The 115,343-nt window shown below is 38.6% G+C and carries 99 protein-coding genes, 6 pseudogenes and 3 riboswitches (2 of these 108 cut by a window edge); of the genes and pseudogenes, 76 read left to right on the top strand and 29 right to left on the bottom strand.

Going from position 1 to position 115,343, the window contains the following annotated elements:
• On the top strand, positions 1 to 138 hold the 3' end of the coding sequence (locus NYE65_RS01080) for an LCP family protein (RefSeq protein ID WP_063590845.1). The gene continues 750 nt to the left of window position 1, outside the view; the window shows 138 of its 888 coding nt (coding positions 751-888); its start codon lies beyond the left edge, outside the window; its stop codon occupies positions 136 to 138.
• Between the two features lie 172 nt (positions 139 to 310).
• Here the strand turns inward: NYE65_RS01080 and mtnA are convergent, their stop codons facing one another.
• The 3 genes from mtnA to NYE65_RS01065 all read right to left on the bottom strand — a co-directional run bounded on the left by mtnA (position 311) and on the right by NYE65_RS01065 (position 3,660).
• Positions 311 to 1,357, bottom strand: a complete 1,047-nt coding sequence (gene mtnA / locus NYE65_RS01075; protein WP_340859566.1) for an S-methyl-5-thioribose-1-phosphate isomerase — start codon at positions 1,355 to 1,357, stop codon at positions 311 to 313.
• A gap of 14 nt (positions 1,358 to 1,371) precedes the next feature.
• Entirely contained in the window at positions 1,372 to 2,574 is a 1,203-nt protein-coding gene (gene mtnK / locus NYE65_RS01070) for an S-methyl-5-thioribose kinase (protein ID WP_340859565.1), read from the bottom strand.
• 78 nt (positions 2,575 to 2,652) lie between these two features.
• A riboswitch (SAM riboswitch) is annotated at positions 2,653 to 2,806 on the bottom strand.
• 71 nt (positions 2,807 to 2,877) lie between these two features.
• Entirely contained in the window at positions 2,878 to 3,660 is a 783-nt protein-coding gene (locus NYE65_RS01065) for a carbon-nitrogen family hydrolase (RefSeq protein ID WP_328176914.1), read from the bottom strand.
• Between the two features lie 99 nt (positions 3,661 to 3,759).
• On the opposite strand from NYE65_RS01065, the gene NYE65_RS01060 reads away from it, so the two are divergent.
• The 7 genes from NYE65_RS01060 to NYE65_RS01030 all read left to right on the top strand — a co-directional run bounded on the left by NYE65_RS01060 (position 3,760) and on the right by NYE65_RS01030 (position 10,286).
• Positions 3,760 to 4,932, top strand: coding sequence for a pyridoxal phosphate-dependent aminotransferase (locus NYE65_RS01060; RefSeq protein ID WP_340859564.1), 1,173 nt, complete (start codon positions 3,760 to 3,762; stop codon positions 4,930 to 4,932).
• Between the two features lie 118 nt (positions 4,933 to 5,050).
• Positions 5,051 to 5,204, top strand: a riboswitch (SAM riboswitch).
• A 108-nt stretch (positions 5,205 to 5,312) separates the two neighbouring features.
• A complete protein-coding gene (gene mtnW / locus NYE65_RS01055) occupies positions 5,313 to 6,545 on the top strand; it encodes a 2,3-diketo-5-methylthiopentyl-1-phosphate enolase (protein ID WP_340859563.1) in 1,233 nt (410 codons plus the stop codon).
• Positions 6,546 to 6,551: 6 nt separating this feature from the next.
• Positions 6,552 to 7,211 carry a 2-hydroxy-3-keto-5-methylthiopentenyl-1-phosphate phosphatase gene (locus NYE65_RS01050; RefSeq protein ID WP_340859562.1) on the top strand — a complete coding sequence of 220 codons (660 nt, stop codon included), beginning with the start codon at positions 6,552 to 6,554 and terminating at the stop codon, positions 7,209 to 7,211.
• Entirely contained in the window at positions 7,208 to 7,837 is a 630-nt protein-coding gene (locus NYE65_RS01045; RefSeq protein WP_340859561.1) for a methylthioribulose 1-phosphate dehydratase, read from the top strand. The genes NYE65_RS01050 and NYE65_RS01045 overlap by 4 nt, the downstream gene beginning before the upstream one ends.
• Before the next feature lie 24 nt (positions 7,838 to 7,861).
• On the top strand, positions 7,862 to 8,395 hold the full coding sequence (locus tag NYE65_RS01040; protein WP_048686713.1) for a cupin domain-containing protein: 534 nt from the start codon (positions 7,862 to 7,864) through the stop codon (positions 8,393 to 8,395).
• A 730-nt stretch (positions 8,396 to 9,125) separates the two neighbouring features.
• Entirely contained in the window at positions 9,126 to 10,052 is a 927-nt protein-coding gene (locus NYE65_RS01035; protein ID WP_340859560.1) for a CobW family GTP-binding protein, read from the top strand.
• Positions 10,053 to 10,118: 66 nt separating this feature from the next.
• Positions 10,119 to 10,286 carry a hypothetical protein gene (locus NYE65_RS01030; protein ID WP_158226060.1) on the top strand — a complete coding sequence of 56 codons (168 nt, stop codon included), beginning with the start codon at positions 10,119 to 10,121 and terminating at the stop codon, positions 10,284 to 10,286.
• A 36-nt stretch (positions 10,287 to 10,322) separates the two neighbouring features.
• Here the strand turns inward: NYE65_RS01030 and NYE65_RS01025 are convergent, their stop codons facing one another.
• Positions 10,323 to 10,565 carry a hypothetical protein gene (locus NYE65_RS01025; protein WP_034307479.1) on the bottom strand — a complete coding sequence of 81 codons (243 nt, stop codon included), beginning with the start codon at positions 10,563 to 10,565 and terminating at the stop codon, positions 10,323 to 10,325.
• A gap of 110 nt (positions 10,566 to 10,675) precedes the next feature.
• On the opposite strand from NYE65_RS01025, the gene NYE65_RS01020 reads away from it, so the two are divergent.
• From NYE65_RS01020 to NYE65_RS00995, 6 genes are all read left to right on the top strand, one after another.
• On the top strand, positions 10,676 to 10,942 hold the full coding sequence (locus tag NYE65_RS01020) for a hypothetical protein (RefSeq protein ID WP_106027689.1): 267 nt from the start codon (positions 10,676 to 10,678) through the stop codon (positions 10,940 to 10,942).
• A 119-nt stretch (positions 10,943 to 11,061) separates the two neighbouring features.
• Complete coding sequence (locus NYE65_RS01015) at positions 11,062 to 12,024, top strand: YncE family protein (protein WP_328176920.1); 963 nt, start codon at positions 11,062 to 11,064, stop codon at positions 12,022 to 12,024.
• Between the two features lies 1 nt (position 12,025).
• Positions 12,026 to 12,712, top strand: coding sequence for a response regulator transcription factor (locus tag NYE65_RS01010; RefSeq protein WP_328110182.1), 687 nt, complete (start codon positions 12,026 to 12,028; stop codon positions 12,710 to 12,712).
• Positions 12,709 to 14,124, top strand: a complete 1,416-nt coding sequence (locus NYE65_RS01005; RefSeq protein WP_328176921.1) for a sensor histidine kinase — start codon at positions 12,709 to 12,711, stop codon at positions 14,122 to 14,124. The genes NYE65_RS01010 and NYE65_RS01005 overlap by 4 nt, the downstream gene beginning before the upstream one ends.
• Positions 14,125 to 14,143: 19 nt before the next feature.
• The gene (locus NYE65_RS01000) at positions 14,144 to 14,581 is read left to right on the top strand and encodes a FixH family protein (protein ID WP_063575895.1); all 438 of its coding nucleotides are present in this window, start codon (positions 14,144 to 14,146) and stop codon (positions 14,579 to 14,581) included.
• 447 nt (positions 14,582 to 15,028) lie between these two features.
• Positions 15,029 to 15,751, top strand: a complete 723-nt coding sequence (locus tag NYE65_RS00995) for a CAP domain-containing protein (protein ID WP_340859559.1) — start codon at positions 15,029 to 15,031, stop codon at positions 15,749 to 15,751.
• A gap of 190 nt (positions 15,752 to 15,941) precedes the next feature.
• Here the strand turns inward: NYE65_RS00995 and NYE65_RS00990 are convergent, their stop codons facing one another.
• On the bottom strand, positions 15,942 to 16,409 hold the full coding sequence (locus NYE65_RS00990; protein WP_034307462.1) for a hypothetical protein: 468 nt from the start codon (positions 16,407 to 16,409) through the stop codon (positions 15,942 to 15,944).
• Between the two features lie 157 nt (positions 16,410 to 16,566).
• Between NYE65_RS00990 and NYE65_RS00985 the strand changes: the two genes are divergently transcribed.
• On the top strand, positions 16,567 to 17,340 hold the full coding sequence (locus NYE65_RS00985; RefSeq protein WP_340859558.1) for an SDR family oxidoreductase: 774 nt from the start codon (positions 16,567 to 16,569) through the stop codon (positions 17,338 to 17,340).
• A 64-nt stretch (positions 17,341 to 17,404) separates the two neighbouring features.
• Here NYE65_RS00985 and NYE65_RS00980 read toward each other — a convergent pair whose 3' ends face one another.
• Both NYE65_RS00980 and NYE65_RS00975 read right to left on the bottom strand, forming a co-directional pair.
• A complete protein-coding gene (locus NYE65_RS00980; RefSeq protein ID WP_098864279.1) occupies positions 17,405 to 18,760 on the bottom strand; it encodes an MATE family efflux transporter in 1,356 nt (451 codons plus the stop codon).
• Between the two features lie 297 nt (positions 18,761 to 19,057).
• A complete protein-coding gene (locus tag NYE65_RS00975; protein ID WP_340859557.1) occupies positions 19,058 to 20,170 on the bottom strand; it encodes a mechanosensitive ion channel family protein in 1,113 nt (370 codons plus the stop codon).
• Positions 20,171 to 20,362: 192 nt separating this feature from the next.
• On the opposite strand from NYE65_RS00975, the gene NYE65_RS00970 reads away from it, so the two are divergent.
• Together NYE65_RS00970 and NYE65_RS00965 are read left to right on the top strand one after the other, a co-directional pair.
• Positions 20,363 to 21,451: an undecaprenyldiphospho-muramoylpentapeptide beta-N-acetylglucosaminyltransferase gene (locus NYE65_RS00970; RefSeq protein WP_306804678.1), complete on the top strand. Its 1,089-nt coding sequence runs from the start codon at positions 20,363 to 20,365 to the stop codon at positions 21,449 to 21,451.
• A gap of 52 nt (positions 21,452 to 21,503) precedes the next feature.
• Positions 21,504 to 21,647, top strand: coding sequence for a DUF2639 domain-containing protein (locus NYE65_RS00965; protein WP_082609322.1), 144 nt, complete (start codon positions 21,504 to 21,506; stop codon positions 21,645 to 21,647).
• Between the two features lie 40 nt (positions 21,648 to 21,687).
• Here NYE65_RS00965 and NYE65_RS00960 read toward each other — a convergent pair whose 3' ends face one another.
• From NYE65_RS00960 to NYE65_RS00945, 4 genes are all read right to left on the bottom strand, one after another.
• The gene (locus NYE65_RS00960) at positions 21,688 to 22,371 is read right to left on the bottom strand and encodes an LrgB family protein (protein WP_340859556.1); all 684 of its coding nucleotides are present in this window, start codon (positions 22,369 to 22,371) and stop codon (positions 21,688 to 21,690) included.
• The gene (locus tag NYE65_RS00955; protein ID WP_340859555.1) at positions 22,346 to 22,738 is read right to left on the bottom strand and encodes a CidA/LrgA family protein; all 393 of its coding nucleotides are present in this window, start codon (positions 22,736 to 22,738) and stop codon (positions 22,346 to 22,348) included. Before NYE65_RS00955 ends, NYE65_RS00960 begins: the two co-directional genes overlap by 26 nt.
• A 205-nt stretch (positions 22,739 to 22,943) precedes the next feature.
• Entirely contained in the window at positions 22,944 to 23,498 is a 555-nt protein-coding gene (locus tag NYE65_RS00950; RefSeq protein WP_057277357.1) for a GNAT family N-acetyltransferase, read from the bottom strand.
• Positions 23,499 to 23,831: 333 nt separating this feature from the next.
• Positions 23,832 to 24,611 (bottom strand): undecaprenyl-diphosphate phosphatase, encoded by a 780-nt coding sequence (locus NYE65_RS00945; protein ID WP_340862071.1) that lies wholly within the window; start codon positions 24,609 to 24,611, stop codon positions 23,832 to 23,834.
• 208 nt (positions 24,612 to 24,819) lie between these two features.
• On the opposite strand from NYE65_RS00945, the gene NYE65_RS00940 reads away from it, so the two are divergent.
• The 6 genes from NYE65_RS00940 (at position 24,820) to dapF (ending at position 31,730) form a co-directional block, all read left to right on the top strand.
• Positions 24,820 to 25,140, top strand: coding sequence for a DUF4870 domain-containing protein (locus NYE65_RS00940; protein ID WP_057277906.1), 321 nt, complete (start codon positions 24,820 to 24,822; stop codon positions 25,138 to 25,140).
• Between the two features lie 122 nt (positions 25,141 to 25,262).
• A protein-coding gene (locus NYE65_RS00935) for an IS3 family transposase (RefSeq protein WP_340859554.1) occupies positions 25,263 to 26,611 on the top strand; the annotation gives its coding sequence in 2 pieces (ribosomal slippage) (positions 25,263 to 25,722 and positions 25,722 to 26,611; 1,350 coding nt in all).
• Between the two features lie 1,036 nt (positions 26,612 to 27,647).
• Positions 27,648 to 28,442, top strand: a complete 795-nt coding sequence (locus tag NYE65_RS00930; protein ID WP_328176929.1) for a hypothetical protein — start codon at positions 27,648 to 27,650, stop codon at positions 28,440 to 28,442.
• An 88-nt stretch (positions 28,443 to 28,530) separates the two neighbouring features.
• Positions 28,531 to 29,103, top strand: coding sequence for a beta-class carbonic anhydrase (locus NYE65_RS00925; RefSeq protein WP_063590861.1), 573 nt, complete (start codon positions 28,531 to 28,533; stop codon positions 29,101 to 29,103).
• Between the two features lie 156 nt (positions 29,104 to 29,259).
• Entirely contained in the window at positions 29,260 to 30,561 is a 1,302-nt protein-coding gene (locus NYE65_RS00920) for an NCS2 family permease (protein ID WP_340859553.1), read from the top strand.
• Positions 30,562 to 30,743: 182 nt separating this feature from the next.
• Complete coding sequence (dapF, locus tag NYE65_RS00915; protein ID WP_268591572.1) at positions 30,744 to 31,730, top strand: diaminopimelate epimerase; 987 nt, start codon at positions 30,744 to 30,746, stop codon at positions 31,728 to 31,730.
• A 552-nt stretch (positions 31,731 to 32,282) separates the two neighbouring features.
• Here the strand turns inward: dapF and ligD are convergent.
• The gene (gene ligD, locus NYE65_RS00910) at positions 32,283 to 34,130 is read right to left on the bottom strand and encodes a DNA ligase D (RefSeq protein WP_340859552.1); all 1,848 of its coding nucleotides are present in this window, start codon (positions 34,128 to 34,130) and stop codon (positions 32,283 to 32,285) included.
• Between the two features lie 150 nt (positions 34,131 to 34,280).
• On the opposite strand from ligD, the gene ku reads away from it, so the two are divergent.
• From ku to NYE65_RS00840, 14 genes are all read left to right on the top strand, one after another.
• Positions 34,281 to 35,123: a non-homologous end joining protein Ku gene (gene ku, locus NYE65_RS00905; RefSeq protein WP_048687774.1), complete on the top strand. Its 843-nt coding sequence runs from the start codon at positions 34,281 to 34,283 to the stop codon at positions 35,121 to 35,123.
• A 490-nt stretch (positions 35,124 to 35,613) separates the two neighbouring features.
• Entirely contained in the window at positions 35,614 to 36,264 is a 651-nt protein-coding gene (locus tag NYE65_RS00900; protein WP_328176933.1) for an MOSC domain-containing protein, read from the top strand.
• 111 nt (positions 36,265 to 36,375) lie between these two features.
• Positions 36,376 to 36,474, top strand: a riboswitch (SAM riboswitch).
• Positions 36,475 to 36,577: 103 nt separating this feature from the next.
• Positions 36,578 to 38,425 (top strand): bifunctional homocysteine S-methyltransferase/methylenetetrahydrofolate reductase, encoded by a 1,848-nt coding sequence (locus NYE65_RS00895; protein WP_268591591.1) that lies wholly within the window; start codon positions 36,578 to 36,580, stop codon positions 38,423 to 38,425.
• On the top strand, positions 38,418 to 41,867 hold the full coding sequence (metH, locus tag NYE65_RS00890) for a methionine synthase (protein WP_340859551.1): 3,450 nt from the start codon (positions 38,418 to 38,420) through the stop codon (positions 41,865 to 41,867). The genes NYE65_RS00895 and metH overlap by 8 nt, the downstream gene beginning before the upstream one ends.
• Positions 41,868 to 41,971: 104 nt before the next feature.
• Positions 41,972 to 42,739 (top strand): polysaccharide deacetylase family protein, encoded by a 768-nt coding sequence (locus NYE65_RS00885; protein ID WP_340859550.1) that lies wholly within the window; start codon positions 41,972 to 41,974, stop codon positions 42,737 to 42,739.
• A 75-nt stretch (positions 42,740 to 42,814) separates the two neighbouring features.
• The gene (locus NYE65_RS00880) at positions 42,815 to 43,585 is read left to right on the top strand and encodes a dioxygenase family protein (RefSeq protein ID WP_340859549.1); all 771 of its coding nucleotides are present in this window, start codon (positions 42,815 to 42,817) and stop codon (positions 43,583 to 43,585) included.
• Positions 43,586 to 43,960: 375 nt separating this feature from the next.
• A complete protein-coding gene (locus tag NYE65_RS00875; RefSeq protein ID WP_340859548.1) occupies positions 43,961 to 46,813 on the top strand; it encodes a 2-oxoglutarate dehydrogenase E1 component in 2,853 nt (950 codons plus the stop codon).
• A gap of 1 nt (position 46,814) precedes the next feature.
• Positions 46,815 to 48,092 (top strand): 2-oxoglutarate dehydrogenase complex dihydrolipoyllysine-residue succinyltransferase, encoded by a 1,278-nt coding sequence (gene odhB, locus NYE65_RS00870; RefSeq protein ID WP_057277368.1) that lies wholly within the window; start codon positions 46,815 to 46,817, stop codon positions 48,090 to 48,092.
• 226 nt (positions 48,093 to 48,318) lie between these two features.
• On the top strand, positions 48,319 to 49,071 hold the full coding sequence (locus NYE65_RS00865) for a DeoR/GlpR family DNA-binding transcription regulator (protein ID WP_340859547.1): 753 nt from the start codon (positions 48,319 to 48,321) through the stop codon (positions 49,069 to 49,071).
• Positions 49,071 to 49,991 carry a 1-phosphofructokinase gene (pfkB, locus tag NYE65_RS00860; protein WP_063575912.1) on the top strand — a complete coding sequence of 307 codons (921 nt, stop codon included), beginning with the start codon at positions 49,071 to 49,073 and terminating at the stop codon, positions 49,989 to 49,991. Before NYE65_RS00865 ends, pfkB begins: the two co-directional genes overlap by 1 nt.
• Positions 49,992 to 49,995: 4 nt before the next feature.
• On the top strand, positions 49,996 to 51,888 hold the full coding sequence (locus NYE65_RS00855; RefSeq protein ID WP_328110192.1) for a PTS fructose transporter subunit IIABC: 1,893 nt from the start codon (positions 49,996 to 49,998) through the stop codon (positions 51,886 to 51,888).
• A 590-nt stretch (positions 51,889 to 52,478) separates the two neighbouring features.
• Positions 52,479 to 52,883: a secondary thiamine-phosphate synthase enzyme YjbQ gene (locus tag NYE65_RS00850; RefSeq protein ID WP_328135433.1), complete on the top strand. Its 405-nt coding sequence runs from the start codon at positions 52,479 to 52,481 to the stop codon at positions 52,881 to 52,883.
• Positions 52,884 to 52,922: 39 nt separating this feature from the next.
• On the top strand, positions 52,923 to 53,498 hold the full coding sequence (locus NYE65_RS00845) for a GNAT family N-acetyltransferase (protein ID WP_328110213.1): 576 nt from the start codon (positions 52,923 to 52,925) through the stop codon (positions 53,496 to 53,498).
• 106 nt (positions 53,499 to 53,604) lie between these two features.
• Positions 53,605 to 54,204 (top strand): cell wall hydrolase, encoded by a 600-nt coding sequence (locus NYE65_RS00840; protein WP_268591581.1) that lies wholly within the window; start codon positions 53,605 to 53,607, stop codon positions 54,202 to 54,204.
• Positions 54,205 to 54,263: 59 nt separating this feature from the next.
• On the opposite strand, the gene NYE65_RS00835 is transcribed toward NYE65_RS00840, so the two are convergent.
• Positions 54,264 to 54,851 carry a DUF2087 domain-containing protein gene (locus tag NYE65_RS00835; RefSeq protein WP_328176940.1) on the bottom strand — a complete coding sequence of 196 codons (588 nt, stop codon included), beginning with the start codon at positions 54,849 to 54,851 and terminating at the stop codon, positions 54,264 to 54,266.
• A 159-nt stretch (positions 54,852 to 55,010) separates the two neighbouring features.
• On the opposite strand from NYE65_RS00835, the gene trhA reads away from it, so the two are divergent.
• Both trhA and NYE65_RS00825 read left to right on the top strand, forming a co-directional pair.
• Positions 55,011 to 55,655, top strand: coding sequence for a PAQR family membrane homeostasis protein TrhA (gene trhA, locus NYE65_RS00830; protein WP_063575916.1), 645 nt, complete (start codon positions 55,011 to 55,013; stop codon positions 55,653 to 55,655).
• Between the two features lie 100 nt (positions 55,656 to 55,755).
• On the top strand, positions 55,756 to 56,241 hold the full coding sequence (locus NYE65_RS00825; protein WP_328176942.1) for a YusW family protein: 486 nt from the start codon (positions 55,756 to 55,758) through the stop codon (positions 56,239 to 56,241).
• Between the two features lie 263 nt (positions 56,242 to 56,504).
• On the opposite strand, the gene NYE65_RS00820 is transcribed toward NYE65_RS00825, so the two are convergent.
• A complete protein-coding gene (locus tag NYE65_RS00820) occupies positions 56,505 to 57,077 on the bottom strand; it encodes a biotin transporter BioY (protein WP_340859546.1) in 573 nt (190 codons plus the stop codon).
• A 313-nt stretch (positions 57,078 to 57,390) separates the two neighbouring features.
• On the opposite strand from NYE65_RS00820, the gene NYE65_RS00815 reads away from it, so the two are divergent.
• The 4 genes from NYE65_RS00815 (at position 57,391) to NYE65_RS00800 (ending at position 63,380) form a co-directional block, all read left to right on the top strand.
• Complete coding sequence (locus tag NYE65_RS00815; protein WP_328176943.1) at positions 57,391 to 57,909, top strand: NfeD family protein; 519 nt, start codon at positions 57,391 to 57,393, stop codon at positions 57,907 to 57,909.
• Between the two features lie 20 nt (positions 57,910 to 57,929).
• Complete coding sequence (locus tag NYE65_RS00810) at positions 57,930 to 59,462, top strand: flotillin family protein (RefSeq protein WP_241634125.1); 1,533 nt, start codon at positions 57,930 to 57,932, stop codon at positions 59,460 to 59,462.
• A 1,411-nt stretch (positions 59,463 to 60,873) separates the two neighbouring features.
• Complete coding sequence (locus NYE65_RS00805; protein WP_057277386.1) at positions 60,874 to 61,092, top strand: hypothetical protein; 219 nt, start codon at positions 60,874 to 60,876, stop codon at positions 61,090 to 61,092.
• 197 nt (positions 61,093 to 61,289) lie between these two features.
• Positions 61,290 to 63,380 (top strand): transglycosylase domain-containing protein, encoded by a 2,091-nt coding sequence (locus tag NYE65_RS00800; RefSeq protein ID WP_340859545.1) that lies wholly within the window; start codon positions 61,290 to 61,292, stop codon positions 63,378 to 63,380.
• 367 nt (positions 63,381 to 63,747) lie between these two features.
• Here NYE65_RS00800 and NYE65_RS00795 read toward each other — a convergent pair.
• Positions 63,748 to 64,027, bottom strand: a pseudogene (locus tag NYE65_RS00795) (alanine:cation symporter family protein).
• A 283-nt stretch (positions 64,028 to 64,310) separates the two neighbouring features.
• On the opposite strand from NYE65_RS00795, the gene NYE65_RS00790 reads away from it, so the two are divergent.
• From NYE65_RS00790 to NYE65_RS00745, 10 genes and pseudogenes are all read left to right on the top strand, one after another.
• A complete protein-coding gene (locus NYE65_RS00790) occupies positions 64,311 to 65,885 on the top strand; it encodes a spore germination protein (RefSeq protein ID WP_445670390.1) in 1,575 nt (524 codons plus the stop codon).
• Positions 65,886 to 65,895: 10 nt separating this feature from the next.
• Complete coding sequence (locus NYE65_RS00785) at positions 65,896 to 66,996, top strand: GerAB/ArcD/ProY family transporter (RefSeq protein ID WP_340859544.1); 1,101 nt, start codon at positions 65,896 to 65,898, stop codon at positions 66,994 to 66,996.
• On the top strand, positions 66,993 to 68,102 hold the full coding sequence (locus tag NYE65_RS00780; RefSeq protein WP_328176946.1) for a Ger(x)C family spore germination protein: 1,110 nt from the start codon (positions 66,993 to 66,995) through the stop codon (positions 68,100 to 68,102). Before NYE65_RS00785 ends, NYE65_RS00780 begins: the two co-directional genes overlap by 4 nt.
• Positions 68,103 to 68,263: 161 nt before the next feature.
• Complete coding sequence (locus tag NYE65_RS00775; RefSeq protein WP_340859543.1) at positions 68,264 to 68,509, top strand: AbrB/MazE/SpoVT family DNA-binding domain-containing protein; 246 nt, start codon at positions 68,264 to 68,266, stop codon at positions 68,507 to 68,509.
• Between the two features lie 94 nt (positions 68,510 to 68,603).
• On the top strand, positions 68,604 to 68,804 hold the full coding sequence (locus tag NYE65_RS00770) for a Fic family protein (protein ID WP_340859542.1): 201 nt from the start codon (positions 68,604 to 68,606) through the stop codon (positions 68,802 to 68,804).
• Positions 68,805 to 69,521: 717 nt separating this feature from the next.
• Positions 69,522 to 70,361 (top strand): spore germination protein, encoded by an 840-nt coding sequence (locus NYE65_RS00765; RefSeq protein WP_340862070.1) that lies wholly within the window; start codon positions 69,522 to 69,524, stop codon positions 70,359 to 70,361.
• Positions 70,259 to 70,807 carry a spore germination protein gene (locus NYE65_RS00760; RefSeq protein ID WP_340859541.1) on the top strand — a complete coding sequence of 183 codons (549 nt, stop codon included), beginning with the start codon at positions 70,259 to 70,261 and terminating at the stop codon, positions 70,805 to 70,807. The genes NYE65_RS00765 and NYE65_RS00760 overlap by 103 nt, the downstream gene beginning before the upstream one ends.
• Positions 70,807 to 71,793 carry a GerAB/ArcD/ProY family transporter gene (locus NYE65_RS00755; protein WP_340859540.1) on the top strand — a complete coding sequence of 329 codons (987 nt, stop codon included), beginning with the start codon at positions 70,807 to 70,809 and terminating at the stop codon, positions 71,791 to 71,793. Before NYE65_RS00760 ends, NYE65_RS00755 begins: the two co-directional genes overlap by 1 nt.
• Before the next feature lie 37 nt (positions 71,794 to 71,830).
• On the top strand, positions 71,831 to 72,910 hold the full coding sequence (locus NYE65_RS00750; protein WP_340859539.1) for a Ger(x)C family spore germination protein: 1,080 nt from the start codon (positions 71,831 to 71,833) through the stop codon (positions 72,908 to 72,910).
• 303 nt (positions 72,911 to 73,213) lie between these two features.
• Positions 73,214 to 73,787: pseudogene (locus NYE65_RS00745) on the top strand (IS110 family transposase); the annotation flags it as partial.
• A 149-nt stretch (positions 73,788 to 73,936) separates the two neighbouring features.
• On the opposite strand, the gene NYE65_RS00740 reads toward NYE65_RS00745, so the two are convergent.
• The gene (locus tag NYE65_RS00740) at positions 73,937 to 74,104 is read right to left on the bottom strand and encodes a hypothetical protein (protein WP_340859537.1); all 168 of its coding nucleotides are present in this window, start codon (positions 74,102 to 74,104) and stop codon (positions 73,937 to 73,939) included.
• Between NYE65_RS00740 and NYE65_RS00735 the strand changes: the two are divergent.
• Positions 74,105 to 74,281: pseudogene (locus tag NYE65_RS00735) on the top strand (transposase); the annotation flags it as partial.
• A 246-nt stretch (positions 74,282 to 74,527) separates the two neighbouring features.
• Here NYE65_RS00735 and NYE65_RS00730 read toward each other — a convergent pair.
• Positions 74,528 to 75,055 carry an acyl-CoA thioesterase gene (locus NYE65_RS00730; protein WP_323597381.1) on the bottom strand — a complete coding sequence of 176 codons (528 nt, stop codon included), beginning with the start codon at positions 75,053 to 75,055 and terminating at the stop codon, positions 74,528 to 74,530.
• Positions 75,056 to 75,190: 135 nt separating this feature from the next.
• Complete coding sequence (locus tag NYE65_RS00725; RefSeq protein WP_340859536.1) at positions 75,191 to 75,343, bottom strand: hypothetical protein; 153 nt, start codon at positions 75,341 to 75,343, stop codon at positions 75,191 to 75,193.
• 640 nt (positions 75,344 to 75,983) lie between these two features.
• On the opposite strand from NYE65_RS00725, the gene NYE65_RS00720 reads away from it, so the two are divergent.
• Both NYE65_RS00720 and NYE65_RS00715 read left to right on the top strand, forming a co-directional pair.
• Positions 75,984 to 76,253, top strand: coding sequence for a hypothetical protein (locus tag NYE65_RS00720; protein ID WP_340859535.1), 270 nt, complete (start codon positions 75,984 to 75,986; stop codon positions 76,251 to 76,253).
• A 286-nt stretch (positions 76,254 to 76,539) separates the two neighbouring features.
• A complete protein-coding gene (locus NYE65_RS00715; protein ID WP_340859534.1) occupies positions 76,540 to 77,049 on the top strand; it encodes a DinB family protein in 510 nt (169 codons plus the stop codon).
• Between the two features lie 377 nt (positions 77,050 to 77,426).
• Here NYE65_RS00715 and NYE65_RS00710 read toward each other — a convergent pair whose 3' ends face one another.
• From NYE65_RS00710 to NYE65_RS00700, 3 genes are read right to left on the bottom strand one after another with little or no spacing between them, the layout of a single operon-like run.
• Complete coding sequence (locus NYE65_RS00710; protein ID WP_340859533.1) at positions 77,427 to 78,554, bottom strand: Ger(x)C family spore germination protein; 1,128 nt, start codon at positions 78,552 to 78,554, stop codon at positions 77,427 to 77,429.
• Positions 78,551 to 79,654, bottom strand: a complete 1,104-nt coding sequence (locus NYE65_RS00705; RefSeq protein ID WP_340859532.1) for a GerAB/ArcD/ProY family transporter — start codon at positions 79,652 to 79,654, stop codon at positions 78,551 to 78,553. The genes NYE65_RS00710 and NYE65_RS00705 overlap by 4 nt, the downstream gene beginning before the upstream one ends.
• Positions 79,635 to 81,176: a spore germination protein gene (locus tag NYE65_RS00700; RefSeq protein WP_340859531.1), complete on the bottom strand. Its 1,542-nt coding sequence runs from the start codon at positions 81,174 to 81,176 to the stop codon at positions 79,635 to 79,637. Before NYE65_RS00700 ends, NYE65_RS00705 begins: the two co-directional genes overlap by 20 nt.
• 856 nt (positions 81,177 to 82,032) lie before the next feature.
• Here NYE65_RS00700 and NYE65_RS00695 point away from each other — a divergent pair.
• The 4 genes and pseudogenes from NYE65_RS00695 to NYE65_RS00685 form a co-directional block, all read left to right on the top strand.
• Positions 82,033 to 82,314 carry a VOC family protein gene (locus NYE65_RS00695; protein WP_340862069.1) on the top strand — a complete coding sequence of 94 codons (282 nt, stop codon included), beginning with the start codon at positions 82,033 to 82,035 and terminating at the stop codon, positions 82,312 to 82,314.
• A 410-nt stretch (positions 82,315 to 82,724) separates the two neighbouring features.
• Positions 82,725 to 83,822: an L-dopachrome tautomerase-related protein gene (locus NYE65_RS00690; RefSeq protein WP_340859530.1), complete on the top strand. Its 1,098-nt coding sequence runs from the start codon at positions 82,725 to 82,727 to the stop codon at positions 83,820 to 83,822.
• A gap of 216 nt (positions 83,823 to 84,038) precedes the next feature.
• Entirely contained in the window at positions 84,039 to 84,134 is a 96-nt protein-coding gene (locus tag NYE65_RS27150) for a VOC family protein (protein WP_445670389.1), read from the top strand.
• A pseudogene (locus NYE65_RS00685) lies at positions 84,103 to 84,300 on the top strand (flotillin family protein); the annotation flags it as partial. The gene NYE65_RS27150 and the pseudogene NYE65_RS00685, both read left to right, overlap by 32 nt.
• 416 nt (positions 84,301 to 84,716) lie before the next feature.
• On the opposite strand, the gene NYE65_RS00680 reads toward NYE65_RS00685, so the two are convergent.
• Positions 84,717 to 86,105, bottom strand: coding sequence for a M28 family peptidase (locus tag NYE65_RS00680; RefSeq protein ID WP_034307391.1), 1,389 nt, complete (start codon positions 86,103 to 86,105; stop codon positions 84,717 to 84,719).
• Positions 86,106 to 86,352: 247 nt separating this feature from the next.
• Here NYE65_RS00680 and NYE65_RS00675 point away from each other — a divergent pair.
• Positions 86,353 to 86,816, top strand: a pseudogene (locus NYE65_RS00675) (flotillin domain-containing protein); the annotation flags it as partial.
• Between the two features lie 575 nt (positions 86,817 to 87,391).
• Here NYE65_RS00675 and NYE65_RS00670 read toward each other — a convergent pair.
• Positions 87,392 to 88,816 (bottom strand): YfcC family protein, encoded by a 1,425-nt coding sequence (locus NYE65_RS00670; protein ID WP_412762708.1) that lies wholly within the window; start codon positions 88,814 to 88,816, stop codon positions 87,392 to 87,394.
• A gap of 350 nt (positions 88,817 to 89,166) precedes the next feature.
• Here NYE65_RS00670 and NYE65_RS00665 point away from each other — a divergent pair, with 350 nt between their 5' ends.
• A complete protein-coding gene (locus NYE65_RS00665) occupies positions 89,167 to 90,321 on the top strand; it encodes a M20 metallopeptidase family protein (protein WP_249598115.1) in 1,155 nt (384 codons plus the stop codon).
• A 147-nt stretch (positions 90,322 to 90,468) separates the two neighbouring features.
• Here NYE65_RS00665 and NYE65_RS00660 read toward each other — a convergent pair whose 3' ends face one another.
• The gene (locus NYE65_RS00660; protein WP_340859529.1) at positions 90,469 to 91,422 is read right to left on the bottom strand and encodes a LysR family transcriptional regulator; all 954 of its coding nucleotides are present in this window, start codon (positions 91,420 to 91,422) and stop codon (positions 90,469 to 90,471) included.
• Positions 91,423 to 92,140: 718 nt separating this feature from the next.
• On the opposite strand from NYE65_RS00660, the gene NYE65_RS00655 reads away from it, so the two are divergent.
• The 6 genes from NYE65_RS00655 to NYE65_RS00630 all read left to right on the top strand — a co-directional run bounded on the left by NYE65_RS00655 (position 92,141) and on the right by NYE65_RS00630 (position 99,611).
• Positions 92,141 to 93,196 (top strand): ornithine cyclodeaminase family protein, encoded by a 1,056-nt coding sequence (locus NYE65_RS00655; protein ID WP_328176948.1) that lies wholly within the window; start codon positions 92,141 to 92,143, stop codon positions 93,194 to 93,196.
• A gap of 25 nt (positions 93,197 to 93,221) precedes the next feature.
• The gene (locus tag NYE65_RS00650) at positions 93,222 to 94,346 is read left to right on the top strand and encodes an aminotransferase (RefSeq protein WP_328176949.1); all 1,125 of its coding nucleotides are present in this window, start codon (positions 93,222 to 93,224) and stop codon (positions 94,344 to 94,346) included.
• Between the two features lie 472 nt (positions 94,347 to 94,818).
• Positions 94,819 to 95,274, top strand: coding sequence for a MarR family winged helix-turn-helix transcriptional regulator (locus tag NYE65_RS00645; RefSeq protein WP_340859528.1), 456 nt, complete (start codon positions 94,819 to 94,821; stop codon positions 95,272 to 95,274).
• Between the two features lie 1,200 nt (positions 95,275 to 96,474).
• Positions 96,475 to 96,657, top strand: coding sequence for a YolD-like family protein (locus NYE65_RS00640; RefSeq protein ID WP_034307388.1), 183 nt, complete (start codon positions 96,475 to 96,477; stop codon positions 96,655 to 96,657).
• Positions 96,658 to 97,317: 660 nt separating this feature from the next.
• Positions 97,318 to 97,947, top strand: coding sequence for an NAD(P)H-binding protein (locus NYE65_RS00635; RefSeq protein ID WP_057277389.1), 630 nt, complete (start codon positions 97,318 to 97,320; stop codon positions 97,945 to 97,947).
• A gap of 47 nt (positions 97,948 to 97,994) precedes the next feature.
• Positions 97,995 to 99,611, top strand: coding sequence for an FMN-binding glutamate synthase family protein (locus NYE65_RS00630; protein WP_328176952.1), 1,617 nt, complete (start codon positions 97,995 to 97,997; stop codon positions 99,609 to 99,611).
• A 1,048-nt stretch (positions 99,612 to 100,659) separates the two neighbouring features.
• On the opposite strand, the gene NYE65_RS00625 is transcribed toward NYE65_RS00630, so the two are convergent.
• Both NYE65_RS00625 and NYE65_RS00620 read right to left on the bottom strand, forming a co-directional pair.
• Positions 100,660 to 101,298: an HD domain-containing protein gene (locus tag NYE65_RS00625; protein WP_340859527.1), complete on the bottom strand. Its 639-nt coding sequence runs from the start codon at positions 101,296 to 101,298 to the stop codon at positions 100,660 to 100,662.
• 104 nt (positions 101,299 to 101,402) lie between these two features.
• Positions 101,403 to 102,320: a LysR family transcriptional regulator gene (locus NYE65_RS00620; RefSeq protein ID WP_340862068.1), complete on the bottom strand. Its 918-nt coding sequence runs from the start codon at positions 102,318 to 102,320 to the stop codon at positions 101,403 to 101,405.
• A 446-nt stretch (positions 102,321 to 102,766) separates the two neighbouring features.
• Here NYE65_RS00620 and NYE65_RS00615 point away from each other — a divergent pair, with 446 nt between their 5' ends.
• Positions 102,767 to 103,378, top strand: coding sequence for an FMN-binding negative transcriptional regulator (locus tag NYE65_RS00615; RefSeq protein WP_340859526.1), 612 nt, complete (start codon positions 102,767 to 102,769; stop codon positions 103,376 to 103,378).
• Positions 103,379 to 103,593: 215 nt separating this feature from the next.
• Here NYE65_RS00615 and pdxR read toward each other — a convergent pair whose 3' ends face one another.
• Positions 103,594 to 104,979, bottom strand: coding sequence for a MocR-like pyridoxine biosynthesis transcription factor PdxR (pdxR, locus tag NYE65_RS00610; RefSeq protein WP_328176955.1), 1,386 nt, complete (start codon positions 104,977 to 104,979; stop codon positions 103,594 to 103,596).
• A gap of 126 nt (positions 104,980 to 105,105) precedes the next feature.
• On the opposite strand from pdxR, the gene NYE65_RS00605 reads away from it, so the two are divergent.
• Both NYE65_RS00605 and NYE65_RS00595 read left to right on the top strand, forming a co-directional pair.
• On the top strand, positions 105,106 to 105,729 hold the full coding sequence (locus tag NYE65_RS00605) for an FMN-binding negative transcriptional regulator (protein ID WP_264638743.1): 624 nt from the start codon (positions 105,106 to 105,108) through the stop codon (positions 105,727 to 105,729).
• A 243-nt stretch (positions 105,730 to 105,972) separates the two neighbouring features.
• Positions 105,973 to 106,611, top strand: coding sequence for a LysE family translocator (locus NYE65_RS00595; RefSeq protein WP_328176956.1), 639 nt, complete (start codon positions 105,973 to 105,975; stop codon positions 106,609 to 106,611).
• A gap of 1,392 nt (positions 106,612 to 108,003) precedes the next feature.
• Here the strand turns inward: NYE65_RS00595 and NYE65_RS00590 are convergent.
• Positions 108,004 to 108,549 (bottom strand): cysteine hydrolase family protein, encoded by a 546-nt coding sequence (locus NYE65_RS00590; RefSeq protein WP_249597675.1) that lies wholly within the window; start codon positions 108,547 to 108,549, stop codon positions 108,004 to 108,006.
• Positions 108,550 to 108,668: 119 nt separating this feature from the next.
• On the opposite strand from NYE65_RS00590, the gene NYE65_RS00585 reads away from it, so the two are divergent.
• Entirely contained in the window at positions 108,669 to 109,112 is a 444-nt protein-coding gene (locus NYE65_RS00585) for an Lrp/AsnC family transcriptional regulator (protein ID WP_063575991.1), read from the top strand.
• A gap of 815 nt (positions 109,113 to 109,927) precedes the next feature.
• Positions 109,928 to 110,130 (top strand): annotated as a pseudogene (locus NYE65_RS27145) (IS110 family transposase); the annotation flags it as partial.
• A gap of 20 nt (positions 110,131 to 110,150) precedes the next feature.
• Here the strand turns inward: NYE65_RS27145 and NYE65_RS00575 are convergent.
• On the bottom strand, positions 110,151 to 111,242 hold the full coding sequence (locus NYE65_RS00575; protein ID WP_034307361.1) for a GntR family transcriptional regulator: 1,092 nt from the start codon (positions 111,240 to 111,242) through the stop codon (positions 110,151 to 110,153).
• A gap of 340 nt (positions 111,243 to 111,582) precedes the next feature.
• Between NYE65_RS00575 and NYE65_RS00570 the strand changes: the two genes are divergently transcribed.
• The 3 genes in view from NYE65_RS00570 to araA are tightly spaced (at most 51 nt apart) and all read left to right on the top strand, a layout consistent with a single transcriptional unit that may run on beyond the window.
• The gene (locus NYE65_RS00570) at positions 111,583 to 113,193 is read left to right on the top strand and encodes a xylulokinase (protein WP_340859525.1); all 1,611 of its coding nucleotides are present in this window, start codon (positions 111,583 to 111,585) and stop codon (positions 113,191 to 113,193) included.
• 22 nt (positions 113,194 to 113,215) lie between these two features.
• On the top strand, positions 113,216 to 113,911 hold the full coding sequence (locus NYE65_RS00565; RefSeq protein ID WP_340859524.1) for an L-ribulose-5-phosphate 4-epimerase: 696 nt from the start codon (positions 113,216 to 113,218) through the stop codon (positions 113,909 to 113,911).
• Positions 113,912 to 113,962: 51 nt separating this feature from the next.
• Positions 113,963 to 115,343: the 5' portion of an L-arabinose isomerase gene (gene araA / locus NYE65_RS00560; RefSeq protein ID WP_340859523.1), read on the top strand. Its footprint extends 44 nt past the window's final position; 1,381 of the gene's 1,425 nt are visible here — the first part of the coding sequence; it begins with the start codon at positions 113,963 to 113,965; the stop codon falls past the right edge of the window.

Genomic DNA, 115,343 nt, shown 5'->3' with positions numbered 1-115,343 from the left:
ACACCGGACACGGTCGAAACCTTAAGGGTTCCAGTGAAAGGAAGCTTTAAAGATGAAATATATCCCCAGTCCGGAGCCGTTTTGGAAATAGACTACACTAAAAATAAGAAGGCACTTCAGGAGTTCTTTTCAAAATAATAAGATGTCCTATTCTCTTTTATTATCGAAGACATCCTAATATTAACTGAAGATTTTCAAATTAAATATTGTATTATAGACCTCGCAAGAATAATCTTAATTCGATCACCTTTAAAAAACGAGAGGGATAAGAAATCCTTCTCGTTTTTTATCACCAATAAAGGAACCTGGATCAATTAACAAAATGCGGAATGTTTTTGAAGAAATCCGGTGTTATGATGCCGTTTTCGGTAATGATGCTTGTAATTAGATGATTCGGTGTAACGTCGAAGGCTGGATTGAAAGTCTTCACGTTTTCCGGAGCGATCCTTACACCTTGAATGAAGGTGATTTCCGCTTCATTCCTTTCTTCGATCGGGATGGATGTGCCGGATTCGATAGAAAGGTCGAATGTGCTTGATGGTGCGGCCACATAAAAGGGGATACCAAAGTGCTTGGCTAATATGGCCAATCCCAATGTCCCGATTTTATTGGCTGTATCTCCATTGGCCGCAATCCTGTCGGCCCCGACGATAATTCCCTTTATTTCTTTCTGGTGAATCGTATGGGCAGCCATATTATCAGAAATTAAGGTGACGTCAACTCCCGCTTGCATCAATTCCCAAGCCGTCAAACGTGCCCCTTGCAGGACAGGCCTTGTTTCACATGCGTACACTTTTAGCGGAAAGTCCCTTTCTTTAGCCAGGTGGAAGGGAGCCAAGGCAGTACCATACCGAGCCGTGGCGATTCCCCCGGCGTTGCAATGTGTAAGAATGGAATCTCCTCTATTGAATAGCGATAAACCATGTTCCCCGATTTTCCTGCACATTTCTTCATCTTCATCAAAGATGGCTTTAGCCTCCGCTACAAGTGCTTCCTTGGCATTTGAAATGCTTTGCGCAGCCTGCAAGGTGTTCTCCATCCTCCTTAACGCCCAAAAAAGGTTGACTGCAGTAGGCCGTGAAGAGGCGAGTTTTTCAATATGCCTCGTTACATTTTTCTTGAATTCCCCTAAATCAGCAGTTGTTTCCTGCTTGGCGCCAAGTGCAACACCGAATGCTGCCGTCAGCCCAATTGCTGGGGCACCGCGAACTTTTAATGTAAAAATGCTGTCATATACATCATCAACAGAATGAAGTTCAATAAATTCAGTTATGGAAGGAAGGGCTTGTTGATTTAATAATGTAATATGGGTATCATCCCAATGTACCGAATATGGTAAGGGTGCAATTGTAGTCATGTTCAGGTCTCCTTTTAAATGGTTGAGTAAGATGGCAGTGTCCGTTGCTTCAACGCTTCAATGACGGCTGGAACATCCAATTCCTCCCGTTTTTTAATTAATAAAGTACCGATTTCCAATGTTGCCGTTTTGGCTGCGATCCTTGTTTCTTTATCTTCAATGACGTTTAAATCGGCTACATGGGAAAGGCCAATGGTTCGCCGAATCAGTTCGCAGCCTGCAAAGCCGAATGCATCTTTTTTGAATTTTGTCAGTAAATAAGGCAGATAACCCTTCACATGGCGGAATGGGCTTTTATTTTGGACCTCCCATAATTCGGTATAAGTTTCTTCAAAGGCATTCCAAAATTCAAGAAGGAGCGTGAAAATCTCTTCCTTTCCAGCGCCATTTCGTGTAATTGCCTGAAAGAGAAGGTTGGCGGTGTATTGACCAAGGTCAAAACCAACTGGCCCATAAAAAGCGAATTCCGGGTCAATAACCTTTGTTTCAGTTTTACTTGCAAATATACTTCCAGTATGTAAATCTCCATGAAGCAAGGCTTCCTGCTCGGTTTCAAAGCTTTGCTTCAGCTTGGCGACCTCAAGTATCACTTCTTGATCATTCCATATTTTTTGGGCGGCATCTTTCAATTCCACCTCGAAATCTCCAGGGAGTTCCTCAAAAAATGGATCCGTGAAAATAAAGACCTCAGTGATTTTGCAGAGTTCGGGATTCGTGAAATGTCGGGCCACCTCCTTTTTCGAAGAGGGTTCTAAATGATGATCGGATGTATAAAATGCCGTCGTCGCAACATACTCACCAATATGCTGTGAAAGCAATGGATATGAATCGCCATCGATCAATCCTGTTCTAACGATTTTCAAGTGCGATAAATCCTCCATGACTGTGATGGCAAGCTGTTCATCCGAATAGTAGACTTGCGGTACGAATTCGGGGCAATAACTTCTGAAATGAATCAGCGCATTCGCCTCAATGGCTGCCCTTTTCAATGTCAGCGGCCAGCTTTCACCAAGTACCTTGGCATAAGGGACCGCTTGTTTGATTATTATACCTTTGTTTGTGACCGTGTCTGTAATATGAAAAACATAATTTAAGTTTCCATCGCCGATTTCATTACATTTCAAACTTGCATCCGCATTGACCAACCCAAGTTTTTTTGCAAGAGTTATAGCTGTTTCGTTTGTCAATCTCTTAAAATTTGAATGGTTTTGAGTCATTCTTTTCCCCTCCAGATTCAAAATAAGAATAAAAAAGCCTCTTTCATATAGAAAGAGGCAGAAGTTTTGGCTTCGGACCTCTTATCTTCCAGAAAATGAATTCTGGTGGAATTAGCACCGTGCTCTGTGGATTTAATAATCCGGCGGAAGATCCGCCCCATTTCACAATGGTATTACAGTCGGTTGCTGGGCTTCATAGGGCCTTTATCCCTCAGCCTGCTCTTGATAAGAGTAAATGTTTTCTGAAATTTTAATCTTCGGGAAAATAATATCAACTTTTTAAATAGTTTGTCAATGGGTAAATTAATAAAAATCAGGACGGCGATCTTCGAATACAGGTATTTTGTTACGTGCTTCCGTAACTTTGTTGAAGTCCAAGGTGCCTGTCAATAGTTCGTTTCCTTCTCCGGCTTCACTTATGATATTCCCCCATGGATCAATAATCAAGGAATGGCCCGCAAATATATTATTGACATCCGAACCTGTACGATTAACGGCTACAACATAGGCTTGGTTCTCGATGGCACGGCTTATCAATAAGGCTCTCCAGTGATCGAGTCTCGGCTTTGGCCATTCAGCCGTAACGAAAAGAACTTCCGCGCCTTGAACGGTATGGGCTCGCTGCCATTCAGGGAAACGAATGTCATAACAAACGAAGCCGGCACATATTTTTTCATCAAGGGTAAATAAACCATCTTTTTCACCTGGCTGCAGGAAATGATGTTCATCCATTAATTGAAATAAGTGAAGCTTATCATATTCTTTAATGAGCTTTCCGTGTTTATCGATGATGATCATGGTGTTATAGATTCCCTTGCTTGTTTTTTTCGCAATGGAACCGCCGATGATGTGAATCTGGTGTTTCTGTGCCTGTGTTTTAAGAAATTCAATCGTTTTTTCTGCCTCTTGATCAGCAATCTCATTCAGCCTGGTCAAGTCGTATCCGGTTGTCCAAAGCTCTGGTAATATGACGATATCGGGTTCGGACCGAGCTGCTTTTTCCATCCATTGTTCTGCAACCTGAAAATTGACATCTGGTTGCCCGAAAGCTATATCCATTTGAATACAAGCTATTTTCCACTTCATCGTTTAAACCCCCCACATGTAAAAAATGCTTTACAAGACTACGATAAACATATATCATTTGTGACTAGAATTTCAAGAAATTTCAGAGAAGGTGTATAAATGGTGCAATTCGAAAAATCCGGACTGCTTCAGGACCTGCCTAAGCAGTTTTTTGCTTCACTGGTCGCAAAAGTCAATGCAATCACGGAGCAAGGACATGATGTCATTAATTTAGGTCAGGGAAACCCTGATCAGCCGACGCCGGAGCATATCGTCAAAAGTTTGCAAACTGCCGCTGAAAATCCGATTAATCATAAATATTCGCCATTCCGGGGACATCAATATTTAAAAGATGCTGCTGCCGTCTTTTATGAACGAGAATACGGTGTCAAGCTGGATCCGAATAGTGAAGTGGCAATTCTCTTCGGGGGAAAGGCAGGTCTTGTCGAACTTCCGCAGTGTTTATTGAATCCAGGTGATACAATCCTTGTTCCAGATCCCGGCTATCCGGATTATCTTTCCGGTGTTGTTTTAGCCCAGGCAAAGACCGAACTGATGCCCTTGACAGAAGAAAATGATTTTCTTCCGAAATACGATGACATACATAAAGAAGTTCTTGATAAAGCCAAAATGATGTTCTTGAATTATCCGAATAATCCCACAGGCGCTTCTGCAACTGAAAGTTTCTTTGATGAAACCGTCTCCTTTGCAAAAGAACATTCAATTTGTGTGGTCCATGATTTCGCCTATGGGGCGATAGGATTCGATGGAAAAAAACCGATAAGCTTTCTCCAGGCGGAGGGTGCAAAGGATGTAGGAGTTGAAATATACACTCTATCGAAAACATACAATATGGCAGGGTGGAGAGTCGGCTTCGCAGTGGGCAATAAGAGTGTAATAGAAGCTCTTGAACTATTACAAGACCATCTTTATGTGAGTCTTTTCCCGGCGATACAAGAAGCTGCGGCAAGCGCTTTGCTTGACTCACAGACCTGTGTAGAGCAGTTAGTGCAAATGTACGAGGGGCGAAGGAATGTTTTCATTGAGGGATTGAGGTCCATCGGATGGGAAGTCAAAGCTCCAGCGGCATCGTTTTTTGCCTGGCTCAAGGTACCTGAAGGTTTTACGTCCGAGAGTTTTGCGGACTATTTATTAACGCATGCCCATGTAGCTGTTGCCGCAGGGAATGGGTTCGGTGAATTTGGCGAAGGTTATGTCAGGGTAGGGCTACTGACTTCGGAAGAACGGCTGCAAGAGGCTGTGGAACGAATACGGACATTAAACTTATTTTAATGCAATAAGGTTCACCTTTAAATAGTTAAAACTTATTGACAAAGTAGGAATTACCTGTCAGAATACAAAATAAATTCTTAATCTTTCGATACTTGGATGCAACTTATATATCAGCGTTTTCTTATTTTGAGCAGGTGGAGGGACTAGCCCGATGAAGCCCAGCAACCGACCGTAATTCCATTGTAAAATGGGGCGGAATCCTTTCGCCGGATTTTCTTGAAATCCACAAGGCACGGTGCTAATTCTTGCAGCCGATGGCTGGGAGATAAGAAGATGGCTTTTTAAAGCCTCTTCTTTATGAAGGGGCTTTTGCCATTTTGAGACCATCTCAGGCCAATAGTGACATAGAGAGTTTACTAACGTGTTATAGGAGTGATCAGATGAGCGAGATAGTCGCTACTTATTTAATTCATGACTTTATTGGAAATCATGAGAAAAAAGCAGAGAGCATTGCCTTGGGTCTGACTGTCGGGACATGGACGGACTTGCCGCATTTGGTACAGAAACAACTGGAAAAACATAAGGGACGCGTCGTATCGGTGACACCCCTATCTGAAGAAGAGAGGGCAAACAGCTACTTTAATCGGAAAGTATACCGTTCGCTGATTAAAATTGCCTATCCGGCAAGGAATTTCTCCAATGATTTACCTGCAATCCTTACGACGGTCTTCGGCAAACTTTCATTGGACGGTGAAATAAAACTTATGGACTTGGATTTTGTCGGTGATATTCAAAAAGCTTTTCCCGGGCCGCAATTTGGCATTGAAGGCATAAGGGAAAAGCTTGGCGTATTTAACCGGCCCTTGGTGATGAGCATCTTTAAAGGTGTATTGGGAAGAGACCTAACATTTCATAATGAGCAACTGAGGCAACAAGCATTGGGAGGTGTCGACCTGGTTAAGGATGATGAGATCCTCTTCGACCAGGAACTGACTCCATTTTTCGATAGAATAAAAACGGGAAAAAGAATATTGAATGAAGTCTATGAAACCACTGGCCACCGTACTTTATATGCTGTCAATCTATCAGGGAAAACTTTTGAATTATTGGATAAGGCAGAGCAAGCGGCTGCAGCAGGGGCAGATGCTTTATTGTTCAACGTTCATACATATGGTTTGGATGTATTGCAGGCCTTGAGTGAACATGATCGTATCAAGCTGCCGATCATGGCGCACCCCGCATATAGCGGGGCATTGGCATCTTCATCATTTTATGGTATCGGCTATCCATTATTGCTTGGTAAATTAGTAAGGTTATCAGGCGCGGATTTATCTTTGTTCCCTTCTCCTTATGGAAATGTCGCACTTGAAAAAACGGAGACCTTAGCGATTGCTGAAGCTCTGACAAAAGATGAACTTTCATGGAAAAAAGCCTTCCCTGTTCCTTCTGCAGGCATTCATCCGGGCATGGTTCCGGACCTGATCAAGGATTTCGGGCTTGATAGTGTGATTAATGCCGGAGGCGGAATTCACGGGCACCCTGACGGAGCAGAGGGCGGTGCCAAGGCATTCCGTTCTGCTGTGGAAGCCGTTCTGGCAGGAAAGGAACTTTCTGAAGCGGCGGCTGAGGAAGAAACCCTAAAAAAAGCTCTTGTGTTGTGGGGAGGCCTATAAGAAATAATGAAACCGATCATCTTTTGTGATTTTGACGGAACGATCACCAACACAGATAATATCATTTCAATTATGAAGAAATTTGCGCCTCCGGAATGGGAAGCGTTGAAAGACGGTGTCCTTCAGCAAAAAATCAGTATATCTTCAGGAGTTGGGGATATGTTTTCCCTGCTTGATAGTGGCTTGAAGGATGACATCATCCAATATGTAAGAAAAACGGCCGGCATTCGTCCAGGGTTTTATGAATTCGTTGAGTATACGAAACAAGCCAATATCCCTTTATATATTGTAAGCGGGGGCATGGATTTTTTCATTTCACCCCTTTTGAATGATATCTTGCCAACAGAGTCCGTTTATTGCAACCATGCATTTTTTGATAAGGAAAAGATTTATATTGAGTGGCCACATGCTTGTGATGAGCAATGTAATAATGATTGCGGTTGCTGCAAGCCATCCATTATGAGGAAAATTACGGGTCCGGAAGATTTTAAACTCGTTATTGGAGATTCAGTGACGGATTTTGAAGCGGCAAAACAGGCCGATTTTGTCATAGCCCGTGACATACTGCTTGAAAAATGCGATAGGGAAGGAATTCCACATCAAGGATTCGAAACATTTTTTGATGTAATTGACATTATAAAGCAGCAGGAGGTGGTTAAAGCGTGAACACTCATTCTAAAGAGTGGCAGGAGTTGGCAGATATTAAAGCTGAACTGGCCGAAAGGGATTGGTTTATGGGAACTAGCGGGAATTTGTCCATCCGCGAACCCAAAAGCCCTTTCTTTTATATTACCGCAAGCGGTAAGGATAAAAGGAAGCAATCGGCTACGGACTTTTTACTGGTGGATTTAAAAGGAAAACCAGTTGAAGATACGAACCTAAGACCATCGGCCGAAACTTTACTTCATACAGACATTTACCGAAAAACCAATGCGAACTGTGTACTCCATGTCCATACAGTTGAAAATAATGTGATATCGGAATTGTACGGAGATGAAGGCCAAGTTTCCTTTCGTAATCATGAAATCATTAAAGCGACCGGTCGGTGGGATGAAGATTCGGAGCTTCGGATTCCAATCATATATAATCACGCTGACATACCGCTGCTATCCGATAAGTTCAAGCCGCATGTCGAAGAAGACTCTGGCGCTGTGCTGATACGCAATCATGGCATTACGGTTTGGGGCAAAAGCGGATTCGAGGCAAAAAGAATACTTGAAGCCTGCGAATTTTTATTTCAATATCAACTGTTACTTAATCAACAAAAGGCGTTTGCAGGTTCTATAAGATAAATACTCATAGAGGAGGAATGAATGATGGCGACGATCAGATTCCATGAAACAAACGAGGTTATTGAAAACGGTGAACAGGTAAAAGGTTTTTTAGAAACACAAGGGGTTATTTATGAGCAATGGGACATTTCTAAATTACCTGCCCATCTTGTGGAAAAATACGATCTAACAGATGCTGACAAGGAGGAAATCCTTGTAACTTTCCAATCAGAGATAGCGGAAATCTCTGAAAGAAGAGGCTATAAAGCCCATGATATCATCACATTATCCGATGCAAACCCGAACTTGGATCAAATGCTTGAAAACTTTAAGCAGGAACACCATCACGAAGATGATGAAGTGCGTTTCATAGCTGGCGGAACGAGTATCTTTGCCATTGAAGGCAATGATAAACAGTGGTTTGATGTACGGCTTAATCCAGGAGATCTTATTAGTGTACCAGAATCAACAAGACATTATTTCACGCTCGCGGAAGATAGGAAAACTGTTGCTGTCCGGATTTTCGTAACAGCTGCGGGATGGGTGCCGATTTACGAAAAAGACGAAGTTCAAGCATGAATCAATGTTGAAAAACCAGCTTACGGGCTGGTTTTTATTTGTAGAAAAAAGGGAAGTCAGAATGATCTCATCTCGAACCATGATTTTAAAACAAGCCCAGATTATCCTTAATGGTTTTTTCGTGTAATCCCCCTTGGATTGAAGAAATTTGCGACACACCCCTGCCAAATAACTGTCTAGACGAGACCCCACAGGCGCTTGCGTCGAGGAGGCTCGGGAGGCAGTCGGCGGAAAGGGAGCGGATTTCTGAAAGCGACTGGATGTTTTTAAATAAAAAACTGCATTCGAACTCGCTTTTCTTCGAGTTTATCTTCAGTCTGAAACAAGCCATCCGGCTTGTTTCATGCAGTCAAAAAGGGTTCGGAATGGTCTCATCTCGAACCATGATTTTAAAACAAGATCAGATTATCCTTAATGACCTTTTCCTGTAATCCCCATTGGATTGAAGAAATTTGCGACACTCCTGCCGAAAAACTGGCTAGCCGAGACCCCACAGGCGCTTGCGTCGAGGAGGCTCGGGAGACAGTCGGCGGAAAGGGAGCGGATTTCTGAAAGCGACTGGACGTTTTTAAATAAAAACTGCAGTTGAACTCGCTTTTTTTCGAATTTGCCTAGTCTGAAACCAGCTTACGGGCTGGTTTTTTTATGTGAATCCGGCAAGTGCTTTAGTAAGCTAATTATGATAAAATTTAACGGAATCGAATTTAACCGGATTTAGGAGCAGATAAGAATGAAAACGACCGAAGTGTACATATTGGGCGGCTTTCTCGGCAGCGGGAAAACGACGCTTCTTCGAAATATTTTAAAACAGGAAAGTGAAGCGGGCAGAAAAGTGGCAGTGCTTTTAAATGAGCTCGGCAGTGTATCGGTTGACAGCGGACTCATTGGTGATGGAGTGCCTCTGAAGGAATTGTTTGACGGGTGCATTTGCTGCACAATTCAAGATAAACTGGAGGTTCAGCTTCATGAGTTACTAACCGAAAATGAACTGGATGCGGTTTATATTGAAACGACGGGTGCAGCTCATCCAGTTGAAGTATTGGATGGCATCATGTCGCCGATTTTCGCCAAAAAGCTGGAGTATAAAGGGATCATCACGGTCGTCGATTTATTAAGGTGGCGCGATCGGGAGGAACTGTCTCCGCAGCTTCGACAGTTGCTTGCAGAGCAAATCCATCATGCCGATTTCATTTTATTGAATAAAGCGGATATGGTAAGTGAGATGGATGCCGCACAGCTAATATATACGATACAGGCGCTGAATACGGATGCTGTATGTTTATTGACGGAGTATGCAGCCGTTTCCTTGGCATCATTGCAGCAAATGCAAAGAAAAAGGCATAATGTACATCAAAAGCTTGATGTACATGACCATTTACACTTAACTGCAATCGTTCATACATTTGAAGGTGCTGTGGCACAAACCGACTTTGAAGAGTGGCTTAGGGCCCTTCCGGAAACGGTCTATCGAATGAAAGGATATATCTCCTTTACACATTCACAATACCCGCATTTATTCCAATACTCCTACGGAATGCCGATGTATATGAATGAAATGATGAAAATGCCATTGAATATCGTCATGATCGGGGAAAAGTTGGATAAGGAAATGTTGATCGGTCAGTTGAAAGCTTTGGAAGCGAAAGCGGCCCGATAAACGTTTACCGCCCATTAAAGAAGGGAAACATGAAAGGAAGACTTTCTTATTAAGGAGGCGGTATTAGTGCCATGGAATAAGGACGATTACCCAAACTCGATGAAGAATCTAGATAAAGATGTCAGGGAAAAGGCTATAGAAATCGCGAATGCATTATTGGATGAAGGATATGAGGATGGAAAAGCCATTCCAATTGCCATAGACCGGGCTAAGATGTCAGTAGGAAATGATTGAGAAAATGGTCAGACCCACATAGGGGTCTGACCATTTTTATTGTTGCATTCCAAAGGCGGCAAATGTCTTTTCGTCTTCTATCAATCCGCAGGCAGCGCACTGAACCCGAACTTCAGGACCATTATATGCTAGATGGAATGGCAGAAGGGAGTCGTTCGAATATTGTTCAACAATCTCACCGGATTGGGGATCCTTTTTAATGGGTGTTGCTACTTGCTGAATGAGATTGAAGCGAGATTTATTTGTCCGGCAATTCGGACAGCGGTATACTTGAGACATTGTACTCACTCCTTTTTTGGATTTTAAAAAGCATAATATCTTATTATTAAGATAGTCTTTACAAACTTGACATTAATATGTATAAATTAGTAATGGATGGAAGGGATACTATGAAAGAAAATGTCAGGCAAGAAGAATTACTGGTGGCTTATTTAAGCATATGGAACAATCGTAAGGTGAACGATGGAGGGGGAAGGGAAGTGTTGCCGGAACTCATCAGACGAGAGCTTTTGGATGAAAATGCCCATCCCCGCGCCCGAAAACCAGTATTGGAGAAATTTTACCTTTCTATTAAACGCGTGATGGAATCTTCGCTTTCGGAAGAAATGAAAAATGAGATTGTAATGGCCTATATCACTGAATTGGAAAGATTATGATTTTTTGAGTGTGTACCGATGCTTGTTAGCAAATATTCTTTTATGCTTCATACTTTTTTCACAAATCATTGTTAAAATTTATAAAAAATAGATATTTAATGAATAAGGAGCTTAAAATTATGAAGTGGGGCGGGCTTTTTCTTGCCATCGTACTGCTTACGGGGTGTAATAGCGGTAATGCATTTACTAAAATCAATAAAAGTCAATCTTTCCTGGCAACTGTCAATATCAAGGATACCTCACTGACTTTCATAGACGAAAACTATCATGCTTTTGCAAAATGGGATATTTCAGAACCATTTACCGGAGCCCTGCTCCTGGCAGACAAAGATACTATCCTGCTTTATGGAAAAGAGATGGAGAAAGTCCAAGTGTACTCTTTATCTGCAGGAAAACTGATCAACAGTTGGGAAATTGGAAAAGGGATCGTCAATATGCAGTTGTTACGTGATGGAAAAAGCATCGTGGCGGTCAATCAATCGAATCACTCCATTTATTTTTTAAATGCTGATGGGGAGGAACAGGATATTGTCAAGGTTGGTAAAAGCCCCTTGACCGTTCTTCAAGGAGAGCAAGCGAATCGATTGTATGTTATTAATTTTGGTGATACCAAATGTTCAGTGATAAATCTTGAAACGAAAACGGTCGATTTCGAATTTCCCGTACATAGTTCCAGCACAGGCACATTATTAAGGGAAGAAAAGGATGAAATATGGATTGGAGGACACGGTGATGGGGATCAAGTGGAAGAGAATCTTTATATTTATTCGGCAAAAACGGGAGAGTTGAAGAAAAAGCTTAAGGCCCCAACCATGCCGATAAAGTTCCTGGAAAATGATGAAGGTATATTTGTCCTTAGTCATGGGACTAGCTCCTTATATAAATTGAATGATCAATATGAGGAAGTCAAAAGCAAAGTGGTCGGCGTCAACCCCTTTGAAATGGCGAACTTTAATGAAGATGTGGTCGTGGCGGGATATGATAGTGATGAAGTGTATGTAATGGATGCTGAAACAGTCGATGTTAAAAAAACAATCAAAGTCGGCGAAGGTCCATTCCAATTGATGTTGAGGAGTAGATGACATGCATGTTTACACCATTTTAGTCGTGGATGATGAAGAAGATATGCGTAATCTAGTTGAAATGTATTTGCTGAACTCAGGTTATCGATGCCTTCAAGCTGCGAATGGAAAAGAAGCTATAAGTATGGTTGAAACAGAGGAAGTGGATTTAATCCTATTGGATATCATGATGCCAGGTATGGACGGTTTCTCCGTTTGTGAAGAAATTCGTGAAATTGGGGAGATCCCTGTGATATTTGTCAGTGCGAAAGGTGAAGAATGGGATAAGGTGAAAGGGCTGAAGCTTGGCGGCGACGATTATATCGTCAAACCTTTCAATCCAGGAGAATTGGTCGCAAGGGTCGAAGCGGTATTGCGAAGGACAGGGAAATTATCATTGAATGAAGAGAATCAAAACCATGTCCGATTCGGTAAAATTAGCTTGAACTTACAATCCAGAACGGTTTTAGTGGAAGGGAAGCCAATCAGTTTAACCTTGAAAGAATTTGAATTGCTGTTATTCCTCATGCGTCATAAAAGCCAGGCACTCAGCCGTGAACAACTGCTTGAAAATGTATGGAGCGGTGAGTATGGAGGATCTTTACGTACTGTGGATACCCATATTAAAACGTTACGAATGAAATTAAGAGCGGCCGATTACATTCAAACCGTCTGGGGAATCGGTTATAAGATAGAGGAAAAGAAATGATCTATGAATGGCGAACCCTTTCTTTTAAATTATGGCTCACCATTATCTCCGCCATCATCCTATCCGTGCTGTTCGCTTACTCCCTTTCTCAATATTATTATAAAAATCTATATGTGGAGAAGCTTAAAACGGATTTAGTCAATGAAGCATCATTGCTAGGGGCGGATTATTCCGGCGGTGAAATCAGCGAGGACTTTAAGCAAAAAGTTGAATGGTTTAACAGTAAGAACGACAGCGAAGTCTTTGTCGTCAATAATCCCAGGGAATTGAGTGCTTGTCTGCCTTTTGAAATCAATTACGATACCCTTATTTCTGAAGAAGAACGGCAAATGCTTTTAGATGGGAAAGCCGTAGAAAAAGAAGGATATGAGAAAAGGTTTGAAAAGAACATCGTAGCGGCCATCATACCTCTGATTGACGAAAATCGCCTCGAAGGTATCATCTATACATATATTCCTGTAGATTCCATTACGGTCTTATTTAAGGAATTTGCTGCAAAATGGTTGGCGGCGGTTCTATTATTTTTGATTGTCGCGATTTTGTTTACTACTAAATGGTTGAAAAAGCTAGTCAGTCCGATTAAGGAAATCGAGACTGCGGCCCATCGTGTCTCAGAGGGGGATTATGACATACAGGTCGAGGTAAGGAGTCATGATGAGATAGGTAAACTGGCAATAGCCTTTAATGATATGGCCAATTCCATCCATTTGGAAGAAGAAAGAAAAAAAGAATTTCTAGAAAATGTTGCACATGAGCTCAGAACCCCGCTTAGTTACGTAAAGGGATATACGCAGGCCATATTGGATGGTGTCGTGAAAAATGATGAAGAGCAACGGAAATACCTTCACCTCATTTCAAGGGAGGCTCTTAGGCTGCAGCGGCTTGTGGGAGATCTTATGGACTTATCAAAAATGGAAAGTGCTCCATTTTTGTTAAATAAAACTCCGATTGCCTATGCACAATTCATTGAAGACGTACTTGTGAAATATGAACCGATAATAAAGGAAAAACAATTGGACTTGAAGCTAGACCTGGATCCAGACCCGATTATTTTTGGGGATGAAGGAAGGATGGAACAGATTCTACATAACATTTTTGATAATGCCATTCAGTATACGGATTCCGGAGGGGCGATTCATATTACCCTAATTCATCATAAAGATGATTGCGAACTGCTGGTAACTGACACGGGCAACGGGATTCCGGAAGCGGATCTGCCGTATATCATGAATCGTTTTTACCGTGTGAACAAAGCACGCAGCCGTTTTGATGGCGGTTCAGGGCTTGGACTATCCATTGTCAAAAAATTGGTGGAATTACAAAATGGTAAAATTGAAATAGAAAGCAAGGAAAAAAGGGGAACAACAGTCAGGGTCATCCTGCCGAATATAAAAGAAGAATGGAATTCATAAAAAGGGGATACGTTCAAAAATGAAAAAAATCATGTTATTTTGCATGGCGTTAATTTTTTTGGCTGGATGCGGCAAGAAAGAGGAGATTCCAAAAATGTTAAATGTCGATTTAGCTGTCGATCCAACTCAGGGTAAAGTGAATGAGCCTGTGAAATTTCAGGCAAAAGTAACATATGGGGACGAAGTCGTGACAGATGCGGATGATGTCAGTTTTGAAATTTGGCTTGCGAATAGCGATGACCATGACAAGATAGCAGTAAAACATAAAGGGAACGGTATATATGAACTGGAAAAGGCTTTTGATGAAGAAGGTACCTATTATGTATATGCCCACGTAACGGCAAGGGACATGCACAACATGCCAAAGAAAGAATTCGTCATAGGCAAACCAAGCACTCCCGAACAAAATGGCGGAAAAAAAGAAATGGACGAGATGAATGATGAAGAAATGAAATGATGAATGTACCATCAAAAATCAAAACAATTCGGGCTTTAATCCGGATTGTTTTTTATTTGGAAAAATGTTCAAGACGATAGGGGGAAAATGACGAAATGTCGAAGTGAAACCGAAAAATTTGTAACATAAAAGTAAAGAAAGTCATAATAATTCGGTTAGTAACGATATGTCAACTAAAAGTTATTAGTATTCCATGGAAATGGTTCTATGTAACTACCATTGACAAATAATTACTGGAAAAATATGAGTATTAATACTATTGGCAGAAACATAGATAGTTAAAGCATTTCTGCTTGTTTTCTCTGAAACTTGGATTATAAATATATTTTCATTCGCATCCTGTGAATTTGATGGAAATTGATGGTGCCTTTATTACAAAAAGTGCATGTTATGATAATTCCAGAAGCAAAGCACAACAAAAAATGAACATCACAGGAGGAAATACGAATGAAAAAGAAAATGATTATGTCAGCAGCAGCGGCTGCAGCTATTATATTCACAGGAGTAGGAGCTAACCAAGCTGAAGCAGCCAACTGTGATACAGTGAAACAAGTAACTTATAAAACTACGAATAAAGAGGATATGCAAAAAGTCCTTAACCAATACCTAGCTAAATACAATATCACTATTCCTGCAGCGCAGGCACAACAAAAACCAGTTCAACAACCAGTTCAAAAACCAGTTCAACAAGAAGTTGGAACAACGAACCAATCAAAACCAGCAGCAAAACCTGCAGCACCGGAAGTAACACCTGATAAATCAACTGATAAAAAACCAGAGACAAGCTCTGAATTAAGTGCTTTTGAACAAGAAGTTGTAAAATTAACGAATGCAGAACGTGAAAAACAAGGTTTGGCAGCTCTTAAAATCGACACTGAGTTGAGCAAAGTTGCACGTATCAAGTCTCAAGACATGAAAGATAAAAACTACTTTGACCACAATAGCCCGACTTACGGCTCACCTTTCGATATGATGAAACAATTCGGAATCAGCTATAAAACAGCTGGCGAAAACATCGCACAAGGTCAACAAACACCAGAAGAAGTGGTACAAGCTTGGATGAATAGCCAAGGACACCGTGAAAACATCATGAACCCTAGCTTTACTCATATTGGAGTAGGTTACGTAGAATCTGGTAACTACTGGACTCAACAATTCATCGGAAAATAATAGATTAATAGAAAAGTGCATCCCATTAACATGGGGTGCGCTTTTTTTTTTGCGAGAATGGTTCCATTCCATGGGAAAAAATCAATTGTACCATTCATTAGCTCTCTATAATGTACCCAAATCTAAAAAAATTGAACCAAGAAGTAACTGGAACCGCACCTTAACATCAGTGAGGTCCCGGTGAAGCCACTTAAATTTCCGATACATCGATTTCTGAATACTGTGTATTGAAACTTTTTTGAAGCCGTATTTCCAATGTTGATTCTTTATATTGGGCTGATGCTCCTTTTTTCTTTACAGGTGCGGGGAGTGTTATGACATGACGATCTGACTCTTCGGGAATCCCCTCGATGATGGATTGGTTAGATGTATGGTAAAGTTTCATTTTCTTTAGCCAAGATTCATCTTGTATTGGAATTCTTACGAAGACATATAAGTGGGTTTCAAATACTTCGGCATGTAAAGGATGTTCAGATCTGGCATTTACTTTTTGTGAGCCGCCATCATTTTGGTTCATCATACCTTGCATATTGTCAGGGATCACTTGTGAAAATACCTTTTCAATGAACGATTGAACATCACTTTGCTGCATATTTTTCATGAATTCCTTTTGGTTAGGGTTATTCTTAAAAGAAAAAAGTGAATTCCAGGGAAACATATTGAATTCCTCTCTCCTGTTTATGGTCTGACAGGTTTATTTGTTATATTTTATGCAGCTAAAGCCCAGAGGTTCTTTTTTATAATTACTAAATTATAGAAAATGGAATAAACTTATGTATAATTAAGTAAAATCCATTAGATAAAGAGGGTTGCCTGTGGATGAAAAAGTAGCTTTTATTACTGGTGGAGCAACGGGTATCGGCAAAAGGATGGCATTTTCACTCGCGGATAATGGAATGTCCATTATCATTACTTATCGAAAAAGTAAAAAGGCAGCTTTAGCATTAGTGGATGAATTACAGGAACTCTACCATGTTAAGGCAATTGCGATTCAAGGTGACTCGTCAAGTGAGGAAGATTGCCGGAATATATTGCAAAAGATTTCGGAGACATTTGGCCATGTTGATATCTTCATTCATAACGCAGGGCCATATATGCATGATCGTAAACCGATGACTGAATATGGCTGCGATGAATGGAAGTACATCATGGACGGGAATTTAAATGGTTTTTTCTATTTTGCGAAGGAACTTATTCCACAAATGCGCAGCAGAAACTGGGGCAGAGTCATTACCTTAGGGTTTGAACGGTGTGAAACTGCACCAGGTTGGATTTATCGTTCTGCTTTTGCCGCTGCAAAGAGCGGCTTGACCTCCTTGACAAGAACCTTGGCTGCGGAAGAAGCTACTCATGGAATCACCGTGAATATGGTTTGTCCTGGTGATATCATAGGGGATTGGAAAGAGAAGGAAATAAGGATCGCGAGAGCAGAAAAGGATGATACGGTTCCAGTCGGCAGACCGGGGACGGGGGAAGATATAGCGAGGGTCATCACGTTCCTTTGTGATGAAAAATCGGATTTCATTACCGGGAGCATCATACCGGTAACAGGCGGTAAGGATGTTCTTGGGAAAATATATAAAGCCTAGTGATTTAGAATTTGAATTCAGCATGAAAAAAAGTGAGGCTGGTGTAATCCAGCCCCACTTTTTTTTATGCCATTTTTTTATATTTTACTCGCTGAATGAACCGTAAGCGAGCAGCCAAGCCTATTGCCCCAAGAGCCAAGCCGGAAATTAAGCCGATCCAATACCCAAAGGCTCCCATATCCGTAAACTTTGCAAAGAAATAGCCAATTGGAAGCCCGAGAATCCAGTAGGAGACCAGTGACATGGCAAATGTAACATTTACATCTTTATATCCACGCAAAATGCCCTGAATAGGTGCCTGGAGGGCGTCCGATATCTGAAAGAAGATGGCATATATTAAAAAATGTGATGTCAGCATCATTACTTCGTGATCTTTAGTGTATAAAAAGGCCACAGGTTCACGGAAGAGGAAGAGGATGGTCGACAAAACGAGTGACATCGTCAAGGCCATCGAAATGCCAATCCAGCTATACTCTTTGGCATCTTTATAACGGGCTGCCCCGATTTCAAATCCAATGACGATCGTCAATGCCATGGATATACTTAGCGGTATCATATAAAGTAGTGACGCAAAATTCATGGCAATCTGGTGTGACGCAATCGTAACGGTATCATACTTACTCATCAAAAGGGTGACAGCCGAAAAAATGCTTGTTTCAAAGAAAATAGCGAGCCCGATGGGTACCCCAATTAATAATAAGGCCTTCCATTCTTTCCATGAAACCCGGAAAAATTCAGTGAAAACCTGATATGTTGAAAATGGGTTTATTTTTATCACGACCAGTATTGCCACCAGGGCAATTAACCAATAGGTAATGGCAGTGGCGTACCCGGAACCGACACCGCCAAGTTCAGGAAATCCAAACTTCCCGTATATTAACAAGTAATTAAAAAGGACGTTTACCGGGAGCGCACATAAGGTAATGATCATGGAAATCCTGGTTTGCCCCAGAGCATCGATGAAAGCCCTCAACGCATTATAAATGAATAAAGGAATGATACCGAGTGAAAGGGCGATCAAATAATCATGAGCCACCATGTGGACACTATCTTCAAGGTCCATGGCATTCAATACGGGGTTCAAAGAAAATGCTCCAATGATTAAAATGATCAAGGCTAAAGCCACAGCTAAATAAATGGCCTGCATCACGGAATAGGAAACGGATTTGGACTGCCTGGAACCCACTAGCTGTGAAACCACCGGTGTTAAGGCAATCAATATCCCGCTCAGCCCCGTGTACACGGGTGTCCATAGCGAACTGCCGATGGAGACGCCAGCAACGTCCTGAGTGCTGTATTGCCCCGACATCATCACATCAAAAAAAGTCATGGCATACATGCTGATTTGGGTGATGAGGATAGGTATCAATATATAAAATAACAGGCGGATCTTTTGTGATTTAGTATAAGTCTGATTCATCAAAGTACCTCAATATCAATATTTGGAATTTTCAACACAATGAAAGAATTATATCACATAAGCATGTGATATTTTAAGAATTTTTATTTGATGCAAAAAAGACTTGCCGTTTAGGGCAAGTCTCAGTTTGTAGATAAATCCGATATTTAATTAAGATTGCCTACATTTTTTTAGGCAGTGTAAAATATGAACGTTGATTTCCACTACAGGCACTCGCTTTCTGCGGGCGTTCCCGCAGGAGTCTCGAACACCCGCTCCAATCAACTTTGTTTAAAAATTCAGATGGAACCCCTTTTGTCAGTCACGCATGGATTCAAAATCATTCATGGCTTCCATATCTGAGTCTTTTTGAAGAATGAATGCCTGTGAAGGAATGGCAATTTGTACTCCTTCCTGTTCCAATATCTCCATGATTTTAAAGTTCACATCTTCTTTGATTGATAAATATCCTCCAAAGTCCGTGGCTTTCGTGAAGAAATATAGGTAAAGGTTGAAACCGGAATGACTGAACTCATCAAATTTAACCAAAATTGTTTCCGGATGTACTTCAGGATGATCAATAAGCATTCTTTCAATGTCTTTAATGACATTTTCCAATTTTTCTTTTGGTGTTGTGACATTAACACCCAAATGGAAGGCGATCTGTCTTTTTCCCATCTTGGACCAGTTGATGATCGGTTCATTCGAAAGGGTCGCATTTGGGACTGTAACTAAAGCTTGGGCAAAAGTCCGAACTTTAGTGCTTCGGAATGTGATGTCTTCAATGGTTCCCTCCACGCTTGGAGTTTTGACCCAATCTCCTATGGTAAAAGGTTTTTCGGTAACGATGACGATACCCCCGAAGAAATTGCTGACGGTATCTTTAGCGGCAAGTGCGAAAGCCAATCCACCCAAACCAAGCCCAGCAACAAATCCATCGACATTGAATCCCCATTCTTCCGCGATGATGGAGGCACCAAAAGCAATGATGATTATGTTTGTGATTTTCGTAAAGAACGGCATGACGATTTGATCGACTTCAAGACCGAATTTACTTACTAATTTCGGAAATAAAATGGTTAAGATCGAACTGACGTTGAAAATCGTCCAAAAGAATAAGAAGACAAAAAACGATCTGTATATTTTCGATCTGAGTTCAATCGAAGGTGAGTCGATCGGAAAGTAGTGCAGTGAAATGATAACCCCAATCAAAACGATAAGCCATCTTACTGGCTGTTCTATTGCGAGCATTAAGTTGGCGGCAAATTCAACTTTACGTTTTTCTGCAATCCGTAGAAAGAACTTGAATATATATGTAGTAAATACTTTCCGAAGCAAAAGGAAGATTAGAAAAATACCTATGGAAATTCCTAATTTGGTCCAGGCTTCGATTCCATCAAATTGATTGAGTGATTCAGAAACTTCTTGCAATGTATTACTCCTCCATTGTATCTTGTAGTATTGTAGAATACTAAGATTATAATATATTCATGCTGAAAAAGGAAAAATAATCGATGATTACATACATCATGGGGGATTTCGGTTCACTGAATACTTTTTCAAGTTATTAATGGCAAGGATATATGGTAATATGGATGCAAAGAGATTTTTTAAGTTTGGAAGGTGGAAATTTTGACTAAGAAAATAGTATTTACCGGAGGCGGTTCTGCCGGTCATGTATCTGTTAATGCAGCAATCATCCCGGAATTTTTAAAGCATGATTGGGATGTTACTTATATTGGTTCAAAAAAAGGCATTGAAAAAAATATCATCGAAACGGAATTTCCCGAGGTCCGTTATGAAACGATTTCCGTTGGGAAATTCCGGCGTTACCTATCTGTTGAAAATATGAAAGATCCTTTCCGGGTCATAAAAGGGATTTTTGATGCACGAAAAATATTAAAAAAGACCAAGCCTGATTTCATTTTTTCTAAAGGTGGTTTCGTTTCGGTTCCAGTCGTTTTGGCAGGCAGGATGCTTAGGATTCCGATTGCCATACATGAATCGGATTATACGCCTGGTCTGGCTAATAAGATCGCGATGCCACTTGCATCGAAAATTTTCACTACCTTCCAAGAAACGGAAAAAGAACTTCCGAAAGAGAAGGCCATGTATCTTGGCGCTGTATTACGCGATGGCATTTTTACGGGAAACGCTTCTGCTGGTAAAGCATTTTGTGGATTCACGAAAAACAAACCGGTGTTACTCGTTATGGGCGGAAGCCTTGGGGCCGTTAAAATCAATAATTTAATTACAGATAACCTTGATGCCTTATTAAAGGATTATCAGATTATACACATTTGCGGGAAGGGAAATGTGAAAACCGAATTGAAACAAAGGGGATATGCTCCTTTTGAATTCGTGCACGAAGAATTATTCGATCTTTTGGCGGCTGCCGATGTCGTTGTGTCAAGGGCTGGTTCAAATTCTATCTTTGAATTCCTTGGTTTGCAAAAGCCGATGCTGCTTATCCCTCTAAGTGCCAATGCATCCCGGGGAGATCAAATCCTGAATGCGTCAAGTTTTGAAAAACAGGGTTTTTGTAAAGTCCTCCAAGAAGAAGAGCTGAATGATCGGGTTTTTAATGCTACATTAGCGGATTTATTGAAAAAATCGGATGAATATCAAGAGAAGATGCGTCAAAAACGCCCATTCAAAACGGCAGCTGAAATGTATGAATTACTGCTTAAAGTAATGGCTGCAAAAAAATAAGTATCATTCCCCTCTATGCAGCATATCTTTTTCGAACAGAGGAGGGGGTAGAATGGCTTATGAATATTCCAAAGGATGGTTCATTCAGCAGCTAAAAGCCGCAGGGATTAGCTATCATCCAATTGAAAAAAGAAAGCTTGAGCTGTATAAGACTTATATTCTAAGGCGTTTATACGAGGATCTGCAAAAAAAATAATCATAAAAAGAACCGCAACGCGTTGACGTTGCGGTTCTTTTTATAGGAAATTACTTATAAAAGGAAAGAAACAGGAAATGAGGATACCTGCGATAGCCATTGCCGCACCTGCGACAGCCCCGGTAAACTCACTTTCCTGGGCAGCTTGAGCCGTTCCAAGCCCATGAGCGATCGTACCATAGGCGATACCACGTGCGAAGGGCATTGTAATGTTTAGTTTATCCATCATTTTTGGAGCGATCATCGTACCCAGCACCCCTGTCAAAATGACGAAGGCAGCTGATATATTAGAATTCCCGCCATAAAGTTCCGTGATTTCAACCGCGATTGGCACTGTAATGGATTTAACCGCCAATCCTTGGAATATGAATGGTGGAAGTGAAAATGCTTTAGCGATGGCGAAGGCAATGATCAATGTGACAAGGAGACCAAAAATCATCCCGCTAATAGCCGGCATTGCATATTTAACGATTATTTTTCTGTTTTTATAAAGTGGTACGGCCAAAGCAACGGTAGCAGGTCCCAGGAAATAGGTAATGATGTCTTTTCCAGGTGAATAATCCTCGAAGTCCAAACCGCTGATCAGCAGTACGAGAATAATTGTAACCGTACTGAAAAATACGGGCGTTGTAAAAGGTGATGGGTGTTTAGCATATATTTTCCTTCCGATGAAATAGGCAAGGACGGTTATCAAGATGCTATATGTTGTGATGAACGCTGTCATGCTGTTTAACCTCTCCTCTATTGGATAGCTTCTGAACGGTCCATGCTGAAACGATGAATCCAAATATCAGGCTGATACCTAAGGTAAGTGCCAATGGCAAACCGAATTCAATGAAAAGCCATCCCATGGTCATTAAGCTGATTGAAATGGGAATGAAGAAAAAGGCTAGGTGCTTTACCAAAAATCCTGAAGTAAGTTCAATCCATTCGACTTTTATGACCTTCGTCTGTAATAAACTGAATAACAGAATCATGCCGATGACGTTGCCTGGTATAGGTAAGTGAAGTAAATTGGCTAAATAATAGCCAAGCTTGCAAATGATGAGCAGGAAGGTAAGCTGCACGATAAAAGCAAATATTTTTTTCATGAGTAAGTCCTTTCAATGACGCTTTGAATATATTATTGAATTGGTCAATTGTATTCATTATAAAAAAATATCCCTAAAAAGAATAGGGATTTGCAGCAATCTATGTTTAACATCCTGTGAAACTGGAAAAAAGAGCTTTCCAGGTATGGAAGCTCCGGCCATTATATGAAAGGATAAACAAAGCCATATTGAAATGTTCTTCGCTCTATGCTTCAAGTAACTGCTGTTCGTCATCATCATGCTGTCTAAGGATATGAAAGGTGTATAAATCTTTAGGGATTTCATACAGATCGTAGATATCTCCTTCATGATTGATCTGATCATAAAGGGATTTTCTTGTTTCGTTGGCAATGACGGCATAGGGAAGCTTTTCTGCGGCTTTTATGGAGCGGATATTTTTTTTGCGAATTCGCATGAAGACCGTTTCCAAACCGAGCTCGAAAAAAAGCTCTTTGAAGAAAGCGTCTTTTGCGATGGCATTATACCCTTTTCCATGATAAGGCTTGCCAAGCCATGTGCCTAAGAAACCTGCACCATTTTCAATATCGTATAAAGAAATACAACCGATGGGATTTTCCCATTCATCCAAGATTGTTCGTGAAATGAGTTGCCCAGCATCTTCGGCTTCGATCGTTTGCTTAGTAATGAAAACATATTCTTCATATGAATCTACCTTATGGCGCACGAAAGGGAAGACATCTGGATGCGTCATTTGTTCATAAAGAGAAAAACAATCTGTGAAATCTCTCTTTTTTAACATTTCCGTCCCTCCGTTTGAGGGCAGTTCTTATGCGTAGTCGCTGCCCACCCTCGAAATTTTTTAAGTCGTTCATCAAAAAATTTCGGGGTGGGAATCGAACCCACTAGAACCGGAAACCGGTGGCGCACCATTTGCCTTCCCTATTTTTATTGTCAGAAAGTATGCAAATCTAAAGAACCTTACGAAGGTATAATACTAAAAAAAAAACGGTTTGGGAATAGGTTTTTTGCCTTTTTTTTTCGTCAAATTTCAACTTTTTCTTGAAGGGTGAAATCTTTAGGCAAGCGTCTGCATTCTTCCATGAAAAACTGATTGTTTCGCCCGTTTTTTTCATTAAAATTCACCTGTAAATTGCATGAATAAAATGATTGCGCCAAGGGCCCATACATAGATAGAGAATATTTTGAGTGAACGCTTTTTTAAGAAATCGATCATCCATACTACGGCAATATAACCAAAGATTGCTGCTGACAGGGTTCCGACGAAAAGCGCAGTGAGTGGAAGCCGTTCAACTTCTCCTGTAAAAATCGGTTTCATCTGAAATACGATGCCCCCCGTAATGGCAGGAATGGAAAGCAAAAAGGAAAAATAGGCTGCAGTGGCCCTATCCAGCCTGCAGAAGAGGCCAGCGGCTATCGTTAAGCCGGAGCGCGAAAGAGCGGGCATGATGGCAGCAGCTTGGAAAGTACCGATGATCAGCGCGTCTTTAATCGAAATTTCATTAAGGGATTTGCCGCCTTTTCTTACACCGTCGGCTACCCATAAAATCAGTCCGGTTGCTAAAAATTCCCAGACTATGGTCACACCTGTTTTTGAAAGGCCGTCAAACCAATCACCAAGTAAAATGCCGGCAATCACGGCAGGAATCGTCCCAGCAATGAGAAGCAGAGTCATTTTGGAGAAAGGATTTTTCAAAATGGCAATTATGTCCTTCTTATAAACGACCAATAATGCCAGCAAGGTTCCGATGTGGAGCATGGTATCCAGAAAAATGCCCGCCTCGTCAAGGTGGAAAATATGCCGACCTAAATATAAATGTCCAGTGCTTGAAATAGGTAAAAACTCAGTCAAGCCTTGAATGATCCCAAGGATGAAGGCTTGAAATTCATTCAGCAAAAAAACATCACTCCATTCTAGAAGGTATAGGACAATCCATTATTTAAACTGTATGCACAAGACGGATGAACATGTCCGGATTTTATTGGTGATATCAAGAAAAGGCAGTCCAGATTTACCTTCTTTCGAATATAATGAGAGGAAAAATGAAACTATTTTTCAGTTGATTCGTAAATATTTATATGAGAAAGGAGGAGAAGACACTATGCCTAGTAAAGATGAAAGAGTGTTTGCTGCCCTTATTTATGTGATCAGCTTTTTTACAGCATTTATCGGTCCTTTGGTGATTTGGTTATTGAAGAAGGACTCGTCACAATTTGTGGATTACCACGGAAGGGAATATTTGAATTTTTTCATTTCCTACACCGTGTATTCAATAGTCGCAGGGATACTCACTATAGTATTGGTTGGATTCTTGCTATTGCCGGTAATCGGGATAGCTTTAGTCGTATTCACCATCATTGCTGCTGTTAGGGCTTACGAAGGAACGGATTATCGATTCCCGTTGATTTTCAGGATATTATAGAATGATGTAAAAGAATTCCGTTCATTCGGAGTCCTTTGAGACTGCAGGCAAACTCGAAGAAAAGCGAGTTGAACTGCCCCGTAAATGTTAGACACCAAACTAACATTTACGGGGTGTTTTTTATGGCTAATTTTTCTGCCGAACAGAAAATATTCATTACACGACTTTACCTTGAAGGAAAGCACAGCTATATGGATCTTCAAAAAATATTTGAAGTTTCGTATCAAATGATTCAAGGATGGGTTCGTTTATACCAAATTCAAGGAGTCGATGGATTTAAGAAATCCTATACAAGTTATTCTACGGAGTTTAAAATGGATGTACTTAATTATATGAATGAAACGGGTATATCTTCTTACGACGCAGCCGCAAGGTTTAATATTTCATCTCCAGCGCTAATTCGGACATGGAGAATAAATGTTAATGCCTATGGATTAGATGCCCTAATTTCTAAGAAAAAGGGGAGACCATCCATGAAAAAAGATATCAATCCATCCAAACAAATTGAAGGTTCGGTTAAAGAGCTTGAAGAACGAATTAAACAACTGGAAATGGAGAATGCGTATTTAAAAAAGTTAAATACTTTAGTTCAAATGCAGGAAAAATTACAACCCAAATCAAAGCGCAAGTAATTTATGAACTAAAGTCCATTTATGAGGTTGTGGCCTTAATTAAAGTCGCTGATATTCCACGTAGCACGTACTATTATTGGGAAAAACGCTTGAATCGAGAAGATAAGTATTCGAAGGTAAAAGCCACTATTCAGTCTATCTATCATGAACATAAAGGACGTTACGGTTATCGTCGTATCACAAAAGAGTTAAAAAAATATGGGTTTTCTCACAATCCAAAGACCATCAACCGCCTCATGAATGAAATGGGCGTAAAATGTTTAGTCCGTATGAAAAAGTATCGTTCGTATAAGGGGCGTGTTGGTCGAATTGCCCCCCATATTTTACAACGTGATTTTCAAGCTGAGAAAATGAATCAAAAATGGGTAACAGACGTAACGGAATTTCATTTATTTGGGGAGAAACGTTACCTATCCCCTATCCTTGATTTATGTAATGGTGAAATTATTGCCTACAAAGTGATGAAACGCCCTGTTTATAAACTTGTTGGAGATATGTTAGATGAGGCGATTAAACACCTAAAACCAGAAGATACGGTCATCCTCCATTCGGATCAAGGGTGGCATTATCAAATGAAGAAGTATCAAAAAACCTTAAAAGATTCCCGCATTATACAAAGCATGTCCCGTAAGGGAAATTGTTTAGATAACGCAGTCATTGAAAACTTTTTTGGCTTGTTAAAGTCTGAATTGCTTTATCTCCAAGAGTTTGAAAGTATGGAGCACTTTGAAAAGGAATTAGATGATTATATTCATTACTATAACCACAAACGAATGAAGGTAAAATTAAAAGACCTGAGTCCGATAGAATACCGAACTCAGGTCTTAGAAGCTGCTTAAATTATATGTCTAACTTTATTGGGTCAGATCAAGTTTGTCTGCAGTTTTTTATTTGAAAAACGTTCCAGTGGATTTCAGAAATCCGCTCCTTTCCGCCGACTGCCTGCCAAGCCTCCTCGCCTAGCGGGCTGCGGTGTCTCGGCTAGCCAGTAATTCGGCAGGAGTGTCGCAAATTTCTTCCATCCAATAAGGAATACAGTAAAAAGACATTAAGAAAAATCTAATCTTGTTTTAAAATTGGATAGGCCCCCATTTTGTCTACGATAGGATTCCGTTCAATTCGGAGTCCTTTGAGACTCGAGGAAAAGGGAGTTAGCCTGCAGTTTTATGAAAAAGGATCCAGTGGATTTCAGAAATCCGCTCCCTTTCCGCGGACTGCCTGCCAAGCCTCCTCGCCTAGCGGCTGCGGTATCTCGGCTAGCCAGTAATTCGGCAGGAGTGTCGCAAATTTCTTTCAATCCCATAAGGAATACAGTAAAAAAACATTAAGAAAAATCTAGTGTTGTTTTAAAATTGGGTAGGAACCCATTTTGTCTACTTTAGGATTCCGTTCGATGCGGAGTCCTTTGAGACTCGAGGAAAAGGGAGTTAGCCTGCAGTTTTTTTTGAAAAACGTTCCAGTGGATTTCAGGAATCCGCTTCCTTTCCGCCGACTGCCTGCCAAGCCTCCTCGCCTAGCGGCTGCGGTGCCTCGGCTAGCCAGTAATTCGGCAGGAGTGTCGCAAATTACTTCCATCCAATAAGGAATACAGTAAAAAGACATTAAGAAAAATCTAATCTTGTTTTAAAATTGGATAGGCCCCCATTTTGTCTACAATAGGATTCCTTTCAATTCGGAGTCCTTTTTTATTTGGACCGTGTTGGGATTTGTCCTTCATTAAAAAGGGAATAGACCACATTAAAGCGAATAAAGTATTATGATAACTGCTTCCCTGCACATTTAGGAAGCGGATCCGGGCGGATTGTGGTACTGCTAATCAATGGCCGCCCTAAAGGCGGTAATCTTTCTTGTAAGGAGTGAGGAGTAGAGCGGGATATGAATATACGTGAATATTATCAGAAAACGAGCAATTCAAATTTTCATGCATCTTGGGTATCTCTTGTTTTGGCCGTTGTCTTTTTCATTTGCCATATTTTTGCGATGATTCCGGGCAATATATTATTGATAACTTCTCCTTTTATTTTCTTTAGCATTGCTCAATTTGTCAGTCATCGTATATATGAAAATAGAATGAAGGAATTGCCTGAAGAACATATCGGGACGAATGCCGGGTTATTAAAAAATGAACATGTTTTATTGACTTTTATGCCAGCACCGACTTTGCGACTGCTTCTCTTTGCGCCGGATGGGTCACTAATGGGCGAGGTACGTGATTTGAATATGAAGTGGTTCATGTGGATGATTCCCAATTTCTTGTCGATGCTAATGGCCAAGCGATATGAACTGGTGGACCATGAGGGGCGTTTGCTGGCTAAGTACCATATCAAAAGGGGGCTTTTCAATAAAATGACGATCCTGGATGATCAGGGCGGCATTATTGGATCGTATCAAGAAAATCGGTCATTCGTGAAGGTAAATGGAATGATCTATAAGGAAGATGGTACGGAATGGATGCCAATTGAAACTCCGGGAAGTGTAAATTCTTTCGAGATTGCCACAAAAGACGGGGAAAAGATCGCTTCATACCAAGAAGGCTGGATGCCTTTGGAGTGGGGGAAACGATTCAAGACTAATACACCCATACTTTCTTTTTCATCAAATATTGCTGAAAGTCCTAAAATCATTGTCTTTGGGTTCTGTGCAGCCACGCTGAATCATCGTTCAAATTGACTACGGTTCCCATTTAGCAAATCTTTTAAATACCTGATATAATAATAGGAGATACATAGATTAAATACACAATAAAAAGGTGGTAAATATGAGTTTACTTAATGAGATTATGGATTATAATGAACAGTTTGTAGAAAAAGGTGAATATGTTAAGTATAGGACGGATAAGTTTCCTGAGAAACGTATGGTCATCATAAGCTGTATGGACACTCGGCTCGTGGAACTATTGCCAAAATCCTTGAATGTCAAAAATGGTGATGTCAAAATCCTGAAGACTGCCGGGGCAATCGTCTCCCACCCATTCGGAAGTGTCATGCGGAGTATCCTTGTTGCTATTTATGAGCTAAAGGCAGATGAAGTATTGGTCATACCTCACCATGACTGCGGGATGGCATCAGTCGATGCCGATGCTGTAATGGACAAGATGATCGAACGTGATATACCAAAGAGCACCATCGATACACTGGGAGCTGCAGGAATCGATATCCGCAGTTGGCTTCGCGGATTTGATGATGTTTATGAAAGTTGTAAGAACAGCGTCGAAGTGATTAAAGGACATCCATTGATTCCTAAAAATATTCCTGTGCATGGTCTAATCATTTCGCCTGATACAGGGAAGCTGGAATTGGTAGTAGATGGGTATTCGCAAGAACAAAAATAATATATTCATCGAGGCTGTCGGGAGCATTTCCGACAGTTTTTTTCAAATTTTTATCATTGCTATTTATTTTTATCCTTTTTTTTGTTAAAATCGCCAAGTGTAGTTTGTCACTAATACAAACGGGTGGGCGAGGGATAAATTTGATAAGGATACAACATGAAGAAATTAAACTTGGAAACGTTTTTTCATTTTTCCGACTATGGGACGAATGGAAAGCGTGAAATCCTTGCTGGAGTGGTCGGCTATTTTACGATAGTCTATATTCTCATCGTGAATTCCCTGATTTTATCGGAAGCGGGTATACCGATTAATGGTGCAGTGATTGCCACGATTCTTTTATCTGCTTTAAGCTGTGTCATGATAGGACTTTGGGCGAATGTCCCAATCCTTCTCGTTCCAGGAATGGGCGTCAATGCCCTATTTGCTTATACCATGGTTCAAGGAATGGGTCTATCATGGCAATCGGCTCTTGGTGCTGTGTTTATCTCAGGGGTAATTTTTGTAATCATCGCTTTTACAAAATACTCCAAAATCATCAGTGATTCGATTCCAAGTTCGATAAAAGAAGCCATATCTGTTGGTCTTGGCTTATTCTTGATGCTGATCGGACTTGAAAAGGGCGGGATAATCACAAGAGGTTCATCATCAATCGTCGCACTGGGAGATTTAAGCGATCCAGCGGTGTTTGCAACGGTGTTGACCTTTTTACTGGCAATCACGCTGTTCATCAAGAATATCCCCGGTAATTTCATGATAACCATCCTGGCAGGCAGCCTCATTGCCTATTGGTTCGGGACGGTTCAACTATCGGAAATCCATTTTTCAGGCATTAACACAGCTTCTTACGGAGATCTCTTCTTTTCATTATCGTTCTTGGAAGCGAACCGGATTGAATTCTGGATAAGTGTATTTGCGATGACGATGGTTCTTGTTTTTGAAAATATTGGTCTTGTACACGGGCATGTAGATAGTATCAACCGCCAGGATGCCTATAAAAAGTCGCTGCAGGCGACAAGTGTGTCCGTTCTATTATCAGGCTTATTCGGTTCGAGTCCTACCGTCGCAACTGTTGAAACGGCAGCAGGAATCGCATCAGGAGGCAGGACTGGTTTTACTTCAGTGGTGACGGGCAAGCTATTCATCCTATCACTGTTATTTATACCGGTGATTAAAGTAATCCCTGATAGCGCCATTGCCCCCATCTTGATTATCATTGGCATTTTAATGCTCGGAAACATAAAAAAGCTGAATTTCAGTGATTTAACCGAGAGCATACCTGCAATCATGATCATCACGATCATTCCTTTCACATACAGTATTGCCGATGGAATGGCCTTCGGTTTCATCCTGTACCCATTCTTGAAGCTTGTAACCGGAAAAGCGAGAGAAGTGTCAGCCCCGATGTATGTGAGTGCCGGAATGTTTATCGTCTATTTCATCATTGGTATGATCGGTTAAAATTCAAAAGAGCGGTTGGAATGAGTTAATTCTTATTCCAACCGCTCTTCTTATTGGTTTTTTCGTCGAAAAAAATGGATTTAATGTGATTTACGCGATGACACATCCATCTTGAAAATGCTATGATATAGAATATTAAAAAAATGATAAATGACAAGCAGCATATTAGAGGATGTGACAGGATGATTATTGAAGGTTTAAAAAGCCATGGTTCAGGAAATGATTTCTTGATAATTGATGAATTGACTACGACCCTGACGTTTACGGAAGAAGAGCGGAAAAATTTCGCGAAGGCCCTATGCAATCGGGAGAGGCTCGGAGCGGATGGTATTTTGTTCGTAATGAAAAGTGAACATGCTGATTGCCGGATGCGTGTCTTTAATGCGGATGGATCGGAAGCCTCGATGTGCGGCAACGGACTTCGCTGTGTTGCACGTTACGCGAACGACGTTCTGGGGCTAGATAAAATGATCGTGGAAACCATGAAGGCAAATTTACTAGTCGAAAAAACGGAAGATATTTATGAAGGCATTCCGACTTTCAAGGTGGAAATTTCCCCGGTAAGTTTTAATGTGAAGGATCTACCTCTTGTATTGGCTAAAGAACAGCTGCAAAACGAAACATTGCCGGAACTTCATGATACCCTGCTATTTTCGGCATTGGCAGTTCCTAATCCACATTTAATCACACTCGTCGATAGTGATGTTTTACAAAGTGATTTGCAGGAAGAACTTTCAACAAAGGTCAATCAACCGAATGAACTTTTCCCTGATGGTGTCAATGTCAGCTTTGTGAAAGAGTTGGAACCAGGGAGCATTTATGTGCGGACATTCGAACGTGGAGTAGGCTTCACGAATGCATGTGGAACGGCGATGTCGGCTTCTAGCCTAGTAACATGCTCTGTTGGGTTAAACGCGTTGGAAAGTGAAATATCTGTCTACAATAACGGCGGAAAAGTTAAATGCGTGGTCCACCATGATGTAGAAAGCCAAACGTATTCAATTGATTTAATCGGGAATGCAACCTATGAATTCAAAGTATCGATTGAAATGGACTTAGATCAGCCTGAAAAATTTGAAATGCTTGAAAAAGAGGATTTTGAATTGGAAACAAGCTTATATGCCAAGCTGCAGGATGAAGTGCAAAGTTATTTGAGAACAAAATTATAATGAAATTTTTAAACTGCAGGGGCACTCGAAAAAAGCGAGTTTTCCTGCAGTTTTCTTATTTGAAAAAATTTCAGTTGATTTCAGAGATCCGTTCACTTTCCGCCGACTGTCTGCCAAGCCTCCTCGGCTCAAGAGCCTGTGGGGTCTCGACTAGCCAGTTATTCGGCAGGAGTGTCGCAAATTTCTTCCATCCATTAAGGATTACAGGAAAAAACTGCAGGATAAACTAGTCTTAAATAGGATTGGGAATAAGACGAGCCAGCAGTTTTTTCTTTTAATACACTAAGTTGATTGGAACGGAAGGCGCAAGACTCCTGCGGGAAAAGCGAGTCCAAGGGAGGCCCCACAGGCGCAAGAGCGCCGAGGGCGGACCGCCCCCGGAAAGCGAGTGCCTGGAGTGGAAATCAACGATCAGAATTACTAACCTTCAAAAAAATGTTCGAGTTAATTTCAGAAGTCCGCTCCCTAACCGCTCGACTGTCTGCCATGCTGCATGAAAGCAAAAACCGCCCGCGGAAAGCGCGTTTCTAGAGCAACTTTCCATCTTACCAATTAGTTATTGGTCTTTTTTTGTTTTAGGAACGACAATACTTCCAAAAAGGCTGGTCCATTATCTACCAGTCGGTAATCCATAAACGCACACCCGTCCCTTTTTATTCTGTTTGGTATGGTTTCAATCGTAAGGTCCTTTAACTGGAGACTTTCGTTCACTTCCTCCCAAAACAAAGGTGTAGCCACACCAGCGAAAGAATTTCCCCGTGGGGAATAAGGAAGAATGATGGTTTTTCCTTCACTATGCTGCACAAAGTCCAAGTAAAGTCGATTATGCCGATTTATTTTCATTCTTTCCGTTGTAAAATCATTCGGATTGGAACTTGTTAAATAATCACCTAGAAAGTCAGTGAATATGCGTGTCTCCTGATAAGTAAATCTGTCTTCAGGCAGAGGGATGTGAATTTGCAGTCCTTTGTTACCTGAAGTTTTTACAAAAGCTTTAATCCTTAATGATTCCATCACCTTTTTTATTTCCTGTGCAGCCTTTACCGCAAGAGAGAAATATTCGATGGAAGGAGGATCCAAGTCCAGGACGATTTCGTCGGGTCTTGTTTTACCGGCTTTCTGAAATGGGGCATGAAATTCCAATGCAAGTTGATTACCAAACCAAAGGAGAGTTTCAATGTCGTTACACAGCATATACTCGATATCCTCATCCATGAACGTTTTTATAAAGTCCGGCGCATAATCAGGTTTGTTTTTTTGGAAAAATCTTTCTTTATCCAAAGTTCCATGAGGATAGCGGATCGTTGTAAGAAGCTTATCCTTCAAGAAGGGTAAGAAGAAAGCTGAAACCTCCCGTAAATAATGAAGATATTCTACTTTTACCACCTGTTTACCTTCTGTTTTCCAAAGCGGTTTATCCCTGGAAGTTATTAGTACAGTATCTGGAAATGTATATTGGCCTAGCACGAATTTCTCCCAGGTACATTCGTCGGGAGAAGTTTGTAAAAGCCACTGCGAAAACTGAGGTTCACGCAATTCATTTTCCTCATATACGTGCAAGAATTGAACTTCAATGCAAATGGATGGATGGATATAAAAAAATTGTGCGTCTTCATCTGATGCATTTTGCTTGATCAATTGATGCAATATACTTTTATCTCGAGCACTCAGTCCATTTTTGACACTCCCGATTTTCGTTACGGCACCTTCTTTGAAAACTGCGAGGGACACGTAGCCATTTTCTTTGTGCAATGCTGTGATGAAACAAGAAACGGTCTTCCAATTTTTCACCTTAATCCAAGATGTAGTACGTCTTCCTTCTTGCCAAGCACCCCGAATTTCCTTGGCGACAATCCCTTCGCCATCTAACAAGGTGACCTTATTCAAGGCAATATCTAAAACGTCAAAACTCTCTATTAATTGTATCAAAGCCTTATCGTTGGGATCAGGAGGCATAGGAAGACCGAGTTTTCCCCCCATATTCAACATCAATTCCCTTCGTTCCACCATTGGTTTAGCTGCTACGTCTTTTCCGCTGATGCGAAGCAGGTCAAACGCTATAAATCGACATGGGGAAAAACGGGCATTTTCTGAAATTAAGGATTGTTTCCCAAGGCGTCCTCGCCACTGTATTTGAAAAAAGTCCGCTTTCGCCTGATTCGTAAGCCAGACCAATTCTCCATCTAACTGAAGCGGGAGATACTCTTCCAGGTCCAGGTCTTTGATGAAAGCGATGATTTCTGGGAATTGAGGTGATAATTCCTTTTCATTCCGACTCGAAATGCTTATGGTATCGGAGTCTATCGTTAAAATAGCCCTAAAGCCGTCATATTTGACTTCATAACGCCAATCCTTGGAGTTGGGGGCTTCAGGGTAATAGGTAGGCAGCATCGGTTTCATTTTTGTATTTACCTCCGCAAATAATTGATAACATTATTTTGCCAAAAAAACGAAGTGTTAGAGTTGGCAATTGTTTTTTCGGTTTTTTTTGAACAAAGGGGAATAATAAAATTGTTCTTCTCATCAAAAATAAGTTATGAGGTGACGAATATGCATACGATGTGGAAGGGGAGCATATCATTCGGTTTGGTGAACATTCCGATCAAACTTCATGCTGCAACGGAGGATAAGGATATATCTTTAAGGACGTTGCATAAGGAATGTCATACACCGATTAAATACGAAAAGGTTTGTCCAGTATGCGAGAAAGAAGTGGGGAAGGATGATATAGTCCGCGCTTTTGAGTATACAAAGGGAAAGTTTGTTGTATTGGAAGACAATGAACTAGAACAACTGAAAAAACAAAACGAAGAAAAAGCCGTGGAAATCGTGGATTTCGTTAAAATTGAAGAAATAGATCCCATTTATTTTAACCGGAGTTATTACATGTCCCCAAATGACGGGGGGATAAAAGCCTATTCCCTTTTGAGGCAGGCCCTCAAGGAATCGAATAAGGTGGGGTTGGCAAAAATCATCATTCGCTCCAAAGAACAAATGGCGGTAATCCGAGTCGTTGATAATACCTTGGTTATGGAAACGATTCATTATCCGGATGAAGTCCGCTCCACAGCGGATGTTCCGAATATCCCTGCCAATGATACCATTGTAAAAAAAGAAATCGATACTGCCGTATTATTGATAGATCAATTAACGACTACTTTCGATCCGACAAAGTACACCGATGACTATCGAACCGCGTTACTAGAATTGATTGAATCGAAGAAAACGGGACAGACGACGATTACAGCGAAAACAAAAGAACCAGTTTCCAACAATGTAACTGATTTAATGGAGGCATTACAAGCATCCATAGACCGTACAAAACATGATGAACCGGAAAAGAAAAAGACGACCCGGAAGAAAGCGGCACCGAAAAAAAAGAAACAAGCGTAAACAGGAAGCTGAGCGGAAGACGGATGATGTCGCTCGGCTTTCTGCTTGTTTTTGCAAGGAATCAGGCTTCTAATAAGATGAAAAGGTCTTGATAAAGAGGGGAGGAAAGTACAAATAGGTGAGTCGATCACGATGCGAGAAAGTGAATGGAATTACAGGGAATTAGTGGATATTAACGAAAGCAAAAAAAATTCGCTCCCTAAAGAGCGACAATGAGGAATTCAATCGTGAAAATCAACATATAGGCGAACGGTTGTAGTTTTCGACTATATATTGTGTTCATATTCTACCATATTTAATTCTGAAATAGCAACTAAATTACTGAAACTAACCTATGAATTTTTCTGGAAATCAATGATATTTAGCCCATTAACGCCGCATATGGCTTTTTCATTTCATATACATATAAAAAGGTACTGAATAAAATGGATTTTTAGTATAATTTATACATATAGAACGATATAAATTTAATATGAATGGAAGATGCAAAATGGAAAATGGAAAAATCGAATCACTACATGCGGGGAAGCCGAAACATGAAATTTTTTCGAATATCGATATCTTTTCAGCCATGGATAAACAAGCACAGGATAATTTGAAAGTGACTAAAGCTGGCATAATCGGTGATGGTGTCGGTAATGTAAAGTTCCATGGAGGTCCTGATCGGGCTTTGTGCTTTTACCCATTTGAGCATTATTCATTATGGAATGAAAAATTCTCTAAAAAGCTGGATATCCCTGCATTCGGTGAAAATTTAACTATAGCGGGGATGAAGGAAGAAACAACGTATATCGGCGATATTTATCAAATAGGCGATGTGATTGTTCAAATTAACCAAGGGAGGATACCTTGTTCGACCATTTCCCTCTTCAATCAAGAACCTAAGTTTTTGGAACACGTACTGAAAACGAGTTACACTGGTTATTTTGCAAGAGTACTTCAAGAAGGAACGATAAATAAACAAAACGAGATTGAGCTGATAGACCGTCTACAAGAAAAAATTTCTGTCCATTACGCAGCAGAGGTCATCCTTCATAAACGGGATGGGCTTGAAGGTGCTAAGGCTTTACTTACACTAGACTCGTTAGCGGAAGACTGGAAACAAAGGATCTTGAAGAGGGTTCAAGCAGCAAAGGATTGAATGATTTTTGCAAAAGTGAAAAAAATGTCGATCAGGTATTGAAATTGACAGACTATTAATGTAAATTAAATATAATCAAATTTTGAAATCTTATGAAAATTATATAAATGGATCTTATCGAGAGAGGTGGAGGGACTGGCCCGAAGAAACCTCAGCAACCAGCTTACGCAAAGGTGCTAAATCCAGCAAGCAGAGCTTGATAGATGAGGAGAATGTTTCAAAAACCTTCTTCTTTGAGAAGGTTTTTTTTCCTTTTCTCTCATACTCATAGAATACGACAAAAACAGGATTGTTTTTGAGAGAGGGTGTAATGATGAATTTTCGTAAAGAATTAAAAGAAAGAATGCTGGTTGGGGAAGGGGCAATGGGGACCTTGCTTTACTCTAATGGCATTGATCAATGTTATGAGGAATTAAACTGCACGAACCCAGATCAAATAGAGTCCATCCATCGAGCCTATCTGGAAGCTGGTGCAGATATCCTTCAATCGAATACATACGGAGCCAATTTCAATAAATTGAAGCGGTATGGACTTGAAGATGAAGTGAGCAGAATCAATCGCCAGGGAGTCATTCTTGCTAAAAAAGCGGCAAAAGGTAAGGCATACGTCTTCGGCACCATAGGGGCACAGCGGAGTATCAGGAAATCGGATTTAAGCATGGAAGAGATAAAACGGGGTTTTCGTGAACAGCTATACAGTCTGTTGATGGAAAATCCTGATGGGATTCTCCTGGAAACATTTTATGACCTGGAAGAACTGGAAACCGTCCTGCAAATCGTTAAAAATGAAACCGGACTGCCGATTATCGCAAATGTCTCGATGCATGAACTGGGTAATCTTCAAAATGGAATCCATTTAAATGAAGCCTTTCAAAAACTCGAGCAATTGGGTGCCGATGTGGTTGGTGTGAATTGCCGCCTTGGACCACATCATATGATTCGGGCCTTGGAAGAAGTGAGTTTGCCAAAGCAAGCATCGATTGCCATTTACCCTAACGCCAGCCTGCCTGATTATGTCGATGGGAGGCTCGTTTATAAAGCTGTCCCGGAATATTTTGGTTCTAGTGCCCTGGAACTTCGTGAGCAAGGCGCCGCGATCATAGGAGGGTGCTGTGGAACGACTCCACTGCATATTCAAGCTGTAAAGCATGCAATTGGAAGTTTGGCTCCCGTGAAAGAGAAATTTACGAAATCCCGTGAAATAGAAGTAATTGAGGTGAACGATAGGGAATTGGAACTTCCCCTTTACGAAAAGGCCAAAACGGAACGGACGATTCTTGTTGAGCTTGATCCACCGAAAAAGCTAGGGATAGAGAGTTTCATGACAGGTGCTGAGGTTTTGAAAAAAGCAGGGGTCGATTCCATTACATTAGCGGATAATTCACTTGCCTCACCAAGGATATCGAATGATGCACTGGCTAATTTACTGAAGAACCAATTGAATATTAATCCGATGGTGCATATAACATGCCGTGATCGAAATTTGATTGGCCTGCAGTCACATTTAATGGGTCTGCAGACGGTCGGGCTGAACGAAATATTGATCATCACCGGAGACCCTTCAAAAATTGGGGACTTTCCGGGTGCCACTTCGGTTTATGATTTATCTTCCTTTGACCTGATAAGCATGGTCAAACAATTTAATGAAGGTCTTTCCTATTCCGGTCAAAGTTTGGGTCAACGGGCAAATTTTAAAATTGCGGCAGCTTTTAATCCCAATGTGAAATATCTGGATAAAGCCGTACTGAGAATGGAAAAGAAGATTGCCTGTGGTGCTCAATCCTTTTTGACACAGCCAATTTATTCCGTGGAGCAAATCGAAGAAGTATATGAAGCGACAAAACATCTAAAAACCCCGATTTTCATCGGTATAATGCCCTTAACAAGCACCCGGAACGCCGAATTCATCCATAATGAGATCCCAGGCATCAAATTGCCTGATAATGTTAGAAGGGCCATGGCTCTAGCGGGGGATGACCCTGTAAAGTCAAGGATTGAAGGGGTGAATATCGCGCGGGAACTGGTAGACGCAGCAAGGGAAAAATTCAAGGGCATATATTTAATCACTCCATTCCTTCGCTATGAAATGACGGCGGAACTTACGAAATATATTAGAAAAGTCGATAGTAAACAGACATCAGAGGTGGCAGTACATGAATAAAAAAGCGATTCAAGATCAGTTAAATTCTAAGATTCTCCTACTTGATGGGGCGATGGGAACGATGCTTCAAGCGGAGAATTTGACAGCAGACGATTTTGGCGGGGAACAATTCGAGGGCTGCAATGAATATTTATCACTGACGCAACCGGAAATCATCCAATCCATTCATGAAAAATATTTAGCAGCGGGCGCAGATATCATAGAAACAAATACCTTTGGAGCGACCAGCATCGTCCTTGAGGAATACCAAATAAGCACGATTGCCTACAAGCTAAATAAAATTTCAGCTGAGCTTGCCGTTAAAGCTTGTGAAAAGTATTCCAATGATGAATGGCCAAGATATGTAGCTGGCTCGATGGGCCCCACTACAAAAACGCTTTCCGTAACGGGCGGAACGACTTTTGATGTTTTAACAGATTCTTATGAAGAGCAGGCACTGGGTCTCTTGGATGGCGGGGTAGACTTGCTGTTGGTGGAAACCTGTCAGGATATGCTTAATGTCAAGGCTGCCTTTTCTGGAATCAAAGCAGCATTCGCTAAAACGGGAAAAGATGTGCCTGTCATCATATCAGGAACAATCGAACCGATGGGCACGACACTTGCCGGCCAGTCCATAGAAGCTTTTTATTTATCGGTTGAACATATGAAGCCCGTAGCTGTCGGCCTTAATTGTGCAACAGGGCCGGAATTCATGATAGACCATATCAGGACACTTGCAGATATATCAAATAGCGCCATCAGCTGTTATCCGAATGCCGGGCTCCCTGATGAAGAAGGCCACTATCATGAATCACCTACATCCCTGGCAGAGAAAATGAAGCAATTTGCCGAAAAGGGATGGGTCAATATCATTGGCGGATGTTGTGGCACGACACCAGAACATATTAAAGAACTTTCCAGGGTACTCGAAGGCATGAAGCCCCGTACAATTATGGAAGCCGCCCATGGTCATGCCGTATCAGGGATAGAGCCGCTAATTTATGATGATTCAATGCGTCCTTTATTCGTAGGGGAGAGAACGAATGTTATCGGTTCCCGAAAATTCAAGGAGCTGATACGTGGAAAGCATTACGAGCCAGCTGCCGAAATTGCACGTAACCAGGTAAAGAAAGGCGCCCATGTCATTGATATCTGTCTTGCCGATCCTGATGGGGATGAGCTTGGCGACATGAAGGAATTTGTAGAAGAGGTCGTCAAAAAAGTGAAAGTCCCATTGGTCATCGACACTACGGATGAAGTCGTACTTGAACAAGCATTAAAACATTCACAGGGAAAATCGATCATAAATTCCATAAACCTTGAAGATGGTGAAGAGCGCTTTGAAAAAATAGTACCCTTAGTCCATCAATATGGTGCTGCCGTTGTCGTAGGAACCATTGATGAAATTGGGATGGCCGTCGATGCCGAACGGAAATTGGAAGTGGCTACGCGGTCAGTGGATTTGCTCGTCAATAAGTACGGTCTAAACAAAAATGACATCATTTTTGATCCGCTGGTATTTCCTGTAGGCACCGGGGATGAACAATATATTGGATCTGCATTGGAGACGGTGAATGGAATAAAGGCGATTAAAGAAAAGTTTCCGGAATGCCTAACGATACTTGGAATTTCCAACGTTTCTTTCGGTCTGCCGGCGAGGGGAAGGGAAATATTAAATGCCGTTTTCCTTTACCATTGTACAAAAGCGGGTCTCGATTATGCTATCGTGAATACAGAAAAACTTGAACGTTTCGCCTTGATACCGGAAGAGGAAGTGAAATTGGCGGAGGCACTCCTGTTTGAGACATCAACTGAAACTTTAGCGATTTTTACCGAATTTTATCGTGGGAAAAAAGCGGAGAAGAAGGATGATGGTGTGATCCTGCCATTGGACGAACGTCTTGGTAACTATATTATCGAAGGAACGAAAGAAGGATTGATTGATGATTTAAATGAAGCGATAGAGCGCGGTGATACCCCATTGGAAATCATCAATGGACCATTGATGGATGGGATGAGTGAAGTGGGGCGGCTGTTCAATGACAACCAACTTATTGTCGCAGAGGTGCTTCAAAGTGCTGAAGCGATGAAGGCGGCTGTAGCTCACCTTGAACCACTTATGGAAAACGCTGAAGATAGTGCTAAGAAAGGGAAAATCCTGTTGGCGACCGTCAAGGGAGATGTGCATGATATCGGGAAAAACCTAGTGGATATCATCCTTTCCAATAACGGCTATGAAGTCATTGATTTGGGAATAAAGGTCGCACCGCAACAAATCATTGAAGAGGTTCGAAAACATGAGCCAACCATCATTGGCCTATCTGGGCTACTTGTCAAATCTGCACAGCAAATGGTTTTAACCGCGCAGGATTTAAGGCAAGCGGGAATAGATACCCCAATTTTAGTTGGAGGAGCAGCATTATCCCGTAAATTCACCGATTTTAAAATTTCACCTGAATATGAAGGGCCGGTTTTATATTCCAAAGATGCGATGGATGGTTTGGCGGTAACGAATATTTTACATGACTCCGACAAAAAAGTGGTGTACTTGGAAGAGTTGGTCGAGAAACGAGAAAGATCGAAAGCGAATGCCGCCATTGCTGCCACATTGGAAAAACCTGTTCGTAAGCAGTCCACAGCGGCTCCTTTAAGCGATGTTCCTGTTCAAACACCGCGCGACATCAAACGACACGTCCTGAAAAACTATCCATTGGATGTCGTCCAGCCATATATAAATAGGCAAATGCTGATTGGTCATCATTTGGGGTTAAAAGGCAAAGTTACCGAATTGCTTAAGCAAGGGAATGAAAAAGCAGTGCAGCTCAATGATCTCGTTGACGAATTGATCGAATTCCTAAAGGCGGAACCGGATTATGGTTTGAATGCAGTTTATCAATTTTTCCCTGCTCAAAGCGAAGGAGATAAGCTATTTATATACAACCCGGACAATCATCATGAGGTTTTGGAAACTTTCGACTTCCCCCGGCAAGATACGAATCCGCATCTTTGTTTAGCGGACTTCGCAAAACCGATTTCCTCCGGGCAAATGGATTATGTTGGTTTCTTCCTGGTCACTGCCGGAAAAGGAATCAGAAAATGGGCAGAAAAACTGAAGCTTGAAGGTGATTTCTTGAAAAATCACGCCCTTCAATCACTTGCTCTTGAAACAGCTGAAGGGTTCGCGGAAAGAATTCATCAATTAATGCGGGATGATTTAGGTATAAGCGATCCGATTGATATGTCCATGAAAGAGCGGTTTGCAGCTAAGTACACGGGGCAAAGGTTTTCATTTGGTTATCCTGCTTGTCCTAATCTGGAAGACCAGGAGAAGCTATTCCGCCTGTTGCAACCTCAAGATATCGGCGTGGAATTGACTGAAGGATGCATGATGGAACCAGAGGCTTCCGTTTCAGCCATTGTTTTTGCACATCCTGAAGCTCGTTACTTTAATGTCGATCGATAACTTCATTTAATAAAGGCAGCGGTATTTTTTACCGCTGCCTTATTGCGCATGAAACCCCTTAACTGGTACACCTTAATGGTCAAAAGGAAGGGGATGCAGCACCTATGAAGAAGATGCTAAAATTAATTCTTGTCATAGCGAGTTCTCTCATTATTATTTTGTCTGATGTGGATGTGCAAAACATTCAAGTACATGCAGTTATTCCTGAAGAGATGACACCGTTGCTAAAAAGTAAGGCGAATCAGAAAATCGCTTATTTGACCTTCGATGACGGACCATCCTTGAATACCATGGAGATATTGAATATTTTGGACCGCTATCATGTTAAGGCCACATTTTTCGTTAAAGGTAACGAAGAACCATACGCAAAGAGATGTTATCAGGAAATGATATCCCGCGGTCATTCGATCGCCCTTCATTCTTATACACATGATTATTCCATCGTTTATCGGTCGACTGAGAGTTTCTTTCAAGATTTGAATAGGCTTGAAACCATGCTGCAAGAGGAATATGGGATAAAAAGCCGTATTGTGCGCCTTCCTGGCGGCTCGAATAATCGGCTGCGGCATCAGGCGTCAACGAAACCAATCATCAATGGAATCCTTCAACAACTAAAGGAAAAAGGGTATATTTATTTTGATTGGTCCATTGACTCGACAGATGGCTTCAGTCCGTCAATAAGTGAACAACAAATCATTTCTGCTGTACAAAAAGGGACGAAAAATCAAAAGCATGTTAATATCTTATTGCATGATATCAATAGTATGAAAAATACAGTGAAAGCGTTGCCCGATATAATTGAATTCCTTAAAAAAGAAGGATATACCTTTGATACTATTGATGAAACTACGCCGAAAATGCAATTTAATTGATGAACACATTGTTTAACTATAGTAAATTAAGGTATAGGATATTGAGATTACAATGCGAAAGGATTTATCGTCTCTATGATGCCATCATTGTTTTTATCACATGGAACACCGCTATTAGCTTTGGAAAAGAATAGCTATACTCTTTTTTTGAAGGAGTATATGCAAACTATGAAGAAACCTGCTGCCATCGTTATTTTGTCAGCACATTGGGAAAATGAAGATCAAATGATTTCTGCAGTGGGGAAGCATGAAGTCATTTACGATTTTGCTGGATTTCCTGAAGAAATATTTCAGATAACATATCCTGCGAGGGGATGCCTGGAGCTGTCAGATCGAATTTTAACCTTATTGTCCAGGATAGATGTATTGGGGGAACTTGATGAAAGGCGCCCCCTGGATCATGGAGCATGGGGGCTTTTGCATATCATGTACCCAGAAGCTGATATCCCGACCGTATCTATGTCCATTAGTCCTTCGCTGCCATTGGACAAGCAGTATGAAATTGGGAAAGCATTGAGGGAATTAAAGGAAAATAATGTCCTGATCATAGGAAGCGGTGGAATTGTCCATAATTTCACACATATTCAGGAAGATATGCATGTTGCAGAGGGATGGGCAATCGAGTTTGAGAACTGGGTCGAAGAAAAAATCATGAAATGGGATTTGCAATCTTTGTTCAATTATGAATATATCGCCCCTTACAGTACAGAGGCTGTGCCTTCCAAAGAGCATTTCATTCCATTGGTCATCGCAATGGGCTCAGGGGATGACAATAAAAAAGGGGCTCTTCTGCACAGAAGCTTTCAATATGGCAATCTAAGTTTAACAGCTTGGAAGTTTGAGTGAGCTGAAAGGGCTTTCAAACTAGTTAAATTTACCTGAAAAATAATCATTATACAAAAATACAAAAATCTTTTTTTAGCGAAAAAAAGACTTAAATGAGCAAAAAAGACAGTTAAAAGCGATTTTTGACGAATTAAGCAGAAATATAGTTGAAAAAAGGTTGTATAAAGTGGTTTAACCTTTGGATATTTCGACAAAAACATGTTAATATAACATCTGAAAACGTTTTATCCTTTAAAATTTTATTATTCAATAACCAAAGTTATTTATTATATATCTTATATATATCCTATATTTGGGGAAAATTAGAAGAAAGAAATTTGGGGATGGATAAAACGGAATGAAAAAAATTATGAGAAAAATTTGGGGGTTTACAAAATGACCATCAATGATTCTAAGGTATTAGACCACTGGAAAGCTTTTTCGGGTCCAAACCTTGGGTATGTCATGGAGCAATACGATTTATTTCTAGCCAACCCGGAAGAAGTGGATCCGGAACTGAAAAACTTTTTTGAAGTAGCAGGTCCTCCTTCATTCGATGTATCGGCAGAAACAACGACTGTAAGTGCATCAACTGTACAAACTGGAGAAGTTCTTCCAATGAAGAAAATTATGTCTGCAGTGAAGTTAGCTGAAAATATCCGTGCATACGGGCATCTTGCTGCAAATATTTATCCTTTAAAAGAAGAAGCTCTGGACACTGAACAAATTCACTTTGAAAAATATGGCTTGACTGCAGATGATTTAAGGAAAATACCGGCTGACTTTATTTGTCCGGAATCACCTGAAGACGTGAAAGACGGATACGAAGCCGTACAATACCTAAAACAACTCTATACAAAAACGATAGCCTTTGAATTTCATCATGTTAATGACTTGGATGAAAAGCAATGGCTTACTGATATGGTCGAATCTGGAAACATGTTCCCGGAAGTGGGAAAAGAGAAAAAAGAACTATTACTTAAACGATTGAATGAAGTAGAAGGTTTCGAGAAATTCCTTCACCGCACATATGTAGGGCAAAAACGTTTCTCAATTGAAGGACTGGATGCTATGGTCCCGATTTTAGATGAAATGATTTCACAAACTGTCCAAAACGGAACGGGTAATGTGAATATTGCCATGGCTCACCGTGGACGTTTGAATGTGCTTGCACATGTATTAGGAAAGCCTTATGAGGTCATTTTCTCTGAATTCCAACATTCACCGAATAAAGATTTGGTTCCTTCCGAGGGTTCAACAGGCATTAACAATGGATGGACAGGTGATGTTAAATACCATTTAGGTCTGGATAAACAGATTACAAAAGCTAATATACAAAAAGCAAGGATTACACTTGCCAATAACCCAAGTCACTTGGAAGTAGTCGGTCCAATCGTGGAAGGGTATTCTCGTGCGGCTCAAGAAGACCGTACAGAAAAAGGATTCCCTGTGCAAGACATTTCCAAATCTCTTGCAATCCTGATTCATGGTGATGCTGCATTCCCAGGTGAAGGAATTGTACCTGAAACGTTTAACTTAAGCCGTTTACGCGGTTATCAAGTTGGCGGCGCAATCCATATCATCGCCAATAACATGATCGGTTTTACAACGGAAAGTGAAGATTCACGTTCAACCTTATATGCTAGTGATTTGGCAAAAGGCTTCGAAGTGCCGATCGTGCATGTAAATGCAGATGATCCAGAAGCATGTATGGCTGCTGTAAACCTTGCTAACCTATATCGTGAAAAATACAACAAGGATTTCTTGATCGACCTGATCGGTTACAGACGTTTCGGCCATAACGAAATGGATGAGCCATTGGTGACTCAACCTGAAATGTATGCATTAATCCATAAGCATCCAACCGTAAAAGAGCTTTATGGGAAAAAACTTATTGAATCCGGCGAGTTCACTGAAGCTGAAGTTAAAGCGATTGCTGAGCAAGTGGATACAAGGCTTGCAGATGCATATGCGAAAATTTCCGGAAATAAACCGGAAGCTTCCAAAGAGTGTAATCCTCCTGGGATTATTGAAAAAGGACTTCCAGCCATTGAAACGGCAGTTCCGAAACAAGAACTTGTTACAATTAACGAAGAGCTTGTTAAATGGCCGGAAGGATTCACCCCTAATAAAAAATTAGGAAAGATCTTATCACGTCGCTTGGATTCCTTTGGTCCTGACGGAAAAATCGATTGGGCACATGCCGAGACATTGGCTTTTGCATCGATTTTAAGTGACGGCACGCCAATCCGTTTGACAGGACAAGATTCAGAGCGTGGAACATTCGCACAACGTAATATCATGTTACATGATAGTGTTAATGGAAAAACATATTCACCACTTCACACACTTGAAACTGCCAAAGCTTCATTCGCTGTTCATAACAGCCCGCTTACGGAAACGGCAGTTCTGGCTTATGAATATGGTTATAACGTTTTTGCACCTGAGACACTTGTATTATGGGAAGGCCAATTCGGTGACTTCGCTAATACAGCACAAGTGATCTTTGATCAATTCATCGCTGCTGGCCGTGCAAAATGGGGTCAAAAATCAGGTCTTGTCATGCTGCTTCCACACGGTTATGAAGGACAAGGGCCAGAGCACTCAAGTGCACGACTGGAACGCTTCCTTCAATTAGCAGCTGAAAACAACTGGACAGTTGCTAACTTAAGTTCGGCAGCTCAATACTTCCATATCCTTAGAAGACAAGCTAAGATTTTGGATCAAGAACAAGTACGTCCGCTTGTCATCATGACACCGAAGAGTATGCTTCGTAATCAGGTGATGGCTTCTACAACAGAAGAATTCAGTGAAGGCGCGTTTGAATCATTCGTAGAAACCAAAACTTTGGGCAAAAAACCTAAATCGGTTGAACGCATTGTTTTTGCAACAGGTAAATTGGCGGTTGAACTTCGTGAAAAAGCGGCAACTGAAAAAAATACGGATTGGTTGCAAATCATCAGTATCGAAGAAATTTATCCATTCCCATTCACTGGAGTTCAAGAAGCCCTGAAAAAATATACAAATCTTAAAGAAATCTTCTGGGCTCAAGAAGAACCTAAAAACATGGGTGCTTGGACATTTGTTGAACCTCGCCTAAATGCAGCGGCTCCTGGCAATCTTTCAGTAACATATATAGGAAGGAAGCGCAGATCAAGCCCGGCTGAAGGAGATCCACTTGTCCATAAAAATGAACAACAACGGATTATGACTCAAGCAATTACACGCAATAATGAGGGGGAGAAATAAAATGGCTGAAGTAAAAGTACCTGAATTAGCAGAATCAATTTCTGAAGGATCTATTGCGCAATGGTTAAAACAACCCGGTGATCACGTTGAAAAAGGAGAATATGTCCTTGAACTTGAAACGGATAAAGTGAACGTTGAAATCATTTCAGATTATACTGGTACACTTTCTGAACATTTAGCAGAAGAAGGCGATACTGTCCAAGTCGGACAGGCTATCGCCATCGTTGATGAAAATGGATCAGCTGCAGCAGCTCCAAAAGCGGAAGCTCCTAAGGTTGAAGAAGCTAAAGCAGAACCAGTTAAGGCTGAACAAGCGGCTCCTGCTAAAGAGGCTCCTAAAGCAGAAGCGAAAGAATCATCATCCACTCAACAAGTTATTGCATCACCAGCTGCAAGGAAATTGGCTCGTGAAAAAGGAATTGACTTGACTCAGGTGCCTGTAGCAGATCCACTAGGTCGTGTACGTGTACAAGACGTAGAAGCAGCAAGTAATGCACCTGCAGCTCCTGCAGCACCTGCGGCAGCTCCAAAACAAGCTCCTGCAGCTAAACAAGCAGCAGCTCCTGTTGAAGTGAATGATGACCGCATTGAAGTGGTTAAAATGACACGCCGTCGTCAAACCATTGCCAAACGTCTAGTTCAAGTACAATCAGAAGCAGCCATGCTTACAACTTTTAACGAAGTCGATCTTTCTGCAGTCATGGAATTGCGTAACCGCCATAAGGATTCTTTCGTGAAAACAAATGATGTTAAACTTGGTTTCATGTCATTCTTCACTAAAGCGGTCATTGGCGCATTGAAAAAATATCCGTTATTGAATGCTGAAATCCAAGGCGACCATATCCTGAAAAAGAACTTTTATGATATCGGTGTAGCAGTATCCACTGATGAAGGTCTTGTCGTTCCGGTTGTAAGGGATGCTGACCGCAAAAGCTTTGCTGAAATCGAGAAGAACATTTCGGATTTAGCTGTTAAAGCGCGTAACAACAAACTGGGACTTTCAGATTTATCAGGTGGTACTTTTACCATCACTAACGGAGGGACTTTCGGTTCCCTATTATCAACACCAATATTGAATGCCCCTCAAGTTGGGATTTTGGGCATGCATACAATCAAGACTCGTCCAATCGCTGTTGGAGACCAAATCGAAAACAGACCAATGATGTACCTTGCATTATCTTATGATCACCGTATCGTAGACGGAAAAGAAGCTGTTGGTTTCTTGGTGGCCATCAAAGATATGCTTGAAGATCCAGAACAACTTTTACTTCAAGGCTAATAAAATAATACTACCCCCCTGTCATCTTGACATGGGGGTTTTTTTATTGAACAAAAAAGGATATTTTCATAGAAAAAAAGATAATGAAATTCAGGAAAGTTCATCTCTAATAAAAGTGAATGTTTTTGAATGTATTTTTGAATGAATTTGATTATTTTTAAACGTTTATGATTGATTATTCCTTCATTTTCATATATGATGATGATATTAAAGTGAGGTGGGCGAATTGTTGACAACTGAAAGGCACCAGTTCATCTTATCGATCCTTAAAGAACAAGGAACGGTAAAGCTGCAGGAGCTTGTAGATGAGTTACAAGCCTCGGAGTCGACCATTCGGAGAGATTTAGTGCAACTCGAAGAAATGAAGCTCTTGAAACGCGTGCATGGCGGGGCCTCTTTACTGCAAAGAAAAGGCCTTGAGCCAACAACTATGGAAAAGCAATACAAAGCAAGAGCTGAAAAACAACTTATAGCAAAGCTGGCTGCTTCATTCATAGAGAAAAATGATTGTATATATCTTGATGCAGGCACGACAACTGCCGAAATGATTCCTTATTTAAAGGATAAAAATATAACGGTGCTGACAAATGGTCTTATGCATATTCCAAAACTCATCGAATTGGAAATCAAAACAGTGTTAGTTGGCGGAACGATAAAGTTTTCGACAAATGCGATTATAGGAAGTAATGCTGTACAGTTTTTGAATGAATACCGTTTTGATAAATGTTTCTTGGGAATGAACGGCATCCATCAAGAATTGGGTTTCACAACACCAGACCCTGAGGAAGCCCTGCTGAAGAAGATGGCATTACGTCTCTCTAACGAGACCTACGTGCTTGCTGACAGTTCAAAACTTAATGAAGCTACTTTCGCCAAGGTGGCAGATGTAAGCGATGCCATTATCCTTACTGACAGCAATGATGAAGAGGCTGTTTCTCACCTTCAAAAAAATCCAAAGGTAAAGGTCGTGACCATTTAATGATTTATACAGTGACACTTAATCCATCCATCGATTACCTGGTCGAAGTGGAAAGCTTTCAAATGGGCAAGGTGAATCGAACCAGTTATGATGCAAAATTCCCTGGAGGGAAAGGGATCAATGTTTCCCGTGTACTAAAAAGGCTGGGAAATAGTACAACAGCGTTAGGATTCATCGGTGGACAAACAGGTGAATTTGTAAAAAGGTTTTTAAGACAGGAAGAGATTTTCACGGACTTTACAGAAATAGCTGGAGATACAAGAATTAACATTAAATTGAAAACAGGGCTTGAGACCGAAATAAATAGCCAAGGGCCAGTCATTTCAAAAGGGAATTATCAACAATTATTTAGTCAGATTGAACAGTTGAACAATAATGATATCCTTATTTTGTCAGGAAGCATCCCTCCAAGCGTTCCTTCGGATGTATACGAAGCCATGGCAAGGTCTTGTACCCTTAATGGCATTAAAGTGGTGGTGGATACGAGTGGCAAGGAATTACTGAATGTCCTTCCACACCGGCCATTTTTAATCAAGCCCAATCATCATGAACTGGGGGAGCTTTTTTCCACCGAAATAAGTAACATTGATGATGCTAGGGAATATGGCGCTAAATTGGTTGAAGCAGGAGCTCAAAACGTTATTGTCTCAATGGCGGGACAGGGTGCCGTGCTTTGCTCGGGTGGAGAATCATATTCCGCAAATGTTCCAAAAGGGAATGTCATCAACTCAGTGGGTGCCGGTGATTCCATGGTCGCAGGTTTCATCGGGACATATGAAAGGACAGGGGATATTTTATCTGCTTTCCGCTTCAGTCTTGCGGCAGGAAGTGCTACAGCCTTTTCATCCGATCTCGGTACATTGGATAAAATTGAAGAGTTATTACCGCAAATTGCTATCAATCAACTAACAGGAGGCTGACTCTATGAAAATTACAGACTTGTTAAAATTGGATACAATTATAATCAATCTGCAAAGTGTTACAAAGCAAGCAGTCATTGATGAACTATCAGGAAAGTTAGCCGAGGCAGAGAGGTTAAATGATGTGGATGGTTTCAAAGCTGCCATCTTAAAACGTGAAGAACAAAGCACAACCGGGATTGGTGAAGGGATAGCCATACCGCATGCAAAAACAAATGCTGTAAAGATACCTGCCATCTGTTTCGGCAAATCGGTCAGTGGTGTGGATTATGAATCGCTTGATGGACAGCCGGCCCATTTGTTCTTTATGATTGCAGCCAGTGAAGGAGCGAATGCAGATCACTTGGAAACCCTTTCCAGGCTTTCTTCGTTACTGATGGATGATAAATTCAGGGCCCGATTGCTTTCTGCTTCTTCTGGTGAGGAAGTGTTGGAGATAATCAATCAAAAAGAAATGGAAGCTTATGAAGAAGAAAGTGAAGAAAAGCAATCGAGTAATGGCGCCAGCAGTAACGATAAAGGAGGTAAAATCCTTGCCGTTACAGCTTGTCCAACAGGAATTGCCCATACTTATATGGCTGCCGATGCGTTAAAGGCCAAAGCGAAGGAAATGGGAATCGATTTCAAAGTGGAAACAAATGGTTCCACAGGTATTAAAAATGGTTTAACCGCCGCAGAAATTGAAGAGGCGGATGCCATTATTGTTGCGGCTGATAAGCAGGTGGAAATGGATCGTTTTAATGGAAAACATGTCATTATTGTCCCTGTTGCCCAGGGGATCCGGAAGACCGAGGAACTGTTAACCAGGGCCGTGAATCAGGATGCACCTGTATACAAAGGAACTGGAAATGATAAAAATGATGAAGGTGATTCAGCTAAAGGAGGATTGGGGATTTACAAGCATTTAATGAATGGCGTAAGTAATATGCTTCCATTTGTCGTCGGGGGCGGAATCTTGATTGCGCTTTCTTTCTTTTTTGGAATAGAGGCAGCCGATCCGGCAAATCCGGATTATAATCCCATTGCCAAAGCATTAAGTGATATTGGCGGGGGAAATGGTGCCTTCTTCTTACTTGTCCCAGTACTCGCTGGATTCATTGCTTCAAGTATAGCCGACCGTCCAGGTTTTGCCCCTGGTATGGTAGGGGGATTATTGGCAGCACAGGCTAATGCCGGTTTTCTTGGCGGGCTGATTGCCGGTTTCCTTGCAGGTTATGTCGTCTTACTATTAAGAAAATTGTTTTCCAAGTTACCGCAAACACTTGACGGTATTAAACCGGTTTTACTCTATCCTGTATTCGGGATGTTAATTACAGGGTTTATCATGGTATTTCTTGTAAATGAACCAGTAACAGCAATTAACACGGGCCTGACCAATTGGCTGCAGGGCTTATCCGGCACGAACGCAATATTCCTCGGCTTGATTCTTGGGGGCATGATGGCTGTGGATATGGGTGGCCCCTTAAATAAAGCGGCATTCACTTTTGGGATTGCAGCCATTGAAGCATCAAGTTTCGGACCGCATGCTGCAGTTATGGCTGGTGGAATGGTTCCTCCTCTTGGAATCGCACTTGCAACTACATTCTTTAAAAGTAAATTCAGTGAAACGGAAAGGAAATCCGGCTTCACTAATTACTTCATGGGTGCTTCGTTCATTACAGAGGGAGCCATTCCTTTTGCGGCGGCGGATCCATTGCGGGTTATTGTCAGCAGTGTTATTGGGTCAGCGACGGCTGGAGCGCTGTCAATGGCTTTTAGAGTAACATTGCCAGCGCCGCATGGGGGTATATTCGTCATCCCTCTAGTCAACCATCCTTTCCGCTATTTGCTGGCAATTTTAATAGGAGCCCTCATTACCGCCTTAATATTGGGAATCTGGAAAAAGAAACAAAAATAAATATACTACAAAAGCGGGTCCGAGATAAATGGACCCGCTTTTTATTATTCCCATTCCAATATTTCGATCCGGTTGCCGAAGGGATCGGATAAATATATACGGTTCGCAACGGCAAACCTCCCATTTTCTGTAAAAGAAATATACTAAGTCATTAAATGTTGTTTAAATTCGTTGAGTTTTTCAACTTCAAGTGCTGGATGCCTTTTCTTGCCGGAATGAAATGATCCTCCGTTCCGACATGAATCCTGATCGATCCCGATTCGAACCATAACCCGCCATTGGAACTTAATGACGGAGGTTTTTTCACTTCCCGGAACATTAGTATCTCAGTGAAAAACTTCCTTGATTGGTCCTCGGTATTAGGAGATGCTAATTGTAGTGGTCAATTGACTTAAAAAGGAAGTTCATTTGCAACTCCTTCCAATTCCTTATATATCCAATTTTAAAATAAAAAGATCAATAAGGATGCTTTTTTTTGATTGTTATCGATAAGATCTCCTTATGTTTTAGTCGTGCATGGTTTAAGAAAGCATGAATTTTTATGTTTATGGGTAAAGGAGTATTAAAATGAATAAAAGGAGTGAATGTACATGCTGAAGAAAAATACCTTAAAAACAGGGAAAAGAGATGATATGATTGATGTTACGACAGAAGTACAGGCATTCATCAAGGAAAAGGGGATTCAAGAGGGGGTAGCTCTTATATATTGTCCACATACGACTGCGGGGATCACGATCAATGAAAATGCTGACCCCGATGTCAAAAAGGATATATTAAGAAGACTGGATGAGCAATACCCATGGAATCATACATTGGATTTACATATGGAAGGTAACACGGCTGCCCATTTGAAATCAAGTACGGTTGGTTCTTCACAACAGGTGATCATCCATAAAGGGAGCTTAGTCCTTGGTACTTGGCAGGGTGTGTATTTTTGTGAATTCGATGGTCCCAGAGAAAGGCAATATTTTATTAAATTATGTGTCGACCAGTAAAATGGAAGGTTCAGCATGGGTGAATTGGGAGGAAGCGGATTGGACGATGTTCGGATTGAAGGAAGCAAAGTCATATTGAGGAATGTTAAACAAGCCGATTTAAAACAATTATGGAGCCTGAAATATGGCGAAACCGATCCGGAATGGAAAAAGTGGGATGCACCTTATCTCCCTCTTGAACTAATTGATTTCCATACGTTTATCGATAAAGAAACGAAGCATAAAACCTATGATGAAAAAATCGGGGCTTACTCCGAGCTATTAATGGAAAAAAACGATCAAATTATAGGATCTGTTGTATATTACTGGGAACATGAACCTTCACGCTGGCTTGAAATCGGAATTACTATTTTTGATCCCCAGTATTGGAATGGCGGTCATGGGACAGAAGCATTAATGATGTTCAGTGGATATTTATTCGAAAACCTGGAGATTGAGCGGGTTGGACTTACAACTTGGTCAGGTAATGAACGTATGATCGCAGTTGGGAAAAAGGTAGGAATGCAAGTAGAGGGAAGAATGAGAAAATGCCGCTATCATGATGGTTATTATTATGATTCAATCAGAATGGGAATGCTGCGGGAAGAGTGGGAATCATTAAAATTTCAAAGGTAAATTGAAACGTGAAAATATTTCCTGCATTTCCTTGGAAAAAATTTAGCACTGTTTTCTCCAATATGGTCTGTTATCCTAGGAAGGTGCTTAACGAGGAGGTAACAGGATGAAATTATCAGTATTAATATCCGTGATAATGACTCTAAGTGTCATCGTACTTGGTATAGCTTTTCCTAATGGAACGACAAGTAAAGCTTCTGATGGGGCAACTAAACATGTCATTAAACAAGGTGAATCGATTTGGGATATTGCAAAGCAGCACGGTGTTCCAATCGGTAAGTTAAAAGAAGTCAATCATAACGTAAATAATGTTGCCGAACCTGGTAAAACATTGATTATTCCACATGTAATGAATAATAAAGATAAAGAATTATTAGCAAGGCTTGTGCATGCAGAAGCCAAAGGGGAACCATACAGAGGAAAGGTCGAGGTGGCGGGAGTTGTTTTGAATCGCCTTGATAGCAATGAATTCCCTGATACGGTCCGGGAAGTGATTTATCAAAAAAACCAATTCTCGCCTGTTGGTGATGGCAGTATAAACAAACCGGCAGGAAAGGATGCCAAGAGAGCTGTCAATGAAGCATTGGCTATTCATGGCTACACAAATGATGCATTGTATTTTTGGAATCCAAGTATTTCGGACAGCGAATGGATGAAACAATTAGAGGTAATAAAAATTATCGGCGGGCACCATTTTGCCATCTAAACTGCATCTTAAGAACCGGTTTTCCAAATGGGAGACCGGTTCTTTTTTTTAGAAAACCTTTAAATGATATCAGCCCACATTTCGCGGGGATTCAGCTCATAAATGCTGTTTTCGCGGTACATGATGCTTCCGATAATGAGTTCACGTCTTATCGTTGCATAATCATCATGGAAAGACTGGATGAATTCATTCAGTTCTTTTTCTGGATATTTACGTCCCTTTTCCAGAAGGCTTCCAATATGATGAAGAACGATCATTTTCTTTTTTCTTTGTGCTGGTATAGTTTTTAGTCGACCATCTGGAGTATAAAAGTTTTCAAGGATCTTTTTATGTTCTAAAATCAGCTTTTGATTATCCATTTTCCTGGAGTCCCCCTTAGTTGAAACCATTTTAGGCAATGCTGACGAATAATGTTTCAGGACATCTTCATTCAAAAAATAATAGACCGTATTTTTTTCCCTCCGGTCCTTTACTAAATTAATGTCTTTCAATTTCGATAAATGGTGTGAGATGGTCGGAGCCGTCAATTTTAGTATACCTGCAAGTGCCTGTCCGTGTTTTGGACCGTTTGCCAGGATGGATATTATCCTGATCCTTGTCACATCACCAATCGTCTTGTGGAAAGCGACCAATTTTTCTAATTGCACTTTATCCCCCCTCATAATTAGATTAACATCTAATTAGATAATAATCTAATTAGTGGCAGTTAATCAAGTTACTATTCACTTTTCTATATTGCTTGGAAGATCTGATGTATAATTTAGTGGAATACCAAAAAAATTAATCCGGAATTAAGGAGCTGTAACATGGCCAATACTCATGTTTATACAAGAAAAGAAGAAGTGGTCAATGCGATAACCCACGGTGTCGGCGTTTTGTTGAGTATTGCCGCACTTGTGTTTTTAATCATATTCTCAGCCCAAACAGGATCGCCTTGGAATGTAGTCATTTCGGTCATATATGGTGTTTCCATGCTTCTTTTATACGTCTCTTCCACTTTAGTGCATAGTTTTCCAGAAGGTAAAACAAAGGATATTTTTGAAATCTTTGATCATTCAGCGATATATATATTCATTGCAGGAACATACACGCCCATCATGCTTCTTGTGATCAAAGGGTCACTGGGCTGGACACTGCTAGGTATCATTTGGGGAGTTGCAATCATTGGCGTCGTCTTCAAAGCTTTCTATGTGAAAAAATTCCTCTTCCTTTCGACGATCCTTTATATTGCCATGGGGTGGATGATCGTTATCGTTTGGGGACCACTTACAGCTACGATGCCTGCAGCGGGTATCCAGCTACTGATTGCAGGGGGATTGCTTTATACGTTCGGAGCCATCTTTTATGTTTGGCGGGGTTTTCCGTTCCATCACGCGGTTTGGCATGTATTCGTGCTTGGGGGAACAGCCACACACTTTTTTGCGGTATTGTTTTATATCCTTCCACAATGATAACTTGGCCGATTTGATGTATTTGAGGGATTGGTTGAGGTTTTAAATGACCCCCATTAGGAAATAATTAAGGTATACAAATTAAAGGAGGAAAAAGCTAATGGGGAGATCAATCAAAATATTATCAGTGCCGTTTGCCGCTATGCTTGTTTTGGCTGGATGCGGCGAAGAAAACGATGAAGTGAAAAACCCCCCGATTCAGGAAAATGAAAATCAAGCGGAAAATAATCCTGAAACAGGTACGGATAATAATGAAAAACTGCCTTTCACATATAAGGATTTTCAATTAGAAGTGGATTATACAGGCAATGATAACGAATACGAAGCTGAATATGATACAATGGGGGCTCAAACAGAAGCTTCAATCGAGGATAAGCTTAACAAACACGAAGTTCACGGTGATGAAGCAATGAAAGAGTTGACCCCGATTCTAGAAAAATTGACATTCACCAAAGATTCAACAGATGAGGAAGTCATTCAAGAAGTGACAAAAGCTTTTAATTTGAAGGATGGCTATCAAGAATTTGATTTAGAGGTCGTTTTCGATGATGGTACGAAAAAAGAATATAAAGTGAATAATAAGTAACTAAAATCCGTAACGATATTCTGCATGTTTCTGTGTGCCTTCAATAGTTGTCAAATTACTGTTCCTATAGTAAAATGATTACGGTTAGCAAAGGGGATAATATACATTTGCTATTCATATTCGGACTTATGGGGATAGGACCGCAATAAATACTTGCAAAAAAGATTCTTTTTTAAGAGTCTTTTTTTTTTGCAGTATTCTGGAAGTTGACTATAGATGAAAAGAGAGGATACCACAAGCGGTATCCTCTCTTCATTTACCCATCATTGGGATATTGGTGCATTTTTTTTGGGCAGCATATTAGCCGACGCTAACCTTGAACGGATTGTAATGCCAAGCCAAGATGCAAGGAATGCCTTTAAAACGCCTACGATTATAAATGGTGCAAAACCGCTGGCGAATGCCACTGGCCAAGATAATGAACTCATATATTTTAACCAAACCGTACCGATTACCAAAGTAATTATCATCCCGATTGTATTTGCAACGAAAGCCATTGCAACGGAGAAACGGGTTTTTTCCAATATCAGACCCGTTATATATACTGTCGGGATATAGGATAATAAATAACCGCCAGTCGGACCGAATATCTTAGCTAGTCCCCCAGACATTTCAGCGAAAACCGGTACTCCCGCTGCGCCTATGAACAGGTATAACAAAACGGAAGAGGTTCCATAACGTGAACCCAGTATCGTTGCTGCCAGTCCAACAGCTAGAGTTTGTCCTGTAATCGGAACTAAGGGCAGTGGAATTGTAATTTGGGCAAGTATTCCTATAAGTGCTGCAAATAATGATGTAACCATCATCATTCTTAACTTCTCATGACGCTCCTTCATCGTGCTTCCTCCTAATGTAAACCTGGATATGTAACGAGTTAACATATAAAGAATTTTAATATGTTAAGTAAACACTGTCAATGGTATTATGCATTTTATTTCAATAATGGTCCTAGAGAATACAGGGTTTTCCAAGGGTGAAATTCAAAACTTGGAAAATAAATGAAACTTTTTGAATGCATCAATCGTATAAATGGTAAGTAAAGTAAATGGAGGGGATTATAACCATAGATTATTAATGTTGTAAAACGCTTATCCTAGGCCATTAAAGTAGTATGCGGCTTGGAAAAATCGAATTTAAAGGATGAAAGAGATGGAGTTATTTGGAGTTCCATTAGAAACAGTCTATTTATATGGATTAATTATATTCGGGGGGTTAACATTCTTATTTATCTTGTTTAATGATATATTTTCCGGCCTTGAATTACCGGATATATTTAATCCTACGCTCATTTTTTGCTTTTTGACCGTGTTTTTTGCAAGTGGTTTTTTGCTTGAATCGCTTTCAGGGCTTAATGCTGGATTATGTGCCGGCATTTCCCTCATCATTTCATTTACCATCGTCACTTTACTGAATGTATTTGTTTTGATTCCCATCTCATCAGCGGAAGACAGTTTGACATTTCATGATAATGACCTGAGAGGAAGGGTCGGCAGGGTTCTCACATCAATCCCTGTTGACGGGTTTGGGGAAGTCCTGATAGAAAGCATCAGTGGAAGCATCGCCAAAACTGCGGCCAGTTATAAGAATGAAGGAATTGTTTCGGATACAAAGGTCTTGATCATCGAAGTTAAAAATGGGGTTATCTATGTTATGCCCCACCAGGATTAAAAAAGTGTAGGAGGTAAGGTATGTTTGATTTGATTTGGATAGTTGTCGCCATAGTTGCAGTTTTATTTATCGCACTTATTGCTGTCTTTGTTACGAAATATCGCACGGCTGGTCCTGATGAGGCATTGATCGTGACCGGAAGCTACTTAGGAAGCAAAAATGTTCACATTGACGAATCAGGAAATAAAATTAAAATCGTCCGCGGCGGGGGGGCTTTCGTTCTCCCGGTTTTCCAGCAAGCGGAACCACTAAGCTTATTGTCAAGCAAGCTTGAGGTCTCCACTCCCGAAGTATATACAGAACAGGGAGTTCCGGTCATGGCAGATGGTGTATCGATCATCAAGATTGGCGGTTCAATCACCGATATAGCCACAGCTGCTGAGCAATTCCTTGGTAAATCTAAAGATGACCGTGAACAGGAAGCGCGGGAAGTATTGGAAGGACATCTTCGTTCCATCCTTGGTTCGATGACAGTCGAGGAAATTTATAAAAACCGTGAAAAGTTTTCCCAGGAAGTACAGAGGGTAGCCTCGCAGGACTTAGCTAAAATGGGACTCATTATCGTATCGTTCACGATTAAAGATGTTCGGGATAAAAATGGATATCTTGAATCGCTCGGAAAGCCTAGGATTGCACAGGTGAAGAGGGATGCCGATATAGCTACCGCCGATGCAGAGAAAGAAACGCGAATCAAGCGAGCCGAAGCTTCGAAGGAAGCGCAGCGTGCCGAACTTGAAAGGGCAACCGAAATAGCCGAAGCCGAAAAAATCAACAAGCTGAAGGTTGCGGAATTCCGTCGTGAACAGGATATTGCCAAGGCACGGGCTGACCAAGCTTACGATCTTGAAACGGCCAGATCTAAGCAGGATGTAACCGAACAGGAAATGCAAATCAGGATCATCGAACGGCAGAAGCAAATTGAGCTGGAGGAAAAAGAAATCCTCCGCCGTGAAAAGCAATATGATTCAGAAGTGAAGAAAAAGGCCGATGCCGACCGTTATGCGGTAGAGCAGGCAGCCTCCGCCAACAAAATGAAACAGATTACAGAAGCGGATGCCGATAAGTATAAAATTGAAGCCATGGCGAAAGCGGAAGCGGAACGCGTTCGCATGGACGGTCTTGCTAAAGCGGACGCCCAAAGGGCACAAGGTACGACAGAAGCGGAAATCATCAGGTTAAAAGGGGTAGCAGAAGCAGAGGCCAAGCAGAAGATAGCAGAAGCATTTGAACAGTTCGGGCAAGCCGCTGTAATGGACATGATTTTGAAAATGCTGCCGGAATATGCAAAACAAGTGGCAAGCCCGCTTAGTAATATAGACAAGATTACTGTAGTGGATACAGGAGGGAGCGGTGCGAATGGCGGGGCTAATAAAGTGACTGGATATGCAACGGATTTAATGGCAACCTTGCAGGAGTCATTAAAGGCATCCTCAGGAATTGATGTCAAAGACTTGCTTGAGAATTTCTCAGGAAAACGAAATTTACCATTCACCACCATCAGCCAGGAGAATGTCGAAGCGAGCATGAATATGGCAGCAAGCAAGGAAGAGTAATAATTAAGGGGATAAATGGTAAATCATACTGTTTAACACATAAAACTAACGCTGATATATTTCCTATACAGATAGGTTATGGCCCTCCTTATAGAGAATAAACCAACAGGGATCCATTTTCATTCAGTAATAATCAATTGACAAATAAAATTGATTAAATGAAAAAGTTGAACAAAAGATTCGAAGAATAAATAAAAATAAAGCCTAAATTATCAAGTAGTAAAAAAAGCATTGCTGATGGCAATGCTTTTTTTACTGTTGTTGTTAGGTAATATACGAGCTGATGAACATCGCCTCTTTTAGCAGCTAATCCTAAATGAGCCGCGTGTTTAAAGCCGTATTTTATTAGGTCAAACCTTCTTAGCTAGCGTGTTAAGATCCAGATATGTGGTGATATCTCGTTTTATTTTTGCTAAATTGGATGCTTTGTTGAGTGCAAAATCATACATTTTTTCGACAAAATAAGATTCATCATCGTAAACCCGACTAAAGCAGCTTTAAAAATTTCTTCTTCATTATTCTCCAACATTTCTTTTGGAAGCCTAATTATCGTTTCCGTATAGAATATTTTAGAACATGAATTAATAGAATGCCTAAATGATTAAGAACAACTCATATGTTTAGCGTATTTGTGAAATGTTTAACTTAAACTAATGGGTGCGTTAGCGGAAGATCGGAGCTGTCTTTAAGGCAGCTTTTTCTTATGGAACAAACGGGGCAGTTAGTGCAATAAGACGGGTTTAAAATCCAGTTCTCTTTTAAGGCACTCTTGGGACATATTATTCAGCTAAGAAAAGTAAAAAATAAAAATCCATCCCTGAAAAGCTTCAAGGATGGATTCATACAAACACCATGATCCTTAGGGTGTCTCTTGGATCATTCTTGGAATGGTCTATAGATAGGTAAGTTATCCGGGTTATTACGTAAAACAAACATAATATATAGAAAAAGAGAAAGTGCTTATAAACGGGAACAAAATCCAGCTGTAATAATTGGTGTCTTTTTTATTGAATAAAGTGCAGATTTGGTCTTTATATAGAGGGGGGGAATCGAGGATTAAATATTTTTGCCCCCTTAATACTAAGGTTCTTTTCGAATTAATTTAAATGGTCTGTTTAATGGACTGAAAAAAATGAAATTTTCTATACACGCTTTGATCCTTTTAGGCGGTATCTATGGTATTCATGAAATATTTATAGTTGGTACACAAAGGTATTTTTCAAAAATAGTAGGAATGCCATCCATTATTTTATCAACAGGGGCATTTGTTTCATGTATAACGTCTTTAAGACAAAGCTGGTCGATAATAGCATTCTTTTCAGGATAATTTTAAGACTATTCGCTTCAAATAAGTAGACGTGTTTCCCTACTTAAGACAAATCACAAGTTGTTCTCGAAAGGGGGATTTAATTTGAAGAAATTTATTGTTTGTTATACCTTGGATAATGATATTAAACGAGAAAAAATAATAAAAGGGCCAGATGTAAAGAAGGAAGACGTTCTTAAAGATGTATTAGATAAGATAGTACGAAGTAATTACTTTATTGCGAAAACCGACCAAGGAGAGTATAGGATAAATTCTTCCTTAATACGTTATATTCAGGTTTTGAGTGAAATGCACTGTTTTTAATACCATATAGAATATTAATGACTAGTGACTAAATAAAAGGTTATTTGCATAGTTTTCTTCAATTTTGTTGATTAACTTGAATATGGGAGAGAAGATTAATGTCAGAAACGTATCGTTCACGTCAGGAACGAAAACAAGTGGAAAAAACAAAACAAGATCAAACAAAAGGTAAAAACTCCCCTTAAAGAAGGTCTTTCTTGAAAAAAGTTCTACTTTGGTGTTTTCTGTTATGGGTTATTTCAATTGGAATAGGGGCAGTTACGGTTGCAGCAATGATTAAGGATGCACCTAAAATAGATGCTTCAAAACTTGTCGATCCGCTTTCTACCAAATTATACGATAAAAACGGAAATTTCCTTTACGAATATGGTAAAGAAAAGCGGACAAAAATTAAGTATTCTCAAGTTCCAAAAATGTTGGAACATGCTTTCCTTGCCACGGAGGATGCACATTTTTATGAACACAATGGCATTGATATAAAAGGAACTACGAGAGCAATCTTCAAGAACCTAAAAGGGGATTTCGGATCTCAAGGCGGAAGTACGATTACACAGCAGGTCATCAAGAACTCCTTTTTGTCACCTCAGAAAACAATAAAGCGAAAGGTACAGGAATGGAGCTTGGCCTATCAGCTTGAGCAAATGTATTCTAAACATCAAATCTTAATGATGTATTTAAATAAGATCTACCTTGGAGACGGGGCATATGGTGTAGCAGCTGCCGCCAAAAATTACTACGGAATCGATGCCGATGATCTAAATAAATTAACGCTTCCGGAGGCCGCTATGTTAGCGGGGCTCCCACAGAGTCCAAGTTATTACGATCCCACTGAACCGGAACATGTGAAAGCTGCAACAAATCGTCGTAATAATGTTTTAAGAGCTATGTATAAACAAGGGTATATTACGAAAAAGCAATTGGAGGATGCAAAGAAGGTTCCAGTTACATCAGGACTTGTTCCAAAAAAGAAACAACAAGGAATGCCGTACGAGGCGTTTTTGGACGCTGTTGTAAAAGAAGTTGAAAAAAAGCAGAAAAATGTTGATATCAGTTCGGATGGATTATCTATTTATACGACGCTAGATCCAAAAGCTCAGACCTTTGCGGATAAAATAATGAACACCGATACGATTATTTCTTATCCAAATGACAATTTTCAAGGAGCCTTCGTATTTTTAGATACAAAAACAGGAGAAGTTCGAGCTATTGGAAGCGGTCGAAACCAATATAAAGCTTCCTTCCGAGGCAACAACTTTGCGGTTGATATCAAACGTCAACCCGGATCTACTTTCAAGCCAGTCTTTGATTATGGTCCTGCTATTGAAAATTCAAAATGGTCTACAGCACACCAAATTAATGATCATGAGATAACCTACTCAAATGGTCAATCTATTTCTAACTGGGATCATCAATATCACGGAATGTTGTCTATTAGAACAGCACTTCAATGGTCATACAATATTCCAGCACTCCTTACCCTTCAAGAAGTAGGAATGGATAAGGCACAAAACTTTGCAGAAAATCTGGGTATTACTTTTAATAATAATAAGGTGTACGAATCATATGCGATTGGAAGTAATACGGTTAATCCATTAGAGTTGGCAGGGGCATATAGTGCTTTTGGAAATAACGGTGAATACAATACACCACATTTTGTTCGTAAAGTTGTCTATCCTGATGGCAGAGTTGTTAATTTTACTCCAAAGCCAAAACGTGTTATGCATGATTACACAGCTTATTTGGTGACGGATATGTTACGGACAGTCGTAAAATCTGGTACAGGAAAAACTGCAAGTGTTCTTGGACAAGATGTGGCTGGAAAAACTGGCACAACCAATTTTGACAGTAAAACCAGAGCACAATATGGATATCCAACCGGTTCGGTAAATGATAGTTGGTTCGCTGGTTATACACCGCAATACACTATGGCGGTTTGGACTGGATATACTAAAAATGGTCCAGGTAATTATATGGATGGAAATACAACTAAAATCTCGCACCAAATGTTTGAGGTCATGCTGGAAGCGTTTGGAACAGACCGAAGTAGATTCCAGCAGCCTAGTGATGTATACCAGGTGAATAATGAACTGTTCATTAAAGGTGCAAATCCTGAAGAAGGTCCACCAGTTACAAAAAATAATAAAGAAAAACCATTTGAAATTGGTGGAAATAAAGAGGATAAAAAACATAAACAAGAGGAAGAGAAGCATAAACAGCAAGAGGAAAAGAAACACAAACAAAAGGAAGAGAAGCATAAACAACAAGAGGATAAGAAACACGAACAATAAAGATTTTTAGGATGGGATTGCATTGGTTCCATCCTTTTTTTGATTCACAAAAGAAATGTGAAGGTTTCTACTTAAACTATAGGGTGCTTTACTTCAATAAGGGAGGTTGCTGAGGCAGCCTTTTTCTTATGGAACTAGAGAGGTAGTTTAGTTGAAAAAGCTTAGTTTGAACACACAGTGAAGGCTGGAAGGGATTTTGAAATAAGCAAATTCAAAATATCAGATTGGTAAACGATTGCAGGGCTCAAGGTTATCTATTTATTACTGCATCGGTATATTGATAACTGGATTGTGAAAAGATGAATTTGGTTTGCTTCTAGGGATTGAAGAAAATACCAGCAATAGGGCCTACCCATCTCGGCTTCATTTAAAAATAGTCCCTATTGATTCCTTGCAACATAGCAGCGCCTAGTGCTCCGCCAGCCACTTCCCTTAATCCAAATGCACTTTCAAAGATTAAAACAAAAGCACCCAGTAACTCGGTAACATTCATGACGATAATAATCAACGCGACTAACACGTATGCCTTCCATAATAGAGACGATGACAACAGATACTTTTGCAATCATTTTAATCCCGCCAAAAATGATGAAAGCCGTAACGATAGCCAGGATAATTGCCGTAACCCCTTTTTCGATTCCAAACAATTCATTGAACGCGCTTGTAATCGTGTTGGTTGTACCAAATAGTAATTCAATCCCTATCCTTTTTATATTTTACGCTTACTCTATAGAAGAAGAGATGCTCTTCTTTAGTAAAGAGCACACCTATTTCTATTACTTCATTTTGAAGTTATTAAAGTTAAACTCCATTTTGTTCCAAAGATAATTAAAGCGGTTTTTTTAATTCTGGGGTACGTTTTACTTGCTTCCGTCATAGTCTAATTTTTTTTACAGCATAGTGTAGAGTATATTTCTTCTTATTCGAGAAATGATAAATCTGAGAGAAAGGGGGGCGTTTCATATTTTTTTTTCCGGTTTATTTAAAAAGAAGCGTTATTCAAAATACCAGCAAACAAACCAAAATGTTTATTCAGAAAAACTTAGTTCGATAGATCATTATCCGCTGTATCCTGATTTATCGATGAATATACAAGTACTTCAGCAGATGTTTCACCATGCTCCGGATTTGGTGATTCGCCACTTCGAATTCGGCGGAAAGGGAACAAAGGCAGCATTAGTATACGTAGATGGTTTAACAGATAAAAATTCAATAAGCAATAACGTTCTAAGTGCCGTGATGCAATCCTCTTTCGACCCGAAGAAGGGATTGCCTACAACTGTAGGGGATGTTGAAGAAGTTCATTCATGGAAATCCGTTGAAGATGCACTTTTTACAGGTGACAGCGCCTTATTTATCCAAGGGGAAACAAAAGCGTTTCTTTTGGATACAAAAGGATGGCCTCAAAGAGCGATTGATGATCCGAAGTTAGAAACATCACTGAAAGGTGCTCACCAGGGATTTGTAGAGACCGGAAGTCAGAATGTAGCAATGTTGCGAAGGTATATTCCTAACCGAGAATTGATTATAAAGGAACTTACAGTCGGTGTTCGCGGAAAGTCAAAGGTCTTTATCGTTTATTTGGGAGATGTTGCTAGTGAAGAAGTACTGCAGGAACTTGAAGATAGAATCAAACAAATTCAAATTGATGTGATAATAAATACTGGTGAACTATCTGAACTCATTGAAGATAACCCATATTCCCCGTTTCCTCAGTTTATATTAACCGAGAGGCCGGACGCAGTTGCTTCACAAATTCTTCAAGGTCGATTTGCCGTTATCGTCGATCGTTCGCCATCTGTTTTAATTGCTCCGGTAACAGTAATGTCTTTTCTTCAGAGTATTGATGATTACAGCACACGCTGGTTAGCTGCATCATTGATACGGTTGCTGCGATTTTTCGCTTTTTTGATCACATTATTTCTACCTTCAACATATGTAGCCATTATATCCTATAATTACGAAGTCATTCCTTTAAAGCTTTTTTTATCCATAGCCGAATCACGGGTGGTTGTGCCCTTTCCGCCAATCATAGAAGCACTCCTGATGGAGGTTACCATTGAAATGATGAGAGAAGCAGGCGTTCGTCTTCCGGCTCCAATAGGCCAAACGGTTGGAATTGTGGGAGGAATTGTGATCGGACAGGCAGCTGTTCAGGCAGGTATAGTAAGTAATATTATGGTGATTATTGTTTCTGCAACGGCGATCGGCTCATTTATCATTCCAAGTTATGACATGGGAACAGCTATCCGAATGCTGCGATTTCCCATGATGTTATTAGCAGTCATGTTTGGAAGTATCGGAATCATGATTGGTGCCATGACGTTGATTGCCCATTTAATTAGTCTTGAATCGCTGGGAACTCCGTATGCAAGCCCTTTAGCTCCTTTCCGGTTTGCTGATATGAAGGACTCATTTATTCGTTTTCCTTTATGGAAAATGATCACACGACCAAAAAGTGTAAGGACCATTCAATCCAATCGTCAGGGCAAGCCTAAAAGATAAGGTGAGGAAAATGACAAAATACACTCATAATGAAATCACCATAATGCAATATATTTTTTTAATTGTTGGGACCCAAATGGGGGTCGGTTTTTTGTCGCTTCCTAGAGTGGTTGCCGAGAAGGCTGGAACAGACGGCTGGATGGGCCTCATCATTGGTTGGATATTAAGCGTTACTGCCAGTATTATTATGGTGAAAACGGCTGAGAAGTACCCAAATGACACGCTTTACGATCTTCTTATCCGATTTTTTGGAAAAATTCTAGGTAAAGTGACTATTTTCATTATTCTTGTATACACTTTATGCTTTTCTTTAATCATATTTATTAACACTTTTCTTTATATAAAAGCATGGTTTCTTCCCAATACACCTGACTACTTAATTGTGTTGTTATTTTCAATCCCGGTATTATTAATAGTCAGGAATGGTCTCCGTGTTATTGGAAGATATAATGAATTGATTTTCTATATGACGATGTGGCTCCCTGTAATTTTTTTGTTTTCATTAAAAGATGGAAGTTTCTTGAATTTACTTCCATTGTTTAAAGTTGGTTGGAAGTCAATTTCAGCTACCGTGCCGCCGGTTATTTATTCGTTCCTAGGGTTTGAGCTTGTCTTTTTCTTTTATCCTTTCTTAAACAAAAAGCAATACGCCATTCATGGGATTATTATTGCTAACACCTTATCGATGTTCTTTTATCTCTTTGTAACCATTGGCTGTTTTATGTTCTTTAGTCCGGATAGCATTACCGATTTTAATCAGCCTGTCCTAAGTATGCTTAAAGTGATTGAATTCCGGTTTATTGAACGTCTTGACGTGGTTATATTGAATGTTTTGATCCTTTTTTCCTCCAGAGCCTGGATCTTGTACATGTACTGTACGGTCTTTAGTTTCAGTCAATTAATGAATAAGCAAGATCATAGTTTATATGTGCCCGTTTTGTTAGGTTTAATTGTCGTGGGCACATTTTTTGTTCAACCAACATGGATGCAAGTAACAACCTGGCAAAAATGGCTTTCGAATGCCGGGATTGTGGTTGCATATGTGTTTCCCGTTTTTTTATGGATTTACAGTTGGGGATATGAGAGATATTCAAGGAGGAGATTTTCATGAGCCGAAAAATAGGATTGTGTCTTTTAACCCTTGTAATGATACTCTCTGGGTGTATGGATGCTACACCAATAGAGGAAGTTAGCGTCTCACTTATTTTAGGCCTCGATTTAGATGAAGAGGATAATTTATTAGTGTATATATCTAGCCCTATATTTAGTAAAGAGGCAAAAGAAAAGGAAGAAGTGTATGAAGTTAAAGCATACACCCTCCGACATTCAAGAGAAAAATTTGATGCGAGGGTAATAGGATTAACATCGGGAAGTAAAACGCAATTGTTTTTGGTGGGAAAACGATTGCTTAAAAAGAAGGATTGGTTTGACTATCTCGATCCTTTCTTCAGAGATCCTAAAAATACAGTAACCGCGCGTATTGTCGCTGTAGATGGATCTGTTGCAGATGTTATTTTCGATAAACCAGCAGATAAACCGCGACTATCTCTATATTTAACAAGTTTAATTGATGCTGCCGCCAAGAGGAATATTGTGAAAGATACGAGCCTCCAGGATTTTCACAGACAAATGAAGGACAAAGGGAGAACGGCGTGGATCACCCAAATCAAAAAGAAAAAAAGAATCGAGCTAACAGGCTCCGCACTGCTAGCTCAGTCCGGCCAGTATAAAATAACAATAACACCTGAAGAAAATCAATTATTAACTATTTTAGAAGGTAAACAAAAAGGTGATTATTCCATAACTATTCCGGTTTCGATGGAATCCGCCAGTAAAGGCAAACCATACATCAGCTTCTCCATTTCAGATTTGAAAGTAAAGAAGAAAGTAAAGTATAATGGACGCTTTGTATTTGATATAAATGTAGATTTACAAATCTCGTTATCCGAACAACTCTTTCCATTCGATGTCCAAAAAGATTATGCAAAGCTTGAAAATAGCATTACAAATGAGCTTGAGAAAGAAACCAATCAATTAATTCAAAAAATACAAAAGTCTCAAATTGATCCTTTAGGGCTTGGTATGTATGCAAGAGCCTACACTTATCAAGAGTGGAAAAAAGTACAAGAAGACTGGGGTAACACTCTGGCAAAATCAAAAATAAACATACATGTAAAAACAAAAATTAAGGGCATAGGAACAACAAATCATAAATAGGACAAAAGCTTTCATAATGAGGGGATGTTAAGCCGATCCCGGTTTCTAGGATAAGGTCCCTTTAGGGGTTAAATCTGCAAGCTTTTTTTGTGTAATCAAAAATAACAGATTCCAGATAAAGGTATAAACCGTAAAGGCTTCTTTTGAAGGAGGAATGGATAATGGCCATTAGGAAATTAACTATAGTCGGAAATAGCTTGGGTATTACGCTTCCAATTGAAATGGTGAATACTGCAAATTTAGCTTTTGAAGACGAATTAGAGGTTGAATTCAAGGGTGAAGAATTCATTCTAAGGAAAAATAAAAATGTGAAATTGCTTCAAGGTTTTGATGCAGAATTTATGGAAGTGGTATCTGAAGTTATTAAAGCACATGACGAAGCATTCAAGGGATTGGTGGATAGATAATATGACGTTTGATATTATCTATCTTTCCACTAATCAAATTATTGCTATTAATGCCATTTAAATAAAAGTTTATTCTCCTACTGATCAAATCGTAGTGAAAGATTCCGGTCTCCTTGATACTGCAGTGAACAGCCCTAGACAAACCGTTTTCGAGAGAGATGGTTACCCCTCTATTCAAAAGGCTGCAGCCTTATTTGAACCCATTTCAAACAATCATGCTTTCTACAACGCAAACAAGAGGACAGCACTGGCTTCCCTTATTATGTTTCGAAGATCAATCATTATCAATGGATAATGGGAAGAAGAACAGGATTTTGTTGTAGATGTCGTCAACCATAAGTATGATTTTAAAACTATCTCAAGAATCATTCAAGAGAACTTAAACGCTTTATAAAATGTTCGAGATTCATAGGAAGTTTTAGCCAATTTACGCTTTACTGAAGGTTGGTTTTACATCATTGAAAAAAATATAAAGATGATGATAAGTACAAACTCATGCTGGGCATTGGAATACAAAAAGTGATAATTCTAAAAAAAAGAGAAGCTAAGTAGACATACATTAATTAGATAGATCAACATTAGACATAACCTTTTAGGTTCGCAGACCAACAGAAGTTTAAAATTTCCGACAAAATAGAACTAGTCATTTCCGATTTATCAAAAAATACCAGTGGAAATTTAATTTAATTTTGGATAAATGGTAGTAGTAATTCGTTTCAACGCTTTAAGTTCCTACCATTGATATAGACTACCTGGGAAATTAACAGAATTGCTTTTTAGATTATCCTCGTGAGTTCATGTGGTTTCATTATCATTACTACCACACCTTTTCTGAATGAACTATTTCTAATGCAATTTGCATATACGATTATGTGGTTGTGGCTTTAAAAAACTTATCTCAGACGTCATATTTTACCTAGTTTGATATTTGTATAAATCACAAGCAAAGGGGGAAAATGAAATAAGAAATAATGAAATTTGAAATAATGAAATTTGAAAGGGAAGATGAGAAATCACGAACTCAATAATACTAGAAATAAATGAGGCTTTTAAAGATGCAGAAGACTTTTTCATAGAACCGTTTATTTTGGATGGTGAAGCAGTCCTTTTACTTGGTTTACATTCAATAGTTAACCTTATAAAAACAAAAGAAATCTTAAAAAAAGATATGGATACCAGTGAAGCGATTCATTCAGTAAAAGTAAAAAGAACTCTTTTCAAGAGAAAATCTGTTGAAATAAATAGTGAAGAAGCAATAGAGTCTATTCTTCAGGGTAAACTCATTGTTTATTCAAAAGAAAAAAATATAATGCTGCAATTTGAACCACTTCCTAAAGAATTGACTCGATCAATTGAACCGCCTGCTAATGAAAACGTATTACAAGGTCCTTTAGATTCTTTTATTGAAGATATGTCAACAAATATAGGAATAGTGAGAAAAAAAGTTTCCACTGCTCAGCTCTCAGTTAAAACCTATACGGTAGGAAGTGATCAAAAAAAGAATTTATCAATAGTTTATTTGAATGACCGAGCAGATAAAAGTATGATCAAAAAGATCATTTCACATATTGAAATAAATCAACACACAAATATTATCTATCTTCAGCATCTTTATCGTTTTATGGGTATGCGGAAATGGGATGTTATCCCTCAGTTTAATAACACAGAAATGCCATTGGAAGCAGTAGATGGTTTAAAAACAAAGGTAAGGTCATTCTATTCGTTGACGGTTATCCCTTTGCGCTTATCTTGCCACATTTATTATGGGATATGTTTGTCCAGGCGAATGACCGTAACTATGCTTACCCAATTATGGGCGCCATCCGATTTTTACGTGTTCTTGGTGCTTTGATTACCCTTATATTCCCAGCTATCTATGTGGCCCTTGTTGCTGTAAATCCTGAGATATTAAAAATTGAACTGGCTCTATCGATTGCTCAGAGCAGGGAGGGAATACCATATCCCCCTTTTGTTGAAATTACAATTATGCTCCTTATTATAGAGTTAATTATTGAAGCGAGTATAAGGCTTCCGCTCAGTATCGGGCCAACGGTAACAATGGTAGGGGGAATTGTCATTGGACAAGCAGTAGTAGACGCAAAGCTGGTTAGCAACCTTTTAATTATCATTGTAGCAGCAACCTCAATTGCGAATTCAACCGTTGTAGGGTTTCAAAATGCCTTAATCCTGCGTTTACTTAAATATGTAGTTGTTATTTTTGCTTCAATCTATGGCGTGTTGGGCATATTATCCGGTCTGGTATTCATAAGCGCTTACTTTGTATATGCATGGGGTTAATGTCTCATTTTGGTCTTATTTTTTTCATTTATCCAGAAAGAATTATTGCCAGCACACACAAAGGTCACTGGGAACCAATTTTAATTCAATGTGTCATATTTATTCTGTTTTTATCGCTTTACCTAAAGGGGCTTTCTTATTTTCCCGAACAGAATATTATTAGTATTTTAAAGATATTAGGTAAAGCTTTTTCTTTCACATTACTTTTTCCTGTTCTTCTTTACTTAGTCATAACTACTATTGAACTTGTTAGTGCCTATGCAGAAGTGACCAACATTATCTTTTTGGCGAATACGCCAACATGGGCAATTATTACATTAATGAGCGTTATTTCAACTTATATCGCCATAAAAGGAATAGAAACCATCTTACGTACAGCCTTATTAATATTCTGTATCTTTTTCCCGTTAATCTTACTTATGCTTTTGGTTTGCTTTCAAGACATTGATTGGCATAATGCCTTTCCGATTATGGATACCGACTTTTCTTTTTTTCGACAACCTTCCTATTATACAAGTTTTTTTTCTTTCGCCATTGTTTTTTCATTTTTAGGTTTTCTTCCTAAAAAAATATCGTATAACTCTAAAAAAATCATGTTAGCAGTCTTTTTTCTTATCCCATTTTTTTTCTTATCCGTTTATTTACCTCTTTTAACCTTTGGAAATGAAACGGCTAGTACGCTGCTTTTTCCCTTTATAACCACATTGGATAAAGTTCAGCTTCAATGGCTTATATTTGACAGGGCTACCTTGTTTTTTGCGTTAAGCCTAGTTACCTTTATCATGTTGCTCACTTCCTTACTTTTATGGCAGTCCTCAATAATAATGAATCAATATTTCCCGAGATTAAAGCAAAAATATCATATTGTAGCCTTATCTGTTAGCATTTTTATCATTTGTTTATGTATTCCTAGTTGGCAAGAGACTGAAAAGTTGCTATGGTGGAATACTGCTTTCCGTTTTTATATTTTAATCGACTCCCTTTAATTATATTCCTCATCGGTGTAAGGAGAAAAAGACTATCATGAGAAGTATTATAATTTGTTCTAAACTAGTACTTAGTCTATGTATATTAATGCCATTAAGTGGTTGCTGGGATATTAAAGACATTAATCATCGAGCCTTTCCGATTGCAATGGGAATTACTAAAGAAGGAGAAAAATTCAAAGTCTTACTTCAAATTCCTATCTCTTCAGAGGGTGTTCAGAAACAGACAATTGTCAAAGGAACAGGATTAACCATTTTAAAGGCTGTAGAGGACATTAGAACTAATATGGAAAGCGGTGTAGACTTATTGCACATAAGGGTAATCATATTTGATCGAAAATTAGTAGAAGAAGGAGGGATGGAAGAACCGATTAACACGTTTATGAGAATTCGTGAAATATCTTCAAAAACAATAATCGCAATATGTGATGATAATATAGATACTTTCTTCTTAACACTCAAAAAAAATCTAGAAAAAGGGATAAATCTTTATGAATTTTTTGAGAAATATGCAGGTTGGACTCCACAAATATCTTTAACACGTCTATGGCATGTTTATCGAGCTCTTAATTCCTACACTCAAAATGTAGCAATTCCTATGGTCAGATCAGGGGAAAACACGCCAGTTACATATGCAGGTTCTGCAGTGATGAACAAAGGAAAAATCGTTTCTAAAATGGATCCTAAAGAAACCCTCCTTTTTAATGCCTTTCATGGGAACAGTATGAAGGGAAGGGTAGAAGTAATGGAACATGCAACCATCATGATTGTTGGAAATACAGGTTTTCATAAAGGAGAATTAAGAAATCATATTCCATATATGTTCTCAACGATTCGTTTAGATGTAGTTATTCAAGAGAGAAGAGGAAAAGTTTCCAATGCAATAATAAAAAAAGAGCTGGAAAAGGTAATGGCAAATCGTTTTGATGGAATGCTGAAACGATTTCAAAAGCACGAAACAGATGTCTTTGGTTTGGGGCAATACTACAGAAATAAAATTCCTTATGAGGAATTGAAGGACTGGCGAAAGAAATATTATCCCAATCTAGAAATGAAGCTTACCATTCATACTACAATACAAAACGAGGGAAATATAAAGACTATAATTGACAAATAGATATTGGATATCATATAAAAAATGGATAGGCTTTAATTTTAAATGGAACTAACGGGTGCTTTCGTATTATAAGGTCGACCAGTAAAAATACTGGTTGACCTTTTTTTAATAGAATCTATGATATCAGTAGCCAGGGTAGGACGTACGGGTGTGTGGGACTTGATCCTGTAAACTAAACTGTCCGCCCCCTACTTGTAGAAACATGTTTGAGGCTGGTTGGGACGTAGATCTCGTATAACAAGCGAAGCTATGACACTACATGGAGGACTAGGGTACTGGTTAGTAAGGAGAGGAGGAAAAACAATGAACCCAGTAGTTGGTCAAGATGTGGCAAAAGGAGAGAGCCAAGTACAGGCATTTTTAGATCAATCTAAACCGTATGGGAAGAGCTTTTCAATGAAGCATACCAAGGAGGAATTAGATCAATTTTTAGACTTTCTAAAAGAAGTTGAAGAGGTGGCAGGGCAGATGCCTATGGTCATTTTAGAATCTACAGGGCATTACCATTCTCCCGTTATTCAATACTTGGAGGAACAAGGGATTCTATATATCTTACTAAATCCGATTATTTCTTATCAGGCAAAGAAGCAAAGAAGTCTAGTTTACGAATCAGACGCAATCGATGCGTACCAGTTGTGTGTGCTGTATTACAAGGAGGATTTTGAACCTCATAAAATTAGAGGAATTCAGCTTTTAGAGTAATTTGTCAAGACAACAGGAAATCGTAACGAATATGTATGTGGAGGCTAAACTTCAGTTTCACACCATTTTAGTTCAAGTGTTTCCTGAATACCGGAAGGTTTTTGGGGATTTATATTCGAAGGTTTCTTTTGCTATTTTTTCAAGTCCATTATTCGCAAATTCTACATCCGTTTTAGGGTAAGCATTATTACTATCCCTCAATGTGAAATTTCCAAGTACTTCAACGTTAAACAAAAGCCCAGGAAAGAAAAAAAAAAGTAAACATATGTGTCTTTAAAATGAAAGAGGAACTCAATATACATACGAAGATTGATTACGTGACTTTCATACACGTTTTTTTGAAATGGATTTCGAGATGCGGATTCCATTATTTTTTGCTTTTTCCCATGCCCATTCACCCGATCGGCTAGGGCAGAACTCTATTACACTCTCTGCTAGTCTACTTTCTCCAGCCGTTAATACCGCCTCTGAAGTAGGATATTCCTTTAACATCAATACCAGGGACACCTTTCTGATTTGGTAGATCGTATAGTGGCCCTGGCAAATGAAATGAAAGAATATAAAATCATCCAATCGATTCCCGGAATAGAAGAAAAAATAGCAGCAACGATTATCTCTGAAATTGGTGAAATCGATCGGTTTAATCATCCGAAAAAAACTGGTTGCTTTCGCTGAAGTTAAGGAGGGGGATGTTAAATCCAATCAACTGTATCTAAAGAGAATAAGAAGGTGATGAAATGTCCCGTAAGTGTAATTGTTGGGATAATGCTCTGAACTAATTATTGAAGAATATAATGCTAATCGATATCAATAGAAGAAACTCGTCAAAAAAATCCTCTGCTCATGGGAGTAAAGACTCAGAGGATTTTAATTTTTATTTTTCGTAGATTGGTTTACCCTTATCCGTTAAGAAGCTTAGCATGAACTATATTGTTCCCAGGGATAATTTGTAGTTAAAAATGCAGCCAATTCCTTACTGTTTTGTTTCCTTTCCTTACGAATTCTTGCTCGATCAGGTGCTGTTTCATGTAACTTTCGCTCTTCTTCTGTTTCAGGAATGACTTGTGGAACACGTGTTGGCCGGTTATGTTGATCAAGTGCTACAAATGTTAATAGTGCAGTTGCTGCGATTTTACGTTTACCGCTTTTTAAGTCTTCTGCAATAATTTTAACGAAAACCTCCATCGATGAGGTGCCTGTCCATGTTACATAAGATTCAAAGGAGACTGCATCTGTTGTTTGAATTGGATGTAAAAAATCAACTGAATCTGTTGAAGCTGTTACACATTCCCTACGGCTATGACGCGCTGCAGAAGTTGAGGATACTTGATCCAAGTGACTCATCAAACGGCCACCGAACAAAGTATTATGATTGTTTACATCATTTGGAAAAATCCGACTTGTTCTTATAACTCTTGATTCTTTACAGTATTTAGTTTCCATTAACATATCTCCCCTTTAATTTATAAACCTCTTTATATCCATTGCTATAATTACTCATTCCTAAAATAGTGAAACTTTCTCTATCATATCGACTTGATTTTGAACAAGGTAATAATTACCTAAAAATTCTGAATTTTATACGTTAACTAAATCATGATCATTAAAATAAATTACTTCTGTTAGGATTTTACAACCTTGCATCCTCCTGAAAGCATCTCTAGCTTCTTTTTCAGAGTCAAACTCATATATATTAATGTTGTTCTTTGAATGAACAGTGATTACCCACATAAAAGGCCTCCAATAAAAAGTTTTTTAAATCTGTTTTTCCATTAGAATGATAAATCGACCATTAACTTTGCGCAGTTTTTCAGCAACTTCTTTTTCTGAGTAGTGGAATAAAATTTTAACCAAATCCATTTTTGATTCTCCTCATTTTTAAACCTTTTTGATTAACGACATATGTGTGTACCTCCTAAGTTTTTAAATCTTTATCAATCTACAATGCAAGTATCGGGCCAACTTCTTTTCTCAAAGTAATTCGCAGCTTTAAAAGAGTTTTAGAAACTATAGACTGCCAATTTTTTTTGCATGAATAAATTTTTTGTGTCGATTGCAAAATATTTTTGCACCCATTTGCCACCTACAGGAATAAGTTTTCATTAATTGGTATGAATGCGATTCTTGAAGAAGTTTCGCTTTATAGAACTAACGGTGCTTTACTTCCATAAGGAGTTACCTCAGCAGATCTTTTTCTTATGAGCTAAAGGGGCCCAATTCTCCAAGAATACCAGCAAGTGTAATCGTGCTAATTCCTTTAATTGTTGCTTCGGCAGCCCTTTTCTTATGGATCTAAGGACAAGATACTCAAATGAAAAATACATATTTACTATATTTTGGTAAAATAGATTGAAGGAAAGGGTAGGGAATCATGAAAAAATATTTAGGGATTATTTCGTTTACTTTTATTATCTTGGTTATATGTTTCTTTGCTGCGAATATAACACGAGTAATTGATCCTGGAGTAGCAACTTTTCGTATATTAATGATTTTTGGAATCATTATATCTTTCTCTTTTTCTTTTCTTAGTGAGAAAGGACTTTGGAGAAAATTTGCTTTAGGTCTTAGTATATTCGTTGGTTTAGTTTACTTTATAGCCATCGAATTAATGAGAATAGTTTTCCAGGGTAATGGATTTTAAACTGTATATTCAACAAACAAGTGCGTTAGCTAAAGATCGGAGCTGTCTTTAAGGCATTTTTTTCTTATGGGACTAAAGGGGCTGATAAGTGGAATAAAAAGTGAATTAATCCATTATTATCTGTATTATGTTAACTGCATAAATCAGTTGTACAGAGATAATAAAGTTGTTTAATTTGCAATTATTTTGCGGTAATGAAATTAAATATCAAATAAAGGAAATATCTTCTTGACAGTCGAATATTAGCCTAGAACCATAATTAACTATTCCGATAAGGAGGATTCTTGTGCGTCCACGCCCATTATCTATTGAAAATCCAGAGTATGATAGGTATGTTAGTCTTGTGCCAGATGGAGATATTGAAGAAATACTTAGTAAGCAACGAACTAAGACCATTAACTTCTTGAGCAGCATATCAGAGGAGTCAGCAAGGAAGGCGTATGCACCAGGGAAATGGACTTTAAAAGAAGTGATTGGGCATTTAGCCGACGTGGAACGTGTGATGTCGTATCGAATGCTTGCCATTGCACGAAATGAAAGTGCACCACTCCCAGCAATGGATCAGGATCAATACGTTTCTGCGGCAAACTTCAACAAATTATCCTGGGAGCAGCTACTAGCTGGTTTAGACACGGTACGCTCCAACACGTTAAGTCTTATTTTAACCATTGATGATACAGCGTGGGATCGTTATGGAACTGTAATGAACAGCCCAGTTTCGATAGGTACCTTTGCATATGGCATTGTCGGGCACGAGTTACACCATATGAAAGTGATTAGTGATAAATACTTATAAGTCTTTTTCTATTAATGAAAAAACCTAATTTCTCATTTAATGCTGAGAAATTAGGTTTTTTAATATTGAAACTTCCTTAACGTTGTAAATCCGCATTTTCCTGACTCTACCCCTTAATGAACTAAAGGGGCAATTTAGTTGAACAATCGTCATTAGCCTGGTTCAACATATTGGCTATTTAATGGAGTAAGAGGTTGGATATAACTTCACTTTTTTATGTAGCTAACATTGTTCTAAAGTAGCCGAAAACGTTGATTTACCAGCGATGTATAAAATCCTACATAAAAAAGTTCCTTTTACTCCTTGACTCCAAAATTCAACCTATATCACGACTTAATTAGTTATATGCTGTTAATTATTCTTTCTATATTATTGATTTATTTAACAATACCATGTTGGACAATCTCTACATCTACCTTTGATTTGAATTTAACATCTTTAAAATAGTTTGTCTTATCTTTTTCTTTCCAGGTATCATGATGAAAAGCGATCAGTCTTCTTCCAATACCAAACGCATCACAGTTGGCTTCTTGTAGTTTCTTAATTACTTCTTCAGCATTATTAGTAAAGGTATTTGATAATTTATTGTTTAGTTGATCAACTTTATTAGGTACATTTCCTATAGGATATTCTTCTACTATTACTTTTAAATGTAAGTTTAAATTTACAAAAACTTCTCCTCTGTCATTCACAGAAACATTTAACTTCCGTTTAATATGATCGACATTCAGAGAAATAAAATTATTCATGTTTAATTCTTTATTTCCATTTACATATTTTGTGAAACGCGCATATTTACTTTTCTTATTATTTAGTAAAAGAAAAAGAGTGGATTCTTCTTGGGATAGAGTTCCTGATAATTTCCTTTCATCAAATAATGCTACACCTGCCACATCTATAGTAGTACCATTACGACCTATCTTTAATAAGGGAAGGACAATATCTTCACCTGGATCAAGTAACTCTGAAGCCAGAGTCTGGATGCTTTCTTCAGGAATGATTGTATTTGTTTCAGTACTTCGGATTAGATATAAGATGTTTTGACTAATGTTTGATTCTACTCTAGGTTGAATACTGAGTGTATCAAATGCTTTTCCTTTTACAACTGCTAATTTAGCACTTAAGGAACTTCGGGGATCGCGCCAAATTACATCTAAAGAAGGATAAATGTCACCTTTTGCAAATTGTTCACCGAATAATACAAGTTTATTTTTCGAAGAATCTAAATTACCGGGTATCTCTGTATTTAATTTCATGCGTCCTTCTCTTGGAGTATTTGCCACTGTAGATAAATTTTCACTATTAATAGCTTCAGTTTCTTGTCCTGAATCCGTTGGGTTTCTATATATATTTGGTATTGCAAATCCTAATGAAAATTCCCCTTCATCAGTCTGATCAAAAGTTATAGTTTGTATTAAAGTGGCATCTTTCATTAAATTTTGATCCCAGCATCCTGTTGTTAACAATAAACATATACTAATCATAAATAACCTTTTGATTTTCATACATTATAATCTCCATGTCTTTTATTAGGAAGGAAAAATGAAAGCAAAAATAAACATAATGGTATGACCACAATAAAGCTAAAATGTGCAGGTTCCATAAGCTTATTAAATTTTTCAAGGTCAGTTTCATGGTCGGGAAGAAGAGCAATAATAAAAATAATCCCGGCAGTGTATGGGAGAAATGCAGCATGATTGGCACGTTCAAATAGGTATTTAAGGCCCTGTGAAGAAAGAAAAAGCCAGGTAGCAATAGATGTAGCAACAGATATGATCCAGATAGATAAGAAAAATAAATCGATTCGTTCGATGATTTGAAAGGAATAGGCTTTGATCATATACAATAAAGGCTGTGGAGTAAGATATAGATCTTCCCTAGTTTCGAAAAAGACCAGACTAGCAAACACCAGATATGTATAAAATAGAGTTACGAAAAGATGGGCAGATGAAATCGCAATTAGTTTACGGGTATTAGATGCTTTTACAAAAGGGTAGAGAAAAAGCATAAACTCAAACCCTAACATCGAAAATGTTGCTTCTTTAGATCCCTTTATCATATTTGATATGCCGGATTGACCAATTGGCAATAGATATAGAAAATTAGCATCTTTTAGCGAATATGTAATTAGACCAAATAGAATAATTAACATTGGAGTAACGAGTACATAAAAACGAGCCATGCTTCGTAAATTATCTTTCACAAGATATACGCAAACCCCTAACATTAATAAAATTAATATCCAGTTTGGCGTCCTTTGTAAAATCCATATATCGATGATTTGACTAAAACGGGATAAAACTAAACTGCCTGTAACAACAAAGTACAGGATGTAACATAAAATGATGGCCTTTCCTAGCCTTTTCCCTAGTACATGAGGGATGATTTCATAAATTGTTAAAGATGGAAATCTTCTGCAAAGCCCCCATAAGACCAAAATAATGGCTTGTACGATTAGGCCTGCAATTAAAGTAGATATCCACCCATCATTCTTAGAAATTAACGAGACATCATGAGGTAATGATAATATTCCAACTCCGATTTGAGATTGAATGATCATAAAAAAAAGCTGTGTTTTTGAAATACTACTTTCTTTTGTTATCATTGGATTTCCATCCCCTTGAAAGTTTTTGTTGTTTAATGTGTTTAGGATGTGAATCTAAAGGTCGTGTATTCAATTTCCAAATTGGAAGACGCAAAAAAGTATCCTTGATGTCTTTTATTTTAAGTGGAGCAAGTGGAGCAAAGTAGGGTGTACCAAATGACTCTAACTTGCATAAATGAGCTAAAAGCACAATAAAACCAAAGACTATTCCAACGAATCCAAACGAGGCAGCCAGAAACATAAACGGAAAACGTAACAATCGAACAGCGTCGCTCATTCCGTGTGATGGAACACAAAAAGAAGAAATAGCAGTTAAGGCAACAACGACAATCATTGTAGTCGAGATAAGCCCTGCTTGAACGATGGCGTCCCCAATAACAAGGCCTCCAACTATCCCAATTGTTTGGCCAATTCTTGAGGGAAGACGTATTCCAGCTTCGCGAATCAACTCAATGGTTAATTCCATAAGTAATGCTTCGATTAATGGAGGAAAAGGAATTTTATTAATTGAACTTCCGACAGGGTTTACAAGTTCGTCAGGCAGCACTTCAAAGTGAAATGCAATAACAGCAATATAAAAAGCTGGCAATAGAATCGAGATCAAAAAACTTGCATGTCGAATTGAACGGATAAACGTACCAATCATCCATCGAGAATTATAATCGTCAGGTGATTGATAAAAAGCAAAAAATGTAACCGGCAAAAGTAAAGCAGTTGGGTTTCCATCCATGAAGACAGCAACTCTGCCTTCATTTAAATGTCCAATTACACGATCTACTCTTTCTGTATTTAATAATTGAGGAAAAGGTGATATTGTAGAATCTTCTATTAATTCCTCCAAGAATCCAATATTTAAAACGTTATCCATCGAAATGGAATTTAATCTGCGTTCAAATTCATAGATTACTTCTTCATTTGCAAGATTATTTAAATACACAAGTGCTATTTTTGATTTAACTTGTATTCCAACTCGGAAATATTTCATGCGTAAATTAGGACTTTTCATTGTTTTTCTAAGTAAATGAAGGTTCGTCAAAAGGTTTTCAATAAATCCATCATGAGAACCCTGAACAATCTTTTCGTTTTCTGGTTCTGTAACAGTACGGTCCTTAGACATAGAGACATCAACCATAAAAAGCTTTTCATAACCATCTAAACTCAAAATACAAGAGCCTTTTAAAAGTGCATCCTCGACCTGATTGAAAACTGTTGAAGCTTGAAAATTAGTATTAAGCATATTTTGAATTGTTTCTGAATTCGATAGTAAACAAGGTTTCAAAGCGTCTCTTTGTATTTTTTCCTTATCTACCATAGTTTCGAGATAAATAAGTGCACCTTGTACTGTTTCCGTTTTGAATTCCTTTACAACTAAATCTTCTGTGTTAGAAAAGATTTGTTTTATTGTGGAGATATTTTCATTAACTTTAGAGAAAACTTCTTTAGAGGGTTGAGGTATTTGCTTTGGAGGAAGATAGTCATTATTTACCTTGTTATATTTTAATAAATGTTTGATGAACTTCATTAAAGTTAAGCTCCTATATTTATTTATAGGATATTTTCTCCAATAATTATTAATGTATGTACCAAATAATAATATTGAATGGAATTTGATACGATTCCTTGCCTAAACCTTATTGTTTAATTAAGCAGCACGGACAGTCTTGTTATTGAATTAAATAAAGGCTAGCCTTGCAACGAATGATATAGTTGCTGGGTTTGCGTAAAATAATTCTTAAAACCTCATAATAATATTAAAATTTATAAGAAGTAAGTAAAGGCGCTTTAATTGTAGAAGCACAGAAATAATTAATAAAAGAATTCAATTTAATAGCAGGTGTTAAAAGCTAAGTATCAACCTAAACGAAAGTTGACACTTAGCTTTTATTTATCCTTTAATACATTTATGTAGAATTATGTGATTAAATAATCAAGGAACATTATTTCATTTAAAGGGCGCGATTTCTGAAGATAGTCATCGCCCTTTGCATATTTAAGAATTGGGCAGTTTAGTGGAAGCTTAACATCAAGCGTTGACCGATCTTACGATTCGGGTGGTATTTCATTATGGGTCTTTTTTTTGTTGATCGACTCCTTATTTAGCTAACAGGTGCGTTAGCTGAATAACGAAGCTGTCTCTAAGGCAGCTTTTTCTTATGGAACTAACGGGGCAGGATCGTTCTACAAGCACAGTGTTTTCGAACTATGATGAACTTCTAAAGGAATTTTTTGAAACTTGTTGAATTTCTTTAGGTAAGGTTCAATGAAAGGTGGAAAACAATGAAAATACCCAGTTCTCCTATCAATAGTAAAATAAACAATGTTTTTATCCATGTTAAAGATTTAAGAAATCGGTTGAATGGTATTGCAATCTCCTTGGCATCTCGCGAAATAATGATTCTGTAGAATCACCTGTTTACAATATTCCTGTAACAAGTGAAACTGGATTAACTTTAGATGACCATACGTTTGATCCTAATTTCATATTTAAGCCATCCAATAATGTCTTATTTAATTTCTACGTAAAAGATATAGACGAAGCTTACCAATTTATCAAGAGTAATAACATAGCCATTGTTAAAGAAATAGAGCGTATTGGAAATTTTGCTTATTTTAACTTTCAAGACCCAGATGGTAATGTACTTATGATTTGTAATGGTTAATGTTCTTAGAGAGTAGCCGGCTCACTACTCCCTTTACTTAAGTTTTTTTCGCTCTTCCTTTTAACTTCACAGTTTGTGTCAACTCTACAATAAGGCAGGTTGCTGAAGCTGCCTTTTCTTATGGCAGGAGACAGATTTATTTTCTAACCAGGCTGCTGGACGGGAGCAAATCAAAATAGTTTTTATGTTAGTTCTAAAATTGACTGCAAACGTAAATTTAGATGCTCTCATTCCCCGTCTTTGAAGAGCCAGTGGAAGCTTGAATCACTTTATCGAAACTCCCATGTTTCTCCTGGACTAATAAACCCACAGCATCCATCACGATAGAAAAATTTATCAAGAACCAGGCACTACAAAAAATTTTCATCATATATAGGTGATATCCGTTCGGATTTGATGAGGAGGATATCATGCAACCTATGTTACCTATGGAAAGATATTTTGGGCAGTTTGAACTGGTGCATGCTTTTTATGGGGCTATGCCTACAGGTGTCAGCGTTTCCGAAACCGGTCGTATTTTTGTATGCTTTCCGAAATGGGGAGACGACGTTCAATTTACTGTGGCAGAAATTGTTGAGGGTGAATTGCAGCCTTATCCCAGTGTAGAAACCAATTTAGTTAATACTGGGAATATTACGATGTCTTTCGTCAGTGTCCAAAGTATCGTTGCTGATGGAAGAGGAACACTTTGGGTACTAGATACAGGGGCACCAAATTTTTCTGAACCTATTCAAAGGGGAGCAAAATTAGTTGCTGTTGATTTAAGCACGAATACAATAAGGAGAGTATATACCTTTACAGATGAGGTTGTCTTGCCAACAACTTATCTGAATGATGTCCGTTTGGATTTTCGGGTTGGAAGAGCAGGCTATGCATATATAACGGATTCTTCTTCCAGAGGGCCAGGGGCTATTATCGTCGTAGATTTAGAAAATGGGAACGCGTTTAGACGGTTAAATGGGGCAATATCAACTTCACCTGATCCCTATTTTTTACCGAAAGTAGAAGGTGAAATTTTGATGAATCGAAACCCGGACGGCTCGACTTTCCCATTTAGATTGGCTTCCGATAGTTTAGCGATTTCTCCTGATGGAAAGGTTTTATTTTATGCACCGCTAACCAGCCGTCAGCTGTTCTCGATCTCAACAGAAGCCCTAAGAGACAGAAGGATACAGGACCTGAATTTATCCCAATATGTGCAGTATTTTGGGGAAAAAGGTGCGTCTGATGGAATGATCACCAGCGCAAAAGGAATCGTTTATGCGGGAGACTATGAAAACAATAGTATCCGGAAGATATTGCCGAATGGCGCAATGGAAACCATCGCACATGACCCGAGAATTTTATGGCCGGATACTTTTTCGATTGGCCCCGATCAATACTTATATGTCATTGTGAATCAATTACATCGGCAGGCGAGATTTCATTATGGAAGAGACCTCCGGGAAAAACCATATAGTTTACTTCGTATGAGAATTGATGAATTCCCCGCTCCTACCTTTTCATAGTAATCGTAAACGAAGGTAGCTATCCCCCACCAGGGAGCTGCCTTTTTTGTCAGATATACCTGCAACTGTCCTGTAATAAAGAGGTGACTTAACTCAAATTGAAAAGCCTGCTTCATCTGAGACTTTAAAATATAAATAAAGCACCATAGGCATGAAGCTACATAAGTATCAACTTACGGTAAGAGGAAAAGTTTTGAACAAAACTAGGAGGTAATCATGGGAAGATTAGTTCACCTCGAAATTCATGTGGATGACATGGAACGGGCAAAGAAATTTTACAAAAGCGGAAGCGGAACGCGGGCGTCTTGCTAAAGCGGACGCCCAAAGGGCACAAGGTACCACAGAAGCGGAAATCATCAGGTTAAAAGGGGTAGCAGAAGCTAAGCAGAAAATAGCTGAAGCATTTGAACAGTTCGGGCAAGCCAACGTAATGGACATGATTTTGAAAATGCTGCCGGTATATGCAAAACAAGTGGCTTTGATCTTTGGTTCATTCACAGTTAGAACATGGCTATGTTACTTGCGACTTAGAAAGCGTTATGATTTAATTTGTAACCTAAAATTCCCAAAAACAGCCCACACTTTAAAGTTTGTGCTGTTTTTGGATTTCTATCTATTGATTGATGAAATTATTCCTGTGAAGTAGTATTGGAGAGGTACACTGATAATATGGAATATTTACAGTGGGAATGATATTGGAGTTGGATAAGCATGTATGTTTTATTACATATTTCATATAGGATTTTCACTAGACTTAGAGCTTAGTAATGGTGAAAAAATTAAGCACAAGGCGCTGGCCGATAAAAAGAGGAGAGCATCTGTAAACTACACAGATGCCCTCCTGATTTTCTCCAAGATCCATTATTAATCTCGTAATTCTGTACAATGAAGTATTTAATCTACCGGACGGTCATCAAAATCATAGTCTACCGTACCAGGAGCTACACGTGCATTTGTTAATGCCGGAGTTTCCGGACGGGCAATTTGATACACACTGGCACCGACAATTTCAGCTGCTTGCTGCAATTTTTCTTTCGATATCTTATCCAGAGTATCTGTAGGCTGGTGATACCAAGGCTCTACAGGGGAATGGATAAACAAGGCGGATGGAATGCCAAGCTCATGGAATGGTTGGTGGTCACTCCTGCCCAGCTGTCCATAAGGAATCGCAACATCCATCGTTCTGGCCCCTGCTGAGGAACCCAGGTCCGTCACAAGGTTTTTCATTCCATCAATGGTATACATAATCAAACCACCTGCAGGATTATCCTCGCCAGCATCACGTCCGCCTATCATATCCATTTGGAAGTGAGCCACCATGCGGTCTACATCCTCTTTGGGAAGGGAATCAGCATAGAAGGATGATCCAACGAGCCCTCTTTCCTCAGATCCGAACGTGAGGAAGCGAATTTCAGTGTCAATTGGGGTTTTGGCCAGGATCCTTGCCAGTTCCAGCACAGCCGATACACCAGAAGCATCATCGTTTGCACCAGGGCCGCCCGGGACAGAATCATGATGGGCTCCCACAGTCACGATTTGACCATTATCCTTATTGGCTTTTGGTTTTAGGGAAGCGATGACATTGTAGGATGTCTTTTCGATTCTTTCAGCTTTTCCCACTTCCAGAGTGGACGTGATTTGTTTAGTTTTAAGCTGTTCGACCAACTCTAACCCTTGGGCTTGGGTAATGGCTACAGCAGGTATATTTTGCCCCGCTGATACTTGTCCGAAATTATTTCCTGATGGTGAGTTGTTGTACATTAAAACGCCAACCGCTCCTTTATTTAGGACATTCTGAACCTTTTCAACAAAGGTAATGTCCCCACGTTCAACTAGTGCAATTTTCCCAGATACATTTTCTCCAACTTCCTCTGGCTTTGCTTTTCCAACATTAACAAGTTCGGCCGTTACCTTTCCGCTGATACTGCCGCTAAGGGCACGCGGTGTTCCTCCTAAATCACTGTCACCAATTTTCACTTTTACATTTTGCACCGTATCATAGATGGGAAAAGGCTGAACCTTTGTTTCGAAACCAAGACTCTTAAACTGACTTTCTATGTATTTGACTGCACGGAGCTCCCCTTCTGTACCAGCAGCTCTCGGTTGCTCTGATAGATAGGCAATCGTATTATACATATTGTCCGCACTAATTTTTTTGATAACTTTGTTATCAAAAGCTGTGTCAGACTGGGCATTTATTGCTCCGCTAGTTTGTGCAAATACTGTACCGGTTGATAGAACCATACCCGCAGCTAATAGTACTGTTAGTGATTTTCTATACATATAATCCCTCCTTATTCATAATCTTCCTAATTATGTATTTAACTGAATAGTTTGTAAATGAGTCATTAGTCTTTAAATTCCGAACATCAATCGGTTTCTGACACCCGCTCTCCCTTAAGATTATGCGCAAAGAAAAAGCGATCCTTCTTAATGAAGAATCGCATCATGTATTGAAGCCGTCAATATATTGTATTGTAAAAAATGATCAAACATTCAAATCTATCAACTTCATTTTAACCTAACTTTTGAAAAGCAATATGATTCCGAAGTGAAGAAAAAGGCCGATGCCGACCGTTATGCGGTAGAGCAGGCAGCCTCCGCCAACAAGATGAAACAGATTAAAGAAGCGGATGCCAATAAGTATAAAATTGAAGCCGTGGCAAAAGCGGAAGCGGAACGCGTTCGCATTGAGGGGCTTGCTAAAGCGGACGCCCAAAGGGCACAAGGTAAGACAGAAGCGAAAATCATCATGTTAAAAGGGGTAGCAGAAGCAGAAGCCAGGCGGAAGATAGCGGAAGCAATTGAACAGTTCGGGCAAGCCGCCTAATGGACATGATTTTGAAAATGCTGCCGGAATATGCAAAACAAGTGGCAAGCCCGCTTAGTAATATAGACAAGATCACTGTAGTGGACACAGGCGGAAGCGGAGCGAATGGCGGGGCTAATAAAGTGACTGGGTATGTAACGGATTTAATGGCATCCTTGCAGGAGTAATTAAAAGCATCTTCGGGAATTGATTTCAAAGACTTGCTTGAGAATTTCTCGGGAAAATGAAATTTACCATTCACCACCATCAGCAGGAGAATGTCGAAGCGAGCATGAATATGGCAGCAAGCAAGGAAGTGCAACGGTTAAGAATAAAATGAAGAAAGGGAAGAACACAAAGATACTCTTACCTTTTTTTGAATAGCTCTAGTTTAAAAAGCAGGATTGGTTTATCTGACCTTTATACTTAATTTATTAAAATAAGTGATATATCAAAAGTTGCAGATAAGGGTAAACAACGTTTAGATCCAATAACTAAGATGATTTATTTAGAGTTGGATAAAGAAAAAAAAGGATACATAATGAAAATAAAAATTTGAGGATATTTAACAGTAGATGTAACTTATGAAACGGTTGAAAATTGATTTAAAACATTACTAGAGGTAGATAAAAGTTAACTATTATTAATCTATACGAATTGTATCTAAACAGTAAGCTCAATCTTTATTTGGATCAAGCTGATAACTTTGATAATTCCTACTATTATATATAATAGTAGGAATTAATTGAACTTAGGTGTGTTAAAATGGCCCGTACTTAATCAAATGAGCTATAATAACAGCTATAATTCCTATTCCATATTGTATTAGAATCAGTGGCCAGACCCATTTTGCCCAACGTATCCAAGGAATCCCTGCAAGGGTTATAGCCGCCATGAAATACCCTGATGTTGGAAAAATAATATTCCCAATTCCATCCGCTATGGAAAAAGAAAGTACAGTTGTCTGCCTAGTAACCCCAATTATATCTGCCAATGGTCCCATAATTGGCATAGTTAAAGCAGCTTGTCCACTTCCAGATGGAACTACAAAGTGAATAAGAGCTTGGAGTATAAACATTCCTACAGCACTAAACACTGAAGGAACATGTTGAAGGACAGAGGAAGTATGATGTAAAATCGTATCGATGATATGTCCTTGTTCAAGAACGATTAATATTGCTCTAGATACTCCAATAACTAAGGCTCCTGTAATTAACCCCGCTGAACCTTTCATAAATGAATGAACGATTTGATCTGCTGAAAGTCTGCCGACAAAACCTATGAGAATTGCTAGTATAATAAAGAGAGCTGCAATTTCTGTAATATACCAGTGAAATTTGATTACACCAAATGCTAAAAAAATGAAATTAAGTAAAAAACAAAAGAGAACCCATTTATGTCTTCTTTCAAAAATAACAGGGGAGTTCAGTATTTGCTCTAAGTTTATATCCTGATAATCCCCAAAATACCCAAGAGTACGGTCTTTTTTGACTTTCATGGCATGTCTGTAAACAAATCCAACCCCTACTACATACATCACAATAAACAATAAAATCCGAAATGTGATTCCAGAGAAAAGTGGAAGGCCAGCAATTCCTTGGGCAATGCCAACGGTAAAAGGGTTCATGACTGCCGTTGTAAAACCAATCGAAGCTCCTATTAAAACGATGGCTGTTCCAGTAAATACATCAAATCCTAAAGCGATGGCAAGTGGAATAAGAATTGGAATATAGGCTAGGGTTTCTTCAGCCATTCCCATAAGAGATCCTCCCAATGCAAAGAATAACATCATAACGGGAATTAACCATTTCTCCTTGTTAGCGAACTTTCTTGACATAACTACCATTAAAGTCTCGATTGTACCGGTAGCTGTTAGGACACCGAATGTACCTCCAATAATAAAAACAAAAAAGATGATATCGGCTGCTTCCACCATTCCGGTGTGTATGGCTTTGAAAAAACTAAAGAATTGAACGGGTGATTGATCTATTCTGGTAAAGGATCCTGCATCTACTATTTCACGTCTGTTTTGTTCAACCCTTTCATACTCTCCTGCCGGAATAATGTGGGTTAGTATAGTGGCAACCAATAGTACAAATAGCAGCAAAACAAATACATTGATTGTTTTGCTGCTATTTGTTTTTTCACTCTTCACCTCTTCTATTTTCTGTTGTAATTGAACCAAGTTATTTCCTCCCTCTCTTTAAATTCATCACATTACTTTTGTTTCATCTGTTATTAAAATATTAAAATTATTCTGTTTATTTAACAAATTGAAAAATCCTATAGTTACAATTTGATAAATTAATAGTATTGTTTTTTTCGTTTTATAAATGAAACAGTAAATTTATTGATTTCCATAAAGTTCTTATTTCAATGAAAGCTGTTTACTAACTATAAGAAACTTCAATTACAACCATAAAACCTTTTAATTAGTTGTATTACATCGATTTATATACAATTTAACAATAACGAGTATTCTATTTTAAGCGAATCGGAATTTTAATTAGAAATTAGTTACTAGGGGGAATAAAAATGGACACAGCTGAATTGAATAAATTAACAAAATGGGCAATTGAACATAGGAGATATTTTCATCAGTATCCCGAATTATCTGGCGAAGAATTTGAAACACGTAAATATATTAAACAGCATTTGGACAAGTTGAATATAGAAATATTAAATTATGAACCTCCGAGCATAGTAGGATATCTTAAAGGTACAGAAGGTAGCACAACTATTGCCCTAAGAGCCGACATGGATGCACTCCCTGTTGAAGAAGAGGGTGAAAAAAGTTATATTTCACAAAAACCTGGAGTTTCTCACGTTTGTGGACATGATGGACATATGGCTGTGATATTGGCGGTAGCCAAGTGGTTGTCCGAACATAGAAGGGAAGTAAAACCAAATATCGTTTTTATTTTTCAATCCTCAGAAGAAATGTCTCCTAGTGGTGCTGAATCTTTAATACGACAAGGGGTATTAAACGAAGTCGATATGATTTTTGGAATTCACTTGTGGCAACCCCTTCAGAAGGGAAAGATTGGAATACGCTCTGGTGCGATGATGGCGTCAGTAGATGATTTCCGTATAACGATCGAAGGAATGGGGGGACATGGTGCTTCACCTCATGAAACAGTAGATTCTGTTTATATATCAAGTCATATTATAGGAGCCCTTCAATCTATTATAAGTAGAAGAATTGATCCATTGAATCCAGCTGTTATTTCTGTTGGGAAAATGGAAGCAGGAACTTCTTACAATATCATTCCTACCAAGGTATCCATGTATGGGGCAATACGAACTTTATCAAATGATACAAGACATTATATTTGTAGTGAAATGAAGAAAGTTATTGAAGGAATTTGTAATAGTTTTGGAGCGAATGGAAGTTTGGAATTGTTCGGGGGATTATCTCCTGTGATGAATGATAAAGAAATGAGCCATTTTGTGGGAAAGACAGTCAAAACAGTGTTTGGGACAGAAGTTTTAGTTCACGTAGATCCTACCATGGCATCGGAGGACTTTTCTTGTTATTTAGAAAAAAGAAAAGGGGCTTTTATTTTTGTAGGAACCGGAGGGGAAAAGAGCGCTTATCCACATCATCACCCCAAATTTGACATAGATGAGGACGTTCTAGAGACTGCAATAAACTTATTCATAGGACTTGTACTAAATTATGAAGAATAGTCCGATTTGAAACATTAGTTGAAAAGATAGTATTTCCTAAAGAATATTCAACAGGAGTAAACAAAACAAAAAGTCCTGAATAACATCAAATGATATTATTCGAGGACTTTTTGTTTATTATGGTTAGAAAGCAAAGGACATTCTTTACTATGTTGTAGCTACCCAAGCATCTTTTAATAGGTCACTAAAGGAATTAATAGTAGCTCCTTCTGTTCGCATTTTTAAATAAATTAAAGATGTTTCAATCGTTTGAGTACAATAATGTAAAGGAACGAGTAGTCCGTTGGCAAGTTCTTCTTTAATGACATTTTCCCCGAGTAAAGCAATCCCTGTTTGATTGAGTACAGCACGTCTAATGGTTTCATCACTTCCACCGAATTCAATGATAGACGCCGGTCTATAATTCATCTCGGAAAAACATTGTTTAATTAGTGTATCAAAGCTACAGTTTCCATGAAATGCTAGAAAAGGATATTTTTCTAATATTCTTTCTTTAGTGTTATCTTTTAAAATTTCTGCAGCAACTACTAGTACTGCCCTTTCTTCACCAAGAACATGACTTTCAATATCTTTATGGTTACATTCACATGCAATAATTCCTATATCTGCTTCATTACTAAGGATCTTTTCAATAACGCCCAGACTATTGGAGGGTATAAGTTTTAATTTAACTTGTGGATGAAGGTTTATATAGGCATTTACCAAAATTGATAGGTAGTGACTACAATAATATTCAGATGCAGCAATAGAGAGTCTTCCAGATGGACCATTCAATTCCTCCAGGTCTCTTTCTAATTCCTCCACAACATTAAATAACTTATCTGTATGTTTTTGTAACTTTTTACCTGCGGGAGTTAAAAAGGTATTTTTTCCAATGCGAGTAAAAAGTGAATGACCAAGTTCTCTTTCCAATACTTGAATTTGTAACGTAATGGTTGGTTGTGTGTATCCTAAAATTTTAGCTGCTTTTGTCATATTCAGGTGTTGGGCAACAACCTGGAAAGTTTTCAAGTTTCTAAGCTCCATACTTTTTCCTTTCATACCTGAAAAAATAGATATAATTTTGCATTTAACAGTATTAAGTTTTTCTATGGTTACCATTAAATTAATTCATTTTATCTCTATTTTAGCCTGTGATAAATTTATTGCGGGCACAATTTAGATGATATTCATACTATCAGAAGATGAATATGAAGGCAAAAATGTCAGGATTAACATTGAAAATCAAAAACAATGATTTAAATTAGGAGCATGTTAGAGTCTTTTAAACTCTTTATAGTCAGGTTTACAGTCATTTAGTTAAAAATTAAACTCATTTCCTGAACGGGGGGATACAATACAATAATTGCAATTATTTAAACAATGGGTCTAGTTATAACTCCTTATAGTTGATCGTTCTTACAGTTTTATTATTTATTATGATTGAAGTAACTTCCTACGTGCAGCTTTGTTTCTACGAATCCGATGCCAAGGCGTCTTATATTAGCTAACTATAGTTTTATAGGTCCCAAATTACAGAATCAGTTTAATCAGAATCATCATAAATCTTTTTGGTGCAGGGTTACTTTACTTTGAATGACTGCATTAATACATTTCATCAAAAAATAAATGGTTAACTATAAGGAACAAGAGGCTCATGCATATTCAATTAGAATATGTGCTGGGCCTTTTTTTTTATAAGGAATGCTTAATCACTAAGTTTTTTTTATAGATACTATTAAATTAATTAATTTTTCCGTTTGTTTATGCTGTGATAGATTTAATTGGAACTTAGTAGTGGCAACTGCTTTGAAGATAAAAAATTAAAGGAGGAATAATATTGTTCCCATTTAGAGTTTTAAATCAAGAAAATATTAAAGAGTTATTAGACATGAGAACTGCAATAGAGTTGGTCGAAAGAGCTTATACGTTGAAAGAGAAAGACGAGGCTTCTTTATTTCCGATGGTATTTCATGAGTTTGAACCTGGTAAAGCAGATATGGATATTAAGTCAGGAGAATTAGTAGGTGCAAATATCTTTGGCTTAAAATTAGTTTCATGGTTTGGGGACAATCCTTCTAAAAACCTTCCGGCCGTTGTAGGGACAGTTCTAGTACTCGATAGTCGTACAGGAGCCCCTCTAGGCATTATGAGTGGTGAGTTTATTACTATGATGCGCACTGGAGCTGCTGGAGGTATAGGAGCCAAATATTTGGCAAGAAAAAATTCAGAGCATCTCGTTTTGGTTGGTTCAGGGCATTTAGGACCTTTCCAAATTATAGCTACCTTGATGAGTATGGAGAATATCAAAAAAGTAACTGTTTACAACGCTAATTCTTTTGAACATGCTAATGATTTTTGTGAATCGATAAAGGATAAATTATTGGAACTTCTTGCTCCTTATAAAGATCTAGAAGAAGAATTTTATAATCAAATGCTTCAACGAATCAACATTTCATTTGAAGCAACACAAGATATTCAACAAGCAACAGAACAAGCTGACATCATTATTACCGCAACTCCAGCTCGTAAACCTATAATTAAAAAAGAATGGGTGAAACCAGGTACGCATATATCATGTATAGGTGCAGATATGGAAGGGAAGCAAGAAATCGATGAAAACCTTTTTGTTAACGCAAGAGTGTTTGTAGACGATGTAGGTCAAGCCATTAGTGTAGGTGAGACTGAAGTTCCGTATAAAAAAGGACTTATTGCAACCATTCAAATTGAGGATGAAATAGGAAGTGTGATTTTAGGTAAGGTTGCCGGTCGCGTGTCTAATGAAGATATTACGATTTTTGATAGTACGGGAATATCTTTACAAGATTTATTAACAGCTAACTATCTTTTAGAACAAGCAACTGAAAAGAAACTTGGTCTTCTCACAACACTTTAATAAATATATATAAAGGAGATTTATCATGAATATTAAAACATTTGCCGTAGAACAATGGATGAATGAATACGAAGTGGAAGCTGTGTACAATATTGCAGAGACTTGTGTAGAGTCGCTAACAGTAAACGAATTAATCTCAATTGATGGAACAAATCCAGAAAAATTTCTCGTTGATTTGGGCAAGAACAAATTAACGTATGGGCATATTGAGGGCTCTCTAGACTTTAGAACATTAGTATCAAATCAGTATCAATCTCTTGATGCTGATAATGTACTAGTAACAAATGGTGCCATTGGTGCAAACTTTTTATTACTTTATTCTCTTATCCAACCAGGCGATCATGTAATTGCAGTCCATCCAACATATCAACAATTATATGAAGTTCCTACATCATTTGGCGCAACTGTAGACTTATTACCTTTACGAGAAGAAAATAATTATTTACCGGATTTAAATGAGTTGAAATCCTTAGTAAATGAAAAAACAAAAATGATAATAATTAATAATCCAAACAATCCATCAGGCGCTATTATCGAAAAAGAAATGCTTGAAGAGATTGTAGAAATTGCTCGTTCTTATGATGCTTATATCCTTTGTGATGAAGTATATCGTAAGTTATTACAAGAAGACGATTTAGTGGTTCCATCTATTGTAGATTTATACGAAAAAGGTATAAGTACATCTAGTATGTCAAAAGTGCTCTCATTAGCGGGTTTACGTCTTGGGTGGATAGCTGGACCAAAAGAAGTAATTTACGAGTGTTTTAGACATCGTGATTATACAACAATAAGTTGTGGTATGTTAGATGATATTTTGGCAGTCCATGCATTGAAGAATTATGACAAAATTTTAGATCGAAATCGTAAAATTATTAAAGAAAATTTAACTATTTTAGACGCATGGGTAGAAAAAGAACCTTTAATTTCTTATGTTAAACCACGTGCTGGTACCACAGCTATGCTTAAATATGATCTCCCCGTTTCATCAGAAGACTTTTGTATTGGTCTCTTCAAAGCAAACGGTGCATTTCTCACGCCTGGTTCTTGTTTTGATATTGAAGGTCATGTTCGAATCGGTTACGCCTGCAAAACAGAAGTGTTAGAACAGGGGCTTCAAAAAGTATCAGAATACCTTCAAACATTTAAATAATTGAGATTTGAAATTATTATAAAGAAATTTATAAACATTAGTTTAATTTGTGCAATGGGCAAAAATTAGTTTTGTCAGATGCATTAGCAACTCTTGAGATAAAACAAAGAAGAGAATTTATTTGGTATTAGAAAAGCTAAAGTATAAAAAATCATAGAGTTAATAGACGTATTCCTGGGTTAGGATTAATGATTTAAATTGAAATTATTAATCCTAATACAGGTTATTCAAAGGTTCTTCTGTTAACATTTACCAAAGAACAAATCGATAAAGGATTAAGTTTGATATAGCATATGAAAAGACATTAAAGCTAAAAACTTGTTAAAGGAACTTCAAAATTTAAAAATCTCAAGTTACATAGACATTTAGCATTAAAAACGTCTTATTAGATATTTATTTTGGATAAAGAGAGAAGCAATTCTAGATGACGCTCCTTATAAACCTATTTTGAAAAAATAAGTGGGGAAGAATTATGGATAGAATTATTGAAGAGATTAAAGTTATTGCAAGATGCTTAGATACACTCAGCAATACAGTATATAAAGATTTTCAACTTTCTAGGGGACAGTACTTGTATCTCATTCAAATCTGTGAACACCCTGGAATGATTCAAGAAAAGATAGCTGAAGTGATTAAAGTCGACAGAACTACAGCAGCTCGCGCTATTAAAAAGTTAGAAATAAGCGAATTTATAATAAAAGTAGGTGATAAGGAGAACCGAAAAATAAAAAAGCTATTCCCTACAGAAAAAGGTAAAGAATTATATAAACTGATAGAAAAAAAAGAGAAACACTTTAATGCATCAGCTCTCCAGAGTATTAATATAGAAGAACAGCAATTAGTTTTAAATCTGATTCAAAGAATAAGAGGAAATATTGAAATTGATTGGCAGCATATAAAAAAGGGTTCTGATGCAAAAACTCCATGATAATTTCAATTAAACTCTAAATAATGGACATATTGATACAGTGGAAAAGTTATCAGACATACATGATTTGTGAAAAGCGAGAGGGTACTGAGGTACAAACCTGTGCTTGCATATATTAAGCGGAGACGATTGAAGAACGGGGATTATTGATGGCTCACACAATATTATGCCCGAAATCATCAAATGGACCGCCAATTAGATGAAAGGGTATGACTTCATCTTAAGCAATGACTATTGGAGCGCCTACGAAACGTATACCAAAGTAAAAGGTCATTGGATGTAGCTGTATCGTGCAGTGTATTTCGAAGGAACCAGATTGATTTTTTATCAGTATAACGAGTGACAAATAAGGCTGCAAGCACTTTATCAAGGAAGCCTTGGGTCTTTTCATGTTTCTAATTCTCGAGGCATACCGGTCGATATTCAAAGCATTGCGAACAGCCAAACAGATTATCTCATCTGTTTGGCTGTTATGCATATGTTAAAAAAGACAACTTCAAGGCTGAGTCTGTCCAAACCAAGGCAGCAGGCAAGGAAGAGTAACAGAGAAAAAAAGGTAAATCATACTGTTCAACACATCAAATTTAAGCTGATGCATTAGAATAAGAAGTACTGCAAATAACAAAAATTATTGAAGAATTAACCATTAAGAGCAATAGGGCCAAATCATACATGTAACGGTATTTTTTATCTGATTATATTCTTAATAAATTAGATTCAAGGAAAATCGATCTGGTACCTGAGGTATAGGTTCCATACCCGCGGAGGATAAAAGTACAAATCCTTTTCAGGTAAACCAGTGGCTAACGAAAGTACAGTATAGTCCAAATGACAATTTGAAAAAGATAGGGAATCCAGTTCTTTCTGGACTAGAAAATCTATGAACGATCTTGGAATGACTTCGGAAAACCATGTAAGAAATCAGCCCGTTTTGTCGATAAGGGAGTCCGCCGACAAAACGGGGATATTATACGTTAAGTAATTTTCAGTCTAAAAACTTAATATTCATTTTTTATTATTGATTTTACCATTTCCTAAAATATTCTAATGTTCAAACCTTCACAAATTGTTCACAACAATAATGAAAACGCTTACGATTTTCATTGTATAATATATATATCCTAATTGATTTCATAGTTTTGCACCAATTATCATACAATTTTAAATAAATGATTGAATAGACAGAAAGGAGATAATCAGGTGATCTTAAAATCGTTGAAAAAAAAGGGCATAACGACCATCATTTATTATAAAGAAGGAGTATTAAAAACATGCAAGGGGCAATTGCATAAACTTAACCTTAATGAACAAACCCTTTCCTTAAAGGATGAAAATCAAAAGATTTTTTCTATTCGTTTATCTCGTATTATGGAAATCTATTAATTCAATTGCTTTCAATTAACATATTTAAATTACAATATATTTATTAATCCCGAATCTTTAGTATATTACTAAAGGTTCTTTTTTCATATATGGAAAGCCGGTATGTTTAGCATTCCTGTAGTTAGTAATTTTTCAGTTTTGAAAAAAATGGGGCATCTCATTTCCGGATTGATAAATATAGTTTTTATACTATGGCCAGTATCCTTCGTGGAATTCCTCAATATGGTGTTCGTTAGAAAGTCTGGGTGCGGTTAACTATGGAATGTATGGAGTGATTATATAAAAAATTAATATTTATAATAGATAATTCGGGTTTGTTTCCCCAGGAAATAATCGTCTTTAATGTCAGATTTTCTATAATTACCTAAATTAAACGCCATTTACTTCACAAGAGCGGAGTAGTTGGGTTTCCGTTACTATTTAATTCCAATCACTAATCTAGTTCTTACAGCTTCAGTAATAATGGATGTCAGATTATTAATTTTGAGATTACGTACTGTAAATAAAAGCCTAATCGCTTCCACTGAAGAAATGGGAATTCCCCTAATAATTAACTATCAAAGAATCGTTAAAATTAACGATACGGCGAAGGCGCTTAATTGTTTCATTAAACTTTAAAGTGGTAAATAGATAGTATCAAACTAGCAGGGAGGTATTAAAATGAGAGTACTGGTAATAGGAACAGAGGACATGACCGGAGAGCACGTTGTAAAACAGCTGGCAGACAGGCACCATAACCCGGTAGCACTGGTAGGAGCAGAAAATAAAGTTGAGGAAATGGTTAAACTTGGAGCACGAGATGTAGTTTCTTTGGAAAAAAGGGATTTTTCCAGTGCCTTTTCGGGCTGTGAAGCAGTGATCTACCTGAGTAGCGCCAGTCCCCGGACTGGGGAGGGAAAACCAATACTGGTTGACCATCAGTCAGTAATAGACTCAGTTGAGGCTGCTAAGAAACATGGGGTGAAGCGCTTTGTTTTGATGAACACCATGCGAGCAAAAGAAATGGAGAGCAAGAATTCTAGTACAAACGATGTCAAGTACCACTCAGAAGAGCTATTAAAACAGGAAAAGCTTACATATACGGTCATACGGACAAGTATGCCTGTGGATAAGCCGGGAATAGGTAAAGTTGAAGCTGGACCATCAATTGTGAATGACAAAGGCGAGATACCAAAAGAGGATATTGCTTCTGTATTGGTTAAAGCGTTGGATACTGAAGAAGTATTTAATAAAACGTTCCATGTAACTTCTGGCGAAATTCTGATTGATGAAGCACTCCAAAGATTATAGATAACTCGAGTAACTTGCACAAAAAATAAGAAGCAAAGGGTGATAAAATGTCCAAGTTGAAAAATTACCTTCCTACAGTTTTAAAAGGATCTGCCGTTTTAGGGACAGTTGCGGCCGCAGCGTACTTTTACCGAAAGGATGATACACAAAAACAACATTCAATCCTGAGGAATTTCCCCCTAATCGGCAGAATTAGATACATGACAGAGCAAATAGGACCTGAACTTAGGCAGTATTTATTTGAAAATAATAATGAAGGCACCCCTTTCTCAAGAAAGGAATTCGAGGATGTTGTAAAAGCAGGAAAATATAAGGAGCGTTTAATCGGATTTGGATCGGAACGTGACTTCAATGAGGCTGGATACTATATTCGAAATAGTATGTTTCCCAATCTCCGGGAAGAATTGAGAATAGATAATAGCCAAAAAATCAATACAAAGGTATATGAAGTAGATGAGGAAGGTCTATTGACCAGAAAGGAGGAGCGCGAAGATAGACAAATAGAACCGTACTTTTTACGAGACGAGGATGCTGTCATAATCGGAGGGGATACATGCCGGAATCCCTTTAAATTAAAGGGGCTCGTAGGACAATCTGCAATGAGCTACGGGGCACTCGGTGAGAATGCCATCACTGCACTTTCGAGAGGATTAGGGCTTGCAGGAGGAACATGGATGAATACTGGTGAAGGTGGTCTTTCCAAATACCATCTCTCCGGAAATCCCGACATCATGATGCAAATCGGTCCGGGACTGTTTGGAGTAAGGACACCAGGTGGGGAGTTCTCTTGGGAAGAATTCAAGAAGAAAAGTGAAATCGAGCAAGTAAAGGCATTTGAAATTAAGCTGGCACAAGGTGCCAAAATCAGAGGTGGGCATATCGAAGGACAAAAGGTGACAGAAGAAATTGCCCAAATCCGCCTGGTAGAACCTGGCCAAACGATCAATAGCCCTAATCGGTTCTATGAATTCAAGAATTTTAATGAATTGTTCGAATTTGTGGAAAGAATGAGGGATGTAGGCGGAAAGCCTATCGGTATCAAAATTGTTGTGGGGGATCTTGATGCACTTGAGGAAATGACGAAAACCATGAGAGATACAGGTAAAGGGCCGGATTTTATCACGGTGGATGGCGGGGAAGGCGGAACTGGGGCAACCTATCAGGAGCTTGCAGATGCAGTCGGACTCCCAATTATGTCAGCCTTGCCACTTGTAGATGAGATGTTAAAAAAATATGGAGTACGTAACAGGGTCAAGCTGATTGCATCAGGCAAGCTGACTTCTCCAGATAAAGTGGCGGTCGCTTTAGCGATGGGGGCAGATTTAGTCAATATAGCCCGCGGTTTTATGATTAGCGTTGGCTGCATCATGGCAGAAATCTGCCATACAAATCATTGCCCTGCAGGAGTAGCCACAACTGATTCAAAGTTGCAGGAAGGTCTGGTTATTGAGGAAAAACAATACCGAGTCGCCAATTACGTGATTTCCCTCCGCGAGGGGCTATTTAACCTTGCAGCTGCCGCAGGTATAGATACTCCGACCAAATTTGAACGAAAACACATCGTTCACAAGGATGAGTGGGGAAGAGTTTCCCCTGTCCGGGACATCACCCTCACTCCCCAAAAAGTGGAGAAGTTAAGAAATAAGGAAAAAGTGGAGAAATAGCTTGGCGGGATTTTTATTTTTACTATATAGAAGAAACTCGTCAAAAAGGTAAGCCTTTGCTCAATGCAGCAAAGGCTATTTAAGTGCGTCCGGCATTGGAGCAATGTATAAGGGGGGCAAGTCTCGAATCATGAAGTCAGTAGTAATGATTAGCTTAACGGATGGGTGTCTGAGTATTCAAATAAAATAGAGGTGAAAGTTAAAAATATCGAAGTTTCAAGGAAGGATTGTTTACAAATGGAAAATGAGCTCGTCTAGTTTCATCTTCTGAGCCCGTGAGATAGTAAAAGTAACAGAAAGACCAGAAGTCATTTCATTAGCGGGGGATTTCGGGTTTCAGAGCTGTTTCCTGTAGAAGCGCTTAAAGTTGGTGCAATATTGTATTGAATGAAGAGGGAGCGGCATTTCTTCAATATATATGTGCGTGTGAATGACCCCGTGAACTATACCCGTTGATTTGGATGGGGCAAAAGGAGAGAGCCGAATCAGGCATCAAGATTAATCTTAACCGTAGGGGGAAGTTGCTTTACGACTTTAAGAATATAAGTATATGGATGTTTCCCGCAAGCTTCCGAAAGGTAACTGGCAGGAAGTCATCCGATTGGCAGGACAGAAAGTGGGCTGGAAAGTCTTAATCGATTTTTATTTCAGGTTAGAATTGAATTAAAAAATGGAATGTTACTTTTTCAAATACAGGGGTCTTTATTAGTTACGAAAAATAAACAACCAAGGGAGAAATCTAATTGGTTGTTTATTTTTTATTTGGCTCCTTTCGTAAAGATTGTTGTTTTTAAACGAAACTATTTAAGGTTGATTGTAGCGGAAGTGCGAATCTCCTGCGGGTACAGCGGGACAGGTGAGACCCCACAGGCGTTTACGCCGAGGAGGCCCACCGCCCGCCCCGCGGAAAGCGAGCATCTGGAGGGGAAATCAACCACACCGCACTACTTGGTAAATAGCAACAAAGTATGCGAATACAGCCTTTATTTTTTAGTAGCTTCCTTGGCCGATATAACCTTTTGTACAAACTTTCTGTCATTTTTGTACCCTATTCTGTCCAAGGTGAATGCAAAATACATTCACAGAAATTTTTATTTTTATATTCCGGTCTAAAATATTCAATAATATCTTCCTTCATATTGCCAAAAGTAGTTTCTGGCTTATGCTTAAAGCCATCATAAAACGCTGGAATAATATCCTTTTTGAAATTGTTACGTGGGAAGGTCTTTATAATTTCTTCACGCAAGTCGTCAGGGAATTGTTCAAAGCCATCTCCCATCACATCTAAACCAACACCTGAAAAGAGTAGTGCCACTTCAGCTTCCTTATGTTCTGCAACGCCAGGTGTCGTATGTAATGCAATAGCATCCCATACAAGACGAATCGACTCATCTGGAATTTGATACTGCTGTAAAAAGCTCCTCGCTGCATTTGCACCGTCTACTTCAAATCGTAAATCTGGACTGCTGAACTTTTTTGTTAAACCTAAATCATGGAATAATGCACTAACATATAGCAACTCTAAGTCATGATTCTGCTTCATTTTTTTCCCGTTGACTGCACCAAATAAAAATACACGATTTGAATGATTCCACAACAAGTCGTCCCCATGCTCGCGTAAAAGATCTGCTGCTTCTTTAGCCAATTGAGAATCTGGAATTTTAATACCTGCTACTTCTTGAAACATAATTGAAAATCCCCTTTACAATTTGATTATGAACTTGTTTTCATTGTAAAGAGGAATTTATCATTTATCTATCCATTCATTTCTATGATAATAATAGATAAAAACTATAATATAGAACTTTTTAAAGAAGTTATCTCATCTTTTTCTGTATGAAAACGCAGCCTTTCAATTTCACATAATAATAACTTAATATACTTACGTGCCGCATAATTGATAAAACGATTCTTTTTCATCACGAGATAGACAGATCTAGTCAAAGTTGGTTTTTCAATACGTTGGAAAAATAAATCCTCTGTATCATAAAATTCATATAATGTACGCGAAACAAAACTGCGGCCAACCCCATTTCGAACGAGCTTCAAGATAGATTCAATGCTAGACGTTTCGACGATGGGTTCTAACTGCCTGCCAACCTCAAGACTCGTTTTATCAAGTATTTTTCTGCATTGATGGATATTTGGAAATAAAATAAGCGGACTATCTAAAACATCGGAAAATGAAGCCTTCTGCTCTCCAGTACTTTGATTACTAATCAGGTAAAATTCTTCATCATACAACTTCGTCACCATCAACATATCATCACGATTGAATTCAAAACCAATACCAAAATCTGCTTGATTCTCTAAAACAGCCTTTTCCACTTGATCAGTACTTTGAACAAACACTTTTATGTTTGGATATAATTGGTTGAATTTAATGCACAAAGTGGATACCAAATCAGTTATTTCTCCTGGTAACACGGCAATTTTCAATTCCCCGATTTCTACTTTTGTAAGTGCTCTAATTTGAGAAGATATACTTTGTATGGAATTTTGAATATTCAATGCTTCTTGTTGTACGATTTCCCCCACCTTAGTAAGTTCAATCTTCTTACCAATACGGTTGAATAGTGCATAGCCCACATCTTGTTCAAGCATTTTAATTTGATGGCTTAAAGTTGGTTGCGAAATTCCTAATTTTTCAGCTGCTTTTGTAAAATGCAGTTCTTTACTGACCATTAAGAAATATTCTAAATGTCTTATTTCGATACTATTTCAATCCTTTCTAATGAAAATAATTAAATCTGTATGCTTCCAATAAAATAATCTAGTTATTAAGTTACTTTATTTGAAGGGATTATTCCATAATTTGGCCTGATTGCTGGATAAAATTAAAAAACACCATTAGGCCATTTGTTATTTTGGTTCATAAATACCTCACTATGATTTGGATAACGGGCCTGGTTAAACAGAAATCATGTCTAATTACTGATTAAAATTGAAGTCGTAAATAATTCAATAAATGTAAGTTTATATTCATCAAAATAAAAGGTCATCATTATATGAAAATTGTAATCACTATTGACATGTGCAATTAATGATAATTGTACCTTTTTAGATGTCAGTTTACATAATAGAATATTTCCTATAATACTTAAAATTTGAGATAGTCGAAAATTGAAAAGACTTTATCAAGGAGGAGGTAAATCATGTATATACCTAAACATTTTCAACTCAAGGATGAAGAATTAATTTATGATTTTATCGAAAAGTACAGCTTTGCCACTTTATTTTCTCAACACAATGGAGAACCATACGCTACCCATCTTCCACTCACATTAAATAAAGGGGAAAGTGCATTATATGGTCATTTTGCCCGACCAAACGAACAATGGAAGGATATAGAATACCAAAAAGTTCTTGCGGTTTTCCAAGGTCCTCACTCTTATATATCTCCTTCTTGGTATGAAACAACGATGGCAGTTCCTACTTGGAATTATGTCTCTATACATTTATATGGAAAGATGGAGATTGTCGAAGATCAAAAAGTCATATTCGATTCCCTGAATGATATGGTAAAAAAATATGAAAGTCCAGATAGCCCATACAATTTAATTGATGTGGATTCCAGATTTATCGAAGGAATGAGTAAAGGGATTGTAGTATTTAAAATAAAAATCACAAAAATTGAAGCGAAAGCTAAATTAAGTCAAAATCACCCTGTGGAACGGCAAGAATTAATTATTAAGAATCTAGAAAACACTGCTCAACAAGATAATATACAAGTAGCGTCTCTAATGAAGAAGAATCTACAAAAATAAAAGTTACTCGACATTGTCTTGTTCAACAGATGTGGTAGATTTGTTAAAAAATTAAGCCTAATTTCAGATGGAAATTAGGCTTAGTTTTTGATCTACTGCTGCCACTTAATTTCATCGCAATTAAAAATTAAGGGACCTATGAAGATTATTTTTCGGTGCAGCACCAAACATTCAAATAAAACAGCTACAATTCATTCTTTCAAAGAATGGTGGAGTTATTCTTTGAACCATGCCTTCTTTAAGAGTTTCACACCCACATCGATTTCATTGGAAGAAAGATTACTGAAACCTAGTTTAACCATTGGTCCGTCGGTGTTATTTTTAATGAAGTAGAGGGACGTAGGATACACAGTAACTCCATGTGAGGAAGCTTGTTGAATTAACCATTCTTCTGTATGCTTCAGATGAACTTTGACTAATACGTACAAACCAGATTGTTCACCAATAATGGATATATTTTGACCGAATTGCTCTTTTAAAGCGGATACTAAGTGCTGCATTTTTCTTTTATAAACAAGGCGCATGCGTTTAATATGTCTACTCCATTCTCCCTCTTCCATAAATTTAGCCATTGTAAGCTGGTTAAGCAGGGAGGTAGTAGCTTCAAAATGAAGAAACTGATTTTTATAATGATTTAAAAGTGGCTGTGGCAAGACCATATAACTTAAACGAATTCCTGGAAGAAAGGACTTCGAGAAATTCCCTAAATAAATGACTCTTGCCGAATCAATGGAGGCAAGAGCAGGAAATGGTTTTTGTGTATAGCGAAATTCACTATCATAATCGTCTTCGATAATATATCCACGCATCTTGTTAACCCAATGAATAATCATTTGCCGTTGTTGGATAGACATGCTTACTCCAATTGGACTTTGATGGGAAGGGGTTACATAGATTAATCGTGATTTCATTTGTTCTAATTTTGAAAGTTCAGCACCTGTTTCATAAACCGGCAAAGTTTCAAACATAAAACGATGGAATTGAAAAGCTTCCCTGGCACCGTCGTAACCAGGGTCTTCTACTATAATACTCGGGAATTCATCCTTCAGTATATGTCCCAGGTATACAAGCATTTGTTGGGTACTGCTTCCGATAATAATTGCATTTGCATTTGTTTTCACTCCGCGTGATTGGAATAAATATGTGGAGATTTGTTCGCGCAGGCATTCTTCCCCAAATGGTTCCCCGTATCGAAAGCTATCCTGTAATGTTAATACTTGATTAGCCATTCTCCTCCAAATTTTCAGTGGGAAATGTGTTTGATCAACGGCATCTGCCCTGAAATTAACTACCGGAGGTCTCTTGGACCCAGTCTGCTTTTTATCATAAGAGATTAAGGGTTCCTGAAATATACGTGGTTCTAACTCGTTTGCAAAATAACCTTTTCTGCCCTCTCCACGAATATACCCTTCAGCAACAAGTTGTTCATATGCCAGTAAAGTTGTATTGCGGCTTACATGTAAAGAATCTGCAAGTTGACGAATGGAGGGTAATTGCTCATTCGCCGAAATGTCTCCTTGTTCAATATATGATTTGAACTTCTCATAGATTTGTTTGTATTTTGGGGCGTTATCATTGAACGTAAAAATGGTATTATTCATTTGCATTCCCTCTGACATGTATATTTGTTTAATATTGTACCTTTTTTTATGTCAACTTGTATAATAATATTTTTTTATCGGATATTTATTTTAAAAATTCAAATACAAGTTGAAAGGAAGATTATTGTGTACATTCCTAAGCAATATCGTATGAAAAATGAAGAAGCAGTTCAAATTATGAAGTCTAACCCGTTTGCCTTATTGATTACTGTTAATGAACATCGTCCCTTGGCTACTCATATTCCTTTGGAAATTCGCGAAGATGAAGGGAAAATCTATGCGACTGGGCATATTGCATACGGAAACATGCAGAAAAAGACTTTAGACAATAATAGTGATGTTTTATTGATTTTTCAAGGACAGCACGCTTACATTTCATCAAGTTGGTATCAGTGCGAAGAGGTTCCAACATGGGATTATCTAGCTGTACATGCGTATGGATCAGCGCGTTTAATCACTGAAGACGAGCTGATTTCCTCCTTGGATACTATGCTTAATCATTATGAAGGTCACCGAGAAAATGGCCGGACCTGGGAAACGTTTGATCCAGAGTTGCTTAAGAGTGAAATGAAAGGAATAGTGGGCTTTGAAATTGAAATCACATCTATTCAAGCTGCAGCCAAAATGAGTCAAAATCGCAATGACACCGATTACAAAGCGATTATTACAGAGCTTGAAAAGTCAAATGAACAAGGGGAAATTCAGGTTGCGCAATGGATGCGAGAGCAAAGGAAAGGGTCAATTGAATGATTGGCATATTACTAGGGTTTGCTATGGCACCCCTAAAAGCAAAAATGGTGTTTATCATTTAGGTAAGTCAAAACCATTCCTTATAGACAAGAGCTCATTATAAAACAGTTGGAACATATTTCTTTTCTAAATGAGCAACAAATCGCCTCCTTGATGAAAACGAACCTTAAAAAAGTGTAACTTTCACCATAAAGGAGGAGCCCAATAAATCTTGTGCCAAAATACAATAAGGAGTTGCTTTTTATGGAGTTTTCTAATATTTGGCTATTTGTAATTGCTGCTGCTACATTGTTAATAATACCTGGACCGGCTGTGTTGTATATTATGGCAAGAAGTATAGACCAAGGGAAGAAAGCGGGCATAGTATCAGTTCTTGGTGTATCACTTGGCGGTTCTGTTCACGTTTTAGCTGGAGCGATTGGAGTTTCAGCGATCCTTATGACATCAGCAACAGCCTTTAATATCGTTAAATACTTGGGTGCTGCTTATCTTATCTATCTGGGGTGCAGGACTTTATTTTCTACATCTGATCGAACGACTTCAGAAATTCCAAAAGCCCCTAGCAAAAAGTTAGTAAAGATATTTTACGAATCTGCGCTCGTGGAGGTAATGAATCCTAAGACAGCACTCTTTTTTTTAGCCTTCTTTCCGCAATTCATATCACCTTCGGCCGTATCAGTCACAATTCAATTTTTACTTTTAGGAATTATATTTATTATCCTAGCTTTTATTAGTGATGGTCTGTATGCAGTACTCGCAGCAAGTATTAGAAAGCGGATTCTGGGTACTGAAGTGAATTCTAGGTTGCAGAATCGGATAACTGGTTATTTATATATTGTTCTAGGGGTATTCTCCGTCTTTGCTAGCCCCTCCAAAACATAAGAGTATTTGATAAAAGTCGAGTCTACTAAGATATAAGTAAAACGAAATGGAAAGATATTTTATGCCTAGGTTTATCATTGATGATGATTTTTGGTCGTTATTCCCTCATGCAATTGCATGCTTTAAAGTCAATGGCAGCCTCAATTTTACGAACCACCTAGATCGCAGGCACCAGTTGATCTCCCTGAATAGAGTCCTGTTTAGACGGCATTCTCATCACAAAAGTTTTTTTAATAATTCGGTTTAAACAATAAAGACTCTAGGCAAAAGGTTTCTATCTAAAGGTTTGGAGCGGAAGTGCGAGACTCCTGCGGGGAAAACGTGTCAAGGGGAGACCCCCCAGGCGCAAAGGTGCAGAGGAGGCTTCCCCGCGATCATCCACTGAAAGCAAGTGCCTGGAGCGGAAATCAACATCCAAATGGTACAGGCAAGGCAAAAACTGCAGATCCAATCATATAGACATGGGAGCCACAGTTTGTAGACTACCATCTAAAAGCTAAACCAAAGTTGATCGGAGAGAAAGGTGCGAGACTCCTGCCGGAAAAACGTGTCAAGGGGAAACCCCCGCAGGCGCAAAGGCGCCGAGGAGGCTTCCCGGACCGCCCGCGGAAGCGAATGCCTGGAGCGAAAATCAACGTCTAAATAGAACACCCAAAAAAAACATAGGCATACAATTTTCATCGAGTTTGCCTACAGTCTGAGGTAAGGGCACTATTATACTCTTATCTTTTCTTTGATAATTGCAGCTTTTGCCTTTTTATACTTAACAAATACGTTGTCATACTCGGTTTTCAAGTAATTCATCATCTTTTGATTTTAATGGGAATTATGAAAGTAAAAGGAAAGTCGTTTAAAAAAAGAGAAGGGTTTTATCATAAAGGGTCAAAAAGAACGTTTAATTCTTATTAATAGGGGTTTCTAATGAAGCTCCTGCGTTAGTGGAAAAGTAAGAATTCACCCTTGTCAAAAATAATTTATTATTTGAAAAAGTATTACATTGTTTTATGGGTTGAGGATCAACGGGACAGGCTGCAATTAACCTAAAAGGGAACTTTATTGGTTTCGAATTAGATAATAAGTTTCGAATGTTAAGCTTTTAAAAGTTGATTGTGTAATCTTATTTTGGCCGTGAGCTAAGTGTTTATTTGATACAGGTATTTTAGTATTGAGGTACTGTCACATGCCCTAGCTTGATGGGCATGTGACGGTATACCTTTAACATCATTTCTTTTTTTTGTTTAATTTTTTTTGTGCAACGGGTAGTTTCACATTTGCAGGAAACTGCAAGATACAGCTTGGATAACAGTCTAACATCAGTAAAAAAGGGAGCTTGTTTAAAAACAAGCTCCCACTTATAATAAATTATTGGTTCTACAAGGTTGTATTATTTTTTTATTCCAGGAAATCCTCGGTCGAAATTACATTGGCATACATACCGTTAAGTGCGCTGACAAAGGCATAATGGACCTGTTCAGCTGGAACGACCTTATCTTGATAAGATAAGTCCCTTGTCGCACATGCATCTTCAATAAGAGTAGTTTCAAAGCCTAAATCCACTGCAGCTCTGACTGTGGCATCAATGCACATATGCGTCATCATACCTACAATCACTAGCTTTGTTACTCCTTTTTCTTTTAATTTGCTTTCTAATTCAGTCTGTAAAAAGCTGTTAGGGAAATGTTTTATGATAATGCTTTCGTGTTCTAATGGTAGAACAGCTTCATTCAGTTTAACTCCATCCGTATTCGGAAGAAAAAAGCCTAACCCAGGATCACTAGCGATATGCTGGACATGAAAAATATTATCTTTGTTATTCTGCCTAAACCATTCAAGAACTTTAGCAGCATTAGCGGCTGCTTTTTCAGGGTTGCTTAATTCCATCTTTCCATTTGGAAAATAGTCATTTTGAATATCGACAATGATTAAAGCTGTGCTCATTTTTTCCACCTCTTTAAAAAATTTTAGTACAATATAATGATAAATGATATATTGATTTCTATCGATACTTTGATGAAACACTTTTATATCAAAGCATTTCATGGTGAAAGGAATTTATTATGGAACTTGATAACATTGATTTTCAAATCCTTCGGTTATTATCCGAAAATTCACGTATTCAGTGGAAAGACTTAGGTGAACAAATTCATATGACGGGACAAGCAGTAGGAAATCGGATTAAAAAACTTGAGGAAAATGGAGTAATTAAAGCCTACTCACTAATAGTCGATGAAATGAAATTAGGACTTTCTTATACAGCATTTGTCATTATTTATATGGAAACAGCAAACCATGATTCGTTTATACGTTTTATTAATGATAGAAATGAGATAGTTGAAGCTCACCGAGTATCGGGAGAAGGTTGTTACCATTTAAAAATAAAAGTTAACTCTCAAGAACTATTGAATCTTTTTCTTAATAAAATTCTCGATTATGGGAACTATTCGTTAAATCTATCAATACAAGAAATTAAGCAACATAATCCGTTGACTGCCACAATTTAATAAATATATATTTTTTTTAAAAGAAGATACTGTATTCCCAATCATCATGAATCGTTCCAATTATGGGGATGTTCGACTGGGACAGTAGCAGTGGGAATAGTCTTTTTTAATATCGTAGATTCGAAGGGAAAAGTAATACGTTAGATGATTATGCGCTTGCTGATGTTGGTGTTGGAATTTGTTTACGTTAGTTACCGTAGTAGCAGGGTCTGCTTTCTTATTATTCCCTTAATCGCGAGGGATGTGGGTAAAAGCGGGAATCCGTCAGCAAAGAGGTGGCAAAGAGATATGGTGTAGACTTAAACAAGGGGATAGATTGTTAACGAAGATGGTCCATGAACTTAATCTAACATGAAACCATACCCGAAGGTGGAAGTTAATTAATGTATCGAAGAAATATGGACAAATTACTGTTCTTATAAGCTGGTTACACACACTTTGTTTTTTACTAGGTTAACAAGTGAATGGATTGTACCTGTTCCATTTTGTTCATCTACGTGCTCAATGTAGTACTTTCCTGGTTGCAGGTTACGTTAGCCATAATTGTTGATTAAGAAATTTCTTCTGCTCGTTTAGCTACCCCATTTGGTTTGCAACAGTTTTACTATTTGTTCCAATTTCCTTAGAAAGAGTGTTTTATTAAAATAATCCAAGAGTCCTTACTGGACTAATAGGTCTTGCTTTAAAAAGGGAGGTTGCTGTGGCAGCCTTTTTCTTATGGAACAAAACGGGTTCAGGTTTTAAAAAAATAGGGCTCCTCAGTGAGATATAAGTTAGACACCACATTAACTCAAAACCCTATGAGGAACCCTAATATGAAGTTTAAAATGCAAGATAAACAAAATCAACTAAACGATAGAATTTCCATTGGAGTGGATATTGCCCAACAATTACATGTGCTAGAGCAGTGAATTCCCGTGGAATTGTAATCGTAGACCCATTTGCATTTGAAAATAATGAAGATGGATTTGTTGGTTTAATAAAATGGATGGAGGCAGCCATTGTGGGAGTGGAGCCTATAGTCATCACACACTAAGGTTATTGTATGTCTAACTCTTTGACAGTTTCGCCTTCAATTAACACTGGCTGATAATAGGTTTCGTTTGGTAAATCCTTCTTTCCTTGTAATTTCTTAATGACCCAATCAGCTGCATCATGTCCCATTTGTTCTTGTGGGTGTGTTAATGTTGTTAGTTTGATATTGGCATTTTTCGCAATATAGGAATTGTCCTGTCCAATAATTGATAATTGTTCGGGAATAGAAATATCGAGTTGTCTGCATACATTTACTACTTCCAACCCTACCTCGTCGTTATAACAAACAATGGCAGTCAACACGTCTCTATTTTCATTTAGGAACTCTTTCAAGTTCGTGTATAGGTCTAGCTTCGTTTCTGTAGTATACGAAAGCAATTGTTCTGGTTGAAAGCGTAATTTGGCTTCTCCAAGTGCTTTTATATACCCCTTCATTCGATACTTTCCTTGTAAGTCATCCATTTTAGCAATGAGTCCGATTTGGGTGTGTCCTTTCGAAATCAATTCTTTTGTTGCGAGGTAGCTTGACTGCACATCATCCAGGCAAAAGAAAGGAACCTCTAATTCTTCATAATAAGCGTTGATCATGATGAATGGAACCTCTTGTTCCTTAAATGATAGGTAGTAACCGATGTTGGGATTGTATAGATTGCTTTTTGTAGGTTCAATGATCATACCATCCACGCCAAATGACAACATCATTTCCAAGGCTTTTTTTTCTTGTTCGACATCATTATTTGTACTGGCTAATAGTAACGAATAATTATCTTCATTCAATCTTCTTTCAATTCCGCGGATAATAGAAGGGAAAATGTAATCAGAAATGTAGGTCGTGATTACACCAATCGTTTTATTTTTGGAATTGCCACCAGATTTTGATTGATATTGGTTACTAACATATGTGCCAGATCCTTTTTCACTTCTCAAGAATCCCTCGTTTGATAATTCTAAAATGGACTTTCGTACAGTGTGTCGGCTAACGTTGTACATTTCTTGCATGACGGATTCAGTAGGAATTTGTTCCCCTACACTATATTCACCTGTAAGGATTTTATTTTTTAAATCATCAATGATTACCTGATATTTTGGTTTCATTAAACCTCACTTCTTCCATAGTTGTTTGCATTCTAATTTATGCGCTTAAAATATTTGTGCGGACATATTTTACCATAAATTTTGAATAAATTAAAACAAATCATCTTATTTTTTGTATAAAGTTATAAATTCCCCCTATTTATCTTTAGGTTTCATGTCGTATAACTTCCCTTAATACAAATTCATGACTTTAAGGTGAGGATGGAGCATGCCGTCTGAAAGTTGTAAGTATAAATAATATAAAACATTGACAAATGTACGTACAAAAAATATAATATGGTTGTTAATAAAAATTTAAGCGCCTCCTTTTATTGAAAGCGCTGACAGAAGGGGGATTAACGTGCAAACGAATATATTAAAAATCAAACAAGCGATTACCGGGGGAGAAACTTCACTTGGAATCGAATTTGGATCCACACGTATTAAAGCGGTGTTGATTGATAATCATCATGAAACTATCGCATCTGGAAGTTATGAGTGGGAAAATTTCTTGGAAGATGGAATTTGGACGTACAACTTAGTGGATATTATCACTGGTCTGCAAACAGCTTATAGTGAAATGAAGCAAGAAGTTGAACGGAATTATGGAATTACCATTCGAAAAATAGGTTCTATTGGATTTTCCGCAATGATGCACGGTTACATGGCTTTTGACAGTACAGGGGAGCTACTTGTTCCGTTTCGAACTTGGCGTAACTCAACAACAGGTGTTGCCGCAAAAGAACTAACTGATCAATTTCAATTTAATATCCCTGAACGATGGAGTATTGCTCACCTTTATCAAGCGATACTAAATGAAGAGAAACATTTGCCTCGCATTGATTGCATTACGACTTTGGCTGGATACATTCACTGGTTATTGACTGGAAATAAAGCAATTGGCATTGGAGATGCTTCAGGCATGTTCCCCATTGATGAATCTACGCAAGATTACAATGAATCAATGGTCAAGCAGTTTGACGATTTAATTGCGACGAAAGGTTATCCTTGGAAGCTAAAAGAGATTCTTCCTAAAGTCTACATTTCAGGCGAGCAGGCGGGTGAATTAACCGAAATTGGAGCGAAAATCCTGGATAGATCAAGAAATTTACAACCAGGCACTCCAATTTGTCCACCGGAAGGCGATGCTGGGACTGGAATGGTTGCTACGAATAGTGTGAGGAAACGTACCGGAAACATCTCAGTAGGAACTTCCGTTTTTGCGATGATTGTACTAGAGAAAGAACTTTCAAAAGTATATCCAGAAATTGATCTGGTAACTACACCAAATGGAAGTCCCGTTGGAATGGTTCACGCGAATAACTGTTCAAGTGATCTCAATGCTTGGCTGGGATTGTTCCGTGAATTTTATGAGGCAATGGGACAAAAGGTTGATATAAATAAATTATTTGAAGTAATGTTGAATAAAGCTTTGGAAGCGGATCCAGATGGTGGCGGTTTGCTTAGCTACGGTTATTTATCAGGTGAAAATATCACAGGATTGGAAAAAGGGCGACCATTATTTGTCCGCTCGCCTGAGAGTCAATTCAATTTAGCAAACTTCATGCGGACTCACCTTTTTACTGCTTTCGGTGCATTGAAAATCGGAATGGGTATTTTGACAAAAGAAGAAAATGTTGCAATTGATCGTATTTTGGCTCACGGTGGATTATTTAAAACCCCTCTTGTTGGACAAAAAATTGTTGCTGCTGCAATGAATGCTCCAGTATCAGTTATGTCAACAGCAGGAGAAGGCGGCGCGTGGGGAATGGCGATTCTTGCATCTTACATGATGAATAAAGATCAAAAAGAAAGTTTAGAAGACTTCCTCGACAAAAAAGTATTCGAAGAGGCTGATGGGCAAGAAATTTATCCTGATCAAGTAGATGTTAAAGGATTTGAAGCATTTATTGAAAGATACAGGAAGGGTTTAGTGATTGAACAGGCCGCTGTAGACAATTTGATGTTATGAGTGGAAAACTGGAGGGATTGACGTGTTAGAACAACTGAAAGAAGAGGTATATCAAGCAAATTTGGACTTGCCTAAATATGGACTCGTGAAATATACATGGGGAAATGCGAGTGCCATCGATCGTGAAAGCGGTTTATTTGTTATCAAGCCTAGTGGCGTTGATTACCAAACGATGAAAGCAAGCGATATGGTTGTTGTTGATTTAGATGGCAATGTTGTTGAAGGAGAGTTGAGGCCTTCATCAGATACAGCGACTCACGCTGTACTTTATAAATATTACCAAGAAATCGGCGGCATTGTGCATACTCATTCAACTTGGGCGACAATCTGGGCTCAAGCAGGCCTTGATGTTCCAGCGATGGGGACCACTCATGCAGACACATTTTATGGATCCATCCCATGTGCCCGCTACCTAACACAAGAGGAGATTGATCGTGGGTACGAAGTGGAGACTGGGAAGTTAATCATCGAAACATTTGAAGAGCGCGGGTTAGACATTTTAGCCGTTCCTGGAATCTTACTTCATGGTCATGGTCCCTTTACTTGGGGAAAAGATGCAAAATCCGCCGTAATGAATAGTGTGGTGTTGGATGAAGTTTCGAAAATGAATTTATTTACTCGGGAATTAAATCATTTTGCAAAAGAATTACCACAAAATATTTTGGATAAACACTATTTACGAAAACATGGAAAATATGCTTATTACGGTCAAAAGTAAGATCAACTCTATCAAATTATCAACCTATTAGATAAAGAAAAGAGGCTTATTATGTTAACAACAGAAAAAAAGGAATTTTGGTTTGTCGTAGGATCACAACATCTATATGGGGAAGAAGCGTTAGCAGAGGTCAAGGCGAATGCACAAACGATAGCCGATGCATTAAATGAAAGCGGTATTTTACCCTATCCACTTGTATTGCAAGATTTAGCTGTTAGTGCAGATAAAATCACAAGCATCATGAAAGAAGTCAACTATCGTGACGAAGTTGCCGGTGTCATCACTTGGATGCATACTTTCTCACCTGCAAAAATGTGGATTCGTGGAACAAAATTATTACAAAAACCATTGCTTCATTTAGCAACACAATTCAATGAAAGTATTCCTTGGGCAACGATTGATATGGACTTTATGAACCTGAACCAATCCGCCCATGGTGACCGTGAATATGGTTATATCAATGCCCGATTGAAAAAACAAAATAAAGTTGTTGTAGGTTATTGGGAGCGTCCTGAAGTGCGGCAGCAAATTGCACAATGGATGGACGTAGCGGTTGCTTATAACGAAAGCTTCAACATTAAGGTCGCTCGCTTTGGAGACAACATGCGTAACGTTGGAGTAACCGAAGGGGATAAGGTTGAAGCGCAAATCCAATTTGGGTGGACAGTTGACTATTTTGGAATCGGAGACCTTGTTCAATATGTAAATGCGGTTACTGATGAAGAAATTGATGATTTATTTGCAGTATACGAAGGCCATTATGAATTTGATTATGGTACCTACAGTAGGGAAAATTGGGAGAAAAGCGTAAAGGTACAGGCAAGCTATGAAATTGCGATTAAACGGTTCCTTGATGATGGTGGTTACACGGCCTTCACAACGAATTTCGAAGATTTATATGGGATGAAACAACTTCCTGGTCTTGCCGTCCAACGTTTGATGGCACAAGGATATGGCTTTGCGGGTGAAGGAGATTGGAAGACGGCAGCACTTGATCGCTTACTGAAAGTGATGAGCCATAACCAATCAACTGGATTTATGGAAGATTACACATATGAATTAGCTGCTGGACAAGAATCAATCCTTCAATCACATATGCTCGAAGTCGACCCATCTTTAGCAAGTAACAAACCAAAAATTGTCGTATCTCCATTAGGTATAGGTGATCGTGAAGATCCAGCACGTTTAGTATTCGACGGCAAAGCAGGAGACGGTGTCGTTGTTTCTATGGCTGACTTTGGTACAAACTATAAACTTTTGATTAATGAAGTTTCTGCATTCGAGCCAACAGTTCCAGCACCAAACCTGCCAGTGGCCCGTGTACTTTGGGAAGTGAAGCCAAACTTCCAAGATGGAGTGAAAGCTTGGCTTGAGAATGGTGGCGGTCACCATACAGTTGTTTCATTGAATTTAACAACAGACCAAATCATAA

Origin of the sequence: Peribacillus sp. FSL R5-0717 (genome assembly GCF_038002945.1) — a bacterium.
GTDB classification, from domain to species: Bacteria; Bacillota; Bacilli; order Bacillales; family DSM-1321; genus Peribacillus; species Peribacillus frigoritolerans.
Note: the sequence above shows the minus strand (reverse complement) of the source record. Positions and strands in the feature narration are given on the sequence as shown.

Excerpts from the sequence above, each read along its gene's own strand:
- pfkB (WP_063575912.1), top strand. The coding sequence starts at position 49,071 with ATGATTTATACAGTGACACTTAATCCATCCATCGATTACCTGGTCGAA.
- NYE65_RS00780 (WP_328176946.1), top strand. The coding sequence starts at position 66,993 with ATGAGCCGAAAAATAGGATTGTGTCTTTTAACCCTTGTAATGATACTC.
- ku (WP_048687774.1), top strand. The coding sequence starts at position 34,281 with ATGCATACGATGTGGAAGGGGAGCATATCATTCGGTTTGGTGAACATT.
- NYE65_RS01000 (WP_063575895.1), top strand. The coding sequence starts at position 14,144 with ATGAAAAAAATCATGTTATTTTGCATGGCGTTAATTTTTTTGGCTGGA.
- mtnW (WP_340859563.1), top strand. The coding sequence starts at position 5,313 with ATGAGCGAGATAGTCGCTACTTATTTAATTCATGACTTTATTGGAAAT.
- NYE65_RS00710 (WP_340859533.1), bottom strand. The coding sequence starts at position 78,554 with ATGAAAATCAAAAGGTTATTTATGATTAGTATATGTTTATTGTTAACA.
- NYE65_RS00590 (WP_249597675.1), bottom strand. The coding sequence starts at position 108,549 with ATGAGCACAGCTTTAATCATTGTCGATATTCAAAATGACTATTTTCCA.
- NYE65_RS00965 (WP_082609322.1), top strand. The coding sequence starts at position 21,504 with ATGGCTTATGAATATTCCAAAGGATGGTTCATTCAGCAGCTAAAAGCC.
- NYE65_RS00750 (WP_340859539.1), top strand. The coding sequence starts at position 71,831 with ATGAGAAGTATTATAATTTGTTCTAAACTAGTACTTAGTCTATGTATA.
- NYE65_RS00720 (WP_340859535.1), top strand. The coding sequence starts at position 75,984 with ATGAAAAAATATTTAGGGATTATTTCGTTTACTTTTATTATCTTGGTT.
- NYE65_RS00920 (WP_340859553.1), top strand. The coding sequence starts at position 29,260 with ATGAAGAAATTAAACTTGGAAACGTTTTTTCATTTTTCCGACTATGGG.
- NYE65_RS00955 (WP_340859555.1), bottom strand. The coding sequence starts at position 22,738 with ATGAAAAAAATATTTGCTTTTATCGTGCAGCTTACCTTCCTGCTCATC.
- NYE65_RS00645 (WP_340859528.1), top strand. The coding sequence starts at position 94,819 with ATGGATAGAATTATTGAAGAGATTAAAGTTATTGCAAGATGCTTAGAT.
- NYE65_RS00885 (WP_340859550.1), top strand. The coding sequence starts at position 41,972 with ATGAAGAAGATGCTAAAATTAATTCTTGTCATAGCGAGTTCTCTCATT.
- odhB (WP_057277368.1), top strand. The coding sequence starts at position 46,815 with ATGGCTGAAGTAAAAGTACCTGAATTAGCAGAATCAATTTCTGAAGGA.
- NYE65_RS01050 (WP_340859562.1), top strand. The coding sequence starts at position 6,552 with ATGAAACCGATCATCTTTTGTGATTTTGACGGAACGATCACCAACACA.
- NYE65_RS01020 (WP_106027689.1), top strand. The coding sequence starts at position 10,676 with ATGAAAGAAAATGTCAGGCAAGAAGAATTACTGGTGGCTTATTTAAGC.
- NYE65_RS00680 (WP_034307391.1), bottom strand. The coding sequence starts at position 86,105 with ATGTATAGAAAATCACTAACAGTACTATTAGCTGCGGGTATGGTTCTA.
- NYE65_RS00820 (WP_340859546.1), bottom strand. The coding sequence starts at position 57,077 with ATGAAGGAGCGTCATGAGAAGTTAAGAATGATGATGGTTACATCATTA.
- NYE65_RS00595 (WP_328176956.1), top strand. The coding sequence starts at position 105,973 with ATGGAGTTTTCTAATATTTGGCTATTTGTAATTGCTGCTGCTACATTG.
- NYE65_RS00615 (WP_340859526.1), top strand. The coding sequence starts at position 102,767 with ATGTATATACCTAAACATTTTCAACTCAAGGATGAAGAATTAATTTAT.
- NYE65_RS00810 (WP_241634125.1), top strand. The coding sequence starts at position 57,930 with ATGTTTGATTTGATTTGGATAGTTGTCGCCATAGTTGCAGTTTTATTT.
- NYE65_RS00630 (WP_328176952.1), top strand. The coding sequence starts at position 97,995 with ATGTCCAAGTTGAAAAATTACCTTCCTACAGTTTTAAAAGGATCTGCC.
- ligD (WP_340859552.1), bottom strand. The coding sequence starts at position 34,130 with ATGAAACCGATGCTGCCTACCTATTACCCTGAAGCCCCCAACTCCAAG.
- NYE65_RS00665 (WP_249598115.1), top strand. The coding sequence starts at position 89,167 with ATGGACACAGCTGAATTGAATAAATTAACAAAATGGGCAATTGAACAT.
- NYE65_RS00585 (WP_063575991.1), top strand. The coding sequence starts at position 108,669 with ATGGAACTTGATAACATTGATTTTCAAATCCTTCGGTTATTATCCGAA.
- NYE65_RS00790 (WP_445670390.1), top strand. The coding sequence starts at position 64,311 with ATGATAAATCTGAGAGAAAGGGGGGCGTTTCATATTTTTTTTTCCGGT.
- pdxR (WP_328176955.1), bottom strand. The coding sequence starts at position 104,979 with ATGAATAATACCATTTTTACGTTCAATGATAACGCCCCAAAATACAAA.
- NYE65_RS01025 (WP_034307479.1), bottom strand. The coding sequence starts at position 10,565 with ATGTCTCAAGTATACCGCTGTCCGAATTGCCGGACAAATAAATCTCGC.
- NYE65_RS00575 (WP_034307361.1), bottom strand. The coding sequence starts at position 111,242 with ATGAAACCAAAATATCAGGTAATCATTGATGATTTAAAAAATAAAATC.
- NYE65_RS00705 (WP_340859532.1), bottom strand. The coding sequence starts at position 79,654 with ATGATAACAAAAGAAAGTAGTATTTCAAAAACACAGCTTTTTTTTATG.
- dapF (WP_268591572.1), top strand. The coding sequence starts at position 30,744 with ATGATTATTGAAGGTTTAAAAAGCCATGGTTCAGGAAATGATTTCTTG.
- NYE65_RS00875 (WP_340859548.1), top strand. The coding sequence starts at position 43,961 with ATGACCATCAATGATTCTAAGGTATTAGACCACTGGAAAGCTTTTTCG.
- NYE65_RS01060 (WP_340859564.1), top strand. The coding sequence starts at position 3,760 with ATGGTGCAATTCGAAAAATCCGGACTGCTTCAGGACCTGCCTAAGCAG.
- NYE65_RS00900 (WP_328176933.1), top strand. The coding sequence starts at position 35,614 with ATGGAAAATGGAAAAATCGAATCACTACATGCGGGGAAGCCGAAACAT.
- NYE65_RS00755 (WP_340859540.1), top strand. The coding sequence starts at position 70,807 with ATGTCTCATTTTGGTCTTATTTTTTTCATTTATCCAGAAAGAATTATT.
- NYE65_RS00895 (WP_268591591.1), top strand. The coding sequence starts at position 36,578 with ATGAATTTTCGTAAAGAATTAAAAGAAAGAATGCTGGTTGGGGAAGGG.
- NYE65_RS00940 (WP_057277906.1), top strand. The coding sequence starts at position 24,820 with ATGCCTAGTAAAGATGAAAGAGTGTTTGCTGCCCTTATTTATGTGATC.
- NYE65_RS00950 (WP_057277357.1), bottom strand. The coding sequence starts at position 23,498 with ATGTTAAAAAAGAGAGATTTCACAGATTGTTTTTCTCTTTATGAACAA.
- NYE65_RS00960 (WP_340859556.1), bottom strand. The coding sequence starts at position 22,371 with ATGACAGCGTTCATCACAACATATAGCATCTTGATAACCGTCCTTGCC.
- NYE65_RS00635 (WP_057277389.1), top strand. The coding sequence starts at position 97,318 with ATGAGAGTACTGGTAATAGGAACAGAGGACATGACCGGAGAGCACGTT.
- mtnK (WP_340859565.1), bottom strand. The coding sequence starts at position 2,574 with ATGACTCAAAACCATTCAAATTTTAAGAGATTGACAAACGAAACAGCT.
- NYE65_RS01040 (WP_048686713.1), top strand. The coding sequence starts at position 7,862 with ATGGCGACGATCAGATTCCATGAAACAAACGAGGTTATTGAAAACGGT.
- NYE65_RS00880 (WP_340859549.1), top strand. The coding sequence starts at position 42,815 with ATGATGCCATCATTGTTTTTATCACATGGAACACCGCTATTAGCTTTG.
- NYE65_RS01010 (WP_328110182.1), top strand. The coding sequence starts at position 12,026 with ATGCATGTTTACACCATTTTAGTCGTGGATGATGAAGAAGATATGCGT.
- NYE65_RS00775 (WP_340859543.1), top strand. The coding sequence starts at position 68,264 with ATGGCCATTAGGAAATTAACTATAGTCGGAAATAGCTTGGGTATTACG.
- metH (WP_340859551.1), top strand. The coding sequence starts at position 38,418 with ATGAATAAAAAAGCGATTCAAGATCAGTTAAATTCTAAGATTCTCCTA.
- NYE65_RS00980 (WP_098864279.1), bottom strand. The coding sequence starts at position 18,760 with ATGAATCAGACTTATACTAAATCACAAAAGATCCGCCTGTTATTTTAT.
- NYE65_RS00785 (WP_340859544.1), top strand. The coding sequence starts at position 65,896 with ATGACAAAATACACTCATAATGAAATCACCATAATGCAATATATTTTT.
- NYE65_RS00825 (WP_328176942.1), top strand. The coding sequence starts at position 55,756 with ATGGGGAGATCAATCAAAATATTATCAGTGCCGTTTGCCGCTATGCTT.
- mtnA (WP_340859566.1), bottom strand. The coding sequence starts at position 1,357 with ATGACTACAATTGCACCCTTACCATATTCGGTACATTGGGATGATACC.
- trhA (WP_063575916.1), top strand. The coding sequence starts at position 55,011 with ATGGCCAATACTCATGTTTATACAAGAAAAGAAGAAGTGGTCAATGCG.
- NYE65_RS00990 (WP_034307462.1), bottom strand. The coding sequence starts at position 16,409 with ATGTTTCCCTGGAATTCACTTTTTTCTTTTAAGAATAACCCTAACCAA.
- NYE65_RS00815 (WP_328176943.1), top strand. The coding sequence starts at position 57,391 with ATGGAGTTATTTGGAGTTCCATTAGAAACAGTCTATTTATATGGATTA.
- NYE65_RS01035 (WP_340859560.1), top strand. The coding sequence starts at position 9,126 with ATGAAAACGACCGAAGTGTACATATTGGGCGGCTTTCTCGGCAGCGGG.
- NYE65_RS00660 (WP_340859529.1), bottom strand. The coding sequence starts at position 91,422 with ATGGTAACCATAGAAAAACTTAATACTGTTAAATGCAAAATTATATCT.
- NYE65_RS00690 (WP_340859530.1), top strand. The coding sequence starts at position 82,725 with ATGCAACCTATGTTACCTATGGAAAGATATTTTGGGCAGTTTGAACTG.
- NYE65_RS00925 (WP_063590861.1), top strand. The coding sequence starts at position 28,531 with ATGAGTTTACTTAATGAGATTATGGATTATAATGAACAGTTTGTAGAA.
- NYE65_RS00625 (WP_340859527.1), bottom strand. The coding sequence starts at position 101,298 with ATGTTTCAAGAAGTAGCAGGTATTAAAATTCCAGATTCTCAATTGGCT.
- NYE65_RS01015 (WP_328176920.1), top strand. The coding sequence starts at position 11,062 with ATGAAGTGGGGCGGGCTTTTTCTTGCCATCGTACTGCTTACGGGGTGT.
- NYE65_RS00850 (WP_328135433.1), top strand. The coding sequence starts at position 52,479 with ATGCTGAAGAAAAATACCTTAAAAACAGGGAAAAGAGATGATATGATT.
- NYE65_RS00730 (WP_323597381.1), bottom strand. The coding sequence starts at position 75,055 with ATGGAAACTAAATACTGTAAAGAATCAAGAGTTATAAGAACAAGTCGG.
- NYE65_RS00855 (WP_328110192.1), top strand. The coding sequence starts at position 49,996 with ATGAAAATTACAGACTTGTTAAAATTGGATACAATTATAATCAATCTG.
- NYE65_RS01065 (WP_328176914.1), bottom strand. The coding sequence starts at position 3,660 with ATGAAGTGGAAAATAGCTTGTATTCAAATGGATATAGCTTTCGGGCAA.
- NYE65_RS00840 (WP_268591581.1), top strand. The coding sequence starts at position 53,605 with ATGAAATTATCAGTATTAATATCCGTGATAATGACTCTAAGTGTCATC.
- NYE65_RS00995 (WP_340859559.1), top strand. The coding sequence starts at position 15,029 with ATGAAAAAGAAAATGATTATGTCAGCAGCAGCGGCTGCAGCTATTATA.
- NYE65_RS00930 (WP_328176929.1), top strand. The coding sequence starts at position 27,648 with ATGAATATACGTGAATATTATCAGAAAACGAGCAATTCAAATTTTCAT.
- NYE65_RS00650 (WP_328176949.1), top strand. The coding sequence starts at position 93,222 with ATGAATATTAAAACATTTGCCGTAGAACAATGGATGAATGAATACGAA.
- NYE65_RS00740 (WP_340859537.1), bottom strand. The coding sequence starts at position 74,104 with ATGTTAAAGGAATATCCTACTTCAGAGGCGGTATTAACGGCTGGAGAA.
- NYE65_RS01005 (WP_328176921.1), top strand. The coding sequence starts at position 12,709 with ATGATCTATGAATGGCGAACCCTTTCTTTTAAATTATGGCTCACCATT.
- NYE65_RS00725 (WP_340859536.1), bottom strand. The coding sequence starts at position 75,343 with ATGTGGGTAATCACTGTTCATTCAAAGAACAACATTAATATATATGAG.
- NYE65_RS27150 (WP_445670389.1), top strand. The coding sequence starts at position 84,039 with ATGGGAAGATTAGTTCACCTCGAAATTCATGTGGATGACATGGAACGG.
- NYE65_RS00700 (WP_340859531.1), bottom strand. The coding sequence starts at position 81,176 with ATGAAGTTCATCAAACATTTATTAAAATATAACAAGGTAAATAATGAC.